Here is a 112,878-nt window from a genome sequence, read left to right on the forward strand (position 1 = left end):
ACGCGTGGTGTCGAGGTGGACCGTGGTCTCGCGCACCGAGTGCGGGTCGACGTTCGCCACGACGATGAGGGTGTCCGGCCTGCCGGTGCCGGTGAAGGCAGCGTCGAGGTGTTTGCTGAACACGAGGACGGCGTCGTCGTCGCTCCAGTGCAGTTCGAGGTTGCGGAGCTGCCGCAGCGCCGGATGCGCCGCACGGATCTCGTTCAGTCGCCGGAGCAGCGGAGCCAGGGACTCCCCGCGTTCCTCGGCCCCCGCCCAGTCCCGGAACTTGTACTCGTACTTCTCGTTGTCGATGTTCTCCTCGGAACCCGGACGGGCCACGTTCTCGATGAGCTCGTAACCGGCGTAGACGCCGTACACGGGCCCGGCCGTCGCGGCGATGCAGGCACGGATGCGATACGCCGCGCGACCACCGAACTGGAGGTACTCGGTGAGGATGTCGTGCGTGTTCACGAAGAGGTTCGGACGCATGTAGTCGGCCGTCTCGTGGGAGATCGAGGTGAGGAACTCCTCCAGCTCGGGCTTGGTGTTGCGCCAGGTGAAATAGCTGTAGCTCTGCTGGAAGCCCACCGCGGCCAACGCACGCATCACGGCGGGTCGGGTGAACGCCTCGGCGAGGAAGATGACGTCGGGATCCGTCTCGTTGACCGTCGCGATCAGCCACTCCCAGAACTGCAGCGGCTTGGTGTGCGGGTTGTCCACGCGGAAGATCCGGACGCCTTCGCCCACCCAGTGCCGGACGATCCGGAGCATCTCGGCGGCGATGCCTTCCGGATCGTTGTCGAAGTTCAGCGGGTAGATGTCCTGGTACTTCTTGGGCGGGTTCTCCGCGTAGGCGATGCTCCCGTCCGGCAGGGTCGTGAACCATTCCGGGTGGTCGCGTACCCATGGGTGGTCGGGGGAGGCCTGCAGGGCGAGGTCCAGGGCGACCTCCAGTCCTTCCTTCCGCGCGGCGCGCACGAATGCGCGGAAGTCCTGCGGGGTGCCGAGGTCGGGATGGATCGCGTCGTGTCCGCCCTCCGCCGCTCCGATCGCGTACGGCGAGCCCGGGTCACCCGCTTCGGCGACGAGGGTGTTGTTGCGACCCTTGCGGTTGGTCGTGCCGATGGGGTGCACCGGGACGAGGTAGATCACCTCGAATCCCATCCGGGCGACCTCGGGCAGCCGCTTCGCGGCGGTGCGGAACGTCCCGCTGCGGACCGTGCCGTCCTTGAGGCGACGGGCACCCTCGGAGCGTGGGAAGAACTCGTACCAGGAGCCGACACCCGCACGGGTGCGCTCGACGCGGAGGACCTGCTCCGCGGAGGCGGAGCGCAGGATCGTGACCGGACGGTCGCGGAAGATCGCCGCGAGTTCGGGGTCGACGGCCGAAGCAGCGGTCGTGGCGGCGTCACCTCTCCGGAGCTCCTCGGCACGGGCGCGCAGCCGCGTGCGCTGCGCCGCGGGGCGGTCCTTCTCTCCGGCGGCGCGCTGCAGGAGCTCGGCGCCCAGGGCGGCCATCACCTCGACATCGACTCCCGCGGCGATCTTGAGGTGCGCGGCATGAGCCCAGGTGGCGAAGTCGTCCGAGAATCCCTCGAAGCGGTACCGCCAGACGCCCTCCGCGTCGAGCGCGATCTCGGCTTCCCAGCGGTCGGTGCCGTCCGCGAGGGCGGTCAGCCGGTGCAGGCTCTCCTCGCCGGTCGGAGACGTCAGTCGTACATGCACGCCGATGAGATCGTGCCCTTCCCGGAATGCCACGACGCGGAAGGGGACGACCTCGCCAGCGAAGGCCTTGGCCGGGAACCCGCCGGGGACCGCAGGGGTACCGTCGAGCAAGGGGATACGGGTCGTCCGCAGAGCTCCGGGGAGATCCGCGTCGGCGGCGCGCTTCGGGATCTGAACGGGGCTCCGTAGAGCCGTGGGTCGGGTTCCAGCACGTGCAGTCACATGCCGAATCTACCGCTCGGGCCTGTCGGAACCTACCGCTCGACCCCGGCGGCGAACCGTGCTATCACTCCACCCGGAACAGGCGCATCGAGGTGCCGGGGATCGGCAGGACATCGCCAGGCGCGAACGTCTCCTCGGCCTCCGACGGGCACTCGTCGGCGCTCGACCAGAGGGAGACGAACCGCGTGGCGCCATCGATCTCCTCCGGCAGCCGGACATCGATCGGCGCCTCCGTCCCGTGCACGATCAGCAGGATGCGGTTGGCGGCTTCCTTGTCCGGCGTGGACGCGGCGACGTACTGCAGGGTGCGGTTGCCGGGATCCGTCCACTGGTTCGGCTCCATGGTCGCGCCGTCCTGGTCGTACCAGTCCATGACCGACGCGTTCGGGATGTGCTCGCCGAGGCGCGCGTACCGGCTCGGACGCAGTGCGGGGTTCTCCTGCCGCAGCCGCACCAGGCGCGCGACGTGAGCCCGGAGGTCTTCCTGCCACGGCTCGAACTCCCAGGACAGCCATGACAGCTGCGAGTCCTGCGCGTAGGCGTTGTTGTTGCCGCGCTGGCTACGCCCCACCTCGTCCCCGGCGGTGAGCATGGGGATGCCGGCCGAGAGGAGGAGGGTGCCGAGCAGGTTGCGCATGGCCTTGCGCCGCGCGGTGAGGATCGCGGGATCGTCGGTCGGTCCCTCGACGCCGTGGTTGAAGGACCGGTTGAGGTCGGCGCCGTCGCGGTTGTGCTCGCCGTTGGCCTCGTTGTGCTTGACGTCGTACGAGACGAGGTCGTGCAGCGTGAACCCGTCGTGCGCCGTGACGAAGTTGATGCTCGCGAGCGGCCCGCGCTCCTCGCTGAAGGTGTTCGACGATCCGGCGAGGCGGGTGGCGAAGCCGCCGATCCCCACCGGTGCCGAGGCCCGCCGCGCGTAGTCGATGTCGCTCAGCCAGAAGTTGCGCACCCGGTCGCGGTACCGGTCGTTCCACTCGTGCCACCCGGCGGGGAAGTTGCCCGTCTGCCAGCCGCCCAGTCCGACGTCCCAGGGTTCCGCGATGAGCTTGGTCTCCGCGAGGACGGGGTCGGCGGCGATCGCCTGCAGCAGCGGATGATCCGGAGTGTAGGCGTGAGCGCCGTCACGCGCGATCGCCGTCGCCAGGTCGAAGCGGAAGCCGTCGATCTGCATCTCCTCGGCCCAATACCGGAGCGAGTCCAGCACCAGTCGTGCGCCCGCGTCGGTGGCCGTGTTGAGCGTGTTGCCGCATCCCGTGGTGTCGATGTAGACGCCCGCGTCGTCCTGCCGGTAGTACCGCGCGTTGTCGATACCGCGGAGACTGGAGCGCGGTCCGCCGATACCTTCTTCCGACGTGTGGTTGTAGACCACGTCGAGGATCACCTCGAGGCCGGCCTCATGCAGCAGCCTGACCATGCCCTTGAACTCGGCGATGATCGCCTCGGGTCCCCGCTTCCGGGCGTCCTCCGTCGCGTAGGCGGCGTGCGGTGTGAAGAAGTTGAGCGTGTTGTAGCCCCAGTAGTTCGTCAGCCCCCGCTCCAGCAGCCTCGGTTCCGGGACGAAGGCGTGGACGGGGAGCAGCTCCACCGACGTCACCCCCAGCGTGCGGAGGTACGCGATCATGGCCGGATGCGCGAGGCCCGCGTAGGTGCCGTGCAGTGCAGGCGGGATGTCGGGGTGCCGCTTGGTCAGTCCCTTCAAGTGGCCCTCGTAGATGACGGTGCGGTCCGCCGGGACGCGCGGCTTGGTCGAATCGCCCCAGTCGAAGCCGTCCTCGATGACCACGGCTCGCCATTCCTGGTAGCCGTGTCCCTGGGCGAGGCCCCGCGCGTACGGATCGAGGAGCAGCGTCTCCGGGTTGAACGTGTTGCCGGGGCCGTGCGGACCCTCGACGCGGAGTGCGTAGCGGACTCCGGGCTGCAGCAACGGCGTCGTCACCTCCCAGACGCCTCCGGGCCGCCGTTCGAGCGGCGCCTGGTCGACGACCCAGTCGAGGTCCGTCGCGTCGAAGACGACGAGCTCGACCGCGGAGGCGTTCTGCGACCAGACCCGCAGCGTGCCGACGCGGTCGTGCAGCCGGACGCCGAGGTTGTCGAGGATCGCCCCACCGGGCACGACGGAGTCGGGGGACGAAGACATGGATACACCCTAAACGTGTTGCATTTCAGTCTCATGACAGGACGCACCCGGTCTCACGCGCAGAGGGACCGGCCGGGGCGTGGATCGGGGAGAATCGAAGCATGCGGCACTATCTCGACCACGCGGCGACGACGCCGCTGCGCCCGGAGGCCAGGGACGCGTGGCTGGAGGCGTCGGCCATCATCGGCAACGCGTCATCGACGCATGGAGCCGGGCAGGACGCGCGCCGGGTGCTGGAGGAGTCACGGGAGCGGATCGCCGCGGTCCTCGGGGCCGACCCGATCGAGGTCGTGCTCACCTCCGGTGGGACGGAGTCCATCAACCTCGCCCTCCAGGGACTGTGGCACTCGCGTGGTCCGGGGACGACGGCCGTCGTGGTGCCGGACGGCGAGCATCACGCGACGATGGACACGATCGCAGCCCTGGTGGCCGACGGGGCCGAGGTGCGCGCTGTTCCGCTGTCTCCGCAGGCGCGGATCGACGAGGGCCGCTTCGCAGCGGCCCTTCCCGGGGCAGCGTTCGCGACGGCGCTCGTGGCGAACAACGAGACCGGGACCATCAACGACGCGCCCGCCCTCGCCGCTGCGGCCGCGGATGCCGAAGTCCCGCTGCACCTCGACGCGGTCGCCGCGCTCGGACACCTGCCGCTGTCGTTCCGCGACTTGCGGGGCCGCGCCGACGACGCTGTGGGCCTCGTGGCGCTCAGCATCGCCGGCCACAAGGTCGGAGCGCCGGTCGGCGTCGGGGCGCTGGTGGTGGCGCGGTCGGCCCGGCTGACCCCGCTCTTGCGGGGCGGCGGCCAGCAGCGGGGTCTGCGCGCGGGCACCCAGGACGTGCCGGGAGCGGCGGCGCTGGCGACAGCGCTCGAACTCTCCGAGCGTGAGCGGGCCGCCGAGAGTGTCCGGGTGGGCGAGCTGCGCGACCGCCTGGTCGAGGGCATCCGTGCGCGGGTGCCGGCCGCCGAGCTCCTGGGCGACCCCGACCACCGCCTCCCCGGCACGGCTCATCTGCTCTTCCCCGGCGCAGTGGGGGAGAGCCTGCTGTTCCTGCTGGACATGGCCGGCGTCTCGGCCTCCACGGGCTCCGCGTGTCAGGCGGGGGTCGCCGAGCCCTCGCACGTCGTGATGGCGATGGGGCGAAGTGAGGCGGACGCCCGGAGCGTGCTGCGTTTCTCCCTCGGGCGCACATCGACCGATGCCGATGTGGACGCGGTGCTGGCGGTGATCGGCGAGGCCTACGCACGGGCATCCGGGGCCCGTGCAGCCGAGCGCTCGTAGACTGGACCCATGCGAATCCTTGCGGCCATGAGCGGTGGTGTGGACTCCGCTGTCGCGGCCGCCCGGGCCGTCGAGGCGGGGCACGATGTGGTCGGCGTGCACCTCGCGCTCTCCCGCGCCGGGGGGACCCTGCGCACCGGCAGCCGCGGCTGCTGCACGATCGAGGACGCCCTCGACGCGCGTCGCGCCGCCGACCTCCTCGGCATCCCCTTCTATGTGTGGGACTTCTCGGAGCGGTTCCGCGACGACGTGATCGACGACTTCGTCGCCGAGTACCGTGCGGGCCGGACGCCGAACCCGTGCATGCGGTGCAACGAGAAGATCAAGTTCGCCGCCCTGCTGGAGCGCGCCCTGGAACTCGGCTTCGACGCCGTGTGCACGGGACACTACGCGACCCTCGTCGACGGCGCGGAGGGTCTCGAACTGCACCGGGCATCGGACAACGCGAAGGACCAGTCCTACGTGCTCGGCGTCCTGACGGCCGACCAGCTCGCACACACCTACTTCCCGCTGGGCACCACGCCGTCGAAGGCGCTCGTGCGGGCGGAGGCCGAGGCGCGTGGTCTCAGCGTCGCGCAGAAGCCGGACAGCCACGACATCTGCTTCATCCCGGATGGGGACACCCGGGGCTGGCTGGCCGAGAAGGTCGGCACCGCCACCGGCGAGATCGTCGACCGCTCCGGTGCCGTCGTCGGCGCGCACGAGGGCGCTCATGCGTTCACGGTCGGTCAGCGGCGCGGACTCAAGCTCGGCGTCCCGGCGGCGGACGGCAAGCCGCGCTTCGTGCTCGAGGTGCGCCCCGTGTCGAACACGGTGGTCGTCGGCCCGAAGGAGGCCCTGGCGATCGCCGAGATCTCCGGGGAGCGTTTCAGCTGGGCCGGCGCTGCGCCGACCGCGTCGGTGTTCGCGTGCGACGTGCAGATCCGCGCGCATGCCGAGCCGGTACCCGCCACGGCCACCGTGACGACGAAGGGCGTCCGCGTCGTTCCCGATTCTCCGCTTGACGGTGTCGCCCCCGGGCAGACCGCCGTGCTCTACATCGGCACGCGCGTTCTCGGGCAGTTCACGATCGATTCCACCGTGTCCGCGGTACCCGTCGGCGTCTGATCCGGGCGGATGTCGGTCGCCGCTCCTAGACTGACGGAGTGCCGGAGAACATCTCACTGGAAGACGCCCGCAGCGAGGCGGAGGAGCTGACGACCCGCATCCTCGAGGCGAAGGACGCGTATTACGGGCGTGACACGTCGCTCGTCGACGATGCCACGTACGACGGCTGGATGCGGCGCCTGGAAGAGCTCGAGCGCCTGCACCCCGAACTCCAGGGACAGGACTCGCCGACGCAGATGGTCGGCGCGGCCGAGGCGACGGGGCTCGCGACCATCGAGCACGCCGAGCGCATGCTCAGCCTCGACAACGTCTTCTCGATCGAGGAGCTGCGCGAGTGGGCGCAGAAGACGCGCGCCGCCGCCGGGCGTGACGTCGACTGGTTGACCGAGCTCAAGATCGACGGCCTCGCGATCAACCTGCGGTACGAGGACGGCGTGCTGACGTCGGCCGCGACCCGTGGCGACGGGCGCGTCGGTGAGATCGTCACCGAGAACGCGCTCCGCCTCCCGGAGATCCCGGAACGGCTCGCCGGGGAGGGACACCCGCCGATCGTCGAGGTGCGCGGAGAGGTCTTCATCCCCGTCGCCGCGTTCGAGCGGCTGAACGCGGCGCAGGCGGCGTTCCGAGACCGGGCGTACGCGGACGCCCTTGCGCGCTGGGAGGCCAGGGGAGGCGCGAAGAAGCCGTTCGACGAGGAGAAGGCGCGCACCGCGGCGGCACGGCGTTTCCCGGCCTTCGCGAATCCCCGCAACGCGGCCAGCGGCGGCCTGCGTCAGCAGATCGACAAGAAGGACGGCCTGGAGCTGGAAGCGGGGCTGCTGCGCATCGAGTCGCTCGCGCTCTACGTGCACGGCATCGGTGCCTGGACGAACCCGCCGGTCGCGGCCCAGAGCCAGGTCTACGAGCTGCTGGCCGCCTGGGGGCTGCCGACGAGCCCGCACACGAAGGTGTGCCGCAGCATCGACGACGTGGTCGCCTTCGTCGAGTACTACGGCGAGCACCGGCACGACATCGAGCACGAGCTCGACGGCATCGTGGTCAAGGTCGACGAGCTCGACCTGCATGACGAGCTGGGAGCGACGAGCCGGGCGCCCCGGTGGGCGATCGCCTACAAGTACCCGCCGGAGGAGGTGCAGACGAAGCTGCTCGACATCGTCGTCTCCGTCGGTCGCACCGGTCGCGCGACGCCCTTCGCGGTGATGGCCCCGGCTCACGTCGCCGGATCCGTGGTCCGTCAGGCCACGCTCCACAACAAGGACGTGGTGAAGGCGAAGGGCGTTCTCATCGGCGACACCGTGGTGCTGCGCAAGGCTGGCGACGTGATCCCCGAAGTGCTCGGCCCGGTGGTCGAGAAGCGGGACGGGACCGAGCGGGAGTTCGTCATGCCCGTCGATTGCCCCGAGTGCGGCACGCCGCTGCGCGCCATGAAGGAAGGGGACATCGATCTCCGGTGCCCGAACGCCCGGTCGTGCCCCGCCCAGGTGCGCGGACGTGTCGAGCACATCGGCTCGCGGGGAGCCCTCGATGTCGAGGCCCTGGGCGAGGTGACGGCGGCGGCCCTGACCCAACCCACGAGTCCGGCGGAGCCTCCACTGGTCACGGAGGCGGGCCTGTTCGCCCTGACCTTGGAGCAGCTCGTGCCGATCGAGGTCGTCGTGCGCGATGCGGAGACGGGTCTGCCGCGCGAGGACGAGGACGGCCTCGTGAAGACCCGCGCGCCGTTCCGACGCAACCCGACCGCGGCCGAGAAGAAGTCGGGTCTGGAGGGCCCGCAGCCGTCTTCCCAGGCGCTGACCCTGCTGGCGGAGCTGGAGAAGGCGAAGACCAAAGACCTCTGGCGGCTCCTCGTCGCGCTGAACATCCGGCACGTCGGACCGGTCGCGGCGCGGGCGCTCGCGCAGTGGTTCGGGTCGCTGGATGCGATCCGTGCCGCGTCGCGCGAGGAGCTGGCGGCGGTCGAGGGCGTGGGCGGCATCATCGCCGACTCCCTGCGCGCCTGGTTCGAGGTCGACTGGCACCAGGAGATCGTCCGCCAGTGGGCGGACGCGGGGGTGCAGTGGGCGACGCCGGGGCACCCCGGTCCCGGAGCAGCGGTCGCGGCCGGGGGAGTGCTGGAGGGTCTCACCGTGGTGGCGACGGGATCTCTCGATGGGTACACCCGCGAGGGGGCGCAGGAGGCGATCATCAAGGCCGGCGGAAAGGCCGCCTCGAGTGTGTCCAAGAAGACGGACTTCGTGGCCGCGGGGCCGGGAGCGGGCTCCAAGCTCGCGAAGGCGGAGGAGCTCGGCGTCCGCGTCCTCGACGCCGCACAGTTCCATGTGCTGGTCACCGAGGGTCCCGCGGCGCTGGACTGAGGATCAGGCGCTCTCCGGCGCTGCCGTGGTGGGAGCGAGGAACTGCCGCAGCCGTGGGGAGTCCGCGAACCCCAGCTCCTGATAGAGCCCGACGGCCGCCTCGCTCGAGTGCACGGTGATCCGTTCGGCGCCGACGGAGACCGCGTGGGCGCAGGCCGCGGCGACGAGGCCGCGGCCCGCTCCTTGTCCCCGATGCCCGGGAAGGACGAAGACGCTCTGGATGTCCGCGGAGAGGCGGTGCGGAGCGCCCGGCCGCGGCACGCGCGGTACGAGGGCGACCCAGGCCGCGCCGACGATGTGGTCGTCGTCATCGCCCCGCGCGACGAAGGCCACGTGGGTGCGGTCGTGGGCCCGCCACCAGGCGCCCAGCTCGGCGGTGAAGGCGTCGAGCGATCGACCGGCCGTCAGGTCCGCAGGCACGTCCTCCCACTTGAGCTGGGCGAGCGCGGCGAGATCCTCCCTGCCGGCGCGGTCGATGCGCATCGTCGGTCCGCTCAGGCCTTGTGGCGGGGCTTCCGGAAGGGCTTCTCCTCGCGGTCGCGGTCGCGGTCGCGGGGCGCCGGGCGATCGTCGCGGTCGCGCCGATCGGTCCGGTCGTAGCGGGCCGGCCGGCCGCGGCCCTCGCCGTCGCGCGAGGACGAGCCGCGCCGTGCGCCGGGACCGCGGTCAGGGGCGATCTCGATCAGCCGTCCCGAGATGCGGGTGTCGCGCAGCTTGTCGAGGACGGCGGGGTCGAGGTTCGCCGGGAGCTCGACGATCGAGAAGTCGGGACGGATGTTGATCGCGCCGAAGTCGTCGCGGCCCAGACCGCCCTCGTTCGCGAGCGCGCCCACGATCTGCCGCGGCTCGACGCGGTGCCGCCGACCCACCTCGATGCGGTACGGGGTGTAGTCGCCGCGGCTGCGACGCTCCCGGGGTTCCCGGGGCTCCCGCGTCTGCCGCTCGCGCGGCGGGCGGTTGTCCGCGGCGACCGCCTGCGACAGGGCGTCGTCTGCGGGGTCGAGGAGCAGCGGGGTGGAGCCCTGGGCGACCACGGCGAGAGCGGCCGCGACGTCGCCCTCCGGCACGTCGTGATGCCGCACGTAGTGGGCGATGATGTCGCGGAACGCGTCGATGCGCGACGTCTCCGACAGTGCAGTCGTGATGGCGTCGTCGAAGCGCGCGAGCCTCGTCGTGTTCACGTCCTCGGTGCTCGGCAGCTGCATCTGCGTGGGCTGCTGCCGCGTCGCCTTCTCGATGTGCTTGAGCAGGTAGCGCTCCCGCGGGGTGATGAAGCTGATCGCGTCGCCCGTCCGCCCGGCCCGCCCGGTCCGTCCGATGCGGTGCACGTACGACTCGGTGTCGGTGGGGATGTCGAAGTTGACGACGTGACTGATGCGCTCGACGTCGAGTCCGCGGGCGGCGACGTCCGTCGCGACGAGGATGTCGAGCTTCCCGTCCTTGAGCTGGTTCACGCTGCGCTCGCGCTGCACCTGCGGCACGTCGCCGTTGATCGCGGCGGCGGAGTACCCGCGGGCGCGGAGCTTCTCGGCCAGGGTCTCGGTCTCGTTCTTCGTGCGGACGAAGACGATCATGCCGTCGAAGTTCTCCACCTCGAGGATGCGGGTCAGCGCGTCCACCTTCTGCGCATACGAGACGACGAGGTAGCGCTGGGTGATGTTCGTGTTGGTCGCGGTCTTGGACTTGACCGTGATCTCCTCCGGGTCGCGGAGGTACTGCTGCGCGAGACGGCGGATCTGCGCGGGCATCGTGGCGGAGAACAGGGCGACCTGCTTCTCCTCGGGGGTCTGAGCGAGGATCTGCTCGACGTCCTCCGCGAAGCCCATCTTCAGCATCTCGTCCGCCTCGTCGAGGACGAGGTACTGCAGCGCCGAGAGGTCGAGGGTGCCCTTGGCCAGGTGGTCCATGATGCGGCCGGGGGTGCCGACCACGACGTGCACGCCGCGGCGGAGTGCGGAGAGCTGGACGCCGTATCCCTGACCGCCGTAGACGGGCAGCACGTGCACGCCCTTCATGCGGGAGGCGTACGACTCGAACGCCTCGCAGACCTGCAGCGCGAGCTCACGGGTCGGGGCGAGGACGAGGGCCTGCGGCGTCTTCTGCGCGATGTCGAGCCGCTCCAGCACGGGCAGCGCGAAGGCGGCGGTCTTGCCGGTTCCGGTCTGCGCCATGCCGACCACGTCGCGGCCGGCAAGCAGCGTCGGGATGGTCGCGGCCTGGATGGGCGAGGGGGTCTCGTAGCCGAGATCCTTGATGGCCTTGAGGACCGGCCCGGTGATGCCGAGGTCCTCGAATCCGGGGGTGGCAGGGGACTCGTCGGGGGCGTCGGCGGGGGTCACTTCTTCAGGGGTCACTTCCCAAGGGTAGCGCGCCAGGCCCCCCGCTTCCTGTGGGGCCGGCTCAGACCCCCGACGTGAGGGCGAGCAGCTTCTCCTTCACCTGCCGGCGGAGCACCTTCCCGATCAGGGACTTCGGCAGCTCGTCGACGACGAAGACGCGGCGCGGCACCTTGTACGGGGTGAGGATGCTGCGGGCGTACTCGCGGATCGCCTCCACGTCGACATCGGCGCCGGGGTCGACGACGATCGCCGCGACGACCTCCTCGCCCGAGTGGTCGCTGGGCAGTCCGACGACCGCGGCGTCCGCGACCGACGGATGCTGGCGCAGCGCGTTCTCCACCTCGGTCGGGGCGACGTTGAAGCCGCCGGTGATGATGAGCTCCTTGATGCGGTCGACGATGCGCACGAATCCGGCGTCGTCGATCGTGACGATGTCGCCGGTCCGGTACCAGCCGTCGACGAACACGGCCTCGGTCTCCTCCGGCTTGCCGTAGTACCCGGAGAAGACCTGGGGGCCGCGCACGACGAGTTCGCCGGCGGAACCGGCCGGGACGTCCTCGGTGGGGTTCTCCGGATCGACGACGCGGCACTCCGTCCCGGGGAGCGGGAGCCCCACCGTGCCGGGGACGCGGTTGTCGGCCACCGGGTTCGCCATGAGCACGGGCGAGCACTCGCTCAGACCGTAGCCCTCGACAAGGTAGCCGTGCGTGGCGGCCTCGAACGGGACGACGAGCTCGTGCGGCAGTGCCATGGCTCCGGAGATCGCGACCTCGATGCCCTCGAGCGAGACGCCCTTGGCGTTGGCGGCCGCGAGCAGCCGGTCGGCGATGGGCGGCACGAGCGGCAGGAAGGTCGCGGGGTGCTTCTTGACCACGTCCAGCACGAGATCGGGATCGAACTTCGGGAACAGCACCAGACGTGCCCCCATCGACATGGCGAAGGTGAGGCAGAGCGTCAGGCCGTAGGCGTGGAACATGGGCAACACGGCGTACACGACGCAGCCCTTGCCGCGCTGGATGGACGGGACCCACGCCTGGGACTGGGCCGCGTTGGCGAGGAGGTTGCGGTGCGTGAGGGCGGCGCCCTTCGGCGTGCCGGTGGTCCCGGACGTGTACTGGATGATCGCCAGGTCGTCCGTGCCCGGCTGCGGATGCGAGGCGGGGATCGGGGCACCGGCGAGTACCGACTCCCAGAGGACGGTGCCGCGGACGCGCTCGGTCAGTGCGGCCCGCGACTCCCTCGCCTTCGCGACCGGCAGCCGGAGGGCGAAGCGGGTGAGGGCCGGCATGGCCCGCGTAACGTCGACCGAGATGAGTGTGGAGACGGCGAGGTCGCTCGGGAACTCCTGCACCGTCGCGACGACCTTGTTCCAGACGATCGCGTGCTTAGCGCCGTGGTCCTCGAACTGCTTGCGCAGCTCGCGAGGGGTGTAGAGCGGGTTGTGCTCGACCACGACCGCACCGAGACGCAGCACGGCGTAGAACGCGATGATGTGCTGCGGACAGTTCGGCAGGACGATCGCGACGGGATCGCCCGCACGGACGCCGAGATCCCGGAGCCCCGCGGCGGCGCGATCGATCGCCTCCTGCAGCTGTGCGTAGGTGGTCTCCCTGCCGAAGAACTGCAGAGCCGGGGCATCGGGGTAGTCGCGGGCCGAGGCGGCGACGATGTCCACGAGGGAGCCGCTGACGGGGGCGAGGTCCTCCGGAACGCCGTCGGCGTAGCTGGCGATCCACGGGCGAGGGGGCTGGAACGTGCTCACGCGCCCAGCTTAGGCGGGCCGCGCCGCGCCGAGCGGCGGGCGGCTCGCCAACTAGACTGGGGGCGTGTCTGAAATCACCCCTGATCTTGTGCGCCATCTCGGCGTGCTCGCGCGCATCCAGCTGAACGACGACGAGGTGACGCGGCTCACGGGCCAGCTCGACGCCATCGTCGACAACATCGCCAAGGTGTCCGAGGTCGCGACCGCTGATGTCGCCGCGACCAGCCACCCGATCCCGCTGAGCAACGTGTTCCGTCCCGACGTGGTCGGCGAGACGCTCACGCACGAGCAGGTGCTGCAGAACGCCCCGGACCAGGCCGACGGCCGGTTCCGCGTCACCGCGATCCTGGGAGAAGAGCAGTGAGCGACATCATCCGGCTGACCGCGGCGGAGCTCGCCGACAAGCTCGCGGCGCGGGAGCTCTCCAGCGTCGAGGCCACGCAGGCGCACCTCGACCGGATCGCACAGGTCGACGGCGACGTCCATGCGTTCCTGCACGTCAACGAGCACGCGCTCGACGCGGCAGCCGACATCGACGCCCGTCGCGCCGCGGGGGAGGACCTCGGGCCGATCGCCGGTGTCCCGCTCGCGATCAAGGACGTGCTCGTCACGACCGATCAGCCGACCACGAGCGGCTCGCGGATCCTCGAGGGGTACCGTTCGCCCTACGACGCGACGGTCGTGGCCCGCTCCCGCGCCGCCGGCCTCATCGCGCTCGGCAAGACGAACATGGACGAGTTCGCGATGGGCTCGTCGACGGAGCACTCCGCCTACGGCCCGACCCGCAACCCCTGGGACCTCGACCGGATCCCCGGCGGTTCCGGCGGGGGCTCCGCCGCCGCCGTCGCCGCCTTCGAGGCCCCGCTCGCCCTCGGCTCCGACACCGGCGGTTCGATCCGTCAGCCGGCGCACGTGACCGGAACGGTCGGCGTGAAGCCGACCTACGGGGGCGTCAGCCGCTACGGCGCGATCGCGCTGGCGTCGAGCCTCGACCAGGTCGGCCCGGTCACCCGCACGGTGCTCGATGCCGGTCTGCTGCACGACGCGATCGGCGGCCACGACCCGAAGGACTCCACGTCGCTCGACGAGCAGTGGCCGTCCTTCGCCGCGGCGGCACGCGAGGGTGCGCGCGGGCACGGCCTCAAGGGCCTCCGTGTCGGCGTCATCCGAGAGCTTCCCGACAGCGGCTTCCAGCCGGGGGTTGCGGCTTCGTTCCGCAGCGCCCTGGCCCTGCTGGAGGCGCAGGGTGCGGAGATCGTCGAGATCGGTGCACCGCACTTCGAGTACGGCGTCGCCGCCTACTACCTGATCCTCCCGGCCGAGGCTTCGAGCAACCTGGCCAAGTTCGACTCGGTCCGCTTCGGTCTCCGGGTCACCCCGGCGGGCAACCCGACGGTGGAGGACGTGATGTCCGCCACGCGCGACGCCGGTTTCGGCGATGAGGTCAAGCGCCGCATCATCCTCGGCACCTACGCGCTGTCGGCCGGATACTACGACGCGTACTACGGCAGCGCGCAGAAGGTCCGCACGCTGATCCAGCAGGACTTCGCCGCGGCCTTCGCCGATGTCGACGTCATCGCCACACCGTCGGCCCCGACCACTGCCTTCAAGCTCGGCGAGAAGATCGACGACCCGCTGCAGATGTACCTGAACGACATCACCACGATCCCGGCGAACCTCGCCGGTGTCCCCGGCATCTCGATCCCGAGCGGTCTCTCGGATGACGACGGGCTGCCCGTCGGCATCCAGTTCTTGGCGCCGGCGCGAGAGGACGCCCGCCTCTACCGGGTGGGCGCCGCCCTCGAGACGCTGCTCGTCGACTCCTGGGGCGCGCCGCTGCTGTCCCGTGCCCCCCAGCTGGAAGGAGGCGCGCGCTGATGGCCGCCGCCAAGCTCATGGACTTCGACAAGGCGCTCGAGCTGTTCGAGCCGGTCCTCGGATTCGAGGTGCACGTCGAGCTCAACACGAACACGAAGATGTTCTCCGACGCGCCCAACCCTGCGAACGAGGCGTACCACGCGGCGGAGCCGAACACCCTGATCGCGCCGGTGGACCTGGGCCTCCCCGGTGCGCTGCCGGTCGTCAACGAGACCGCCATCCGCTCGTCGATCAGCCTCGGCCTCGCGCTCGGCTGCTCGATCGCCGAGTCCAGCCGGTTCGCCCGGAAGAACTACTTCTACCCTGACCTGGGCAAGAACTATCAGATCTCCCAGTACGACGAGCCCATCGCCTTCGAGGGCTCGGTCGAGGTGGAGCTCGAGGACGGCACCATGGTGACGATCCCCATCGAGCGCGCGCACATGGAGGAGGACGCCGGCAAGCTCACGCACATGGGCGGCTCGACCGGTCGCATCCAGGGGGCGGAGTATTCGCTCGTCGACTACAACCGCGCCGGCGTCCCGCTCGTCGAGATCGTGACGAAGACGATCTTCGACACCGAGCACCGGGCCCCCGAGGTCGCCAAGGCCTACGTCGCCGCGATCCGCGACATCGTCCGCGGACTCGAGATCTCCGAGGCTCGCCTCGAGCGCGGCAACCTGCGCTGCGACGCGAACGTCTCGCTGCGCCCTCGCGGTGCCGAGAAGCTCGGCACGCGCACCGAGACGAAGAACGTCAACTCGATGCGGTCGGTCGAGCGTGCGGTGCGCTACGAGATCCAGCGGCAGGCGCAGATCCTCGCCGACGGCGGCACCATCATCCAGGAGACGCGGCACTGGCACGAGGACACCGGGACCACCTCTCCCGGCCGTCCGAAGTCGGACGCCGACGACTACCGGTACTTCCCCGAGCCCGACTTGCTTCCGGTCCAGCCTCCCCGCGAGCTGATCGAGGAGCTGCGTGCGGCCCTGCCCGAGCAGCCCGTCGCGCGTCGGCGCCGGCTCATGGACGAGTGGGGCTTCACCCCGCTGGAGTTCCAGGACGTGCGCAACGGCGGGCTGCTCGACGTCGTCGAAGCCACGATCGCCGCCGGGGCCACGCCGGCCGCGGCACGGAAGTGGTGGACGGGGGAGATCACCCGCCTCGCCAACGCGCAGGAGAAGGATGCGGTCGACCTCGTCAGTCCGGAGAACGTCGCGGCGCTGCAGCAGCTCGTCGACGCCGGGACGCTGACCGACAAGCTCGCACGCCAGGTGCTGGAGGGCGTGATCGCCGGTGAGGGCACGCCGAAGGAGGTCGTCGACGCCCGCGGTCTCGCCGTCGTCTCGGACGACGGTGCGCTCATCGCGGCGATCGACGAGGCCCTCGCCGCACAGCCCGATGTGATGGCCAAGATCCAGGACGGCAAGGTCCAGGCCGCAGGTGCCATCATCGGGGCGGTCATGAAGGCCATGAAGGGCCAGGCCGACGCCGCCCGCGTCCGCGAACTCATCCTCGAGCGCGCCGCGCAGTGATTCGTCCCCCTGGGCCTCGATGTCGGAGGCCCAGGGGACAATGGGTTCATGGGACACGGTGATGGCAGAGGCCGCATGGTGTCCTCGGCCGACGCCGACGACACGGGAACGCGCATCCTCCACGTCGACATGGACGCGTTCTATGCTGCCGTCGAAGTGCTGGACGACCCGAGTCTCCGCGGACTGCCGCTGATCATCGGGTCACCGGACGGGCGCTCCGTGGTCTCCAGCGCCTCCTACGAGGCACGGCGCTACGGCGTGCGTTCCGCGATGCCCGTGTCACAGGCCGTGCGGCTGTGCCCGACGGCACGTATCGTCCCGCCGCACTTCCCCCGGTACCAAGAGGTGTCGCGGCAGGTGATGGCGATCTTCGAGTCGTTCACGCCGCTCGTGGAGCCGCTGTCGGTGGACGAGGCGTTCCTCGACGTGCAGGGTGTGCGCCGGCTCTGGGGGAGCCCCGCCCGGATTGCGGCCCAGATCCGTGACCGCGTCCTCGCCGAGGTCGGCATCACGTGCAGCGTCGGCGTGGCCGCGACCAAGCACGTGGCGAAGATGGCGTCGACCATGGCCAAGCCGGACGGCATGCTCGTGGTCGCGGAACACGACACACTGTCCTTCCTCGCGCCGCGCCCCGTGCGAGCGCTGTGGGGCGTGGGGCCGAAGGCGGCGGAGGCCCTGGAGGCCCGGGGTCTGCGCTCGATCGGCGACCTCCGCACCGCATCGCCCGAGATGCTGGACCGCGCCGTGGGGCCGGCGCTGAGCGCGAGGCTCGCGCAGCTGGCGCGGGGGGAGGACGCGCGTGCGGTCGATACGGAGCGCGTGGAGAAGAGCATCGGACACGAGGAGACCTTCGACCACGACGTCGCGGATCGTGCCTTCCTCCGCGCCGAGCTGCTCCGGCTGGCCGATCGCGTGGGCGCCCGCCTGCGCCGGGCCGGGTGGGAGACCTCCACGGTCGCGATCAAGATCCGCTTCGACGACTTCCGCACCGTCACCCGCTCGCAGACGCTGGCGGAGCCGACCGCCGTCGGCCAGCGCATCGGCGAGGCCGCGCAGGGCCTGTTCGCGCTCATCGAGCGTCGTGATCCCATCCGCCTCGTGGGAGTCCGTGCCGAGAACCTCCGGCCCGCGGGAGGCAGCGCGCTGGCGCTGTGGGACGAGGACGAGGACTGGCGCAAGGTCGAAGGGGCCGTCGACGAGGCCATGGCGCGGTTCGGTTCGGCGACGATCAGCAGGGCGCGCCACATCGGACGGGGCGAGGGGCGGGGCTCCGCGCGGCATCCGAAGGACCACGGCGTCGATTGAGCGCCCGTGGAAGGCCACTGTCGGCTACCGTGGGAACATGCCGAACATTGCACTGGAACTCGGGAATCAGGTCGCGTCCTTCGGCGTGAAGAGCGCGTACGGGGAACCGCAGGAGATCGACGGCGTGACCGTCACTCCGGTGGCGTTCACCTACGCGGGCTTCGGCGGAGCCAGCGGTGACGGCGGAGAAGGCGGTGGAGGTGGTGGCGTCTCGGTGCCGGTCGGCGTCTACGTCCGGCGCGAGGAGGGGCTGCGCTTCGAGCCGAACATCGTGACGCTGCTCGTCGTGGCCGTGCCCTTCGTCTGGGTCGCCGGTCGGGCTCTCACGCGCATCATCCGTGCCCTCAAGAAGTGATGATGCGGTCGCAGCGGCGCTCTCGCACGCGGCGACGCTGATCGCGGAGGACGTCCGCGCCCTCGCGGCGTCCAATCCCGTCGTGCTGATCGACGGGGGGAGCGGTGCAGGCAAGACCTCTCTGGCCGCGCGCGTGGCGCGAGCCTGGCCGGTCACCGGACGCGTGCAGGTCATCGCCCTGGACTCCCTCTACCCGGGCTGGGACGGGCTCGATGACGGGGCGGAACGCGCGCTCGATGGCATCCTCCGCCCGCACGGGCGCGGACTCCTCGGGACCTGGCGTCGATGGGATTGGGACCGCGGCGAGGAGGCGGAGACCCACGCCGTCGATCCGGCCCTCGGCGTCATCGTCGAGGGCAGCGGGATCCTGCGGCCCTCGACCGCACGCCTGGCCGACATCCGGATCTGGGTGGAGTCCGGCGAGTCGTCGCGGAAGGCCCGTGCGCTGGCGCGGGATGGGGACACCTACCGCCCGCACTGGGACCGGTGGGCGGCGCAGGAGCGCCGTCACCTCGAGCGAGACCGTCCGAGGGAACTCGCCACTCGCGTGATCGAGGTCCCCTGATTCCGCTCAGCGGAGGGCATCGGCGTCGCTCTCGTCGACGGCCTCGATGAGCAGCTCGAGACGGTATCCCAGCCAGTCATACACCGCCTGACCGTCACCGCCGACGTCGGGTTCGTCGTCGGTGATCCCGAGCCGCGTGGCGATGACGAGCCGGATGGCGGTGAGGGTGCGGAGCCACGCGTCCACGTCCTCGCGGCGTACGACGACGTCGCGGGGAACACGGGCACCCTCATCGGTCACCTCGGCGTCGGGGTCGAACACCTGCAGCGCCGTGCGCATCACCCGCGCATCGTGGAGCCGGCGGTCGAGGAGATCCGCGCGGGTGGCCGACGCGAAGGCGGCCGAAGCCTCGTCATCGTCCGGGTAGGCGTTCGGGGTCAGCCGCGCCACCCCAGGGTCGCCGCCTTCGGAATCCCGGAGCAGGTCCATGAAGTCATCGACGAGCCGGGCCAGGTGCATGCCCTCGATCGTGGCGACCGAGACGGTGATCGGTGGGGTGTTCATGCGGCCTTCCTGACGGTGGCCCAGAGCCCGTAGTCGTGCATCGCCTGTGCGTGCACCTCCATGGTCTCGCGGGGTCCGGTGGCGACGATCGCGTGTCCGTCGTGGTGGACGGCGAGCATGAGACGGGTGGCATGCTCGCGGGTGTAGCCGAAGTACGTGCGGAAGACGCGGACGACGTAGCTCATCAGATTCACCGGATCGTTCCACACGACGACCTCCCAGGGCTCCAGGGGCGCAGCGGAGAGATCGGTGGCCTCATCTATCTCGGGAAGAGCAGTCGACATGATCACGCCCACCCGAGCTCGTGCAGCTGCGCGTCGTCGATGCCGTGGAAGTGCGCGATCTCGTGGACGAGGGTGGTGTGGATCTCGTCGCGGAGTTCGTCGATGTCCTCGCACTGGGCGAGGTGCGGTTCCCGGTAGACGATGATGCGGTCGGGCAGCTCCCCCATCCCATACTGCGTGCGCTCCGGCAACGCGAGGCCGTCGTACAGGCCGAGGAGATCCAGGCTCCCGTCCTCGGGACGATCCTCCACCACGAAGACGACGTTCTCGAGCTGCTCGACCATCTCATCGGGCAGCTGGTCGAGCTCGTCGATCACGAGGGCCTCAAAGGCCGCGGCGTCCATGTCCATCCCCTCCAGCCTACGGGGACGGCGCCGGGTTCCTCAGTGCAGGAGGACGAGCAGCGCCGCGACGCCGATGAAGAGGCTTCCGAACACGGTGTTGAGGATCCGCTGGCCGCGCGGAGAGCGGGTGAGGCGCCGGAAGGGGCGCGCCGCCGTGGCGAAGAACCCCCACATCACCAGGACGTCGACGACCACGACGGTGGCGACGAGAGCCAGATACTGGGGGAGCGGAGGCTGGTCCAGCCGGATGAACTGCGGGATGAACGCGAGGAAGAAGACGATCGCCTTGGGATTCAGCAGGTTGACCCAGAACCCGCGGCGCATCATCGACCAGTGGCTCTCCCGGGCATCCACGGGATCCGGCGCGTCATCGAGCGCGGGAGCGGGGCGGGTCAGGATCAACCGGATGCCGAGGTACACCAGATAGGCGGCGCCGGCGTATCGGATGAGGTTGAACAGGACGTCCGAGCGCGAGACGAGGAGCCCGACACCGGCAGCCACGATCACGACATGCACGATGAGCGCGATCTGCTGGCCGATGATTCCCCAGATCGAGCGCTTCCAGCCCTGCGTGAGGGAGTTGGACATCGTGTTGATCGCGCCGGCCCCCGGCGTGAAGCTGATCACCACGGATGCGGTGAGAAGAGAGAACCAGACCGCCAGTGACACCAGGACAGTCTAGGGCCGCAGGAGAGACGAAGAGGCTCGGACCGAACCGGTCCGAGCCTCTTCGAGCTGGGGTGAGTAACGGGGCTTGAACCCGCGACCTCCTGGACCACAACCAGGCGCTCTACCAACTGAGCTATACCCACCATGCGCCCGCCGAAACAGGCAACCCCACGAGTCTATTACATGTTCGGGGCGAACTCCGACACCGTGCGCGCGGCGATCTCCTTGGCGTCGTCGCTGGAAGGCCCGGGCTCGTCCACGAAGACGGCCTCCCGGTAGTAGCGGAGTTCGCGGATGGACTCCAGGATGTCGGCCAGCGCTCGGTGGCCGCCGTCCTTGGCCGGAGCCTGGAAGAACACCCGGGGGTACCAGCGACGGGACAGCTCCTTGATGCTGGAGACGTCGACGTTCCGGTAGTGCAGCCACTGGTCGACCTGCGGCATGTACTTCGCGAGGAACATGCGGTCGGTGCCGATCGTGTTGCCGGCGAGAGGCGCGCGGCGCTCGAGCGGGACGAAGCGGCGGATGTAGGCCAGCGTCTGCTCCTCCGCCTCCTGGAGGGTGACTCCGTGCGGGATCTCGTCGATGAGTCCCGAGGTCTCGTGCATGGCGGTGACGAAGTCGTTCATGTGCGCGAGCGCGTCCGCGCTCGGACGGATGACGACCTGGAAGCCGGGGTCGAGCGGACGGAGCGCGAAGTCGGTCACCACCACGGCGATCTCGACGAGTTCGTCGACCGCGAGATCGAGACCCGTCATCTCGCAGTCGATCCAGACGAGGCGGTCGTTCTCCGAAGCAGTCACCATGTCGCCATCCTATCGACGGCCCCGACATCCACCGGGGGAGCGCGGTACGGTAGAGAGGTCCGCCTCCGTAGCTCAGGGGATAGAGCAGGAGCCTTCTAATCTCTTGGTCGCAGGTTCGAATCCTGCCGGGGGCGCAGGGAAATCCGGTCGAGACGACCGCTGTCAGCAGTGCCGCAGCGCGTCGACCGCGTCATCCGCGCGCCAGAACTCGCCGATCAGCCGGAAGCCGCCCGTCGCCAGGTGCAGCCGTTCCGCGCGGTAACGGAGGCCCAGAGGGTCGGCCACCACCCGCAGATGGCCGAGGACGTGGTCGCGGTTGTCCTGGACGCGCCACAGGTGATCGGCGGCACGGACGAGGTGCTCTCGACGGGACGCGAGCGGCGGGGCTGCAAGCGGGACTCCGGGAGCGGGGATCGAAGCGGTGGCGGTGGTCATGGTCTCTCCTTCCATGGTTCGAACGTACGACCGACCACCGACATTCGCGCGTGCTCCGGTATCCGGGGATGACCTGGCTTCTTCTGCACAACGCACCGCCACCCGAACCCGTCCACGGATCACGGGATCGCGTCCCCGCCACCTGCTCGGCGGGGTGCACGCTGGAGCGCATCCGGCCGCCGAGCCGGCAGCGAGAGGACGAACAGATGATCGACACCGTGACCGTCGTCGGGAGAGTCGCGACGGAGCCCACACCCGGGCGGACGAGCGCAGGAGTGCCCGTCACGAACTTCCGGCTCGCGAGCACGCACCGGCGCTTCGACGCGGCGACCGGCTCGTGGATGGACGCAGGGACCAACTGGTTCTCGATCGCGGCCTTCCGTCAGCTCGCCGAACACGCGCGGGCCTCGCTGCGGGTGGGGGACAGCGTCATCGTCTCCGGACGGCTCCGGGTGCGACCGTGGGAGAGCAACGGGAAGCAAGGGACGAGCGTCGACATCGACGCGGACACGATCGGGCACGATCTCCGGTGGGGGACCACGGCATATCGGCCGAGCGCTCGGCCCTCGCCCGCGGAGGCGGGGGAAAGCGGCGATCACACGACGGCGGACGACGAGGCGCGCGACGCGTGGGATCAGCCTGTGGAGACCGAGGCGGCCTAGACTCTGCTCGTGCTCCGATCGGTCCTCCCGTCCCGCGCTGCGGCGCTCGTGCTCGTCGCCGGTGTCTCGGTAGCCGTCCTCGCCGGATGCGCGCCGGAGCCCACGGCGACGCCGACTCCCACGGCGACAGCCACCGCTGATCCGACGCCGTCCGCCGCTCCTGCCCTGGTGTCGGACGGGAGCGCCGAGGACAACCTCCCTGTGTTCACGGCAGTGGCGGAGCAGGTCTGGGGGACGGAGCAACGCGGGGAGGGGCGCGCGTACGTCGACGGTCTCGTCGCGGCGGGATTCGATCGGGAGGCTATGCAGCTCACGCCGGACCAGTCCACCGTCGGGAACCCGGCGGAGAGCATCCAGTTCTCGGTCCGCTGGGGCGAGGAGGAGTGCCTGATCGGACAGGTCGGTCCCTCCACCGGTGCCGTCGTGACCACGGTCATGCCCCAGCTCGCCGGCGGGCGGTGCCTGGTGGGCGCGACGCGGCCGATCGACTGGTGACTCGCGTACACAGATAAGCCCACTCGCGGCCGGTAGGCTGGAGTGTCGATCTTCGACGCCAACAGAAGGAGCGGTTTTCGGTGGCTGAGTACATCTACTCCATGGTTCGTGCCCGCAAGGCGGTGGGTGAGAAGCTCATCCTGGACGACGTCACGATGGCGTTCCTGCCGGGCGCGAAGATCGGCATGGTCGGCCCCAACGGCGCCGGAAAGTCGACGATCCTCAAGATCATGGCCGGGCTCGACACCCCGTCCAACGGTGAGGCCAAGCTCTCGCCGGGGTACTCCGTCGGCATCCTCATGCAGGAGCCGGAGCTCGACGAGTCGAAGACGGTCCTCGAGAACATCCAGGACGGCATCGCCATCAAGGCGAAGGTCGACCGGTTCAACGAGATCTCCGCGCTGATGGCCGACCCGGATGCCGACTTCGACGCGCTCCTCGCGGAGATGGGGACGCTGCAGGAGGAGATCGACGCGGCGGACGGCTGGGACCTCGACTCTCAGCTCGAGCAGGCGATGGACGCCCTCCGCACCCCGCCCGGCGACGCGGCCATCGCTCCGCTCTCCGGTGGCGAGAAGCGCCGTGTGGCGCTGGCCAAGCTGCTGCTGCAGAAGCCCGACCTGCTGCTCCTCGACGAGCCCACCAACCACCTCGACGCGGAGAGCGTGCTCTGGCTCGAGCAGCACCTCCAGTCGTACAAGGGCGCCGTGATCGCCATCACCCACGACCGGTACTTCCTCGACCACGTGGCCGAGTGGATCGCCGAGGTCGACCGCGGACGGCTCATCGGCTACGAGGGCAACTACTCCACGTACCTGGAGAAGAAGGCCGAGCGCCTCGACATCCAGGGCAAGAAGGACGCGAAGCTCGCCAAGCGCCTGAAGGACGAGCTGGACTGGGTCCGCTCCAGCGCGAAGGGGCGCCAGACGAAGTCGAAGGCGCGTCTGGCCCGGTACGAGGAGATGGCGGCCGAGGCGGAGCGCACGAGGAAGCTGGACTTCGAGGAGATCCAGATCCCCGCCGGTCCTCGACTCGGCAACGTGGTCATCGAGGCCAAGAACCTCCAGAAGGGCTTCGACGGCCGCTCGCTCATCGACGGCCTGAGCTTCAGCCTTCCGCCGAACGGCATCGTCGGCGTCATCGGCCCGAACGGCGTCGGAAAGACGACCCTGTTCAAGACCATCGTCGGGCTGGAGCCTCTGGACGGCGGCGATCTGAAGATCGGCGAGACCGTCAAGATCAGCTACGTCGACCAGTCGCGGTCGTCGATCGACCCGAACAAGACCCTGTGGGAGGTCGTCTCCGACGGTCTGGACTTCATCACGGTCGGCAAGACCGAGATCCCGTCCCGGGCCTACGTCTCGAAGTTCGGTTTCAAGGGCCCGGACCAGCAGAAGAAGGCCGGCGTGCTCTCCGGTGGTGAGCGCAACCGTCTGAACCTCGCGCTCACCCTCAAGGAGGGCGGCAACCTGCTCCTCCTCGACGAGCCGACCAACGACCTCGACGTCGAGACGCTGAGCTCCCTGGAGAACGCGCTGCTCGAATTCCCCGGCTGTGCGGTGGTCATCACTCACGACCGGTGGTTCCTGGACCGGATCGCGACGCACATCCTCGCCTACGAGGGCACGGACGAGAAGCCCGACCAGTGGTACTGGTTCGAGGGCAACTTCGAGGCCTACGAGCAGAACAAGATTGAGCGACTCGGCCCGGATGCGGCGAAGCCCCACCGGTCGACGCACCGCAAGCTCACCCGCGACTGAGTCGGCTATGAGCACTGACTCGCCGGGTTCCCGCCTGCACATCCCGATCCACCTCCGCTGGGGCGATCTGGATGCGTTCAACCACGTCAACAACACCTCGATGCTCAAGCTGCTCGAGGAGGCCCGCGTCCGCGCGTTCTGGCGGGCGGGACCCGGCGAGGATGCGCCGTCCACCGCCGTCCTCGACTCCGGGATCGAGGAGGGGATCCTGACGCTCATCGCGCGGCAGGAGATCGAGTACCTCGCTCCGGTTCCGTACCAGCGGCGCCCGCTCGAGGTGCAGATGTGGTTCGGGAAGCTCGGCGGGTCCAGCGTCGAGGTCTGCTACGAGGTGCACAACGACCCCGCCGCCGAGCCGCGTGAGCTCTACGCGCGATCCACCGCGATCATCGTGCTCGTCGACGCGGGTACCGGACGGCCGACACGCCTGACGGCGGAGATGCGCGAGGCGTGGGAGCCGTACGTCGGTCCCTCCATCGAGTACGCGCACCGCTGAGCGATGCGTCAGCGATCCTCGGGAACGCGGATCATGATCTCCTGCGCGACACTCGCCACCAGCGTGCCCTCCCGGGTGTAGACGCGCCCCGTCGCGAGTCCGCGACCGCCGCGGGCGTTCGGCGACTCCTGCACATAGAGGAGCCACTCGTCCACGCGCGCCGGGCGATGCCACCACATCGCGTGGTCAAGACTCGCGACCTTCAGGCCGGGAAGTGACCAGGAGACCCCGTGTGCGCGCAGGATCGACTCCTGGATCGTCATGTCGCTGAGGTAGGCCAGCGCGGCCCGATGCAGCCGCTGGTCGTCGGGGAGCGGGGCGCGCAGTCGCATCCACACCGCCTGCCGGGGGACCCGTTCGTCATCGTTCGGCAGGTAGAGGGGGGAGTCGACGTGGCGGATGTCCGCGGCACGCTCGCTCAGCATGCGTCGCGCGCCTCCGGCGAGCCCGGGTACACGGTCCTCATCGGGGGCGAGGTCTTCCGGGACGGGCACACCGGCGGGCATGGGCTCGGCGTGCTCCACCCCGGGATCGGCATCCTGGAACGAGGCGATCATCGAGAAGATCGGCACGCCGTTCTGGTACGCCTGGGTGCGGCGGGTGGAGAACGAACGCCCGTCGTGGATACGGTCGACGGCGATGGTGATCCCGTGGCTCGCATCGCCGGGACGGAGGAAGTAGCCGTGCATCGAGTGGACGGCGCGGTCCTCCGGAAGCGTGCGCTCCGCGGCCACGAGGGTCTGCGCGAGCACCTGACCGCCGTAGATGCGGCCGCTCGGCATCGGGTGCGACGAGCCGGTGAAGATGTCCTCGGTGGTCCGCGCCTGGGTGGCGTCGAGGTCGAGGACGTCGAGAAGACGCTCCACGGTCTGGATGGCGTGCTCGTCGGCGCTCATGTGTTCCCCTCCGCGGCCCGGGGTCGCCGCTCGTTGGTAGTTTAGAACGCGTGACCCCTCAGCTCCTGCTCGCCGATCCGGACACGGCGAAGGATGTCCTCACGTTCACGGGCCGCGCGGCCCGGGTGTCCGACGAGGGTGTGCGGCTCCAGGCTCATCAGGGCGTGCTGGCCCTCACCACGGCGGTCCTCGCGCCTCAGGGGCTCTTCGATCAGACGCCGACGATCCTTGCCATGCGCATCGTCCGAGCCGACCCGGAGCTCGAGTGCGACCTCGTGATCGACGCCCTGAGCTCGACGGACGACCCGCAGCGCCTCGCCCTGCCGGAGACCGCTCTCTCACCCGCGTGGGCCGGTGTCGCGCCCCCACGACAGGGGTGGGCACTGGAGTCGACCCTTACCGCCTCCGTCATCGCGCAGCGCGCGCAGTGGGGCATCTCCGCGGTCGCGCACGGCGCGGGACCGGGATCCGGCGAAGAGGCGGTGCGCGCGCTCCGCGCGGCGATCTGGGGCGAGCCGGACGACGACCTCGGCGGCCTGCCGCGCGGCGTCGCTTTCGCGGCAGACGCGCTCGGATTCATCTCCGGCGAAGAGGACGTGCCCGTCACGCGTTCCGGTCGTTGGACGCGGCTCGCGTTCCGCCGCGGCCACGTGCTCGCCCGCGGTCCCGTGGCCTCAGGGCTGACCGGCGTTCGAGCCACCGGCACCCGGGTCTGACGGGCCACGGGACCGGCGGGCAGCTCGGGGTCAGCCGAGGGCAGCCGCTGCGCGTCCGGCCTGACGGCCGGAGAACAGGCACCCGCCGAGGAACGTGCCCTCCAGGGCTCGGTAGCCGTGCGCGCCTCCGCCGCCGAAGCCGCTGGCCTCGCCCGCGGCGAAGAGACCGGGAATCGGCGCACCGCTTCCATCCAGGGCGCGACCGTCCAGATCCGTGTTGATCCCCCCGAGGGACTTCCTGGTGAGCACGTGCAGCTTGACCGCGATCAGCGGCCCGGCGGAGGGGTCCTGGAGCCGATGCGGGGCCGCGGTGCGGATGAGCTTGTCCCCGCGATAGGCCCGCATCGAGCGCAGCATGCCGATCTGCGGGTCCTTGCTGAAGTCGTTGACCATCTCCCGGTCGCGGGCGACCACCTCGCGGCGCACGGCCTCGATGTCCAGGAGTTCGCCCCCGGGGTGGGCCGCCATCTGCTCCAGCAGCGACTCCAGGTCGTTCTCGACGATGAAGTCCTCGCCCTCGTCGAGGAACGACTGCACGGGCCCCGTCGGCCCTTTCGCAAGGCGGGACTTGAGGAGCAGGGCCACGTCCTTGCCGGTGAGATCCGGGTTCTGCTCGCTGCCGGACAGTGCGAACTCCTTCTCCACGATCTGCCGCGAGGTCACGAACCAGGAGTGGTCGTGGCCCGTCCGCCGCAGGTGCTCGAGCGTGCCGAGGGTGTCGAAGCCGGGGAAGAGCGGAACGGGGAGCCGGTGTCCGGTCGCGTCGAGCCACAGCGACGACGGGCCGGGCAGGATACGGATGCCGTGCTGCGGCCACACCGGTTCCCAGTTCGTGATGCCCTCCACGTAGTGCCACATCCGGTCGCCGTTGATGAGGCGGGCTCCGGCGGCGGCGCTCACGGTCTGCATCGAGCCGTCGACATAGGCAGGCACGCCGGAGAGCATGTGCGCCGGGGGAGTGCCGAGGCGCGAGGGCCAGGCCGCTCGGACGAGGTCATGGTTTCCGCCGATGCCCCCAGAGGCCACGATCGTCGCCGCCGCGTCGATCTCGAACGCGGCGATCACGTCTCGGGATGAGGGGACGCCCCGGGCGGCACCGTCCGACGCCAGCACGCTCCCGCGCGCACCGGTCACGCGTCCGTCGGTGAGCACGAGTTCCTCGACGCGGTGTCGGGCGAGGACGGTGAGCCGTCCCTCGCGCTCTCCCTGCTCGACGGCGGCCGCGAACGGGGCGACGATCCCCGGCCCGGTGCCCCAGGTGATGTGGAAGCGGGGGACGGAGTTCCCCGGACCGAGGGCGCCGTAGCCGCCCCGCTCGGCCCAGCCCACCACCGGGAAGAAGCCGACACCGCGGGCGCGGAGCCAGGAGCGCTTCTCGCCGGCCGCGAACTGCAGATAGGCCTCTGCCCAGCGCCGGGGCCACTCGTCCTCGGGGCGGTCGAATCCGGCGGTGCCGAACCAGTCCTGGGTCGCGAGCTCGAGCGAGTCGGTGATGCCGAGGCGGCGCTGTTCCGGAGAGTCCACGAGGAAAAGCCCGCCGAAGGACCACCACGCCTGCCCGCCCAGGTTCGTCCGCGGCTCTTGATCGACGATGACGACGCGACGTCCGGCCTCGAGGGCTTCCGCGGCGGCCACGAGACCTGCCAACCCCCAACCGATCACCAGGACGTCTGCGGTCGGGGGTGTGGTCGTCATGGGGTCTCCGTTGAATCCTGACGGGTGCGGGTCTCCAGGGTCGTGCGCCCCTGGGGAGCCGTGCCGATGCCGGACGGCTCGAATGTGTTCACCATGGCATATGCGGCGCGCTCCAGGTAGTCCCAGAGAGTGGTTTCGTGCAACGGGGACAACTGCGCCTCGTCCAGAGCCGTGCGCATATGACGAAGCCAACGATCGCGGGCGTCGGGGTCGACGCGGAAGGGCATGTGACGCATCCGCAGGCGGGGGTGCCCACGGGTCTCGCCGTAGGTGCTCGGGCCGCCCCAGTACTGTTCGAGGAACAGCAGCAGCCGCTCCTCGGCCGGACCGAGGTCCTCCTCCGGGTACATCGGCTTGAGCACCGGGTCGAGGGCGACCTCGCGATAGAAGACCGAGACGATCTTCGCGAACGTCTCGCGCCCGCCGACCTCGTCGTAGAACGTCACTTGTCTGCACTCCCGTCGCCGCCGGTGTTCTTCTTGCGCCGCCAGATGCCGCGATCCGGGATCACGGGCACCCCGGTGACGGCGTTGGGGCGCGTCTTCGGCGGGTTGGCGCCCCGCACGCGGCGCGCACCCTCCAATCCGGTGGGCACGACGTCCGCGAGACGCGGCACGTCGATCTCCTTCTCCAGCAGAGCGGCTCGGAGCCGGCGTCGGAGCTCCTGCGCCACGTCGTCTCGCGCGTTCGCCCTGGTCTTGATGACGGCGCGCACCACGAGGGCGTCGCCGTCCACCGACTCCAGGCCCCACAGCTCCGGCTTCTCCACGATGCGGGTGCGCCACTTCGGGTCCTTCGCCAGGCCCTGTGCCGTCTCCAGCAGGATGTGCTCGACCTGTTCGAGGTCGGAATCGGGTGCCACACCGATGTCGACGATCGCGCGCGCCCAGCCCTGCGACATGTTCCCGATCCGGGTGACCTCTCCGTTGCGCACATACCAGAGGGTCCCGTTCACGTCCCGCACCTGGGTCACGCGCACGCTGACGTACTCGACGACGCCGCTCGCCAGCCCGAGGTCGACGACGTCGCCGATGCCGATCTGGTCTTCGGCGACGAGGAAGATACCGTTCAGCACGTCTTTGACGATGTTCTGGGCGCCGAAACCGAGACCGGCACCGACCGCCGCTGTGAGAAGGGTGAGCGAGCCGAGGAGAGCATTGTCGATCGCGTTGACGATGAGGATGATCGCGATGATCACGAGCATCACGTTGACGATGTTCTGCAGGATGGTGCCGAGCGTGCGCGTGCGCTGGACCAGTCGCATGTCGGCCAGCGGGGAGCGTTCGAGTGCCTGGGTGTCGTCGACGGCGGCCTTGTTCTTGGCGGTGTCGACGATGCGGTGCACGACCCGCCTGATCACCCGGCGCAGCACGAGCGCGATGAGGACGCAGGCGCCGATGATCAGGGCGATCTGCAGGAGCTTGCCGCCGACCTTGGTCAGCAGCGCGAGCATGTCCACCACCCACGCGGGGAGTTCGGCGGGCGTCGGCGTGGGGGTCGTCTCAGCGGAAATCAGCATCGTGTCGATGGTACCGAGAGGGCCTCTGCGCCGGCTGGAAGAGCGGCGGCAGAGGCCCGTGTCGGTGTCGGTGGTGGAGGGTCAGTCCTCGGCGTCGCGGGACTGCGCCGCGAGGGCACGCTCCACGTCCGCAAGGTTCTCCAGCACGAGCCGGCGCAGGGCGGGCGGCGCGTCCTGGTGCGCGGAGAGCCAGCCTCGCGTCGCATCGCGCAGCGCGACGTCGGCGAGAGCGGTGGGGAAGAGCCCGACGACCAGGTACTGCGCGATCTGGTAGGTCCGCGACTCCCACACCGGCAAGAGCATGTCGAAGTACTGCGGCACGAAGGCGCCCAGCACTTCCACACCCGCCGGGTGGACGAAGCCGAGGGCTGCCGAGCGGACGATCGTGTTCGGGGCGTCGTCGCGTGCGATCAGCGCGTCCCAGGCCTCCTGCTTCGCGGCGGCATCCGGAAGCGCGGCGCGCGCCTGCGCGGCGAACTCCGCACCCTTGGCGGTGTTGTCGGCGGCGAGCGCGGCGTCGATGGCCCCGGCGTCGGTCGCGCCGATGGTCGCGAGGCCGACGAGGAGCTGCCAGCTCAGGTCGGCGTCGACATCGAGTCCGGGGAGCGTCTCCTCACCCGAGCGCAGACGCCCGACGATGCCGGCGTGCTCCGGCGTCACCAGGTTGTTCGCGAAGGCGGTGACGAACTGGAGCTGGCTGTCGCTGCCGGCCTCCGCCGACTCGGCGAGCGCCCAGAGACCGTCGGCCACCTTCAGCCGTGCGGCTTCGCGCTCCGCCGGGGCGACGTAGAGCGTCGCGGCCGTCCGGAGCTGCGCGAGGGTGGTGCGGACCGTGGTGGACTCGGTCTCCCGGCCGATGTTGCCGAGAACGAGGTCGATGTAGTCGGACGCCGCCGTCTCCGCGTCGCGGGTCTGGTCCCAGGCGGCGCCCCAGACGAGCGAGCGGGCGAGGGGGTCGTGGATGTCGGCGAGGTGGGCGATCGCTGTCGCGAGCGACTTCTCGTCGAGACGGATCTTCGCGTACGCGAGGTCGTCGTCGTTGAGGAGGATGAGGTCGGGACGGTCGAGGCCCTGGAGCTCGGGGACCTCGGTGCGGTCGCCGTCCACGTCGACCTCGATGTGATGGGTGCGCGTGAGCGCGCCGTCCTGCAGCGAGTAGAAGCCGATGCCGAGACGGTGCGGACGGATGGTCGGGTAGTCGGCCGGAGCCGTCTGGGTGATGGCGAAGCGCGAGATCTTGCCGTTGTCGTCTTCGGCTACGACGGGCTCGAGGGTGTTGACCCCGGCCGTCTCCAGCCACTTCTTCGACCACGTACCGAGATCGCGGCCGCTCGTGGCCTCCAGCTCCGTCAGGAGGTCGCTGAGCTCGGTGTTGCCCCAGGAGTGCTTCTGGAAGTACTGCGAGACACCGGCGAAGAACGCCTCGATGCCGACCCACGCGGCGAGCTGCTTGAGGACCGAGCCTCCCTTGGCGTAGGTGATGCCGTCGAAGTTGACCTGCACGTCCTCGAGGTCGTTGATCTCGGCGACGATCGGGTGCGTGGAGGGGAGCTGGTCCTGGCGGTAGGCCCAGGTCTTCTCCATCGCGTTGAAGGTCGTCCAGGCCTCGGTCCACTCGGTCGCCTCGGCCGTCGCGATGGTGGACGCCCACTCGGCGAACGACTCGTTGAGCCAGAGGTCGTTCCACCACTTCATGGTGACGAGGTCGCCGAACCACATGTGGGCGAGCTCGTGGAGGATCGTCACGACGCGACGCTCCTTGACGGCGTCGGTGACCTTGCTGCGGAAGACGTACGTCTCGGTGAACGTCACCGCTCCCGCGTTCTCCATCGCGCCGGCGTTGAACTCGGGGACGAAGAGCTGGTCGTACTTGGCGAACGGGTACGGCACGCCGAACTTGGACTCGAAGTAGGCGAAGCCCTCACGGGTCTTGTCGAAGATGTAGTCGGCGTCCAGGTGCTGCCAGAGGCTCTTGCGTCCGTAGACCCCGAGCGGGATCACCCGTCCCGAGGCGCTGGTGAGCTCGGAGAAGGTCGCCTCGTACGGTCCGGCGACGAGAGCCGTGATGTAGGAGGAGATCCGGGGCGTGGGCTCGAAGCCCCAGGTGGCCGAGACGCCGTCGTCGTGGACGATGGGCTCGGGGGTGGGGGAGTTGGAGACGACCTTCCACTCCGCGGGGGCGGTCACCGTGAACTGGAAGGTGGCCTTGAGGTCGGGCTGCTCGAAGACGGCGAACACGCGACGGGAGTCGGGCACCTCGAACTGCGAGTAGAGGTACACCTCGCCGTCCACCGGGTCGACGAAGCGGTGCAGGCCCTCGCCGGTGTTGGTGTAGAGGCAGTCGGCGTCGACGACGAGGACGTTCTCCTCCTGCAGACCGGCGAGCGCGATTCGGGAGTCAGCGAAGACCTCGCGCGGGTCGAGCTGCTCTCCGTTGAGCGAGATCTCGCGCACGTCGCGGGCGATGAGGTCGATGAAGGTGAAGCTGTCGGGGGACGCGGAGAAGCGCACGACGCTCCGGGAGCCGAAGACCTCGGCGCCCTTGGTCAGATCGAGGGCGACCTCATAGGAGTGCGTGTCGACGAGGTCGCGGCGCTCCTGCGCTTCGATTCGGGTGAGGTTCTCTCCAGGCAAAGCTGTACTCCCAGGGGTGAGGGGATGTAACCGGGGGTCGGCGCAGTTGGCGCCGACGGCAACCATGACAGCCTACGCCAGAGCGACGCGCGCGCCGTCGATCCTCACGAACCGGGGATAGTCACGGTCGTGCGGACGCTCGTCGTCCACGGAGGTGGGAAGATGGAGGGGTGACCGCGATCGAGCCGAATGTCGTTCCCTTTGCCTCGCCCGCCGCTGCCGGCGGCGACCCCTATGTGACCACGCCCGTCGCCTATGACGCCATCCTCTTGGCGAGCTTCGGCGGCCCGGAGGGCCAGGAGGACGTGATCCCCTTCCTCCGGAACGTGACGCGCGGTCGGGGCATCCCGGATGAGCGGCTGGAGGAGGTCGCGCACCACTACCGTCACTTCGGCGGCGTGAGCCCGATCAACGGCCAGAACCGCGTGCTCAAGGAGGCGCTGGAGAAGGCGCTCGTGGCCCGGGGGATCGATCTCCCGGTGTACTGGGGCAACCGCAACTGGGGTCCGTACCTCGAGGACGTGCTGCCCGAGGCGTCCGCCAACGGCCACACCACCCTCCTCGCCTTCGCCACGAGCGCGTACAGCTCGTTCTCCAGCTGCCGCCAGTACCGCGAGGACTTCGCCCGCGTGCTGACCGACACCGGCCTCGGCGAGACGGTCACCATCGACAAGATCCGCCCCTTCTACGACCACCCCGGCTTCGTCGAGGCCTTCGAGGCGGGCGTGCGGGAGTCGGTGCAGACCTACCTCGACCAGGGCTTCGCGCCGACCGAGATCCAGGTCCTCTTCTCCACGCACAGCATCCCGACCGCCGACGCCGAGCGCTCCGGCGCCCGCGACATCGACTGGGGCGAGGGCGGGGCCTATGCCGCGCAGCACCTCGCCGTGTCGGAGTGGACGATGGAGCAGGTGCGGGCCGCCATCCCGGGAGCCGCCGACGTGCCCTGGGAGCTCGTCTACCAGTCCCGTTCGGGCCCCGCGTCGCAGCCCTGGCTGGAGCCCGACGTCTGCGACGTGATCGCGGAGCTCCCGGCGCGCGGTCGCAAGGCGGTCATCGTGGTCCCCGTCGGCTTCATGAGCGACCACATGGAGGTCCTCTGGGATCTCGACACCGAGGCCGCCGAGGCCGCGGAGGAGGCGGGCCTCGCCTTCGTCCGCACGCCGACGCCCGGTGTCCGCGAGGCTTTCGTGGAGGGCATCGTCGACCTCATCGAGGAGCGCCTGCAGGGGCGCCCGAACGCGGAGCGTCCGCACGTCACCGATCTGCCCGGCGCGTTCGACGTCTGCCGTCCCGGGTGCTGCGAGAACGTGCGCGCGGGGTTCAAGCCCGCGGCGGCCGGCATCGCCCCCTGAGTCGCGGACGGAGCGGATCCTAGGATGGAGACCATGCGCATCCACATCGCCACCGATCACGCCGGACTCGAGTTCTCGACGCGGCTGCAGGACCATCTCCGCGCCGCAGGGCACGAGGTGATCGACCACGGTCCGGTGGAGTACGACGCGCTTGACGACTACCCGGCCTTCTGCATCCGGGCGGCGCAGGCCGTCGTCGTCGATCAGGCGACCGGGGTGCCGGCGCTCGGTGTCGTCTTCGGCGGCTCGGGCAACGGCGAGCAGATCGCCGCGAACAAGGTCGCCGGGGTCCGCGCAGCGCTCGTCTGGAACCTCTCCACGGCCGAACTCGCGCGGGAGCACAATGACGCGAACGTCATCTCCATCGGAGCTCGTCAGCACACCTACGACGAGGTCACGGCGTTCATCGACCGGTTCATCGCCACGCCGTTCTCCGGCGACGAGCGGCACGTCCGGCGCATCGGACAGATCGCCGACTTCGAGCGCGACGGCTCGCTCCTCCCGGACCCCCGAGCCTGACATGCCCGAGGGACATTCCGTCCACCGCATCGCGCGGCAGTTCGATCGCAACTTCGTCGGCAAGACGATGAGCGCCTCCAGCCCGCAGGGACGCTTCGCCGAGGGCGCCGCGGTGCTCGACGGACGTCAGGCCGTGAGCGTGCAGGCCGTGGGCAAGCAGATGTTCCTCGAAGCGGAGGGTGACCTCTGGCTGCGCGTGCACCTCGGTCTCTACGGTGCCTGGGACTTCGCGGGGGAGATCCTCGTCGACCCCACCATCGCGTCGGCCAACGGCCGGATGGGCCAGACCAATCAGCGCGGCACCACTCTCGACGAGACGATCCTCGACGACGCGGGGGAGAACTCGCTCGCCTCGATCGGGGCACCGCGGCGCGCCAGGGTCCACGTGCGGATGTCCGAGCAGACCAAGGGGCTGACCGACGAGATCGACGAATGGCCGCCCCCTGTGGTGGGTCAGGTGCGCCTGCGACTGATGACCGACATCACGGTGGCCGACCTGCGCGGTCCCACGGCGTGCGTGTTGCAGACCCCCGAGGAGATGCTGGCGACAGTCGCCAAGCTCGGCCCCGATCCGCTCGTCGGCGATCCGGCGGAGAACGAGGAGCGGTTCGTCCGCGCCGTGCGGAAGAAGCCGACCCCGATCGCCCTGCTGCTGATGGACCAGGCGGTCGTCAGCGGCATCGGCAACGTGTACCGCGCCGAGATGCTCTATCGGCAGAGGCTGAACCCGCATACGCCCGGCCGCGACGTCCCGGAGGATGTCGTCAGGGCGCTCTGGCATGACTGGGTGCGGCTGCTGGCCATCGGCGTGGAGACCGGCCAGATGATGACCATGGACGGGCTGTCTCCCGAGCAGTACCGCGCCGCGATGGCGAGCCGCGACGACCGCCACTGGGTCTACCACCGGGCGGGCCTGCCGTGCCGGGTGTGCGGGACCGAGATCGCGCTGGAGGAGATCGGCGCCCGCAAGCTGTACTGGTGCCCGCGCTGTCAGGCCTGAGGGCGGGATCTTCGGGGCTCCCGCCGCTCTAGGCTGGGATCCATGCGACAGAATCCGAGCTTCACGCTCGCCGATGTGGCCGAGATCCGCCGCCTCATCGATGCCAACCCGTGGGCGACGGTGGTGAGTGCGCCTGAGGACGGTCTGGTCGCCTCGCACTATGCCGTCCTCCTCGACGACGACCGCGATGATCTGACGGTCGTGGGGCACGTGGGCCGCCCGGACGACGCCATCCACGGCCTGGGGGAGCGGGAGATCCTGCTCGCCTTCCAAGGGCCGCACGGGTACGTCTCCCCGGGCTGGTACGGCGACGTCCCCGCGGTGCCGACCTGGAACTACACTGCGGTGCACCTGTCGGGCGTTCCCGAGATCCTCAGCACCGCGGGGAACCTCCGTGTGCTCGATGCCCTGGTCGCGCGGTTCGAGTCGCGCCTGCCCGACCCGCGCCTGATGTGGGAGCGTCCGAACGACGCGGCCTTCATCGAGAGACTCGAATCCGGAACGGTCGGCTTCCGTCTCACCCCGACGAAGGTCGTCGCCAAGCGGAAGCTGAGCCAGAACAAGCCCGCGGAGACCATCGAGGCGGTGATCGCGGCGCTGCATGCCGAAGGGCCGTACGCGAACGCCGCCCTCGCCGCGGAGATGCGTCGTGCGCAGGACGCGCGGACGGGTGGCGGGGCGTGAGCGCCCTCGGCGTCGAGGTCGGTACGGTTCGTGCCGTCCGCCCCGTGGGTCCGGGGCGGGAGTTCCTGCTGGACGATGAGCCGGTCGACCTCCACCTCGCCGACGGACGCATCGTCGACATCGCGCCGACCGGGGCCCTGCCGGCGCGCGGCGAGGTCATCGAGGCAGACGGTGCCTGGGCGGTGCCCGGGCTCTGGGACAACCATGTGCACACCGTGCAGTGGGCTCTCGCGGCGGAGCGCGTCCCTCTGGGGGAAGCGGACTCAGCCGCCGGGGCCGCGAGGTTGATGCGCGATGCGCCCGTGCTGCCGGACGGACGACGGATCGGCACGGGGTTCCGGGACGCGCTGTGGCCGGATCGCCCATCCGTGGCCGCGCTCGATGCCGAGACCGGCGTCGTGCCCACCTACCTGATCAATGCGGACGTGCACAGCGTCTGGCTGAACTCGGCGGCCCTGGCGCGCGAGGGCTTCCGCGCGGACGACGGTCTGCTCCGCGAGGAGGACGCGTTCGAGATCTCCCGCCGGCTCAATGCCGTCGACCCTGCCCACAGCGATGAGGCGGTCATCCGTGCGGGGGCGGCGGCCGCAGCACGGGGTGTGACCGGTCTGATCGACTTCGACATGGCGTGGAACGCCGATGCCTGGCCGCGACGGATCCTCGCGGGCTTCGCCGCGCACCGTGTCGAGTTCGCGTTCTACCCGGCGGATCTCGATCGGGCCATCACCACGGGCCTCCGCACGGGGGAGCGCCTTGCGGTGCCGGATCCGACCGGGCTGGTCGGATCCCTCGTGCGGGTCGGGTCGTTGAAGGTCATCAGCGACGGCTCGCTCGGCACCCGTACCGCGGCGTGCTCACACTCCTACCCCGGCGACCCCGCGAACTACGGGGTGCTGACGGTGCCTCCGGAGGAGCTCACGGCGCTGCTGACCACTGCGGCGGGAGCGGGGATCGAGGCCGCCGTGCACGCGATCGGCGATCGCGCTGTGACGGCGGCCCTCGACGCCTTCGGCGCTTCCGGTGCCACAGGGTCGATGGAACATGCGCAACTGGTGCGGCACGCCGACCTCGCCCGATTCGGTCGGCTCGGGGTGCGCGCGAGCGTCCAACCCCAGCATGCGGTGGACGACCGCGACCTGGTCGAGCACCACTGGGCGGAGCAGACCGCGATCGGCTACCCGCTCGCCTCGCTGCTGTCGGCGGGTGCGGAGGTGCGCTTCGGCTCCGATGCGCCGGTCGCGCCGCTCGACCCCTGGCACGCGATCTCCGCGGCGGTGTGGCGGACCGACGACGATCGGGCCGCCTGGCATTCGGAGGAGCGGGTGACGCTGGATCAGGCCCTCGAAGCGAGTGTCCGCACGTCGCTCCGCCCCGGTCAGGGCGCAGACATCGTGATCCTCGGAAGTGATCCTCGCACTGCGGACGCGGCGGGGCTCCGGACGATGCCCGTCACCACGACGCTGCTCGGCGGTCGCCTCACGCACGTCGCCTGAGGCGGCGCGCACACGACGAAGGGCGGCCCCGGATCGGAGCCGCCCTTCGTCGTGTGCGTGGTGTCAGGCCGCGATGTGCGACACGAGGAACCAGCGGTCCTTCTCCAGCCCGCGCTGGATCTCGATCGCCACGTCCTGGCTCGTGAGGTCGACCTCGTCCAGGCCCTCGACGGCTGCCTTGACGTCGACGAGGATCGCGTCGATGTCGGCGATCACGGCTCGGATCAGTTCGTCCGACTGTGCGAAGCCGGCGGGAACGCCGGTGGCGCCTGCCTTCTCGGCGACGGCGTTCACGCGCGCGTCGATCGGCAGGCCCAGAGCGACGATGCGCTCGGCCGCGGTGTCGGCGAAGTCACCCGCGTGGGCGACGATCGTGTCGAGCAGCTCGTGCACGCCGACGAAGTTGGCGCCGCGGACGTGCCAGTGCGCCTGCTTGCCGTTGACGGTCAGCGCCTGGAGGCCGAGGACGACGGGGGAGAGGAACTGCGCCGCACCGGCGGCCACAGTCGGGTCGATGGCGGTGGTGGAAACGGTCTGGGCCTTGCTCATCTTCTTGCTCCTCCGAATGAAGTTCTCTGTCTGACGAGTACAACGTTACTCAGGCTCAGGCATTCCGCAAGGAAGCTGAGGCTCCACTCACTTCCGCGTGATTCCGGGGGAGTGAGGGTAGTCTCGCCTCATGAGCATCGCTGCCGGAGCCTCCGTCCTCGCCCTCCCGGATCGCACCCCCGAGCTCGACGACACCGCCTTCGTCGCGGACGGCGCCCGCATCGTCGGCGCGGTGTCCCTCGGAGCCGGTGCCAGCGTCTGGTACAACGCGGTGCTTCGCGGTGACTCCTCGCCGATCGTCATCGGCGCTGGCAGCAACGTGCAGGACAACGTGTCGGTCCACGTCGACGCCGGGCATCCCGTCCTCGTCGGGTCACGGGTGTCGATCGGGCACAACGCTGTCGTGCACGGCTGCACGATCGGTGACGGCTCTCTCATCGGGATGGGGGCCGTCGTCCTCAGCGGCGCCGTGATCGGAGAGGGCTGCCTGATCGCCGGCGGTGCCGTCGTGCTCGGTGGGACCGAGGTGCCGCCGGGGTCCCTGGTGGCAGGCGTGCCGGCGAAGGTGCGCAGATCGCTCTCAGACGACGAACGCGCCTCGCTGCTGGCGAATGCCGCGATCTACCTGGAGCATGCGGCCACGCACACGCAGGCGAGCGAGGCGTGAGACCTCGCCCCGCTAGGCTGGGGCGGTACGGGGCGGTGGCCAAGCTGGTTAAGGCAGTGGGCTCATAACCCAACGATCGTCGGTTCAAGTCCGACCCGCCCTACCGCTCAAACCTCTCGATCAGCGTAATTCCGCGGATCTAGGAGGCGAATCACGTGCTCATTCCCACGATCCACGTCGCCGCGATCCGCCTCATCGTCGTGTCGGCAGTTCCCGAAAGCACCCGCGGTCGCGCCCTGGCAGCGATGGGCAGAGTCACGCAGACCGCCGGTTACGCCGGCACGGCCCTCGCCGCGCCCCTCGTCGTCGCCGTCGGACCTGCCGGCGCCCTGGCCGTCGCCGGAATCGGCACGCTCCTGGCCGCGGTGCTGACCCTGCTCATGTACAGCACCCGCCGGGCGCAGGGGAATCATCGACGTGTCGATGTGCGTCGCCGGTGAAGGAGCAGGACCAGGCCGAGGGCGACCGTGGCAGCTCCGAGGGCGACGATGATGGCGAGGAACCCACGGTCGACCCCGGTGCGGGCGAGATCCTCTGCCCCGGAACCGCCGGTGGGGCTGATCGACGGTGACGGCGACGGGGTGGGGGGCGGCGCGGGATCAGCCGTGTACCGGTTGTCGATCGTCACCACCGTGTCGACCCCTGGGCGGACGGGGAATGGGGCGTCGAAAGGCTCGAGCGCGACGGGGGCGCCCCCGTCGATGGTGATCGAGGCGGTGGTGGCGACGGTCGTATCGGGTGCGGCGCCGGTCTCGGTTTCGATGACCCTGCACTCGTGGGCTTCCAACACGGTCGCGTTTCCCGCATCCGCGGTTCCGGCTCCGACGGGGAGAGCGAAGGAGTAGGACGTGTCGGGGGTGCATTGCACCTCCAATCTCGCGTCTCCGGCACGCAACGCGACGTCGTCGCTGCCGTTCTTCACAACCAAGAGGTGCCCCGCGGGTTGGAACTTGTTGGTGAAGTCGCAGATCGCATCCGGGTTCTCCGGAGTCAGGATGACGTCGACGCTGGCACTCTCCGTGTCCACGGTGGCCGCAATCGCGCCGCAGTCGGCGGAGGCGAGACTCCAGGATCCTTCGGCGCTCGGCGCAGGGAGGAGCTCGACGATGCCGTAATGCGCCGAGGGCTCGACGGTCAACGCGTCAGCGGCCGGACCCTCCCACTCCGCTTCCACGAACTCACCGACCGTCGTCGTCGTGGCCACCGCCTGGTAGGCAGCCGACGTTCCGGGGGTGATCCGTGCGCCCTCCCTCGGCGTGACCACGAATCCTGCGCTGCCCGCCACGGGGGTGGTCGCCTTACGGATCGTGATCGACCCGCCCGGGGTGTACCGGTTGGTGACGACACAGTCGAAGGTCTCGCCTTCGCCGATCTCGACGGTCCCCGTCCGCTGCTGCCCGTCGGCGGTGAGGGGAACCTCCGTACCGTTGCACTGCGCGCCCTGCGCTTCCCACGACCCTGCTCCGGTCGGCGCGGGGAGCGTCTCCGTGACGGTGTATGTGCCGGGCGTCGAACCGAGCGATTCGGCAACGAGAGCCTGGTCGCCGTCACCGGCGGTGGTGACGGTCGTCTGTCGGTCGGCTCCTGGGGCGGGAACGTCGATCGCGAACGGGAAGGTGCCCCCGGCGCCCACGGTGAGCTTGGACAGGGTTCCCGGACCGGTGCGGACCCGCTCGTTCGTGAATGTACACGTGACCGTGTCGCCGGCGAGAAGGCGGATCTGCGCGGTCATCTCCGTGATCGTCACCGGTGTCCCTCCCGCGCTGGAGCACACGGGAGGGCCCGTAGGCTGCCATCCATCCGTGGGCGCCTCGGTGACTTCCCATGCCGGTTCGCCCGTTCCGACCGCGCCCCGGATGAACGTCTGCGACGCGGGTGAGGAGGCGGACGGGGAAAGGGTGAAGTCGTTGACGCCGTCCCGGTTCGTGTCCGCATACGACAGGTTGCCGTCGAACCGGAACGTGCCCTGCCCGAGCGAGCTGGGAGCGAGTTGCTTCCGGACGACGATCGTCCCGGACTCCGGTGGGGGAGAGACCGCGTAGTAGTAGCAGAAGACGTGGGTCTGGTTCTTCGGGAAGGACAGGAACTCGACGTTGTCTCCGTTGACGGCGTCCTGTGCACACCGCAGCGCCGCATATCCGTGCGTTTCCTGTCGACCGTTCAGAGGCTCCGAGGGCGTGCCGCCCTGTACCCAAAGCGTCTGCCCGGATCGAACGATCTGCGCCTGTGTGGAGTCGAGCTCGACGGTCACGGCCCCCTCGATGATGCGGCCGGTGTCCGCTCCCTGCGCGTCGAGTTCCGGCACGCTCGGTTTCGTGACGATAGTGGAGGCGAACGGTTGCGTCACCGTCGAGAGGTTCAGAGTCGCAGCGGACTTCCCCTGGTGGGAGCGGCCCATGGTGAGACGCCAGTCCGTCAGGGGGGAACAGTTCGGGGATCCTGCCTCCTCATCGGCGACCGTGATGATGCCGTTCGCCGGGTAGGTCGTGTCCGCGCCGAGATCACGCAGCGACTCCATGAGGTTGTTCCGGGCCTTGTTCGCCATGACGTCGGTGTACTGATCGCAGACCCGGGCGACGTATGTGACGAGCAGCGGGAGGTCCTTCGCCGGTGGCAGCACGACGGCGGTCGCGCCGATCGGGGCGAGGAGTGTGCCTGTCGCGAGAACCAGGCCGAGACCTGCGGCGAGGAGTCGTTCGCGCGCGTCGAACCCCATGGTGTTTCCCCCTTACGTCGCTCACCACCCGGCGGGCAGGTGAAACTCGCATGAGCGTAGACCGTGGGTGGACTCAGCGACGATGCTCCCGGTCGTGGTATTCCAGCCTTCCGGGATTGAGGGGCAGGTGCGACCAGCCGCCGCGTGATGCGCGCCCTGCCGTAATCGTCGCCACATTCTCCCGTCTCTCCTCTGGAGGTCTCGACGCCCGTCAGCCTCCGGACCGGAGCAGGAGCCATGTCGACCATGAGTGTGCCGAACGCGGAGACGCGACGTCGGATCGAGGACGGGGGGGCAGCTCGCGTTGCGTCTCGCGATCGCGGCGAGTTTCGCCCTCGCGGTCGCCGATCGCTTCGGGGTCCTCGGTGGCCCGGGGGAAGACGGCGTGTCGTGGGGATCGTGGACGATCTTCCGTGCGTACACGGCCCAGCTCGTCCCTGTCCCCGTCGACCTGGTGGTGGACACGGCGGCCGTGCTGGCGACGGCTCTGGAGACCGTCCTCGCTCTGCTGCTGGCAGTCGGGCTGTGGACCCGGCTCGCGGCGGGAGTCGCCGCGCTGCTCACGGTGACGTTCGGCGTGACGATGCTCGTCTTCCTCGGGCCGCTTGCGCCGTTCCGATACCCGGTATTCGTCTTCACGGCCGCCGCGATCCTGCTCGCGGGGCTGAAGCGCTACCGGTGGAGCATCGATGCGCTGCGAAAGGAGGTGCCGGGAGCGGGGAGAGACAACGATGCCCCCGGCACCAGGTAGACGGCGAATGCCTCTACAGACGGACGGACGCGTCGGAAGGGGAAGCGATCCGTCACAGGAGAGATGACGAGGTGACCGTTTCATGACGCCGTTTTCCGCAGGATCACGGCATATTGCACGTGCCGCGAGAAACCCGTTCGGCCGAACCGCGTAACAGAACGCGCCGTTCTGCATCCCTTCCTGGGGACATCACTCGCGCGGAAGAAGCCATCCGCGCGAGTTCATCGATCATCTGGGGAGTCGAAAGTGCCAGTCATTCAGCATGCAATCAGATCGGGCGCGCGGGGAACGCGCCTGACGACGTTCGTGGGTGGTCTGCTCGCGATCTGTCTGGCGGCCCTGGCGGCCGTCATCGCGACGCCGGCTACGGCCCGCGCTGCGGAGGTCGCGGGGATCACCTCGCTGACCATCACCGAACCCACCGACCAGATCAAGGTCTGGGACCGGATCGCGTTCGAAGCGACCTGGGCAGTGCCGGACACGGCGACGGCGGGGGACACGTTCCGCCTCGCCTTTCCGACGAGCCCGAGCCTGACCGGGGTGCGCGATTCCTTCGCCCTGACGGCGCCGGACGGCCAGACCGTCGGAAACTGCGAGGTGTCGACCGGTGAGCTCGTGTGCACGCTCACGGACTACGTGGACAGCCACACCGACGTCAGCGGCACCCTGCACTTCCGTGCCAGGGCAGACGAGGAGACCGCGCTGACCGAGATCCCGTTCACGACGGGCGGCGGAACCGTCGTCCCGGTCGACGTTCCCGGCGGGATCGGGCCGGTCCCGGAGTTCCCGGCGCCGACGACCCCGACCAAGTGGGGCGACGTGACGCTCGACGGTCGGAACATCGCCTGGGGTGTGAACATCCCGTCCTCCGCGCTGGCCGGGGAGGCCCCGACGCTCACCGACACGTTCACGGCCGGTCTCGTGCTCGATCCCGCGTCCGTCACCGTGGCGTACGTGCTCGCGAAGGACTGGTCGGGTGGCAAGTACACCGTGTCGACGGGGCTGCAGTCGGGCAGCGATTTCACCGTCACGGAGGTCAGCTCCGAGTCGTTCATGGTGACGGTGAACGCGCCGATCGTCGCCGACGCGATCTACGTGCTCCGCTACAGGACGGCTCTGCCCGCCGACGTCCGTCCCGGTGATGCGTTCCACAACACCGTGACCGGCTCCCGCTGGGTCACCGAGAGCACACCGGTCATCTACTCCCAGGGCGGGGGCGATGGCGAAGGGGTGCTCCCGGTCGGCGGGTTCACCGTGACCAAGGAGGTCAGTGGTTCCGGCGCGGCTCTGGTGCCCGACGACCGCGAGTTCCGGGTGGCCTACTCGTATCAGCGCGCAGGACAGGCGGTGGAGGGCGAGCTCGCCTTGCGGTCCGGGCAGACCGATGGCCTGGACGATCTGCCGGCGGGAACGGTCGTCACCCTGTCGGAGATCACGCCCGCGGACGTCGACGGCATGACCTGGCAGGCGCCGGTCTTCTCCGGCGCCGATGTGGCGATCATCGATGGCGGCGCTACCGTCACCATCGCACGGGGCACGACGGTCGCGGTGACGCTCACCAACCCGACGACGGTCACGCCGCCGCCGGTCGGGGGCTTCACGGTGACCAAGAAGGTCACGGGTGCCGGAGCCTCCCTCGTTCCCGAACACCAGACCTTCACCGTGGAGTACTCGTACGAGCTCGCGGGGCAGCGCGTCGCCGGTGAACTCGCGATCCGTGCCGGCGAGAGCGAGGGACTCGCGGATCTGCCGGTGGGTACGGTCGTCACGCTTCACGAGAAGGCGCCGAACGCCGTGGAGGGCGTCACGTGGAAGAGCCCGCGCTTCACCGGCGCAGGAGTCGACGTCGGCGACGGCGGCGCGACGCTCACGATCTCCGAAGACGCGACGGTCGGGGTGGTCCTTACCAATGGAACCGCCGTCACTCCTCCGCCCCCTCCGGGTGGTGAGCTCGCCCTGACCGGATCCGAGGGGCCCGCCGGCCCGCTCGCCCTGGGAGCGCTGCTGCTGCTTGCGGGACTGACTGCGCTCGGCGTCCGCCATCGGATGGCGGGTTCGCGCACCGGTGACTGAGGACTAGGAGAGGCCAGGCAGATCGATCACGCGACGACTTCTTCGTCGTCGCGTGATCGATCGTGCCGTTCGGCGTCTAGTGGTCGTCGAGGACTCTCCCTCGACGACCACGCCGACGCCGCAGCGCGTCGGAGAAAGGCATCTCTCATGAACAAGACGCTCATTGCCCGTGCCTCTGCCGCCCTCGGCGTCGCAGCCGCTCTTTCGCTCGGTGGAGCGGCGCTCGCTCCCGCCGCTCACGCGGAGGCGACACCTGCGGACCCGGCCGCGTCGAAGCCGTTGAGCACGGGTGTGCTCGCGCAGCGCGTCGGATCCGCCTGTCTCTTCTTCCAGTACACCTTCAACATGAGTCCGACCGACCCCCGGGTGGGGGACACCGTGACGTACACCATGCAGTTCCTCAACAACGGCGAGGTGGACTCCACGAAGAGCGCGCTCACGTTCCGCCTGGACGGCCTCCTCGACGACTCGACCTGGGCGGCGTCGACGCTGGAAGCGACCTCCGGCCGCCCTTCCGTGGCGGAGAACACCGTCACGTGGGACGGGCCGCTCGACGCCGGAGACGATGTCGTGCTGCGCTTCACCGGCGTGTGGACGGGCGCCGGCGATGGGCTCGCGTTCCCGCGGGTCGAGTCCTACGGCTACGCGAGGTGAAGCGGGTCGGAGTCCTGTTTTCCACGGTATCCGCGGCGACGTGGTGCGCCCGTCGTCGAGAGGCTGAACGGACACCGACCGAAAGGCAGCCATGCAGCTCTCCACGGACTCCGAAGTCATCGTCCGCGCCACCGCCGGCGTCGTCGCCGACCACGCCGACGAGATCACCACCCTGTTCTACCGGCGGATGTTCGAGGCGCATCCTGAGCTGTTGAACGTCTTCAACCGCGCGCATCAGGTCCAGGGCGATCAACCCAAGGCGCTGGCGGCGTCCGTCGTGGCGTTCGCCGTTCACCTCATCGATCCCGACGCGCCGGACTTCTCCCCGGTGATGCGGCGTATCGCCCACCGCCACGTCTCGCTGGGGGTGTCGGCCCGGCAGTACACGATCGTCGGCCGCTACCTCCTGGCTGCTGTCGACGATGTCCTCGGCGAGGCGGTCACGCCGGATGTGCGCGCAGCCTGGGATGAGGTGTACTGGCTCTTCGGCTGCTCTCTCATCGCGGAGGAGGCCCGCCTCTATGCGGAGGCGGGCACGGATCCGGACCACCCGTGGCGGCCGCACCGCGTCGTGGAACGGGTGGAGGAGGCACGCGACGTGATCTCCCTCGTGCTGGAGCCGGTCGATGGTCACCGATTGCCCCATCGCACCGGGCAGTACGTTGCCGTGGCGGTCGACCTCCCGGACGGCACCCGTCAGCCCCGCCAATACACGATCTCTTCCGCGACCGGCAGTGCGGCGCTGCGCGTCACAGTGAAGCGCGTGCGTGGCTCGGAGGGCGTACCGGACGGTCAGGTCTCCAGCTGGCTGCACGAGAACGCCCACGTGGGGACGGTGCTCGACGTCTCCCAGCCCTCCGGGGATCTGCTCCTCGACGATTCTGACGACGCGCTGGTCCTGATCTCGGCCGGAATCGGCATCACGCCGGTGGCGGCGATCGTGGACGATCTCGCGCAGCGGCGTCCCGAGCGGCCGGTGCACCTGTTCCACGTGGACCGGGAGCCGGAGACCCATGCTCTCGTCGCCGACGTGCGCGACCGTTCGCAGCGATTGAGCGACGTCCGCACCCTGACCTGGTACTCGGCGAGTGAAGCGGAGGGCCCGGCGGTGCGCTCCGGCCGGATGGACCTGGCCGACATCGAACTCCCGCAGACGGCGCGGGTGTTCCTGTGCGGGCCGCTGCCGTTCATGCAGGCGATTCGAGGCACCCTGATGGCACGCGGCATCGCGCCGGAGCGCATCGAGTACGAGGTCTTCGGCCCGGATCGCTGGGCTCGTCAGCCGAAGTCCGGTGCCGCGTAAGCATGTGCCGAAAGCTCTGAGGGCGGCCGTGTCAAGCCCCTCCTCGGGGCCGCGGAGAGCTGACAGGCTCCCCGAGAGCGGCAACGCGCCGCGGAAACGGGAGAGACTATGAGCATCGGCAGCGGAATCGCGCTCTTCGTCATCGGAGCGATCCTCGTGTTCGCGATCAACGTCGACGTGCCGTGGGTCGACCTGGACATCGTCGGCTACATCCTCATGGGTGCCGGCGTGATCATCTTCCTGATCGGCATCGTGCTGCTCGCCCGCCGGCGCCGAACGGAGACGGTGTCGCGGACGTACGTCGACCCGGCGACCGGGGAGCCCACGACCCGACGGTCCGTCAGCTCGAGTTCCGACGACGGGCTCTGAACGGACGCAGACGGAATGGAGAAGGGCCGCGGGAGAACCCGCGGCCCTTCTCGTCAGACGACGTCAGCGCCTTCGAGATGTTCCTCGACGAGGGTGATGCCCCCGCTCGAGTTCGCCGAGTGCGCGAGTTCCTCGATCCAGCGACGGCTCAGCTCGGGCGTCTCGGCCTCGTCGAAGACGAACCGGAGCGGGATCGACGGGTGCAGCCACAGCGTGGACCGGCCGGGAGCGTCGCCCTCCGGGTGACGCCAGGAGAGCGTGAAGCTCTCGTTCCGCCGCAGCTTCGTGGCGATGACGACCTTGAGGTGCGCGAGCGCCCGGTCTTCGATCTGGATCGGCGTCTGGGTGTCGCCGTAGTACAGGCTGCCCATCGTCAGCCGACCTTCGCGGCGGGGGCTGCGGGAATGTTCATGGCGCTCCTTGGGAACGTTGGGGGAAGACGGCAGACCGCTCCCGGGGATACTTGGACTCTAGCCAATTTGCGCACGACATCGTGCGCATCAGGGCGACGCGCCGTGTGGTGCGAACAGAGTATGCGCGCGGTGTCAGTCGGCCGTCACAGTGCGGTCAGGACGGGAGGATTCCCGTACGCCTCGCGGTACGCTACGGCGAACCGGGAGACGTTGCTGAAGCCCCACCGGCGCGCGATCGCGGACACCGACGTGCCCTTGCCGTGTCGCAGATCCCGATGCGCGCCGTCGAGCCGGGCGCGCCGCAGGGCCTCGTTCGGGGTCATGTCGAGCGCGCGGCGGAAGGCATATTGCAGACCCCGGGTGGACATGTAGGCCGCCGCCGCGACGTCGTCCACCGTGATGGGCAGGTGTGCGTTGTCCTCGATGAAGGCGAGGGCGCGGCGCACCGAGGCGGGTGCCGCGGAGCGTTGGGCCGGACGGTGCAGCGACTCGCTGAAGGTGGTGGGGAACGCCGACATCGTCAGCAGGAGGGCGTGGCGCTCGAGTTCGGCGGCGATGAGCGGGTCGGTCCCGTCCGCTCCGAACGAACCGTCGATGTAGGAGAACATCCGCTCCCACCGCGCTCCGTCCTCGCGTGTGTGCGGAGCGAGCCCGGTGGCGCGGAGCTCGAGGCGGTCGTCGCCGGTGATCTGCCTGATCGAGTCGCGGGCCGCCGCGCGATCGAACACGAGAGCACGGACGCGGGCGACCTGGTTCCACTTCGCCTCGACCCGGACGCCGTCCGTGAGCCATGGCTGACCCGCGTCGAGCCCTTGCCGGCCCGACCAGATCCGGGCATCGGCGGCATCGACCCGACACACCAGCAGCTGATCCTCCGGCTCGGCGCGGGAGTGCACCTGGGCCGCGAGCTGATAGCGGACGAGCGACATGGACGCCGCCTCCACCGAGCGCCAGTCGAAGCGGAACCGGCGGGGGTCCACGTCCTGGAGGGTCGCCGAGGGCACGAACTGCTGCCAGGTGGACTCCACCTGCTCGATGTCCGTGGACGTGAACTGCACCGACACTCCTTGCTGGGCCTCGTCCGGGCGGCCGGGGCTTCTTGGACACTAACGCACGCCACTGACAAGACGGTGGGGACGCCCCGGGGGTATCCGCTGGGAAGGCGGGAGTGCCGAGTCCTCGTAGACTCGGACCATGAGTGTGCCTTCTCCGTATGCGGAGCGATTGAGCCGGATTCCGGTGCAGCGCCAAGAGGTGGAGGTGCGCGGCGGAACGACGGCGTACTGGATCTACGGTCCGGAGGACGCCGAGACGACCGTCATCGCGGTTCACGGCTTCCGAGGCGAGCACCACGGCCTCGAGTCGGTCCTCGCCTTCCTTCCGGAGCTCCGCGTGCTCGCGCCCGATCTGCCCGGGTTCGGGGAGTCCGCGCCGCTGCCCGGTCGGCGCCACGACCTGCAGGAGTACGCGGGGTGGTTGACCGACTTCGCCGCGGCCACGGCGCCGGGTGCCGTCATCCTCGGCCATTCCTTCGGCTCCATCGTGAGCGCGGCCGCCGTGGCCGGAGGACTGGAGACGCCGCGGCTGATCCTCGTGAACCCCATCGGCGCACCGGCGCTCAAGGGGCCGAAGGGGATCATGACCCGGCTGGCGGTGCTCTACTACGCGCTCGGCGCCAAGCTCCCGTCGCGTATCGGGACCGCGCTCCTGCGGAACCGGGTGATCGTCCGCGTGATGAGCATGACCATGGCGAAGACGCGGGATCCGGAGCTGCGCCGCTTCATCCACGACCAGCACGACACCTACTTCTCGCGATTCTCCGATCGCGACGTGCTGCACGACGCCTTCGTCGCGAGCGTCTCGCACGACGTCAGGGAGTTCGCCCCCGCGATCGACGTCCCCACACTCTTGATCGCCGCACAGCGCGACGACATCACCCCGATCGAGGCGGAACGGAAGCTGGTGACGCTCTTCCCCGACGCGTCTCTCGTCGAGATCGCCCAGGTGGGTCACCTGATCCACTACGAGACCCCGGCGGAAGCAGCCGGGGCGATCCGTCGGTTCCTCAGGATTCCCGTCGCGCGAGGCCGATGAGCCCGGCCACCCGGAACGGGATCACCTCACCCATGGCGAGCGAGGTCTCGGTCCGCTCCACACCCTCGATGGAGAGGATCCGGGCGTCCGTGTCGAACAGATGACGGGCGTCGCGGCACGCCACGCGCGCCAGCAGGTCGATGGAGCCGCTCAGACCGTGCGCCTGGACGACCTCCGGGATGCGCGCCAGCTCGTTGATGATGCGGGGGAGCTCGGTCTGGCGGACGCCGATGCTGACGAACGCCTGCAGCGGGAACCCGAGGACGTCGGGGGAGAAGGCGCGCTCGTAGGAGAGGAAGACGCCACTCTGCTCCAGCCGGGCCATCCGCGCCTGGATGGTGTTGCGCGACAGGCTCATGCGTTCGGCGAGAGCGACGATCGTCACGCGCGGGTCGTCGGCGAGCGCGGCGAGAAGCTCCAGGTCGATCCGGTCCAGTCCAGGCATAGTGCCAAACCCTAGCAGCACGTCATTGGAGAAAAATGAGCAACATGCTCAATCGGCATTCAGTTGCTTGAGCGAGGTGTTGACCGGACGTACCCTCAGACCATGCCGGTGATGACGCCGGCTCCATTGTGCGTCGCCCCACGAGGGCCGCCAGGGACGAGGAGGACGATGATGTCGCCGCAGACCACCCCCATCGCGGACACCGCCCAGGATCTGGAGCTCTCGGAGCGGATCCTCGCTCCGGACGGGACGCGCGTCGCGAACGCCCGCCTCGACCCGTTCGTCGCCGATGTCGACGCCGCGCAGCTGCGCGCCCTCCATCGTGACATGGTCATCCTCCGCCGCATCGACGCCGAGGGCGTCGCACTGCAGCGCCAGGGTCAGCTCGGGCTCTGGGCACCCTGCCAGGGACAGGAGGCCACGCAGATCGGCACCGCCCGGGCCCTCGATCCGCAGGACTACGTCTTCCCGAGCTACCGCGAGACCGGCGTGATCTACGCCCGGGGCGCCGAGCCCGGCGACTACGTGCGCATGTGGCGCGGCGAGGAGGGGGCGGCCTACGATCCCGCGGCCCTGCGGGTCGCTCCGCTGCAGATCATCATCGGCGCCCAGACCCTGCACGCGGTCGGCTACGCCCTCGGCATCCGGCACGAGAACGCGCCGGAGGTCGCCGTGACCTACTTCGGGGACGGGGCGACCAGTCAGGGCGACGTCAACGAGGCGATGATCTTCGCCGCGTCGTACCAGGCGCCGGTCGTGTTCGTCTGTCAGAACAACCACTGGGCCATCTCCGAGCCGGTCACGGTGCAGTCGCAGTATCCGATCGCGGGGCGTGCCCCCGGGTTCGGGATCCCGAGCCTGCGCGTGGACGGCAACGACGTCCTCGCCTGCCTGGCCGCGATGCGCTGGGCGCTGGAGCACGCGCGTTCCGGAAAGGGGCCGGCGTACATCGAAGCGGTGACGTACCGGATGGGTCCGCACACCACTGCGGACGACCCCACCCGGTACCGGGACGAGGCCGAGCTGGAGTCGTGGCGGCGCCGCGACCCCATCGCGCGCCTCGAGGCGTACCTCCGCGCCACCGGCGACCTCACCGCGGAGCACGTCGCCGAGACGCAGGCGGCTGCGGACGCCGTCGCCAAGGAGATGCGGGCGACCTGCCTCGGCATGGTCACCCGTCCGCCCCTGGCGGTCTTCGACGGCGTCTACGCCGAGCCGCACACGGGGCTGGAGCGGCAGCGCGACGAGTACGCCGCCTATCTCGCGTCGTTCGAGGGCGAGGCGTGACCATGACGGAGCTCACTCTCGGCAAGGCGCTCGGCGCCGGTCTCCGCCAGGCGATGCGCGACGACGAGAAGGTCGTGCTCCTGGGGGAGGACATCGGCAAGCTCGGCGGCGTCTTCCGGATCACGGACGGCCTCCTCGACGAGTTCGGGGCAGCCAGGGTCATCGACACGCCTCTCGCGGAGTCCGGGATCGTCGGCACGGCCGTCGGCCTCGCGTTCCGCGGCTACCGCCCGGTCGTCGAGATCCAGTTCGACGGGTTCGTCTACCCGGCCTTCGACCAGATCGTCTCCCAGGTCGCGAAGCTGCACTACCGCACCCAGGGGCGTGTGAAGATGCCGATCACCATTCGGATCCCCTGGGCCGGTGGCATCGGTGCCGCGGAGCATCACTCCGAGTCTCCGGAGGCGTACTTCGCGCACACCGCCGGCCTGCGGGTCGTCGCCGTCTCGAATCCGGAGGATGCCTATCGGAGCCTCCGGCAGGCGATCGCGTCGGACGACCCCGTCGTGTTCTTCGAGCCCAAGCGGCTCTATCACCACAAGGGCGAGGTCGACCTCGAAGCCCCGCTCGCGGACGCGCCGCCGATGGGACTCGCGCGGGTGGTACGCCCGGGCACCGACGTCACCGTCCTCACGTACGGGGCCATGGTGAGCACCGCCCTGCAGGCGGCGGAGGCCGCGGAAGACGAGGGCATCGCCCTGGAAGTGATCGATCTGCGGTCGCTCTCGCCGGTGGACTACGACTCCGTCGCCGCCTCGGTGCGGAAGACCGGGCGTGTGGTCGTGGCGCATGAGGCCTCCCGGGAAGCCGGACTCGCCGCGGAAGTCATCGCGAGCGTGACCGAACGCTGCTTCGAGTACCTGGAGTCCGCCCCGCTGCGGGTCACCGGCCACGACGTGCCGTACCCGCCGGCCAAGCTCGAGAAGTACCACCTTCCGGACCTCGACCGGATCCTCGATGCGGTCGACCGCGTGATGGATCGCCCGCACAGCCTGACGGGAGCTGACGCATGATCGCCGAATTCCGTCTTCCGGACCTCGGCGAAGGTCTCACCGAGGCCGAGGTCGTGCAATGGCTCGTCGCGCCCGGCGACAGCGTCGCGCTGAACCAGACCCTCGCGGAGGTCGAGACCGCCAAAGCGGTCGTCGAGTTGCCGTCGCCCTATGAAGGCACGGTCTCGACCCTGCACGCGGACGCCGGGCAGACCGTCGCCGTGGGCGCTCCGCTGATCGCCTTCGACATCGAGGGGGAGGATCCGCCCCTGCCGCCGTCCGGTGCTGGGCAGGAGGCCGCCGCGGAGAAGGCGCAGCCCAATCTCGTGGGCTACGGCGCCGCCCCGACCTCGAGCGGGCGCCCCGCGCGCCGGGCGCGACGCCGAGGCGCTGCTGCCGACGGGGCCTCGGTGGCCGACACGGCCGTTCTCGAGGCGGCACCGCACGATGCGACGCCATCGGTCGCGGTCGAGCCCGTTCTGGAGCGACCACGGTCCACCCCTCCGGTGCGCGCCTACGCCAAACGACAGGGCGTCGACCTCGTCCTCGTCGCCGCCGCCGTCGGGGACCGTGTGATCACGAGAGCGGATGTGGATGCCTACGCCGAGCGCGTCGGAGCGGAGCCGTCACGGCCCGCGGGGACGTCTGAGCGCGAGACCACCGCGTCATCCGGAATCCTCCCGCGCGCGGAGGGGAGGCCGCGGGAGACGCGCATCCCGATCCGCGGGGTCCGCAAGCACACGGCGGCGGCGATGGTGCAGAGCGCCTTCACCGCCCCGCACGTCACGGTGTTCCACACGGTCGATGTGACCGCGACCATGGAGATGCTGGCACGCCTCCGCGAGGACCGAGTGCTCGCGGAGCACCGGATCGGCCCGCTCGCCGTCGTCGCGAAGGCGGTCTGCCTCGCCCTGCGCCGTGCTCCGGGCCTGAACGCGCGGTGGGATGAGGAGTCCGGGGAGATCATCGAGTACGGCTTCGTCGACCTGGGCATCGCCGCCGCGACCGACCGTGGTCTCATCGTGCCGATGATCCGGGACGCGGAGCGGATGAATCTGGTGGAGCTGTCCGCAGCGATCCGTGCGCTCGCGGAGACCGCGCGTGCGGGGAAGACCTCGCCGGCCGAACTCGCCGGAGGTACGTTCTCGCTGTCGAACATCGGGGTGTTCGGGGTCGACGCCGGAACGCCGATCCTCCCGCCGGGGCAGTCCGGCATCCTCGCGGTCGGCGCCGTGCGTCGGCAGCCGTGGGAGTACCGCGGGGAGATCGCGCTGCGTCAGCTCATGACCCTGAGCCTGTCCTTCGACCACCGCCTCGTGGACGGGGCCGAGGGCGCGACGTTCCTCAAGGACGTGGCGGACATCCTCGAGGATCCGGGGCGGGCGATGCTGCTCAGCTAGCGGCGCGCAGCGCGGCCTCGGCCATCGCGACCAGCACGGTCGCGGTGGCCGTGTGTCTTCTCGTCGCGGCGCGGGTGCTGTGCGGGGTCGAGTTGATGAGACCGAAGCACGCCTGCACGCGCAGCCGCAGTTCGTCGCGGTCGAGGGGCTCCGGACGATCGAGGGCGGCGAGCGCATCCATCCAGAGCTCGATGTAGGCGCGCTGCAGGCGACGGACCTCGGCGCGGTCGTCGTCGTCGAGGAAGGCGAGGTCGCGGTCCTGCACCTGGATCACCTCGGCGTTGCCCAGCGCGAACTCGACATGGAAGCGGATGAGTCCGCGCATCCGCTCGTCGGCTGCCGTCGTCTCCGCGGACACGCGTCGTCCGCCCGCGACGAGATCCTGACTGACCTTGACCAGGACCGCGCCGAGAAGGGCCTGCTTCCCGGCGAAGTGGCGGTACACCGCGGGGCCGGACACGCCGACGGCGGCGCCGATGTCCTCCAGGCTCACGCCGCTGTACCCGCGCGCGGCGAAGAGCCGTGCCGCGGCGTGCAGAAGCGCGTCGGAGCGTTCCGCCTTGGCGCGGTCGCGGGCGGTGGCGGGGCTTGTCATCTCAGTTAATCCTCGCTAACCTGAATCAACGGGTTAGTGAACACTAACCGAGAATGCATGCAGCGCGCCAGGTTCCCGCCCGGCGCGACGTGGGTCGAGGAGGACGTCACGATGCCGGCAACCCAGGAAGCGCTCGCCCAGCAGCTCCGCGACCGTCTCGCCGCGGCAGCGCAGGGCGGGCCGTCCGCCTCCCGTGAGCGCCACGTCGCCCGCGGCAAGCTGCTGCCGCGCGACAGGGTGGCGCGCCTCCTCGATGAGGACAGTCCGTTCCTCGAGGTCGCGCCGCTCGCGGCCGACGGCCTGTACGGCGGCGAGGCACCCGGGGCCGGTGTCATCGCGGGTATCGGCCTGGTCCACGGCCGGCACGTGATGGTGGTCTGCAACGACGCCACCGTGAAGGGCGGGACCTACTATCCGCTCACCGTGAAGAAGCATCTGCGGGCGCAGGAGATCGCCCTCGAGAACCGCTTGCCCTGCCTCTACCTGGTCGACTCGGGCGGCGCCTTCCTTCCTCGCCAGGATGAGGTGTTCCCGGATCGGGAGCACTTCGGACGGATCTTCTTCAACCAGGCGCGGCTGTCCGCGCAGGGCATCCCGCAGCTCGCGGCGGTCCTCGGCTCGTGCACGGCCGGAGGCGCCTACGTTCCGGCGATGAGCGACGAGACCGTCATCGTCCGTGGACAGGGCACGATCTTCCTGGGCGGGCCGCCGCTGGTGAAGGCGGCGATCGGCGAGGTGGTCACGGCGGAGGAGCTCGGGGGAGGGGAGCTGCACGCCCGTCGCAGCGGCGTCGTGGATCACCTGGCCGACGACGACGAGCACGCCCTGGAGATCCTCCGCGACATCGTCGCCACGCTGCCGCCGCCGCTCGCCCCGGCCTGGGACGTCGGGGAGAGTCGTGCCCCGGCGGAGGCCGGCTCCCTGTATGACGTCGTTCCGGTGGACGTCAACGCCTCCTACGACGTGCGCGAGGTCATCGCGCGCCTCGTCGACGGCGACACCTTCCACGAGTTCAAGGCCGAGTACGGCACCACCCTGGTGACGGGCTTCGCGCGGCTGCACGGCCACCCCGTCGGCATCGTCGCGAACAACGGCGTCCTGTTCAGCGAGTCGGCGCTCAAGGGTGCGCATTTCATCGAGCTCTGCGATCAGCGCGGCATCCCGCTGCTCTTCCTGCAGAACATCACCGGCTTCATGGTCGGGTCTGACGCGGAAGCCGGTGGCATCGCGAAGGACGGGGCGAAGATGGTCACGGCCGTCGCGACCACCCGCGTCCCGAAGCTGACCGTCATCATCGGCGGCTCCTTCGGAGCGGGCAACTACTCGATGTGCGGACGTGCGTACTCTCCGCGGTTCCTGTGGACCTGGCCGGCGAGTCGGATCTCGGTCATGGGCGGAGCACAGGCCGCCTCGGTGCTCGCCACCGTGAAGGACGACCAGCTGTCGGCGCGCGGCGAGTCGTGGACCGCGGAGGAGCGGGCGGCGTTCGAGGAGCCGATCCGGGCGCAGTACGAGGAACAGGGCGAGCCGTACTACGCGACCGCGCGGCTGTGGGACGACGGCATCGTCGACCCGGAGCAGACCCGCGACCTCCTGGGCCTCGCTCTGGACGTCGTCGCCCGCAGCCCCCTGCCCGAGCCGCGCTTCGGCGTCTTCCGGATGTGAGCCCCATGTCGCACTCGCCTTCCCTCTCGTTCTCCTCGGTCCTCGTCGCGAACCGCGGGGAGATCGCGCGCCGGATCATCCGGACCCTCCGCGACCTCGGCATCCGCAGCATCGCGGTCTACAGCGACGCGGACGCGGACGCGCCGCACGTCCGCGAGGCGGATGCCGCCGTGCGGATCGGTCCGGCACCGGCCGCGGAGTCGTACCTCGACATCGATGCCGTCATCGCGGCGGCTCGCGCCTCCGGAGCGGAGGCCGTCCATCCCGGCTACGGATTCCTCTCCGAGAGCGTCGGGCTCGCACAGGCGTGTGCGGAGAGCGGCATCGTCTTCATCGGCCCCACCGTCGAGGCTCTGCAGATCATGGGCGACAAGGCGCGAGCCCGTGAGCACGTGAGCCGCAGCGGCGTGCCCGTGGTGCCGGGCTTCGACGCGCGCGGGCTGTCCGACGCGGAGATCCGTGAGGAGGCGGAGGCGGTCGGATTCCCCCTCCTCGTGAAGCCGAGCGCCGGCGGGGGCGGGAAGGGCATGGAGGTCGTCGCCGACAGCACGGGTCTGGCGAGCGCGCTCAGCTCCGCCCGACGGGTCGCGGCATCCGCCTTCGGCGACGACGCGCTCATCCTGGAGCGTCTCATCCGCCGACCGCGACACATCGAGGTGCAGGTGTTCGGCGACGTCCACGGCACCGTCGTGGCGCTCGGCGAGCGCGAGTGCACGCTCCAGCGGCGTCATCAGAAGGTGATCGAGGAGGCGCCGTCCGCCGGGATCCCGTCCGCGACCCGCGACCGGCTGCTCGCAGCGGCGGTGCGGGCAGCGGAGAGCGTCGCCTACGTCGGGGCCGGCACCGTGGAGTTCCTCGTCGACGCGGACGCCCCGGAAGACGTCTTCTTCATCGAGATGAACACCCGGCTGCAGGTGGAGCATCCGGTGACCGAGGAGGTCACCGGACTCGACCTCGTCGAGCTGCAGCTGCGCATGGCCGATGGACAGCCGCTCGACGTCGAGCCCCGCACGACCGGCCATGCCGTGGAGGCGCGGGTGTACGCCGAGTCGCCGGAACGCGGGTTCCTCCCCTCGACGGGGACCGTGGTGCTCTTCGAGGCGCCTCCGGGCGTCCGGGTGGATGCGGCCGTCGAGTCCGGGAGCGTGGTGAGCGGGTTCTACGACCCGATGATCGCGAAGGTCATCGCGTGGGCGGAAGACAGGGAGACGGCGCTGCAGCGCCTGGACGACGCTCTCGCGCGCACCGTGGTGCTCGGCGTGGAGACCAACATCGCGTTCCTGCGCCGGCTCCTCCAGGATCGCCGTGTGCGCGAGGGAGACCTCGACACCGGCCTCATCGAGACCCTGCTCCCGCTCGCACCGACGCCCCCGTCCGCGGCGCAGCTCGCGGCGGCCGCCGGCGTGGTGCAGAACCGCCCCGAGGCGGTCACCGCGCGGGAGGGAGCCGGCCCGCTGTGGCAGAGCCTCCCGGGATGGCGTCTCGGGGCCGCGCCGCACGCCCCCGAACCCGTCACCCTGCTCACCGACGATGACGAGATCGTGCGCGCGACGCCGCCCCTGATGCGCTTCGACCGGGTGCACGCGGCCCGCGACGGCGAGGGCGCGATATGGGTCAGCGAGGAAGGACTGACGCTCCGGCTGCGTCCCCTGGACCGCCGCGGCCGGATGCGCAGGCGCCTCGCCGCCGCGGAACGCGAGGCCAGGGCCACGGAACCAGAGGCGCGCGCGCCCATGCCCGGCGGCGTCGTGGCCGTTCACGTCGAGGACGGGGCGGCGGTCCGGGCGGGAGCGCCTCTCGTCGCGATCGAGGCGATGAAGATGGAGCACCCCGTGCTCGCGCCGCACGACGGCGTGGTGCGGCTGCTGGTCGCGGTCGGCGACCAGGTGCGGCGCGACCAACCGGTCGCCCGCGTGACGATGACGGAGGAGGACCGATGATGCACGATCTCACCGAGGAGGAGCGCGAGCTCGCCGCGATGGTACGCGAGTTCGCGGACACGGTCGTCGCGCCGCAGTCGTACGAGGCGGATCGCACGCACACGCTCTCCATGGAGGTCGTGCGGCAGATGGGAGAGCTCGGCCTCTTCGGACTGCCTTTCCCCGAGGAGTACGGCGGGCAGGGCGGCGACTACATGGCGCTGGGCCTCGCGATCGAAGCCCTGGGGCGCGTCGATCAGTCGATCGCGATCACCCTGGAGGCGGGGGTGAGCCTCGGAGCCATGCCCGTCTTCCGCTTCGGCACCGAGGAGCAGAAGCGGGAGCTGCTGCCGGATCTCCTCGCCGGACGCGCCCTGGCCGGGTTCGGGCTCACCGAGCCCGAGGCGGGAAGCGATGCGGGGGCGACGCGGACGACGGCGCGGCTCGACGGCGACGAGTGGGTGATCGACGGCTCCAAGCAGTTCATCACCAACTCGGGCACTCCGATCACCCGGTTCGTGACGGTCACCGCGGTCACCGGCCAGAGCGAGGGGCGCAAGGAGATCTCGACGATCATCGTCCCGAACGGAACTCCGGGATTCACCGTCGAACCGCCCTACGACAAGGTGGGGTGGAACGCGTCGGACACCCATCCGCTGACGTTCGACGGAGCGCGGGTGCCGGCGGACAATCTCCTCGGCGAGCGGGGGAGCGGGTTCCGCAACTTCCTCAGCATCCTGGACGAGGGCCGCATCGCGATCGCCGCTCTGTCGACCGGCGCCGCGGAGGGGTGCCTGGAGGCGGCGGTCGAGTACGCCAAGAGCCGCACCATCTTCGGCAGCGCCCTCAGCACGCGGCAGAACGCCCAGTTCACGCTGGCACGGATGCGGGCGCGCGTGCACACCGCGCGGCTCGCCTGGCACCACGCCGCGCGCCTCCGTGACGCCGGGGAGGCGTTCGCCGAGCAGGCGGCGATCGCGAAGCTCGTCGCGGGCGAGGCCGCGATGGACAACGCCCGTGACGCGACGCAGATCTTCGGCGGCAACGGGTTCATGAACGAGTTCCCGGTGGCGCGCCACTACCGTGACTCCAAGATCCTCGAGATCGGCGAGGGGACCACGGAGGTCCAGCTCCTCGTGATCGCCAGGGCGCTCGGGCTCGCCCGGTAGCGTGGAGGCATGACCATGCGCGAGATCGTGCAGCGCGGCCTGTACTACGAGGAGTTCGAGACCGACGTCCGGTACGTGCACCGCCCCGGTCGCACGGCCACGGAAGCGGACAACGTCCTCTTCACGACGCTGACGATGAACACCCAGGCGCTGCATCTGGACGCCGCGTTCGCCGATGCCCAGGAGCCCTTCCACGCGCGCCTCATGAACTCCATGTGGACGCTGTCGACGATGGTGGGCTCCTCCGTCGCCCAGCTGACACAGGGGACGCTGGTGGCGCAGCTCGGCCTCGGCGACATCGCCTTCCCGCATCCGCTGTTCGCCGGGGACACGCTCACGACCGAGAGCGTCGTCGTCGACAAGCGGCTCTCGTCGTCCCGCCCCGGTCAGGGCATCGTGCAGATCGCGCACACCGGACGCAATCAGGACGGCACCGTGGTCGCGACCGCCGTCCGCACGGTGCTGGTGCGCTGCCGGCCGGAGGAGGACGCCGCATGACCTTCGACCTCGGCCCTGCCCTGCTGTTCTGCCCGGCGGACCGCCCGGAGCGCTTCGCGAAGGCCCAGGAACGGGCGGATGCCGTGATCCTCGACCTGGAGGACGCCGTGCTGCCGGAGGCGAAGAGCGAGGCCCGCGAGAACATCGTCGCCGCGGACCTCGACCCCGCGCGCGTCATCGTGCGGGTGAACGCCCCGGACTCCGCGGCCTTCGCTGACGACCTCGAGGCGTTGGCTCGCTCGCCGTTCCGGACCGTGATGGTGGCGAAGACGGAGAGCGCGGAGAGCCTGGACGCCTTCGACGCGGACTACTCGCTCCTCGCGCTGTGCGAGACGGCGCGCGGGATCCATGCGGCGCCCGAGATCGCCGCGCACCCGGCGGTCGCCGGACTGATGTGGGGCGCGGAGGATCTGGTGGCCTCCCTCGGCGGCACCTCGTCCCGCAACGCGGAGGGTCGCTACCGTGACATCGCGCGCTACGCCCGTTCCCGGGTGCTCCTGGAGGCCGGTGCGCACGGCAAGGCGGCGATCGACGCGGTGCACGTCGACATCGGCGACACCGCGGGGCTCGAGCGGGAGGCGGAGGATGCGGCGGCGTCCGGGTTCCGGGCGACGGCATGCATCCATCCGAGTCAGGTCGCGGTGATCCGGGCGGCGTATGCCCCGGACGCCGAGACCGTGGCATGGGCGCGCGAGGTCCTCGCCGCTGCGGCGCAGGAACGCGGTGTGTTCCGCTTCCAGGGGCGCATGGTGGACGAGCCCGTCCTGCGCCACGCGCGCGCCGTGGTCTCCCGCGCCGGCTGACCGTCCCGTCAGAGGACGGGCGTCTCCTCGAGCAGCCGGAGGTAGCCGGGTGCCGCGACGAACCGGTGCGCGGAGCCGTTGCGCAGCACCTCGCCGTCGCGGGGGAGCGTGCCGCCGGAGACGTGGTCGATGACGGCGCGGATGACGCCGCCGTGGGTCACCACGAGCACCGACTCCGCCTGCGGCGCCGACCTCCGCCGGGCGTCGCGCGCAATGCGGTGCAGCGCGGCGATGGCGCGGACGCCGACCTCGTGCAGCGACTCCGCCCCCGGGACCTCGGCGTGCCAGTCGCCGTAGGTCGAGATGTAGTCGGGGACGAGCATGCCCTCCCCGTCGCCGAACTCCCGCTCCCGGATGTCGGGGACCACGCCCGCGATCTCCAGCCCCAGGCGCTCCGCGATGATGCCGGCGGTCTCGCTCGCCCGCACGAGCGGGCTCGTGTAGACGGCATGGTGCGTCGTGCCGGCGAGCTTCTCCGCCGCCCACCGTGCGTCCTCGCGCCCCGTCTCGTTCAGAGGGATGTCGGTCGACCCCTGGATGCGGCGGGCGAGGTTCCAGTCGGTCTGACCGTGGCGGATGAGGGTGAGATAGGTCACGAGAGCATCTCCTGCAGGGCGGGGAGCACGTCGCTGGTGCCGGCGGCGATGGTGACATCCGCCCAGGCGTCCGCGCGGGTCGGCTCGCGATTGACGATGATCAGAGGGATGCCACGCCGACGCGCACGGTTCACGAGCCGCACGCCGGAGTTCACGACGAGAGAGGAGCCGGCCACGATGAGCGCATCGCTGGAGCGCAGCAACGACTCCGCGGCACGGAAGCGGTCCTGTGGCACGTACTCTCCGAAGAACACCACGACGGGCTTGAGCATGCCCTCGCACACGGTGCAGGTCGGGATCACGAAGCCATCGGTGCTCTCCGGGAGCACGTCGCCGTCCGGGGCCAGCGCCACGTTCTCCGGAACCGTGATCCAGGGATTGCGCTCCTCGATCTGCACGGCGATGTCGCGACGGTCGAACACCTGGCCGCAGTGCAGGCAGAGCACGCGGCGCATGGTCCCGTGCACCTCGATGACATGCGAGCTGCCCGCGCGGAGGTGCAGGCCGTCGACGTTCTGGGTGATGACGCCCGAGACGACACCTCTGGACTCCATCTCCGCGAGGGCTCGGTGGCCGGGATTCGGGGCGGCATGGGCGAAGGCGCGCCACCCGAGGTGCCCGCCGACCCAGTAGCGACGTCTCGCGGCCTCATCGCCGAGGTAGGTCTGGATCGTCATGGGATCGCTGCGGGTGCGCGCCCCCTCGCCGCGGTAGGCGGGGATGCCCGAGTCGGTGGAGATGCCGGCGCCGGTGAGGAGGGCGATCCGCTTGCCGCGCAGCAGGTCGGCGGCGTGGGAGAGCTCGGCCGACGGCTCGGCGGTGTTCGTCACGCTCACAGGACCTCCTCGCTCGAGTCTACGGGGCGTGGGGTGGGCGAGAACCGGGATGGCAGAGTGGAACGGTGGACCTCGAGCATGTGACCGACATCGACGACCCGCGGCTGGACGACTACCGCGGCCTCACCGACACCGCCCTCCGCGCCGTCCGCGAGCCCGCGGAGGGACTCTACATCGCCGAGACCGCCAAGGTGATCGAGCGTGCGCTGGCCGCCGGGCACGAACCCCGATCGGTGCTGGTCTCGGCCCGGCGCGTCGACGAGGTACGGCGCATCCTGGGGGAGCGCGCCGTTCCGGTGCTCGTGGTCCCGGACGAGGTCGCGGAACAGGTCACCGGCTATCAGGTGCACCGAGGGGCCCTCGCCGCGATGCACCGCCCGGCTCTGGCGCCGGTCGCGGACGTGGTGCGCGACGCACGGCTGGTGCTGGTCCTGGAGGACCTCGGCGATCACACCAACGTCGGTGCGGCCTTCCGTGCCGCCGCCGGGTTGGGGGCGGATGCGGTGCTGGTGTCGGCGCGCTGCGCCGACCCGCTCTACCGTCGCAGCGTCCGGGTGAGCATGGGCACGGTGTTCCAGGTGCCCTGGACGCGGATCGACGAGTGGTCCTCGGCGGTCTCGGATCTTCGTGAGCAGGGCTTCGACATCGCCGCCCTCGCACTCAGCGACACAGCCGTGGATCTCCGGCTGTATGCGGCACAGCGGCCCGCGAAGGTGGCGCTGCTCTTCGGCGCGGAGGGAGACGGTCTCACGCGGACCGCCCTCGACAGTGCGGACACGGTGGTGACGATCCCGATGGCCGGCGGCGTGGATTCGCTCAATGTCGCCTCGGCCGCCGCCGTCGCGCTGTGGGCACTCGCTCCCGTGGAGTGAGAGGCGCGTCACTCCTTGCCGGGGAGGATGACGGGGGAGGGCTCGGGACGCTTCGCCGCGATGTGGTCGCCGGAGGACTGGTGACGGAGACGACGGAGCACCCAGGGCACGAGGTGCTCCCTCGCCCAGCCGAGGTCCTCGCCGCGGGCGGCGCGCCACGTGCGCAGGGGCAGGGGCTCGGGCTGCATGGCCTCGAGGTCGTTCGGCACGTTGAGGGCGCGGAGCACCATCCGCGCGACCTCGTGGTGGCCGAGCGCGTTGTAGTGGAGGCGGTCGTCGTCGAAGAAGCGGGCGTCCTGCACGACCTTCAGCGCCCACTGGTCCGCGACGATGCAGTCGTGCCGCTCCGCGATCGCGCGGACGTTCTCGTTGTAGATCGCGACCTTGCCGCGGAAGGGACGGAAGACCGGCGTGAACCCCGTGTCGATGCCGGTGAAGAGGATCACCGCGGCACCGGTGGACGACAGGCGCGCCACCGCGTCCTCGAGCTGTGCGGCGATGGCGTCCGGGTCGGTGCCGGGGCGGATGACGTCGTTGCCGCCGGCGCAGATCGAGATGAGGTCGGGGTGCAGCGCGACGGCGGGCTCCACCTGATCGGCGACGATCTGCGCGATGAGCTTCCCTCGGACGGCGAGGTTGGCATAGGCGAAATCGTCGACCTGCTGGGCGAGCACCTCGGCGACGCGATCGGCCCAGCCGCGGTGACCCCCGGGGGCCGCCGGGTCCGGGTCTCCGATGCCCTCGGTGAACGAGTCGCCGATCGCGACGAACCGGCGCCAGGGGTGCGGGGTCTCGTTCGCGACGTACGGGGTCCTGGTCGATTCCTGATCGCTCATCCGGCTCTCCTTCGCGAAGGCGTGCGCGCACGATGGTGACCGCCGCGCAGTGACCGAGCCTACCCGTACCGGCGCTCAGGAGGGGGGACGCGCGCGGCGTCGCGGCGGATGCCCCGGTGTCGGTGGGAGCGATTATCGTGGAGTCGATGCTCTCTCCGTCCTTCCCCCAGCGCGCCCCGTGGGGAACGGCGAACAAGCTGCGGGCATGGCAGCAGGAGGCTCTGGACGCGTACTTCCAGGCCGACCAGCGTGACTTCCTCGTGGCCGCCACACCGGGCGCCGGCAAGACCACGTTCGCGCTCACCCTCGCGGTCGAGCTCATGCGCATGGGGGAGGTGAACCGCGTCATCGTCGTGGCCCCCACGGAGCACCTGAAGACGCAGTGGGCCGATGCCGCCGCGCGCGTGCACATCCGTCTCGACCCGCGCTTCCGCAACAGCGACTGGGCTCCGGCACGGCACTATCACGGGGTCGTGGTGACGTATGCCCAGGTCGCCGCGAAGTCGTCGGTGCATCGCCACCTCACCGAGGACGCGAAGACCCTGGTCATCCTCGATGAGGTGCACCACGGCGGCGACGCCCTGAGCTGGGGCGACGCGATCCGGGATGCCTACGGGCCGGCGAAGCGCCGACTGCTGCTCTCCGGGACCCCGTTCCGGAGCGATACGGCGCCGATCCCGTTCGTGGAGTACCTCCCGGACGAGACGGGGGCGCGGGTCTCCAGCACCGATTACGCCTACGGCTACGGCCGCGCTCTCGCGGACGGCGTCGTCCGTCCCGTGCTCTTCCACATGTACGCGGGGAAGATGCGCTGGCGTACGAGCGCCGGCGACGAGCTCGAGACCCACCTCGGGCAGGACAACACGAAGGACGTCACGTCGCAGGCGTGGCGCACGGCCCTCGACCCCGAGGGCGACTGGATGCCGGCCGTGCTCTCCGCCGCCGACCGCCGCCTCACCGAGATCCGGCACCACATCCCCGACGCCGGCGGACTCGTGCTGGCCACGGATCAGACCGTCGCCCGGGCCTACGCCAAGATCCTGCACAGCATCACGCGCGAGCAGCCGACGATCGTGCTCTCCGATGACGCCACCGCGTCCGAGCGGATCGAGAAGTTCTCCGAGGGCACCGCCCGGTGGATGGTCGCGGTGCGCATGGTGTCGGAGGGCGTCGACGTGCCGCGGCTCGCCGTCGGCGTCTACGCGACGTCGTCGTCCACCCCGCTGTTCTTCGCCCAGGCGATCGGCCGCTTCGTGCGCGCCCGCCGTCGCGGAGAGGCGGCGAGCGTCTTCCTCCCGCACGTCCCCGTGCTGATGAAGCTCGCGAACGAGATGGAGAAGCAGCGCGACCACGCGCTCGACCGGCAGTCCAAGGACGACGATGGCCTCGACGACTCGCTGCTGGAGAGCGCGAACCGCGAGGACGAGGCCTCCGACGCCCTGACCCAGGAGTTCAGCTACCAGGCGATCTCCTCCGTCGCGCACTTCGACCGCATGGTGTTCGACGGCAAGGAGTTCGGTCAGCTCGCCGAGCCGAACACGCCCGAGGAGGAGGAGTTCATCGGCTTCCCCGGCCTGCTCGAACCCGAGCACGTGCACGAGCTCCTCATGCAGCGGCAGGCCCGCCAGTCCCGGCATCGCGAGGTCCGGGAGGCCCAGGCCGAGCCGACGCAGACCACGACGCTGCCCGCACCGCTGCACCGCACCCTGCGCGAGCAGCGCCAGCTCCTGAACAGCCTGGTGGGCCTCTACGCGCGGCAGTCGGGCCAGCCGCACGGTGCCGTCCACGCCGAACTCCGTCGTATCTGCGGCGGCCCGGCGGTGGCGCAGGCGACCGTGACGCAGCTGCAGTCCCGCGTCGAGGTACTGCGCAAACGCGTCCGCTCCTGAGGGCGGTTTCGGCGCCGCTTCGGATCCCCGAAATGCTGGCAATCCGGGCCAGGACGCGGCCTTCGCGACACCCCGCGGATAGCGTGGAACGGTTGCCCGGACGCCGGGCACCGTGACACCTGGAGGTTCCATGACAGCCCCTGCCGCAGCCGATTCCACGGCCGCCGATCGACGGCGCTGGGCTCGCTATCTCGTCGAGGAGCGCGCCGAGGGCGCCGTCTATCAGCGCCTCGCGGCCCGCCGGTCGGGGGAGGAGCGGGCGATCCTGCTCGGGCTCGCCGAGGCCGAGCGCCGGCACGAGAAGCACTGGCTCGACCTTCTGGGCGGCGAACCGACGCGCCTGCCGCGGGCGGGAATCCGTTCCCGCTTCCTGGGGTGGATGGCCGGGCGCTTCGGCTCGATCTTCGTCCTCGCCCTCGCCCAGAGTGCCGAGGCCCGCTCCCCGTACGACGCCGAGCGCTGGGCCACCCCGGCCATGCGCGCCGACGAGAAGGTCCACCACGAGGTCGTCCGCGGCCTCGCCGCGCGGGGCCGTCGGCGCCTCTCGGGCTCCTTCCGCGCGGCCGTCTTCGGGGCGAACGACGGCCTCGTCAGCAACCTCGCCCTGGTACTCGGGATCGGCGCCACCGGCGTGAGCTCCGGCTTCGTGCTGTTCAGCGGTATCGCGGGTCTCCTCGCCGGCGCGCTGTCCATGGGAGCCGGGGAGTTCGTGTCGGTGCGATCACAGCGGGAACTCCTCACCGCCACCGAGGCGAACGAGGACGCCGCGGCGGCAGCGGCCGACCTCGACATCGACGAGAACGAGCTCGCGCTCGTGTACCGCGCCCGAGGCATGGATCACGGTGAATCCCTCGCCAGGGCCCGCCGCATCGTGGAGGCCGCCCAGGAGGGCGTCCGCCGGGCAGCTACGGGGCCGGTGGCGGTCCAGGGCGGGGACGCGCACGAGGTCGTCGGCAGCGACTGGACGGCGGCCATCTCCAGCTTCCTCCTCTTCGCCTCCGGCGCGATCATCCCCGTCCTGCCCTGGATCTTCGGCATGGAGGGCACCGCGGCGATCGTGCTCGCGCTCGTGCTCGTCGGCATCGCGCTGCTCAGCACCGGTGCGATGGTCGGCGTGCTCTCCGGAGGACCGCCGCTCCGGCGGGCCCTTCGGCAGCTCGCGATCGGCTTCGGCGCGGCGGCGGTGACCTACGCGCTGGGTCTGCTCTTCGGCGTCGGCGCGGTGTGACGGCGGTGCGGTCCCGCCTCGCGCGGGACCGCACCGGATCACCGTGGCCGCAGCGGGAACGACGAAGGCCCCGGATCCGTGGATCCGGGGCCTTCGCTCTCTGTGCGCGGAGGGGGACTTGAACCCCCACGCCCTATCGGGCACTAGCACCTCAAGCTAGCGCGTCTACCATTCCGCCACCCGCGCAGGTGTTGGATTTGATCGTTGCCGACCGAAGAATGAGATTAGCACGTTATCGGAGGCGTCTCGAACCGAGCGTGACGCCCGGGCGTGGCACGCGGTTTCGATAGCCTGAGTCCATGACCGAATCCTCCCTGCCGGAGGTCGCCCGCGTCGCGAGCGACCTCATCCGCTTCGACACCTCCAACTACGGCGGCGGCAACGCGAAAGGGGAGCGGGAGGCGGCCGAGTACGTCGGCGCGTATCTGGAGGAGCTGGGGCTCGAGGTCGAGTACTACGAGCCCATCCCGCGACGGACGAACGTCATGGCGCGGGTCCCCGGCCGTGATCGCACCAAGCCGGCCCTCGTCGTGCACGGCCATCTGGATGTCGTGCCCGCGGTCGCCGAGGACTGGACGGTGGACCCGTTCGCCGGCACCGTGCAGGACGACATGCTGTGGGGCCGGGGCGCCGTGGACATGAAGAACATGGACGCGATGATCCTCACCGCCGTGGCCGACATCCTGCGCGCGGGGGAGCAGCCGGAGCGCGACCTCGTCCTGGCGTTCTTCGCCGACGAGGAGAACGGCGGGGTCGAGGGCTCCGCGCTCGTCGTGAAGGACCGGCCGGAGTGGTTCGCCGGGGCGACGGCGGCGATCAGCGAGGTCGGCGGCTACTCGATCTCGGTCGACGATCGTCGGGCGTACCTGCTGCAGGTGGGGGAGAAGGCCCTGATCTGGATCCGCCTCGTCGCCACCGGCCGGGCAGGACACGGCAGCCGCCTGCACGAGGACAACGCCGTCACGAAGCTCGCCGAGGCCGTCGCCGCCATCGGCCGCACGCGCTGGCCGGTCCGGCTCACGCCGACGACGGAGGCGCTGCTCGAGGGTCTGAGCGCGTTGACCGGCCGGAGCGCCGACGACCCCGACGCCCTCGCCGCCGCGGCCGGCCCCGCTGAGGCCTTCCTGCGGTCGACGTTCCGCACGACGACCAACCCGACGGCCCTCACCGCCGGCTACAAGCACAACGTCATCCCGGAGCGCGCCGAGGCGCTGATCGACGTCCGGGTGATCCCCGGCACCGAGGACGACGTACTCGCCGAGCTCCAGCGCATCGTGGGCGACGACATACGGATCGAGACCGTGGTGCGCGACATCGGCATGGAGACGCCGTTCGAGGGAGAGCTCGTCGACGCGATGGTGGCAGCCCTGGGTCGGCACGACCCCGGGGTACCGGTCATCCCGTACCTTCTGGGAGCCGGAACGGACAACAAGGCGCTGGCCACTCTCGGCATCACCGGCTACGGCTTCGCCCCGCTGCGTCTCCCCGCCGATCTCGACTTCACCGGGATGTTCCACGGAGTCGACGAGCGCGTGCCCGTAGACTCACTTGTCTTCGGTCAGCGGGTGCTGGCCGATCTGCTGCGCACGTACTGAGCGGTCTCCACGCGCTCCGTGCCGTCCCGAAAGACGAAGGCCTCTCCATGCACCTGCTCGAAGCACTGATCCTGGGAATCGTCCAGGGCCTCACCGAGTTCCTGCCGATCTCCTCCAGCGCCCATCTGCGTGTCGTCGGGACGTTCCTGCCGTCCGGAGAGGATCCGGGCGCGGCGTTCACCGCCATCACACAGATCGGCACCGAGGCCGCGGTCGTCGTGTTCTTCTGGCGGGACATCGTCCGCATCATCTCCCAGTGGTTCCGATCCCTCGCCGGCAAGGTGCCACGGAACGATCCGGACGCGCGCATGGGCTGGCTCATCATCATCGGCAGCATCCCGATCGTGCTGCTCGGGCTCCTGTTCCAGGACCAGATCGAGACCGTCTTCCGGTCGCTCTGGATCGTGGCGATCATGCTCATCGTGTTCGGCATCCTCCTGGGCATCGCCGACCACGTCGGTGCCAAGCGCCGCACGCTCGACGACCTGACCTACCCGCACGGCATCGCCTTCGGTCTCGCGCAGGCGCTCGCCCTCATCCCCGGTGTCTCGCGATCCGGTGGCACGATCACCATGGGTCTCTTCCTCGGCTATGAGCGCGCCGCCGCCGCCCGCTACGCCTTCCTGCTGGCAATCCCGGCGGTGTTCGGCAGCGGCTTCTACCAGCTGTTCAAGAGCTGGGGCGAGCCGTCCTTCTTCTCGCTCGGCGACACGGTGGCCGCGACGGGCGTCGCCTTCGTCGTCGCACTCGGCGTGATCGCGTTCTTCATGAACTGGATCTCGAAGCGCAGCTTCCTGCCGTTCGTGATCTACCGGATCCTGCTCGGTGGCGTGCTGCTCGTGCTGCTCGCGATGGGTGTCATCCCTGCGTCCGCTTGATCAGCGCTTGCGGTCACCGCGGCCGTCGTCGCGGCGACGCAGATAGCGCTCGAAGGCCTGGGCGATCGCGTCCCCGGACGCGTCGGGGGAGTCCCACGTGTCCCGGGTGCGCTCCAGCTGCCGGATGTACTCCGCCATGTCCTCGTCCTCGGACGCGGCGGCATCGATCGACGCCTCCCATGCCGCGGCCTCGGTGCGCAGGTGCCGGCGGTCCACGTCCACCCCGGTCAGCTCCTCGAGACGGTCGAGGAGGGCCAGGGTGACCTTCGGCGACGGCGCTGCCGAGGCCACGTAGTGCGGGACGCTGGCCCAGAGGCTCACGGAGGGGATACCCGCGTTCTCAGCGAAGTGCTCCAGCACGGTGAGGATGCCGACGGGGCCCTCGTACACCGAACGCTCCAGGGCGTGGGCCTCCCGGACCTGTTCGTTCTGGCTCGACGCGAAGATCGAGATCGGGCGGGTGTGCGGGACGTCGGAGAGCATCGCGCCGAGGGTCACGAACCCGGTGATGTCGTCGCGCAGCGCGACATCGATGAACTCGGACGCGAACGCCTGCCAGGTGCGCGCGGGCTCGGCGCCGGTGAGGAGCCAGAACTCCGGGCCGGGGCCCGGGTCTCGCGGGCGCCACAGTCCGGCCTCCGGCCAGGTCATCTGACGACGTCCCTCTGCGTCGAGCCGCGTCGCCGGTCTCGTGTACTGGTAGTCGAAGTAGAGCTCCGGATCGACCGAATGCACGAGGTCGTAGCCGCCGGCCGCCTGCAGGGCGCCGACGGCTCCCGTCGCGGCCTCGCCGGCGTCATTCCAGCCGTCGAAGGCGGCGATGATGATACGTGAACCGAGAACGTCCATGCCGTGCTCCCTTCGCGGTCGAGGATTCGATCCCCCCAGGCTAGCCCGCGACGAGGGGATGTGGGCGGGCCCGGCTAGCATGGGTTCAGTGAGCAACAAGCCCCGCGCAGTCCTCTGGGACATGGATGGAACACTCGTCGACACCGAGCCGTACTGGATGGCGGCCGAGACTGCTCTGGTGGAGTCGTTCGGTGGCACCTGGTCCCATGAGGACGCCTTGCAGCTCGTGGGCAGCGGCCTCATCGACAGCGCGATCATCCTCCAGGGCGCGGGGGTCGACATGGCTCCCGAGGCGATCGTCTCGCACCTCACGAGTGCGGTGCAGGAGTCGCTGCGGACCCGGGGTGTGCCCTTCCGACCGGGCGCTCAGGAGCTTCTCCGCGACCTCCGCGCCGCCGGGATCCCGACCGGACTGGTGACGATGTCGCTGCGCCGGATGGCTCTCGACGTGGTCGGGCTGATCGAGTTCGAGGCGTTCGACATCGTCGTCGCCGGAGACGACGTCGACAACCCCAAGCCGCACCCGGAGCCCTACCTCCAGGCCGCGGCGCTCCTCGATGTGGACATCGCCGAGGTCGTGGTCATCGAGGATTCCCCGACCGGTCTCCGCGCGGGCCTCGCCTCCGGAGCGCTGACGCTCGGCGTGCCCCACATCGTCCCGCTCGACGGCCTCGGCGCCCACGAGCTGTGGCCGACCCTCGACGGCCGCGGTGCCGCCGACCTCGTGGAGCTCTTCGGCTCCCGCGCCGCGATCACGGAGGCCACCCGATGACGACCACGTCCGCCCCGCGCCCCAGCGGCCCCTTCCGTGAGGGCGACCGCGTGCAGCTCACCGGCCCGAAGGGTCGCCTGCACACTGTGACGCTCCGCGAAGACGGCGAGCTGCACACCCACCACGGCGTCCTCCGGCACCGAGACCTCATCGGGCTCCCCGATGGCTCGGTCGTGGCGAACAGCTCCGGGCACGAGTACCTGGCGCTGCGGCCGCTGCTGCGGGACTTCGCGATGTCGATGCCGCGCGGTGCCGCGATCGTCTACCCGAAGGACGCGGCGCAGATCGTCATGCAGGCCGACATCTTCCCCGGCGCCACCGTCGTCGAGGCCGGCGTCGGGTCCGGTGCTCTGTCGCTCTCGCTCCTCAGGGCCGTGGGCTCCACGGGGCGCCTGCTCTCCTTCGAGCGCCGCGAGGACTTCGCGGAGGTGGCGCAGGCGAACGTCGAGACGTTCTTCGGGGAGCGCCCCGAATCCTGGCGCGTCGTCGTCGGTGACCTCGTCGCCGCGCTGCCCGTGGAAGTCGAGCCCGGCACCGTCGACCGGGTGGTGCTCGACATGCTCGCGCCCTGGGAGTGCATCGAGGCGGTGGCGGAGGCGCTGACCCCCGGCGGTGTCGTGCTCTGCTACATCGCCACCGCCACGCAGCTCTCCCGCGTCGCCGAGTTCATCCGCGGCACCGGGCTCTTCACCGACCCCGAGGCGTCGGAAACCATGGTCCGCGGGTGGCACGTGGAGGGGCTGGCTGTCCGGCCGGACCACCGCATGGTCGCCCACACCGGGTTCCTCCTCACGGCCCGCAGGCTCGCCCCGGGCGCCGTGGCCCCGTCTGTGAAGCGTCGGGCCTCGAAGAGCAGTTACAGCGACGAGGATGTGGAGCTGTGGACCCCGGGCGCGGTGGGCGATCGCGAGATCACGGACAAGAACCTCCGCAAACGCGCCCGCGAAGCAGGGAAAGCCGCCGAGGGCGCGCGGTTGGCGGCTGCATCGCGCGAATCCGAGCACCCGACGGAATAGACTGGAGCGCGTGCGTAAAACGTCCGCCGTTCTGGCCTCCCTTAGCCTCGCCGCCCTCGCCCTGACGGGGTGCAGCGTGATCTCTTCGTCCGCCGATGCCACATGCGATCGCGACGGACACGCCAACGGCATCGACAGCGCCGTCACGGTCAGCGGCGAGGTCGGCTCCGAGCCCGAGGTGGAGATCTTCGCACCGGTGCGTCTCACGGAGACGTCCTACGCCGACGCGGTCACGGGGGACGGGCGTGCCCTCGTGGATGACGCCCAGCCGCTCATCGCGCAGATCTCGATCTACAACGGCGCGACGGGCGAGCAGATCTTCCAGACGACGTACGACGAGGGGAACACCCGCCCGTCGACGATCGGCTCCTGGGCAACGCAGTCTCCTGGGCTCGCCGATGTGCTGGAGTGTGCGACGGGTGGCACGCGCATCGTCGCGGGTCTGACTCCGGAGGACTTCGGCGAGGCGAACCTCGGTGGCTTCGGCATGGGGGAGGACGACATCGCGGTGTTCGTGATCGATGTCGTCGACGCCTTCCTCCCGAAGGCCGAGGGCACGCTGCAGTTCAATGACGCGCAGGGCATGCCGACCGTGGTGCGTGCCGACGACGGCACCCCGGGCATCATCATCCCCGACAGCGCTGCCCCGGAGGAGCAGGTCGTCCAGACACTGATCCGCGGAGACGGCGAGAAGCTGACCGACGAGCAGACGCCACTCGTCCACTTCACCGCGGTGAGCTGGGACGACAAGTCCGTCCTGCAGAGCACGTGGGGACAGTCCGCCACCGACAGCATCCGACAGATCGCCGCCCCGGTGGCCGACGCGTTGGTCGGGAAGCCGGTCGGCTCCCAGGTCCTCGTCGTCCTGCCGAAGACCGAGAGTTCCGCCGCGATGGCCGTCGTGGTCGACATCCTCGGCGTGTCCCCGGTCTCCGCGCCCTGATGGCTGCCCGGATCCCTGCCGAAGAGCGCCTGACGAACCTCGTCGTGGCGCTGATGGCGACGGAGATCGGGCTCACCAAGCAGCAGATCCTCGACAACGTCTCCGGCTATCGCCAACGCGCCGATGCAGGGACGCGTTCGGATGCTCTGGAGAAGATGTTCGAGCGGGACAAGGACGAGCTGCGCGCGCTCGGCGTTCCGATCGAGACGATCGGCGACGCCGCCGACCCGAACGACCTGCGGGAGGCCCGATACCGCATTCCGCAAGCGGAATACGACCTGCCAGGAGACATCGAGTTCTCTCCGGCGGAGCTTGCCGTGCTCCGCCTCGCCGGTAGCGTCTGGAGCGCGGAATCCGTCTCGGGAGACGCGCAGTCCGGCGTCCGGAAGATCCGCGCCCTGGGCATCGACGGCGATGAGCCGATCATCGGCTTCGCGCCGCGGATCACCGCACGCGACGCTGCTTTCGCGCCTTTGCAGGACGCGATCGAACGCCGCAGGGTGGTCTCCTTCGACTATCTGAAGCCGGGGGAGGACGCTCCCCGGCGCCGACGCATTCGTCCGCTCGCGTTGGTGGACTATGAAGCGCGCTGGCATGTCTACGGCGTAGACGTCGACATCGAAGAGGACCGGACGTTCCTGCTCAGCCGCATCGTCGGTGACGTCGTCGTGAGTGCGACCACGTTCGACGCGGCGTTGCGGGAGGGCGCGGGGGATCGGGCGCTGAGCGGCCTCGAACGTGTCGCCGCCGAGAACTCAGCGCTGCTGGAGGTGACCCCCGGTACCGAGGCTGCACTGCGCCTGGGCCGGCGTGCGACACCCGCCGCCCAAGGCATCCGTGTGCCCTTCGTCGATCTGCACATCCTGGCGGACGAGCTGGCGTCCTATGGACCCGAGGTCCGCGTCGTGGAGCCCGCACCGCTCAGGGACGCAGTGATCAGCCGTCTGCGCGCGGTGGTCCAGGCCCACATCGATACGGAGGTGTCGGCATGAGTGCCGCGCCCAAGCCTCTCCTCGCCGCGGAGCGCGTGCGTCTCTACCTGACGCTCGTCCCGTATCTGCTCGAGCACGGGCAGGTCTCGCTCACCGAGGCCGCCGAGGAGTTCGGGGTGACCCCGCGGGAGATGCGGGCGATGGTCGAGAAGCTGACCGTCATCGGCCTTCCCGGCGAGGCGGGCTACTGGCAGCAGCCGCAGGAGATGTTCGACATCAACTGGGATCTCCTCGACCTCGAGGACGTCATCGAGATCACGAACGACGTGGCCCTGCGTCGAGTGCCGCGTTTCACGGCGCGTGAGGCTGCGGCCCTGCTCGCGGGCCTGCAGATGGTCGCCGCCGTGCCTGCCGTGTCCGACTCCGGCCTCGTGGCCGGGCTCATCTCCAAGCTCTCGCGGGGAGCCGCTGACGCCCCGGCCGACGTCGTCGTCGCCCCGACCGCGGTGGACGAGGTGCGCGAGGTCGTCTCCCGCGGCCTGCAGAAGGGCGTGGCGGTCTCGTTCACCTACCAGGCTCCCGACGCCGCCCCGACGACCCGGACCGTGGATCCCGTGCAGATCCTCATCACCAACGGACAGTGGTACCTGCAGGGCTGGTGCCACATGCGCGAGGCGATGCGCACGTTCCATCTCGATCGTGTCAGCGCACCGACCCTGACCGACATCCCCAGCACGCACGGCGGCGACCGGGTGCCGGAGGCGTTCGCCGGGCTGGAGGAGGAGCGCGAGGTCACCGTCCGCGTCCCGGAGCGCCTCGCTCCGCTGCTCAGCGGTTTCGTGCCCACGGAGACGCTCCGCGCGGGCGACGGGATGGTGACCACGCAGCTGCACCTCGCGGACCCCCGCGGCATCAAACGGCTCGCGGCCCGTTTCGGCGGTGCGATGGAGGTCACGGATCCGGGGATCGCGCGGACCGCCACCCGGGAGTGGGCTGCCGCCGGACTCGCGCTCTACCACCGGCCTGCGGCCGAGGATTGATCTGTAGACTGGGGCGGAAAGCCCCCCTACGACGGGATTGTCGATATGTTCGCTGGAATGCAAGGCTGGCACCTGCTCATCGTGCTGGCCGTTATCCTCCTCCTCTTCGGCGCTGCCAAGCTGCCGGCCCTCGCGAAGAGCATGGGCCAGTCGGCCCGCGTCTTCAAGGGCGAGATGAAGGCCATGAAGGAAGAAGACGCGGTTCGTGCCGAGTCGGCTCCCGCGGAGCCGACGACGGTGAAGGACTCGGGCACCGACCCTGAGACTCCGCCTCGCGCCTGACCGGCCGTGGCAGCCATCGAACCGACCGTGATGCCGACGGCGGATCGGGATCGGCGGATGTCGCTTGGCGCACATCTCGTCGAACTGCGCAAGCGCCTCATGTACGCGGCGATCGCTCTGGTCGTCGGCATGGTCGTGGCGTTCATCATCGCGGACCCGGTCATCCATTTCATCACCGGTCCGATCCGCATCATTTCGGAACAGCGAGGTGATGACTTCAGCGCGTTGAACTTCGCAACAGTGACGTCCGCGTTCGACATGCGTATGCGCATCGCCTTCACGATCGGCCTGTTCCTCTCCGCACCCGTCTGGCTGTGGCAGATCTGGGCCTTCATCATGCCCGGCCTCACCCGCAAGGAGATCCGTTACACCGTCGGCTTCGTCGTCGCCGCGGTGCCGCTGTTCTTCGCGGGGTGCTATCTCGGGGTGCAGATCATGCCGCACGTCATCGAGCTCATGTGGAGCTTCACCCCGGAGGGCGGCACCAACTTCTACTCCGCGCAGGAGTACTACGACTTCGTGTTCAAGCTGATGATCGTCATCGGCATCTCGTTCGTCCTTCCCGTCTTCCTCGTGGCTCTCAACCTCGCCGGCGTCATGTCGGGACGGGCGATCCTCAAAGGGTGGCGCGTGGCGATCCTCATCGCGACGATCTTCGCTGCGCTGGCGACCCCGGCCGCAGACGTGGTCAGCATGCTCATGCTGGCCGGCATCCTCATCGTCCTCTTCTTCGCAGCGGCAGGACTCTCCCTCCTCTTCGACCGACGCAAGCGCAAGCGGGACACCGCCGCCGGACTCGTCCCGGACGCCACATGAGTTCGCCGTCCGAGCGGTACGCGCAGGCGCAGGAGAGTGCGGCGCACCCGGAGACGGCGGCGTTCGCCGCGCGCCAGCGCTTCCAGCTCGACCCGTTCCAGCTCGCCGGCTGCCACGCCCTGGAGAACGGACGCAGCGTTCTCGTAGCGGCGCCCACGGGCGCCGGGAAGACCATCGTGGGGGAATTCGCCATCCACCTGGCGATGCAGACTGCGACGGACAAAGCCTTCTACACCACGCCGATGAAGGCGCTCTCCAACCAGAAGTTCCGCGAACTCGTCGATGTCTACGGTGCGGACGAGGTCGGTCTGCTGACGGGCGACACCAACATCAACGGCAACGCCCGCATCGTGGTCATGACCACCGAGGTCCTGCGGAACATGATCTACGCCGACTCCGCGGCGCTGCGCGACCTGCGCTACGTCGTGATGGACGAGGTGCACTATCTGGCCGACCGCTTCCGGGGTGCCGTGTGGGAAGAGGTCATCATCCACCTCCCGCCCCGCGTGCGCCTGGTCTCGCTGAGCGCGACGGTGTCGAACGCCGAGGAGTTCGGTGACTGGCTGGACACGGTTCGCGGTGACACCGAGGTCATCGTCTCCGAGATCCGTCCGGTGCCGTTGGAGCAGCACGTGCTCGTGCGAGACGACCTGCTGCCGCTCTTCGACGACCGTGCCGGCATCGCCACGGCCCAGGTGAACCAGGAGCTCATGCGCATCCGGTCGTTCACCGGCTCCACCTACGAGAGCAACCGCCAGGCGCAGTCCTACCGCAGCAACCGGCACGCCGGGCGGCAGGCCCCCCGACCGCCGCGGGGCGGGCGCCGCCCCGTGCGCGCCGCGAACGCGCGTCGGATCGAGCGCATGGACCGCCCGGACGTGGTCGAGCTGCTGGAACGCTCGAACCTGCTCCCCGCCATCTTCTTCATCTTCAGCCGCGTGGGCTGCGACGCCGCGGTGCAGCAGGTACGGCGCTCAGGTCTCCGCCTGACCTCGGCGGAGGAGCGGGCCGAGATCCGCGCCATCGTCGAGGAGCGCACCCGCACTCTGCAGGACGAGGACCTCGGGGTGCTGGGCTACTGGGAGTGGCTGGATAACCTCGAACGGGGCGTGGCCGCCCATCATGCCGGCCTCCTTCCCGCCTTCAAAGAGGTCGTCGAGGACCTCTTCCAGCGCAAGCTGCTCAAGGTCGTCTTCGCGACCGAGACGCTGGCCCTCGGCATCAACATGCCGGCGCGGACCGTGGTGCTCGAGAAGATGGAGAAGTTCAACGGAGAGGCGCGCGTCGCGATCACTTCCGGTGAGTACACGCAGCTCACCGGTCGCGCCGGACGCCGCGGCATCGACGTCGAGGGGCACGCGGTCGTGCAGTGGAGCGAGGGCATGGACCCGCAAGCCGTCGCCGCCCTCGCGTCGCGGCGGACCTATCCGCTCAACTCCAGCTTCCGGCCGACGTACAACATGGCCGTCAACCTGATCGACCTGTTCGGCCAGGCGAGAGCCCGAGAGATCCTGGAGTCGTCGTTCGCCCAGTTCCAGGCGGACCGCGCCGTGGTCGGGCTGGCCAGACAGGTGCGGGAGGCCGAGGAGTCGCTGGCCGGCTATCAGTCGGCGATGGCGTGCGAGCACGGCGACTTCCCGGAGTACGCCGCCATCCGCCGCGAGCTGAGCGACCTCGAGAAGAAGAACCGGCAGGACACCCAGGCCCCGCGCGCTGCTCGGGACAAGCGGATGAAGCGGATCCAGACGCTCCGCACGCGGATGCAGCGCCACCCCTGCCACCGCTGTCCTGACCGCGAGAAGCACGCCCGGTGGGCCGAGCGCTACTGGAAGCTCAAGCGCCAGACCGATCGCACGCGCCGTCAGATCGAGACCAGGACGGGCACGGTGGCCCGCGTCTTCGACCGTGTCGTCGAGGTGCTGGAGACACTGGACTACGTCCGTCGTGACGAGGACGGGATGCACCTGACCGATGCCGGGCGCACGATGCGGCGGATCTACGGTGAGCGTGATCTGCTCGTGGCAGAGTCGCTGCGTCAGGGCCTCTGGAAGGGGCTGGATGCGCCGTCGCTGGCCGCGATGGCGTGCTGCCTGGTGTACGAGCCGCGCCGCGACGAAGCGAACGCGGGGGAGCGGGGCCTCCCGAGGGGCGCCTTCCGAGCGGCATACGAGAAGACGACCGCGCTCTGGGCGGAGCTCGACGACCTGGAGCAGGACCATCAGCTCCCGGGAAGCGAGCCGCTGGCCGCCGGGCTCGCGGGTGCGATGCACGCCTGGGCGCGCGGCGGGATGCTCGACCGCGTCCTCATCGACGCCGACATGGCGGCCGGCGATTTCGTGCGGTGGGCGAAGCAGACCATCGACCTCCTGGATCAGCTGTCCATCGTCGCGGAAGACGCCGTGCTCGCACGCACCGCCCGGGCTGCCCTCGACGGTGTGCGCCGTGGCATCGTCGCCTACTCCTCGATGTGAGATCCGCCCGCATGACCGAAGCCTCCGTCCGTCGACGCGCCCTCCTGCCCCTGTGGGCCGCCGTTCCCCTGGCCACCCTGGCAGCGCTGCTCATGGACCTCGCGTTCCCCGAGGCGGCGATCTGGATCCTGGCCTTCCCTGCCACGGCCCTGCTGCTGCTCGCGCTGATCGGGCGGCGGGCCGGAGGAGCACTGCTCGTGGGGCTCGTCTACGGCATCGTGTTCTTCGCTCTGCTCGTGTCCTGGACCTCTCGATACCTCGGGCCGCTGCCGTGGGCCGCCCTGAGCGTTGTCGAGGGCGTCCTCACGGCCGTCGGACTCATCCCCGTGACCCTCGCGTACCGGTGGCTGCCCCGGGCCTGGCCGGGCACGGCGGGACGCCTGCTGACCCTCCCGGCCGTCGTCGCGGCGCTCTGGGTGGGGCGGGAGCTGTTCCTCGGCTGGTGGCCGTACGGCGGCTTCCCCTGGGCTCGTCTCGGGATGAGTCAGGCCGAGAGTCCGCTCGCCGCGCTCTCCTCCTGGATCGGCGTGAGCGGGCTGAGCTTCCTCATGGTGTTCCTCGTCGCGATGGTGATCGAGATCATCCGGATGGGGTTCTGGCGACGACCGATCACCCTGCTCGCGCCGGCCGCTCTCGTCCTGATCCTCTTCTTCATGCCGCTCTTCCCGACCACGCCGTCGGGGTCGATGCGCATCGCCGCGGTGCAGGGGAACGGGCCGACCGGCTACTTCGACGAGCGCGAGCCCTTCGCCGTGATCCAGGCGCAGACCGAGGCGACCGAGCCGCTGTACGGCGAGGACGTCGACCTACTCGTGTGGCCGGAGGGCGGGCTCGACACGGATCCCTTCGCGAACTCCGCCATCGCGCGACGGATGACCCTGGTGTCGAACCGCATCGATGCGCCACTGCTCGCCAACGCCGCCACCGGCCGCGGGAACCTCTACTACAACACCTCGATGCTCTGGTTGCCGGACGGCACAGCGCCGCAGAAGCACGACAAGCGTCATCCCGTGCCCTTCGGCGAGTACGTGCCGGATCGCGCGTTCTTCAACGCTCTCGCGCCGGATCTCATCGGACTGATCCAGCGCGAGTACACCCCGGGGACGAACCCGCCGATCGTCGAGGTGGATGATGTCCGTGTCGGCCTGGCCATCTGCTTCGACGTCATCTACGACGACGTCATCACCGAGGGCCTCTACGGCGGCGCCGAGGTGCTGGTCTTCCAGACGAACAACGCCGACTTCCGCGGCACGGATGAGAACCTCCAGCAACTGGCGTTCGCACGGATGCGCGCGATCGAGACGGGCCGCAGCGTCGTGAACATCTCCACGGTCGGCACGAGCCAGGTCATCCTCCCGAATGGGCGGACGGTCACGAGCCTGGACGCGGATGAGGCCGGAGCGATGCTCGAGGATGTCGAACTCCGCTCCGGCCTCACGGCGGGAATCGTCCTGGGCCCCTGGCTGCAGCAGGTGCTGCTCTGGGGCGGTCTGGGCGCGCTCGGTCTCGGGTGGTGGCGCGCCCGTCGGCGTTAGGCGCCGATCTTCTCGCGGGTGGGGTCCTCACCGGCACCGCGCCGGGCTCGGATGTAGGCGAGACGCTCCTCGAGAAGCTCCTCCAGCTCCGCACGGGTGCGACGCTCCATGAGCATGTCCCAGTGGGTGCGGGCGGCCTTCTCGTCGGTGGCCTCGAGGGTGACGGCCTCGCCGTCGACCTTCAGGCGGGCTTCCGCGCCGCAGGAACGGCACTCCCAGGTCTGAGGTGGTTCGGCATCGGCCGCGAACATGAGCGTGGTGTCGTGTCCGCAGGTGTCACAGGTATAGGTGGTCTCACGGCGCTCCATGAAAACGACGCCCTCTTCGCTCTGTAGGCTCTGGGCGCCGAGTCGGATGCCGCGCAGGCTGCGATCTGCCATTGTGTGGTCCTCTCGTCGCTGTCAGGTATAACGTTCGAGCCTGTGCGCTTCATCCACGTCGGGACGTTCTGCGCGGTATTCACAGGGGAATCCCAGCGCCGGAGGATATGGGGCGCTCAGGGCTTCCGGAACGTGGCGACGGCGAGGTCGGCACGGTCGGTCACGACGCCGTCCACGCCCGCGTCGATGAGGCGCCGCATGTCGTCCGCGTCGTTCACGGTCCAGACATGGACCTCGGTGCCGGCCCGGTGGGCGGCGCGGAGGAGCGCAGGCGTCAGCACTCGGATCGCCCCGTGGCGCTCGGGGATCTGCAGGGCGTCGATCTCCCGGAGCACTCTGCCGGGGGAGAGACGCACGGCGGAGAGCGAACGCAGGGCCGCGATCGTCCGAGTCCCGCCGGAGGTGGCGGGCCGGAGCGCGGTGCCGGTCTGCCGTACGGCCGCCAGCGTCGCCCGCCGGTTGGCATCCGAGAAGCTGGTGACGAGGACACGATGCGTGTGCGCGGCGAGGATGGGGCCCAGCGGCGCTGCGGCGGCCGGTGTCTTCACATCGATGTTGAACCGGGTCTCCGGGAATGCGGAGAGCGCCTCGGCCACCGTGAGCAGACCGCCGTGGTCAGCGAACAGCGCGCTCAGCTCCCGCGTCCTGACCTCGTGCACGGCGCGCGGATCGTCCACGAGGCGGCGCAGGTCGTGATCGTGGAAGAGCACGACGTCACCGTCAGCGGTGACCTGGCAGTCCGTCTCGATGTACTCCGCCCCAGCGGCATGCGCCGCGGCGAAGGCGGCCGCGGTGTTCTCCCAGACGCCGGATTCCCGCCCCTCGGCGGTCACCAGACCCCGATGGGCCAGGATGCGGGGCTGCTCGGCCTTGACGAAGTACGGGTGCGTCACGCGCCGGAAGGGGGAGTGGTCGACCCGGGTCCGACCTTCGGGGTGAAGGCGGTGCCGATGCCCTTGAGTGCCTCGGTCAGCTCGCTCGGGATGATCCAGAGCTTGCTGGACGGGCTCTCACTGATCTTCGGGAGCATCTGCAGGTACTGGTACGCGAGGAGCTTGTCGTCCGGCGCTCCCTGGTGGATCGCGGAGAACACGCTCTGGATCGCCTCCGCCTCGCCCTGGGCGCGGAGGACGGCGGCCTGCTTGTCGCCCTCGGCGCGGAGGATCTCCGCCTGACGGAGGCCTTCCGCCTCGAGGATCGCAGACTGCTTCGTGCCCTCGGCGGTCAGGATCGCGGCACGGCGATCCCGCTCGGCGCGCATCTGCTTCTCCATCGAGTCCTGGATGGAGACGGGCGGGTCGATCGCCTTGAGCTCGACGCGGCCCACGCGGATGCCCCACTTGCCGGTCGCCTCGTCGAGGACCACGCGGAGCTGCCCGTTGATGTTGTCGCGGCTCGTCAGTGCCTCTTCGAGGTTCAGACCACCGACGACGTTTCGGAGAGTCGTGGTGGTGAGCTGTTCCACGGCGCCGAGGTAGTTCGCGATCTCGTAGGTGGCCGCGCGCGCATCGGTGACCTGGAAGTAGACGACCGTGTCGATGGAGACGACGAGGTTGTCCTCGGTGATCACGGGCTGCGGCGGGAACGACACCACCTGCTCGCGCATGTCGATCAGCGGCCGCAGGCGGTCGATGAACGGCACGAGGATGTTGAGGCCGGGAGAGAGGGTCTTGTGATAGCGGCCGAGCCTTTCCACCACGCCGGCGGTCGCCTGCGGGATGATGCGGATCGCCCGCGCGATCGTGACGATCACGAAGATGATGACCGCGATCACCAGGATCCAGATGATCACGGTCGGGATGATCGATGCGTCGTCCACGCGTACTCCTAGTCGTTGAGGGGTCGGACGATGGCGGTCGCGCCGTTGATCGCACTGACGGCGACAGGCGCCCCCGCGGGGATGGCCATCGGGGTGGTCGTCCTGGCGGTCCAGGTATCGCCGTTCGCGAGCTTCGCCTGACCGGAGATCTGCGTGATCTCGCTGAGCGCGATGCCCCGGAGGTCGACGAGCGCCTCCACGTTCGAGCGCGTGGGGTCGGCACCGCGGTGCAGGCGCCGCAGGAGCGGCGGCCGCAGGAAGAGGATGAAGAGGGCGGATGCCAAGGCGGCGATGAGGATCTGGATCCAGACCGGGAGGCCGACGAAGTCGGTGACGAGACCGATCACGCTCCCGAAGCTCAGCATGAGGAAGGTGAAGTCGAGGGAGAGCATCTCGATGACGAGGAAGACGGCGATGAGGACCAGCCATCCGATCCATGCCCAGTGGTCGATGAACGTGACGAACGTCGAGAAGTTGTCCATGCGGCCTCCTTTGCCGTCAACGTACCACGCGCGAGGACGCTCGACGGGCCGCCACCGCGCCCCTTGGTAATCTGTGAGAGCCGTGCGCCCACGGCGTTCCACGCACCATGAGGAGTCACCCGTGACCGACGTTCTTCCCGCAGGATCCCTCGACGGCAAGGTGGCCCTCGTCACCGGCTCATCGCGGGGGATCGGCGCCGACACCGTGCGATACCTCGCCGAGGCCGGCGCCGACGTCGTCATCAACTACCGGAACAAGGCCCCGCGCGCGGAGAAGCTCGCGGCGCAGCTGCGGGAGCTCGGTCGCCGGGCGCTCGTCGTCGGCGCGGACCTCACCGACCCTGCGTCTGTAGCCGAGATGTTCGACGCCGTCCGCGCCGAGTACGGACGCCTCGACGTCCTCGTCCTGAACGCCTCGGGCGGCATGGAGTCGGGGATGGCCGAGGACTACGCCCTGAAGCTAAATCGCGACGCGCAGCTCAACGTCCTCAACGCCGCGACGCCGCTGCTGTCCGACGGCGCACGCGTCGTGTTCGTCACCAGCCACCAGGCGCACTTCATCCGCACGACGCCGACGATGCCGGAATATGAGCCCGTCGCGCTGTCGAAGCGGGCCGGTGAGGACGCGCTGCGCGAGCTCATCCCCGGTCTCGCGGAGAAGGGGATCGGCTTCACGGTCGTCTCCGGCGACATGATCGAGGGGACGATCACGGCGACGCTGCTCGAGCGCGCGAACCCGGGTGCCATCGCCGAGCGCCGCGAGTCTGCCGGCCGCCTCTACAACGTGTCCGAGTTCGCCGCCGAGGTCGCCAAGGCCGTGATCGACCCCGTCCCCGCGGACAACACCCGCCTCGTCGGCGACGTGAGCGCCTTCGCCGCGGAATAGTCGTCAGACGCGAGACGCCCCGGACCCGCTGCTGCAGGTCCGGGGCGTCACGCGTCCGTGGTCAGATGCCGGCAGCGCCCGAGGTGAACGCCTTCTCATCCTTGCCGAGGGTGATCGCGCGGATGATCTGCACGATGCCGAGCACGACGAGCGCGATGCCCAGGAGCAGCCACAGCGCGAATCCGGCGATGGCCGGCGAGAAGAGCACGATGATTCCGGCGATGATGCTGAGGATCGCGTAGATCACCGTCCACACCCGCGAGCCGTCGCTGCCGAGCAACGAGAGCGCGACGACGCCGTCGACGATCCAGCTCACGCCGATGAAGATCACGACGACCAGGGCGAGGGTGGCGGCGGCGACGTTCAGGTTGAAGAACGCGATGACGCCCGCGACGATGTAAAGCAGGCCGAGGACGATGTGCCCGACGCGGGACCAGCCGCCCTTGGCGCGGGAGAAGATCCCGAGGCCGATGTACACGACTCCCGCGACGACCAGGTAGGACGCGAAGATCGCCGTCACGATGACGGCCGACTTCACCGGCCAGACCAGCAGTGCGATGCCCGCGAGCAGCGCGAGAACGCCGGAGACCGCGAGAGCGACCCGGATGGATTTGAAGAACGACTTCGTTTCAGCGAGTGCTTCAGACATGGCGGGGAACCCCTTCTGAGAGAATCCTGTGAGGATGCCCCCAGGGTAGCGCCGGATCTCCGACAGTGGGGGAGGAGGGCCTCCGCGCGTCGCGGATGGTCATTCCCCGTCTTCCGGCGTCATGGCAGGATCATGACGTGACACCGGTGGATGAGGTTCGCCTGCGGGAGCTGGTCGTGATGCGGAAGGTCCGCGACCGGATCGATCGCGAGTACGCGAAGCCCTTGGACGTCGAGGCTCTGGCGCGGGGCGTGCACCTGTCGGCCGGCCATCTCAGCCGGCGGTTTCGCGAGACGTACGGCGAATCCCCGTACTCCTATCTGATGACCCGCCGCATCGAGCGTGCCATGGCGCTGCTGCGTCGCGGCGACCTCAGCGTCACCGAGGTGTGCTTCGCGGTGGGCTGCTCCTCGCTGGGAACGTTCAGCACCCGGTTCTCGGAGCTGGTCGGTGTCCCACCCAGCGTGTACCGTGAACGCGCCGCGAACGTCGAGGGCATCCCGTCGTTCCACGCCAAGCAGGTCACCCGACCGATCAGGAATCGAGAAGCGCCGCGCCCCGAGGCGCACCTAACGTGAGCATCATGAAGATCAGCATCCACTACGCCTTCCTCCCGCACACCGACGCCGACGCAGCCCTCGGCTTCTATCGCGACGCCCTCGGCTTCGAGGTGCGCAACGATGTCGGATACGACGGCCTGCGCTGGCTCACGGTCGGCCCGGTCGGCCAGCCCGAGACCTCGATCGTCCTCCACCCGCCGGCCACCGATCCCGGCATCACCGACGCGGAGCGGCAGACCATCCTGGAGCTCATCGCGAAGGGCAGCTACGGCGCTCTCACCCTCGCGAGCGACGACCTGGACGCCCTGTTCGAGCGGCTGGTCGCCGTCGGCGCCGATGTCGTCCAGGAGCCGATGGACCAGCCCTACGGCGTCCGCGACTGCGCCTTCCGCGATCCCGCCGGCAACCTGCTCCGTATCAACCAGGCCGCTTGACGGCCCCACCACCACGAAGGACGCCGCATGACCGCTGCTGAGCACCCCGCGGACACCCACGACCTCATCCGTGTGCAGGGCGCGCGCGAGAACAACCTCAAGGACGTGAGCGTCGACATCCCGAAGCGACGCCTCACGGTGTTCACCGGTGTCTCGGGGTCGGGGAAGAGCTCCCTCGTCTTCGACACGATCGCTGCCGAATCGCGCCGGATGATCGACGAGACGTACAGCGCGTTCGTGCAGGGCTTCATGCCGTCGGTGCCGCGTCCCGACGTCGACGTGCTGGAAGGGCTCACCACGGCGATCATCGTGGACCAGGAGCGTCTCGGCGCGAACCCGCGGTCGACCGTCGGCACCGTGACGGATGCCAATGCCATGCTCCGCATCCTGTTCAGCAAGCTGGGCCAGCCCTACATCGGCGGCCCGACGGCGTTCTCGTTCAACATCCCGACGCAGAAGGCCAGCGGTGTCATGACCGGGCCGGGTGGCGAGAAGAAGATCGTGAAGGACGCGATCTACCTCGGCGGCATGTGCCCGCGATGTGAGGGCAGGGGAGTGGTGTCGGACCTCGACCTGTCCCAGATCGTCGATGAGTCGAAGTCCCTCGACGAGGGCGCGATCATGGTGCCCGGGTACACCGCCGACGGCTGGATGGTGAAGGGCTTCTCGCAGTCCGGGTTCTATCCGGGGGACAAGCCCATCTCGTCGTTCACCGACAAGCAGCGTCACCTCTTCCTCTACGGAGAGGTCACGAAGGTCAAGATCTCCGGCATCAACATGACCTACGAGGGCCTGATCCCGAAGATCACGAAGTCCATGCTCTCGAAGGATCTCGAAGCGCTCCAGCCGCACATCCGTGCCTTCGTCGAGCGCGTGGCCACCTTCGCGGTATGCCCGGAGTGCGACGGTACGCGTCTCACCGAGGGCGCGCGATCCTCGAAGATCGACGGCGTGAGCATCGCCGACGCCTGCCGCATGCAGGTCACGGATCTCGCCACGTGGGTCCGCGGCCTGGATCTCCCCGGAGCCGGGCCGCTGCTCCAGGCGCTGAGTGCCAACCTCGACGCCTTCGTGACCCTCGGCCTGGGGTACCTGAGCCTGGACCGGCCCTCGGGCACGCTGTCCGGGGGAGAGGCGCAGCGGATCAAGATGCTGCGGCACCTGGGGTCCTCGCTGACCGACGTTACGTATGTCTTCGACGAGCCGACGATCGGGCTGCACCCGCACGACATCCAGCGGATGAACGGCCTGCTGCTCCGCCTTCGCGACAAGGGGAACACGGTGCTCGTCGTCGAGCACAAGCCGGAGACCATCGCGATCGGCGATCACGTCGTGGACCTGGGGCCGGGTGCGGGAAGCGCCGGGGGAGAGATCTGCTATCAGGGGAGCGTCGAGGGCCTCACAGCCAGTGGAACACTGACGGGGCAGCACCTCGACGACCGTGCACAGCTCAAGGACGCCGTGCGTGACCGCACCGGCGCGATCGAGGTGCGCGGCGCATCCACCAACAACCTCCAGAACGTGGACGTCGACATCCCGACCGGCGTCCTGACCGTCGTCACCGGCGTCGCCGGCTCCGGTAAGAGCTCGCTCATCCACGGTTCGGTGACCGGACGCGAGGGCGTGGTGGCGATCGACCAGTCCGCCATCAAGGGCTCGCGTCGCAGCAACCCAGCGACGTACACGGGGCTGCTCGAACCCATCCGCAAAGCCTTCGCGAAGGCGAACGGCGTGAAGCCCGCGCTGTTCAGCGCGAACTCCGAGGGCGCATGTCCTACGTGCAAGGGCGCCGGTGTCATCATCACCGAGCTCGGGTTCATGGACACCATCGAGACCCCCTGTGAGGACTGCGGCGGTAAGCGCTTCCAGGCGGCGGTACTGGAGTATAAGCTCGGCGGGAAGGACATCACCGAGGTGCTCGACCTTCCGGTGTCTGAAGCCCGTGTGTTCTTCAGTGAGGGTGAGGCGAAGCTCCCGGCTGCGGCCGCCATCCTCGGACGCCTGGAAGACGTGGGGCTCGGGTACCTGTCGCTCGGACAGCCGTTGTCGACACTGTCGGGCGGTGAGCGCCAGCGCATCAAGCTCGCGATTCAGATGGGTGAGAAGGGCGACGTCTACGTGCTGGACGAGCCGACGACAGGCCTGCATCTCGCCGACGTCGACACGATCCTCGGTCTGTTGGATCGACTTGTCGACGCGGGCAAGACGGTGGTCGTGATCGAGCATCATCAGGCCGTCATGGCACACGCTGACTGGATCATCGACGTCGGACCGGGAGCCGGCCACGACGGCGGTCGCATCGTGTTCGAGGGAACGCCTGCCGAGCTCGTCGCAGACGGGTCGACGTTGACGGGCGAACATCTCGCGGCGTACGTCAACGCATGATCGAGGGCCGCGGTGACGGCTTTCCCACCTTTTCTCGTCCCGCCAGATCCCGCATACGGATTATCCGATAATGCACATTATGTCAGGTTGAAGAAAGAACGCCACCCCGACCACCACCCCGTCATCCCTCGATCGCCCACCCCATGATCGCCTGCTGCACGCTCTTCAGGTGACGTTTGAACTCGTAGCCCACGAACGCGGGATGGTTGGCGGCAGCGACCGAAACCTCACGCCCGCGGACGAACGGCGGACACGGCGCGAAACGGACACCGTCAGGGGCGCTGTCGAGGAGATCCGCCGTGATCCGATAGGGCGCCATGGCCGCGGTGTGCTCCCCCGGCCCATCCGTGATGATCACGTCGGCCTCCTGCACGGCATCGCTGAGATCCTCCTTCCACGGCAGCGCGGGTGTGCGGACCTCCTCCGGGCAGGCCTGCACGACATCGATTCCGAAAGCCCGATGGGCTTCCTCCCAGGCTCGAGCGATGTTGCCGTCTGGTCCCACCACGAGGACTCGGAGTGAGCGGACATCCGTCTCGCGCGAGAGCGCGAAGAGATCGGATAGCACCTCGCACGGGTGGTTCGCGTTGGTCATCGCGTTGACCACCGGGAGAATCCCAGGGGCAGCGAGCTCACGAAGCACGTGGAAATCGGCATGCCGGACGACGAGGAGTTCGACCCACGCCGACAGGTATCCGACGATGTCGACCGCGTCCTCGACGGTGTCGAGCGCCTCCGGAGGGAAGACGATCGGCTGCAAACCCATCTCCGCAGCGCCGCGTTCGAACGAGACACGCGTCCGCAGGCTCGAGGAAGGGAAGAACAGCGCGGCCGCGCCGTCCCTCCTCGCCAGGGTTCCCGCTTCGATCCGCGCGGCGCGCGCGAAGATCTCCCTCATATCGTCCCCGGTGAGTTCGGTCAATGAGAGAAGGTGGCGCACTCCCCTATTGTCGCGGACGGCTCCAGCCTCATGACGTCGTGAAGATAACCTGTGCTCGCGCCACGATGTCATCCACTCGCGATTGGAGGAACGGGCCGGGACACTTCGTTCCCGACCACGTCTCCTGGTGGGTGATGACGTGCTCTCGGTCGATCCGGAAGCGCACCGGAACGCCGTCCAGGGTCCGGCCGTCGAAGCCTGCGAGCCACGCGATCATCTGCGCGATCTCCTCCACCTGCGCGGTGGTCACCGTGTACTCCGGGGCTCCGGTGAAATCCAGCGTCTCCACCGCCACGGACCGCCAGTTCCAGTCCGCGCCGGTGGACGACGGCTTCGCTCCCGGGCGGATGGTCTCGATGACCGAGCCGTCGTGCCGGAGGTAGAAGGTGGGAGCCGATGATCGCCTGTTGCAGCGGGAGAAGAAGTCCAACTGGTCCGTCGTCGTGCCGGTGTGGTGGATGATGAAGCGGTCGATGACCGGGCTCACGGTTCGACGATCGCTTCCCGCGATGCTCCGGTCAGCGCGCACCGTCGGATGGGCGCAGTCCTCGAAACCGAGCGGTACCTCGAGACCCGTGACCGCGCGGTCGTAGACCGGCTCGTACTCTGGCAGCCCTCGGGGGTTGTCAGGGCGGCGTCCGGTGTCGTCTGCCTCTCCCCCGGAGCTCGTGGAGAGCCAGATGCCGATGCCGGTCACCGCGACGCCGGTTCCGGCAGCGATGAGGAATCCCCGCCGCGTGTGCGTCGGGACGTGCTCATCGGCGTCCCGTGCTCCCGGGTCCTCCGGATGCTGACCCTCCCTGCGCGTGCTCACGCGGCCTGGTCGTCGTCGCGTGGCGCTGGGAACTCACGCGGCCGGCCCCGTCCTGGCCAGACGAAATGCGCGACCGAGAAGGCGAGGACCGTCCACGAGACGACGAACGCCCACCACGGGAGCGCCGCTCCCCCGCTTCCGCCCGCCAGCATGACCGACACGATGCAGGCGCCGAGTCCGACGACGACCCCGAGGACGGTGACCTCGCCGTGCGCGAGCCACCGCGCGCGCAGCGCCGAGACGAGGCGAAGGGGCAGGCCGATCACCAGGGCGGTGATCATCGACACGACGGACAGGACGACGGCGATGATGCTCGCCCCGATGAAGGACGTCACCCCGTCGTACTCTTCCGCAACTCCGAGCGCGAGGAAGAAAGCCACGATGAACAGGAAAAAGCCACCGATGAAGAACTGGCCGAGGATGAGCGAGGCGGTCGATTCATCCGCTCCTCGAAAGCCCCCGCGTTTCCGCAGGTCTGCAGGGACACGGCGAGGGGAGGTCATATCGTGATCCTACGAGGTGCACGCCTTCGCTGGGAGCGCACTCGCGCTACTCTCATCCTCAGGGACAGGCACATTTGGGCCGCGGCTCGATCGATGAGGCCTGATCCTCCGCCTGCAGTCTGGGGAGAGGTGGGGCGAGCGGATGGGCGCTAGCGATGAGAAGGGCGAAGGGCTGCTGACGCCCATCGTGGTGGGCGTGGCGCTGGCGATGTTCAGCGCAGCGGTGGCGGTGGCCTCGACATTCCTGATCGCCGATCCTCGAATCGGCGTTCTGGCCGCAGTGACGCTGTCTTTCGGGTGCGTCGGAGTGGCGGCCGGCCTCCTGCTCACGAGGCGAAGGACCTGGGGCGACCCCTCGTGGCCTCCAGGCACGGAGCCGAAGCCCTGGACGGCCCGACGCACCCGTCGGGTCTTCTTGCTCTACGGGGTCTTCCTTCTCCTCATCTCCGTGGGCGGGGTCGTCACACTGGCAGGGACGGATCAGAACGAGGCCGACGACCCGCTGCGCGGATGGGTGCTGTCCGCCGTGCTCGGTGTGGTGGGCCTGACGTCGATCATCAAAGGAGTGCGTCGGCAGCCTCAACCGGTGCACTCGTCCGATCGCCCGGAGAGCGAGCCGAACGTCGACGTGCAGGAGTGGATGCCGTTGGGGCCCTCTCGTTCGTGGACTCTCTTTCCCTGGTGGGCTCTTCACGTCTTCTCCGTACAGCCGCTTCTCCTTGCGATGATGATCGGCGCGTTCCTCATCCCGGTGGCTGCGGGACCGCTCGGCGCATGGACGTGGCCGCTCGCGGCTGCGCTGCTGGCGGCCGTGGCGATCACCATCAGCGCCGTCGTGCAGCGACGTTCGCGACCGCCGCGTATCTCACGCGACGCAACCCGTCTGCTCGTCGGCACGAAGGAGATCCCGACCGCGACCCTCACGACGGCCATGGTCATCGCGCACCCCTGGGAGCCGGACGCCACAGCCCGGAGTATCGCGGTCGTCTTCACGGCATCGGATCGCTCGCGAGCAGTGGTGGGCTTGCGAGAACGAGGGCTCCTCGTGTTGACCGATGAACAGACGGAACTCCTCGTCGCGGCGATCGAGCGAGCCCACATCGATCTCCCCCGCGACAAAGACGATCCGCGCGGAAGGTTCTCACGGATGCTGTACCCCAACCATCTGACGAAATCGGATGCCCTTCACCTCGTGCAGGAGCCCCCGGGTGACGGCGAGCCGCTGCCGGTGGGGTCCTCAGTCACGTGATCCAGAGCGCCGGCTCGGAGCCCGCTCTCACTTCTCGAAGAGAGACCTGACGGTCAGGATGTTCCGACCGTGGACGGAGGACGGGCGTTCCCGTCCGGATTCGACGAAACCGAGCTTCTCGAGCACCCGCCGGGACGGGAGGTTCCATTCCCAGACGCCGGCCCAGACGCGGTCGATTCCCACCCCGGCTGCCCATGCCAGGACGCTCTGAGCAGCTTCGGTGGCGTATCCCCGATTGTGCTCGGCACGGAGCAGCTCGAACGCGAGCTCCGGCTCCTCGCCCACCCCCTCGCCGCCGTAGACGAGACCGCAGTACCCGACCGGATCCCCGGTGTCGATGCGTTCTACGGTGAGCAGCGACGACTCCTCGGCATCGAGGATATGCGCTCGGATGTCGTCCACGTCAGGGTGACCGTCCGAATCGAGCCGCCGGTGCGCGGGGACTCGTTCGTCGCGTTCGGTCCACAGGTGCCGGAACACGGGCGCGTCCTCGATCGCCTGCCTGCGCAGGCGGAGGCGCGAGGTGTCCATCTCCGGGATGCGAGGCAAGTGACTCATCCTCGCAGTCTGGCACTCATCCGCCCCGCGCTGTGATCTGCAGCGCCTAATGGGAGGACCAGACGCCGAGCTCGTTGCCGCTCGGGTCGGCGAAGTGAAGGCGCCGGCCACCGGGGAACGCATACGGCTCCTGCAGGATCCGGCCGCCTGCGTCCTGGATCGCCGCCTTCGTCGCATCGAGGTCATCGGAGTAGAGCAGCACGAGCGGACCGCCGACGGGTCGCGGTGCGTCCGCGAGCAGGAGCCCGCCGACCTCGCTCCCGTCTCCGCGGGGCGAGAGGATGCCTGCATAGCCAGGGCCGTAGTCCTGAAAGCTCCACCCGAAGGCGGTGGTGAAGAAGCGTCTCGCCACGTCGAGATCCGTGACGACGAGCTCGACATAGTCGAGGGCGTGGTGCTGCGAGGAGGCTGTCATGCGGGCACTCTAGCCACGGCGTCGGACATCGCCGGTCAGGAGTAGCGTGGAAGGGTGCCTCAGGTCTCCCACTCCCCCGTCTCCACGCCGGGGTGGCGGGCCTGGGCGATCTGGTCCGTCGGCGTCGCGGCCTACGTGCTCGCCATCACCAACCGCACGTCTCTGGGCGCGGTGGGCGTCGAGGCCGCCGACCGCTTCCAGGCGGACGCTTCCACGCTCGCGCTGTTCGCGGTCGTGCAGCTCGCCGTCTACGGGGGGATGCAGATCCCGGTGGGCGTCCTCCTCGATCGCTACGGATCCCGTCCGATCATCACGGCGGGGATGTTGCTCATGGCGGCCGGACAGCTCACCATGGCCCTCTCCCCCAGCATCGGCATCGCGATCGTCGCGCGTATCCTCCTCGGAGCCGGCGACGCCGCCGTCTTCCCTGCCGTGCTGCGACTGGTGGCCACGTGGTTCCCCGCGCAACGCGGGCCCGTCATGGTCCAGTTCACCGGAATCATCGGGCAGGCCGGGCAGCTGATCGCGCTGGTGCCGGTCGCCGCCCTGCTGCACGCCACCACCTGGTCGATCACGTTCGGCAGCATCGCCGGTCTCGGCCTGCTCTTCACGATCCTCGTGTGGCTCATCGTGCGCAACAACCCCGCGGAGAGCGGCCCCGACGTGTCGGTGAACACGGACACCGGCGTCGTGCGTGTCGTGACGTCGGCGATCGACACGGGCGTCGGCATCCGGGCGGCGTGGGCACATCCCGGCACGCGGCTCGCGTTCTGGTCGCACTTCACCACTCCGTTCGCCGGCACGGTGTTCGTGCTGCTGTGGGGCATGCCGTTCCTCACGGCCGGCGAGGGCCTGACCACCGCCCACGCGGCGGGGATCATCTCGATCTACGTGGTCGCGGGCATGATCCTCGGTCCGATCATCGGCGATCTCTCCCGCCGCCTGCCGAACCATCGCTCGCTCGCCCTCGTCCTTCCCGCCGTCGGCGTGCAGATGGCCGCGTGGATCGCGGTCATCGCCCTCCCCGGCCCCGCCCCGGACTGGCTGCTCTGGGTCCTGGCGATCGCTCTCGCGACCGGGGGGCCCGCGTCGATGATCGCCTTCGACCACGCCCGCACGCACAACCCCGCGCACCGCCTCAGCACGGCGACCGGAGTCACGAACGCGGGGGGCTTCATCGCAGCCCTGATCGCCGTGTTCGTGATCGGTCTCCTCCTCGACGCCCAGGGCGCCGGCACCCCGGATACCTACACGCTCGACGCGTTCCGTGTCGCGTTCCTCACCCTGATCCCCCTCTGGGTCCTCGGAGTCGTGTTCATCCTCGTCGAACGCAAGCGGACGCGGATCCGCATGGGGCTGGATCCCGAGCGGCGTCGCTGAGCGCCCATAGGATGAGGCATGGCCTCCGCTCCCCCGTCGACCGCCGCCCTCCCGAGCGCCCGAGACAGTCGTAGGAGGCCCCCGTTGACGGCCGGACTGCTCGCCGGCCTGCTCCTCGGCACGCTCTGGATCGTCTCCGGTGCCATCGCTCGACTGACCGGTTCCGACATCGTGCTGACACGGTTGCTGAGCTTCGCCGGTATCGGCCCGCTGCAGAGTCATGCCTGGATGCTCCCCGGCGCGTGGGGCGTCCTCGTGCTGGCGGTGACGGCCGCCGTGCTGTGCAGCGTCGTCTGGGTCGTGGCACGCGGTGCGCAGGGCGTCGGCCGGGCTCCCGCGTTCCTCGTGCTCTGGTTCGGTGCCGTCCTCGCCGGAACGACCGTCGGGCTGTGCGACGACGTCACCCGGGTGCTGTCCTTCCTCCCTCTCTCGGGCCTGCCCGGTGTCACCGCGGCGGTCGTCGAGTCCGCGCCGGACACCGCCTACTGGGGACTCGCCTGGGGCTGGATCCCCGCCTGGGCGTTCTCGCGCAGAGCCGGTGAGATCCCTGCGCGGCGATGGTCCCCGCGCCTCCTCGGTGTCGCCCTCGCGAGCGTGGTCGCTCTCGTCGTCATCGGGAGCCTGGCCGATGCCGCGTGGCAGCGCCAGATCGTAGAGGAGAACGCCGCGCTGCAGGGCGCCACCGACGAGACGGGAGCCTTCGTCGATCCGGCGGCAGTGGGCGACCCTGTGCCGGAGCGCGCCCCGGGGGCCTCGACACCCCAGCTTCCCGCGGGCGCCTGCACCCTCGACCGAGCCACACTGCTGCTCGGAACCGCCGACGGGGCCACGGGGCACCGCGCCCAGAGCATCCGGCTGATGAACGTCGGTGAGGAGCCCTGCGTGGTCGAGGGGTATCCCGACATCGCGTTCGCGGACCAGAACGGTCATGCGCTCGACGTCGAGGTGCGCCCCGGTTCCTCATTCCTGGCGACCGACCCCGGTATCGCGCCCGTCACGGTGCCGCCCGGCGGCGAGGCGACTGCGGTAATCGGCTGGGATGCCAACGCGACGGACGGCGCTCTCGTCGCCCGCGCCCTGCATGCCGCCGTGCTCCCCGGACTCGACCGCGGCTCGTGGCCGGTCGAGCTCGACATCGTCTCGGGCTCCGAGGTCGAGATCACCGCCTGGCACCTCGGCGCCGCACCGGCCGCGCCGTGAGGGTACGCAGCGTCGTCAGCGCAGCAGGTGCTGGAACGTCTCCACGATCAATTCGACGCTGACGCGCTCCGGCACCTCCGCGTCGCCCGCCTCGAATTCCGCGAGCTCCACGCCGCGGACGTCGGCGGCCGGGATAGCGGCGAACAGCGCGGCCACCTGGTGCGGCAGCAGACCGTCGCCGACCCGATAGGCCGCGGGGATGTAGCCGGGCTCCAGGACGTCCCAGTCGACATGGATCCACACCGGCCGCCCGGCGATGAGGGCGCTCAGCCGTTCGGGCGTGCTCTCCGCGGGGCTGAGGACGGTCACTCCCGCGCCGGCGAGGAGCTCCCCCTCGGCGGGGTCGATGTCGCGGCCGCCGACGACGATGACCTGCCGCGGATCGATGCCCGCCCCGTGGCCGCTGTCCCACAGGCCGCAGGCGGCGGCGAGGACCATGCCGCCGAGGTAGCCGGAGTCGGTGGTGTCCGGCGTGTTGAAGTCCCCGTGCGCATCGATCCACAGCACCACCGCGTCGGGGTGGTGCTCGGCAGCGCTCGGCAGCGTTCCGAGGCTCGCCGCACACGTGTTCGTCACGAGGAGCGGCGTCGCCTGCCCCGCGATCGCCTCCTGCACCGCGGCCCGGAGGCCCGCGAGCGTATCTGCCGCCTCGGGCAGCGCGACCGACCAATCATCGAGCCGAGCGGGCTCCGGAGTGCCGACCACGACGGGCTCCTGCCGGAGAAGCGAGGACAGGGCGTCGGCGACGCGGCGCGCCCCGACGAGGGCTCCGTCCGTGCGGTCGGCGACGCGACCCTGGTTGAGGATGAGCGCGAAGGGCCTGGTCATCCGCTCAGTCTCCCACCCGGCGCAGACCGCGGCCAAACCGCCGGACGCGGCCTGCACTAACGCCGGCGCGGAGTCCATCCCGACGGCAGCCCTCCGTCGACGAAGGCGCGGTCCCGGTCCGCCGCCGCCGACCAGCCCTGCGCCTCCTCCTCGGTGTCGAAGGCGCCCCGGGCCACGCGGAAGCCGACGTCCTCGTGGTGCATGCGCGGCGCTCCCCCACGGCGGACCGAGGCGCGCACGCTCCAGGCGTCGTCGGCGAACCCGCCGCCGCGGAAGACCCGGTAGTCGTCGTACCGCGCGGGGTCGAGGAGGTCCCAGCACCATTCCCACACGTTCCCGAGCGTGTCGAACAGCCCGTGCAGGTTCGGGAGCTTCCCACCCACGTCCTGCGGCGTACCGACTCCGTCGGCAGCAGTCCACGCGGCCTCGGTCAGCGGGGCGTAGTGCGGCCCGGTGGAACCGGCGCGGCAGGCGTACTCCCACTCGGCCTCGGTCGGCAGGCGGTAGCCGTCCGCCGTGGTGTCCCAGGCCACATCCTCACCCTCGAAGTGGTAGACGGGATCGAGCCCCTCCCACTCCGACGCGGCGTTGCAGAAGTGGACGGCCCGCAGCCAGCTCACGTCGGCGACCGGACGACGCGGATGCCGTGCTGGGGTGCCCAGGACCTCGGTGACCTGTTCTTCGGTCACCGGGAAGACACCGAGGGCGAAGGGCTCGAGTTCCACGGTGCGACGCGTGCGGCGCCGGGCGTCGTGCAGCGTCACCGTGCCGGCGGGAAGACGGACGAGTTCGATATCACTCATGCGCGGGGCACGACGACGCTCACGCCGGAGTCCGCTCGACCCAGGTGGGGTACTTCGCTGCGCGGCCGTCTCCGGACGAGGTCCGCGTCACGCGTCGACGCACCCAGGGTCCGACGAACTGCCGGTAGTAGGCCAGACCCGCGGGGCCGGCGGTCCAGCGATCGAGCGGTGCCCACCAGGCTGCCGGCGGCTCGAAGCCGAGTCCATGCAGCACGCGGGCCGCGACACGATGGTGTCCGGCCGCGTTCATATGAAGCCGGTCCTCCGACCAGTACGCGGGCTTCGAGAGCTCCGTGTCCGGCCAGTTGAGGGCGCGGATCACGTCGGGGCGGTCCTCGATCCGCCGCAGGACCGCCTCGGAGAGCAGGTCGCCCCGGCGCTGCACGAGGGAGCCCATCGGAAGCTGCCCGCTCGGGTTGGCGCCGGAGAGCAGGATCATCGTCACGCCCTCCTCGTCGCACCGTCGCAGCACCCGGCTGAACGCATCGGCGATGTGCTCCACATCGGTCCGCGGCCGCAGCATGTCGTTGCCGCCACCGTTGAACGACAGGTGCGTGGGACGCAGGGCCAGCGCGGGTTCGAGCTGCTCCTCGACGATCGGCCAGGCCAGCTTCCCTCGGATCGCCAGGTTCGCGTACTGGATGGGGTGCCCCGCGGCATCCGCCCATCCCTGCGCGGCGATGTCGGCCCAGCCGCGCTCACGCCCATCGGGGAGCACATCGCCCACGCCTTCGGTGAAGGAGTCGCCTATCGCGACGAAACGTACATCAGCCACGCGCCCAGCCTATTCCCGGTCCCGGATGTCACCGGTCGTCCAGCGCCGCTCCGCTCCGGTCGACGAGTCCCCAGGCCGCCCCCGCAGCCACGAGGAAGCAGGCCGCGAACACGACGAACAGCAGAGGAGCGCCGCCGGCGACGAGGAGGACGGGAACGGCGAGGGGCGCCACGATGGAGGCGACGCGTCCGACCCCGGCGGCCCAGCCCGCCCCGGTGCCGCGCAGCGAGGTCGGGTAGATCTCGGGCGTCACCGCGTACAGCGCGCCCCACGCGCCGAGGGTGAAGAACGACAGGGCCATGCCGGCGCCGATGATCATCGGCACGGTCGTGGCGGTGCCGAAGATGACGGCCGACGCGGTCGCCCCGAGCAGGAAGACCGACAGCGTGATGCGGCGTCCCCACACCTCGATGAGCCAGGCCGCCACGGCGTAGCCAGGGAGCTGTGCGAGCGTGATGATGAGGGTGAAGCCGAACGAACGCACGAGGTCGAATCCGGCGTCCACGAGAATGCTGGGGATCCAGATGAAGGCCCCGTAGTAGGCGAAGTTGACGGCCAGCCACACGAGCCAGAGGCACGCCGTCCGCACGCGGAACTCCGCGTTCCAGAGGGTCGCGAGCCGTGCCCGTGCCGTCTTCGCGATGGCCCGCGACGCCGGTTCCTTCCGGAGGGGCGGCGTGTACTCGATGCCCGCATCGGCCTCGAAGGCCGCCACGATGCGATCCGCTTCCGCGATGCGTCCGCGCGACGCCAGCCAGCGAGGGGACTCGGGCAGGCCCCAGCGCACGACGAGCGCGTAGACCGCGGGGATGGCGCCGAGCGCGAAGGCCCATCGCCAGCCTGCCTCGGAGGCGGGGATCACGAAGTACCCGATCAGGGCCGATGCCGTCCAGCCGACGGCCCAGAATGCTTCCAGGATGACGATCAGCCGCCCGCGGATGCGCGCGGGGGCGAACTCGCTCACGTAGGTCGAGGCGACCGGAAGCTCCGCGCCGAGCCCGAGGCCGACGAAGAACCGCAGCACGAGCAGGGCCGCCACTGATCCGACCAGCGCACTCGCTCCGGTGGCCACGCCGTAGATGAGCAAGGTGAGGGCGAACACCTGCCGGCGGCCGAAGCGGTCGGCGAGAAGACCGCCCAGCGTCGCACCGACCGCCATGCCGACGAAGCCGAGCGAGGCGATCCAGCCGGCCTCCCCCTTCGTGAGATCCCACTGCTGTGAGAGCGCCGCGATGATGAAGGAGATGAGTCCGACGTCCATCGCGTCGAGCGCCCACCCGACGCCGGAGCCCGTGAGCAGCCGCAGGTGCCTGCGGGTGAACGGGAGGACATCGAGGCGCTCGGCGAGCGAGGTGCGGCTCGGCAGGGCGGTATCGGCCATGATTCTCATCGTAGGGGCGCCCGTCCCACCGAGCCGCGAGATGACGCCCGCTCAGTCGCGGTCGGCGAGGAGCTTCCGCACCCGAGGGATCACCTCGGTGCCATACAGCTCGATGCTCCGCATCATCGACTCGTGAGACAGGGTGCCTGTCGCATACTTCAGATCGAAGCGCCCGAGCCCGAGGGTGGTGATCGTGTCGGCGATCTTCGCCGCCACACGCTCGGGCGAGCCGGCGTAGAGGGAACCCTCGGGACCGATGTCGTTCTGGAACCGCGCGCGACTGTAGGGCGGCCAGCCGCGCTCGCGACCGATGGTGTTGTGCATCGCCTCGAAGCCCGGGTAGGCCTCGTCCCATGCCTCCGCGTCGGTGGGAGCGATGTGTCCCGGCGAGTGCACGGCCACCGGGTAAGCGGTCGTCCCGAAGGACGCGACCGAGCGGTGGTACAGGTCGACGAACGGCTTGAATCGCCCGGCCGGGCCGCCGATGATGGCCAGCATGAGGCCGAGGCCGTGACGCGCGACACGCACGACGGACTCGGGGCTGCCGCCCACGCCGACCCACGTGCGCAGTCCCTTCTCGGTCTTCGGGAAGACGTCCGCGTTGTCGAGAGACGGCCGCAGCGAGCCGGACCAGGTCACGGGCTCCTCCTTGAGGAGCTCGACGAACAGCTCGAGCTTCTCCTCGAAGAGCCGGTCGTAGTCGCGCAAGTCGTAGCCGAACAGCGGGAAGGACTCGATGAACGAACCGCGCCCGAGGACGACCTCGGCGCGACCTCCGGACAGGGCGTCGAGGGTCGAGAAGCGCTCGAACACGCGCACCGGGTCGTCCGAGGACAGCACGGTCACGGCGGTGCCCAGCCGGATCCGTTCGGTGCGGGCGGCGATCGCCGCGAGCACCATCTCCGGAGACGAGACCGCGAACTCGCGCCGATGGTGCTCCCCCACGCCGAAGAAGTCCACGCCGACCGTATCGGCCAGCTCCGCCTGGGCGACGACGTTCCGGATGGTCTGCGCGCCGCTGAGCAGCTCGCCGTCCTGGTCCCGGGTGATGTCGCCGAACGTGTCCAGCCCGAATTCGATGTCCATGTCACACCTTCCTATTCAGGTGAATGGAACACGCGGCAGGAGGCGGGCATTCCCGTCACCGAGGCAGCAGCGCGCTCCGCAGCGTGTCCAGCCCGACCCCGCCCAGATCGAGGGCGCGCTTGTGGAAGCCCTTGAAGCTGAACGCGTCGCCCTCTGCCCGCTGGACGGCGTCGCGGACCTGCTCCCAGATGCGCTGACCGACCTTGTACGACGGCGCCTGACCCGGCCAGCCGAGGTACCGGTTGACCTCGAACTGCACGAACTGGTCCGACATGTTGACGTTGCGGCGGAGGAAGTCGAGCGCGTACTCGGCATCCCAGATGCCCTCGCCCTCGAGGCGCGGCTTGCCGAGGTGCACGCCGATGTCGAGGACCACACGCGCCGCCCGCATCCGCTGCCCGTCCAGCATCCCGAGGCGATCCGCCGGGTCGTCCAGGTAGCCGAGCTGCTCCATCAGTCGCTCGGCATACAGCGCCCAGCCCTCCGCGTGACCGGAGGTGCCGGCGAGCAGTCGCCGCCAGGAGTTGAGCTCGGCGCGGTTGTAGACGGCCTGCGCGATCTGCAGGTGATGCCCCGGGACACCCTCGTGATAGACCGTGGTGAGCTCGCGCCACGTGTCGAACTCGGTGACACCCTCGGGGACCGACCACCACATGCGACCGGGACGGGAGAAGTCGTCGGTGGGACCGGTGTAGTAGATCCCGCCCTCCTGCGTGGGCGCGATCATGCACTCCAGGGTGCGGATGGCCTCCGGGATGTCGAAGTGCGAGGCGCCGAGCTCGGCGACCGCGCGATCGCTGGTCTCCTGCATCCACCGCTGGAGCGCCTCGGTGCCGACGAGCTTGCGAGCGGGGTCGGATTCCAGATGCGCGACGGCCTCCTCCACGGAGGCGCCGGGGAGGATCTCGTTCGCGATCGCCGTCTGCTCGGCCACCATGCGGGCGAGTTCTTCGCGACCCCACTCGTAGGTCTCGTCGAGGTCGATGGTGGCGCCGAGGAATCGGCGGGAGTTGAGGGCGTACAGTTCGCGCCCCACGGCGTCCGTCTCACCGGCCTCGGGCGCGAGCTCCTCGGCCAGGAAACGCCGCAGCTCGCCGTAGGCGACCCGGGCAGCCGCGGAGTTGTCCGCCAGCGTGCGGGCGAGCGAGGCGGGAAGCTGGCCCTCCTGCGGGTCGGCGTGCGCGACGAAGGCAGCGAAGAACCCGTCGTCGGCGATGTAGCGGTCGATCTGGGTCGCGACCTCCGCGACCTGGCGGCGGGCGGGAGTGACCCCCTCGGCGATGCCCAGACGGAGCGTCTCGATGTACCCGCGCAGCGCCGCGGGCACGGCGGAGAGCCGGGTGGAGACGACCTCCCAGTCCTCGACCGTCGCGGTGGGCATCAGGTCGAAGGCGGAGCGGACGTCCTGCGCGGCGGACGCGATGACGTTCAGGTCGCGCAGGTGCCACTTCGCCTCGTGCAGCTCGAGGTCGAGGCGCAGCTCCGCAGTGAGGTCGGTCTTGGTCACCTCGTCGATCGCATCGACGGGCTCCAGCGCGGAGAGCGTGTCGAGCGTGGCCCGCGTCGCCGCGGCGATCTCCTCATGACCTTCCGGGCTCAGGTCGCCGAACCGGTCGTTGACCTCGGAGCGGCCGATGTAGGTGCCGAGAGTCGGCGCCAGGACGGCGATCGTGTCGACCCATTCATCGGCGACCCTGTCGATGGCGGAGGGGGTGCGGGGTGCTGAAGTCATACCTTCCAGCCTAATCCCCGCCCCCTCCGGCCACCGGGGTCAATGCGCGGCTTCGTTCCAGTCCCGACCGCGGCCCACCTGCACGTCGAGCGGCACGGAGAGCTGCGCGGCGTCACCCATCCGCGTGCGGACGATCTGCTCCACCGCATCCCACTCCCCGGCCGCGACCTCGACGACGAGTTCGTCGTGGATCTGCAGCAGCACGCGCGACTCCAGCTTCGCGGTGTGGAGGTCGTCGTGGATGTGGAACAGCGCGATCTTCATGATGTCGGCCGCGCTCCCCTGGATCGGGGCGTTGAGCGCCGCCCGCTCGGCGTTCTCGCGCAGCACACGGTTGGGGCTCGCGAGATCGGGGAACGGTCGCCGACGGCCGAAGATCGTCTCGGTGTAGCCGACCTCCTTGGCCTTCATCACCGAGGCCCGCAGGTAGTCGCGGACCGCGCCGAACCGTGCGAAGTACTCGACCATGAGCTGCTTGGCCTCGGACTGCTCGATGCGCAGCTGCTTGGACAGCCCGAACGCGGAGAGGCCGTAGACGAGGCCGTACGACATCGCCTTGACCTTGGTGCGCATCGCCGGGGTGACCTCGGACGGATCGACGCCGAACACGCGGGCGCCGACGAAGCGGTGCAGGTCTTCACCGCTGTTGAACGCCTCGATCAGCCCCTCGTCGCCCGAGAGGTGCGCCATGATCCGCATCTCGATCTGCGAGTAGTCGGCGGTGAGCAGGGTCTCGTACCCCTCGCCGACCTCGAAGGCGCTGCGGATGCGCCGCGACTCCTCGGTGCGCACCGGGATGTTCTGCAGGTTCGGGTCGGTGCTGGACAGGCGCCCGGTCTGACTGCCGGTCTGCACGTACGTCGTGTGGACCCGGTGGTCCTCCCGGATCGCGGTGTCGAGGGACTCGATGATCTGCCGCAGCTTCGTCGCCTCGCGGTGCTGCAGCAGCAGGCTCAGGAACGGGTGCGGGTGGGATTCCTGCAGGTCGGCGAGCACCGCGGCATCGGTCGAGTACCCGGTCTTCGTCTTGCGCGTCTTCGGGAGCTGCAGGTCTTCGAACAGCACCTCCTGCAGCTGCTTCGGCGACCCGAGGTTGAACTCGCGACCGACGACCGAGAACGCCTCCTGGGCCAGGGCGTCCGCCCGCGTCGCGAGCTCCGCCGAGAACGTCGACAGCACCTCGTGCGACACGGCGACGCCCGCGAGCTCCATGTCGGCGAGCGTGCGGAGCGTCGGCAGCTCGATGTCGCGGAGCACCGCGTCCACCGGCTCCGGCAGATCATTCCGCAGCGCCTCGGCCACGCGGAGGATGAACCACGCCTCCTGCGACGGCGTAGCTCCCTCGGTCTCCGGCACGAGCTGCGACGGATCGGCCTCGGGGAGCTTCTCCCCCAAGTAGCGCTGGACGAGGTCGGACAGCGTCTTGTCCGGGAAGCTGGGGCGCAGCAGCCAGCCCGCGAGGCTCGTGTCGTACGCGAGCCCGCCCAGACGGATGCCCTGACGGAGCAGCGCCTTCACCTGCGGCTTGGCGTCGTGCAGCACCTTGGGCGCGTCGGACTCCAGCCACGCACGCAGCGCCTGGGCCCCCTCCTCCGACCAGTCGAGCTCGCGCAGCTCGCTCCCGGTGGCGACGCCGACGCGCACAGGTGCGCCCGACTGCACCACGACCCGGAGAGCGATGTCCCCGTCCTGAGCCGCGGCCCAGGTGGCCAGATCAGCGGCGGACACCTGTGCCGGCGCGGGCATCTCGACGACGGAGGCCGGATCGTCGGCGACCTCGCCCGCACCGACGGCCTCGAAGACCCGCGGCAGCAGCGTGCGGAACTCCAGCCGGGCGAAGATGTCGCGGACGGCCTCGGCATCGATCGGGGCGACGGCGAGGTCGGCCGGTGCGACCGGCAGCTCCACGTCGGTCAGCAGGCGGTTGAGCTTGCGGTTGCGTCGGACGTCCTCGATGTGGTCGCGGAGGTTGCCGCCGACCACGCCCTTGATCTCACCGGCACGCTCGAGCAGCTCGTCGAGGGAGCCGAACTGCGTGAGCCACTTGACGGCCGTCTTCTCCCCCACCTTCGGCACGCCGGGGAGGTTGTCGCTGGTCTCACCCACAAGGGCGGCGATGTCGGGGTACTGCTCGGGACGGACGCCGTAGCGCTCCTGCACGGTCGCCGGGTCGTAGCGCTTGAGCTGTGAGACACCCTGGACGGACGGGTACAGCAGCGTGACGTCGTCGGTGACGAGCTGGATGGTGTCGCGGTCTCCCGAGACCACGAGCACGTCGTAGCCCTGGGCCGCCCCCTGCGTGGAGAGGGTGGCCAGGATGTCGTCGGCCTCGATGCCCTCCTGCGTCAGCACCGGGATCGACATCGCCGCGAGGCAGTCCTGCAGCAGCGGGATCTGGCCCTTGAACTCCTGCGGCGTCTCGGACCGGGTGGCCTTGTACTCCGGGTACTCATCGGTGCGGAACGAGTGGCGGGAGGTGTCGAACGCGATCGCGAGATGCGTGGGCTGCTCGGCCTTGATGAGGTTGACCAGCATGGACAGGAAGCCGTAGATGGCGTTCGTGTGCTGATTGTCCTTGGTGGTGAAGTTGTCGACCGGGAGGGCGAAGAAGGCCCGGTAGGCGAGCGAGTGGCCGTCGACGACCATGAGGGTAGGCTTTGCGGAGTCCGTCACCCTGTCAGCCTAACGAGGAGCACGGACACCCGCAGAGGAGGATGCATGAGCGAGGTCGCCACCAGCGAAGGACTCGAGTGGGCGGCCGCCCGCGGCATGGGGGCGCTGGCCGAGAAGATGGGCATGGAGTTCGTCGAGTTCGGCGTCGATCGGTGCGTGGCGACGATGCCGGTGGAGGGCAACACCCAGCCCGTCGGTCTCATGCACGGCGGCGCCTACGTGGTCCTCGGCGAATCGCTCGGCTCGATGGCGGCGAATCTGCACGCAGGAGCGGGCCGCCTCGCCGTCGGCGTCGACATCAACGCCACGCACACCCGGTCGGCCACCTCGGGCGTCGTCACCGGGGTCTGCACACCCGTGCACCTGGGGCGCAGCATCACGGTGCACGAGATCGTCGTCACCGACGATCAGGGTCGGCGCTGCTCGACGATCCGCATCACCAACATGATCAAGGACGCTCCCGCCGCGGACTGAGCGGTTCCTCCAGCAGCAGCTGGAACAGGATGTGGTCCTGCCACTCCCCCGCGATCCGCAGGTACTTCGGCGCGATGCCGATGCGCTCGAAGCCGGTGGCGGCGAGGACCCGCTGCGAGGCGACGTTGTGCAGCAGCGTCGACGCCTGGAGGCGATGCAGCCGCAGCTCGTCCCGCGCGTGCTCCGCCACGAGGGCGACCGCGCGCCCCGCGAGCCCTCGGCGCAGTCGGGTGGAATCGATCCAGTACCCGAGATCGGCGCTCCAGAACGCACCGCGCACGATGGTGTTCAGGTTGACCCGGCCGCGGATCTCGCCGTCGTCCGAGAGGATAACGAACCGGGAACTCCGGCCGAGGGCGGCCTCGGCGACGCACTGCTGCGCGTTCTGCTCCTGCCATTCCTCGGTGAAGAACGCCTCGGAACGCGCCGGCTCCCACGGGGCGAGGTGCTCTCTGTTCGCGAGATACGCGCGCGCGAGCGCCGCACCGTCGCCGGCGCGGACCGGCCGCAGAACGTGCTCTGCGTCCAGCCGGAGCACCGGAGTGCCTTACTTCTTGGGAGCGAGCTGCTCGATGATCGCCTTGGCGACGTCCTGCATCGTCAGGCGGCGATCCATCGACGCCTTCTGGATCCAGCGGAACGCCTCGGGCTCGCTCAGGCCCATCTTCTCGTTGAGGAGGCCCTTCGCGCGGTCGACGAGCTTGCGGGTCTCGAAGCGCTCGACCATGTCCGCGACCTCGGCCTCGAGGGTGATGATCTGCTCGTGGCGGGCCAGGGCGATCTCGATCGCGGGGAGGAGATCGTTCGGGGTGAAGGGCTTCACGACGTAGGCCAGGGCTCCGGCCTCGCTCGCGCGCTCCACGAGCTCCTTCTGACTGAACGCGGTCAGCAGCACGACCGGGGCGATGTTGCCCTTGTGAAGCTTCTCGGCGGCGCTGATGCCGTCGAGCTGGGGCATCTTCACGTCCATGATGACGAGGTCGGGACGCAGCTCGGTGGCGAGGGCCACCGCCGTCTCGCCGTCGCCGGCCTCGCCGACGACATCGAAGCCGTTGTCGCGGAGGATCTCGACGATGTCGAGACGGATCAGCGATTCGTCTTCGGCGACGACGACGCGTCGGGGTGCGGATGCCGTGGGCTGCTCAGCCTGTTCTTGCTCGGTCACCCCTCCATCCTAACGGAGAGGTCCCCACCACCGGCTGAAGACAGAGGACGCGCGGGGAACCGTCCGTCGTCTGCGCTACAGTCGAAGTCGCGAGACACGGGCCGGCGTGGCGGAATGGCAGACGCGGAGCACTCAAAATGCTTTGTCCGAAAGGGCGTGTGGGTTCGAGTCCCACCGCCGGCACCAGCATCGCGGACCGCTCGCCCCGTCACTCGGCGAGGGCGGCGAGTTCGGCCATCACACGGGGGTGGGCGAGGATGCGGAAGTGCCCGCCCGTCTCCAGGACGACGTTCTTGGCCCCGGCGAGCTCACTCCCCTCGGGGATGTGCGGATCGAACGCGGCGTAGATCGAGACGATGCGCGCGTTCACATCGAGCTCCCGCCCCAGCGCGACGATCGAGGGGTCGTCGGGTGAGAACGCCCGCAGCACCCGACCGGGCAGCAGCCGCGCATATCGGGAGCCCCCGAACGGCGTCGCGATGGCGAGCATGCCGCGGATCCGGGCACCCTCCGGGCCGGTCATCACCAGCTTCCCGGCGAGGCCGCCTTTGCTGTGGGCGACGAGGAACACGCCCGAGAGGTCGTGCGCGCGCAGGTAGTCGGCCACCTGATCGGCCTCATCCTGCACGGGGAACTGGTTGCGGTGCAGCGCATCCACGACATGGACCGGGTGCCCCCGCTCGTGCAGCGCGACGATGAGTGGCTCCAGGAAGCGCCAGGTCTCGTAGACACCGGCGAGCACCACGATCGGGGCGCGGTCTCCGGTGGTGAAGTCATCCGCCTGGTCACGGCCGAAGAACGATCGGACCTGCCAGAACCCCGCGTAGGCGTAGTCCGCGGCCCACCAGCCCAGAATCCTCAGGACGCTGATCGTGCCCTCCCCCGCCGGATGGGTGCGGCCGGCACCGCCGTCGGCCATGCTCCCGTCGTGTGGGCCAGGATCGCGGAAGCCACCGCCCGGGGCGCGGACTGCTGCGCGACATGATGATGACCGGGGATCTCCACCAATCGCGAGACGGCCGCCGCGTCGCGCAGGCGCCGGCACCACGCGCGTCCTGCGATCGGATCGTCACTCCCCCGGACGACGAGCACCGGCATGGTGAGAGCCGCGACCCTCTCCTCCAGGGGATACGCGAGCATGTGCCGGACCTGGCGGAGATACCACCGCACGCCGCAGCGCAGGTAGTCGGTGAAGACGACCGTGTTGATCGCGGGGGTCTCGCCGACGGTGTCGACGGCCAGGGCCCGGGCCTGCGCGCCGAGAGTCCGGTGGGCGTCGTCGGTGACGGGACCGATCGTCACGACGGTCCGGACGTACTCGGGATGCCGCAGCGCCGTCTCCACGGCCCACTGCACGCCCATCGAGTGTCCGACGAGCACGACCCGGTCGTCGTCGAGGCTCGCCACCACCTGGGCCAGGCCCGCCGCCATTTGCGGGATCGAGACGTCGAACCGGGGCTTGGGCAGGCCGCCGAAGCCCGGGAGGTCGACGGACACCACTCTGGTCGTGTCCGCGAGCACGGCGTGCAGCCGCGACAGATACCGATGCGACATCCCGATCCCGTGCACGAGGACCACGGTCGGGGCGGTGTTGCCGGCGGGCCGGGGACTCTCCAGGATGCGGAACGTCAGCCCGGAGGTGACGAGGAGACGACGGAGGACCATGGCAGCACGCTAACCGAGGCCGCCGTCACGGCCGAGAGGCTTGACGCACCGGCCCGGAGATGACAGGGAGGGGCGAGGCCGAAGCCCCGCCCCTCCCGGAACGCCCTGCGTCAGACGCCGGCCTTGTAGATCGGCGCGGCGCCACGGAGCGCATCGCCGACCTTGTGCACGCGCAGGTCGTTCGTGGAGCCGATGATCCCGGGAGGGGACCCGGAGATGACGACGACCTTGTCCCCCTCGACGGCGAGGCCGTTCCCGAGGAGGTACTCGTCGACCTGGTGGTACATGAGGTCGGTGTGCTGCACCATGTCGACGAGGGTGGAGCGGAGACCCCAGGTCAGCGCCATACGACGACGGATGCCGGGCTCCGGCGTGAAGGCCAGCATCGGGATGCGGGAGCGCAGACGGGACAGGCGGCGCGCCGAGTCGCCCGACTGCGTGAACACGCACAGGAACTTGGCGTCCACGAACTCCGCGACCTCGAGGGCCGCGAGCGTGATGGCACCACCCTGCGTGCGGGGCTTCGTCGTGAGCGGCAGGATGCGCTCCAGGCCGTGCTCCTCCGTCGACTCGATGATGCGGGCCATCGTCTCGACGACGACGACCGGGTAGTCGCCCACGCTGGTCTCGCCGGAGAGCATGACCGCGTCGGCGCCGTCGAGGACGGCGTTGGCGACATCGGAGGTCTCGGCGCGGGTCGGCACCGGGCTGTTGATCATCGACTCGAGCATCTGCGTCGCCACGATGACAGGCTTCGCGTTGCGACGGGCCAGCTCGACCGCGCGCTTCTGCACGATCGGGACGGCCTCGAGGGGCAGCTCCACGCCGAGGTCCCCTCGGGCGACCATGATGCCGTCGAACGCGTCGACGATCTCTTCGAGGGCGTCGACGGCCTGCGGCTTCTCGATCTTGGCGATCACCGGGACGCGGACGCCCTCCTCCGCCATGATCTCGTGCACGCGGGTCACGTCCGAGGCGTTGCGCACGAACGACAGCGCGATGAGGTCGGCACCGGTCCGGAGGCCCCAGCGGAGGTCCTCCTCGTCCTTCTCGCTGAGCGCGGGGACGTTGACGGCGACGCCGGGCAGGTTGATGCCCTTGTTGTTCGAGACGGCGCCGGCGACGACGACACGCGTGGTGACGGTCACACCGTCGGTCTCGACGACCTCGACACGCACCTTGCCGTCGTCGATCAGCAGGAAGTCCCCGGGCTTGACGTCCTGGGGAAGGCCCTTGAACGTGGTGCCGCAGATCTCCTTGTTGCCGATGATGTCCTCGGTGGTGATCTTGAAGATGTCGCCCTTGGCGAGCTCGTACGGTCCGTCCTCGAACCGGCCGAGACGGATCTTCGGCCCCTGGAGGTCGACGAGGATGGCGACGGCACGACCGGAGTCCTCCGCCGCGCGGCGCACGTTCGCGTAGTTGTTCTCGTGCACGGAGTAATCACCGTGGCTGAGGTTCAGTCGGGCGACGTCCACACCCGCATCGATCAGTGCGCGCACCGTCTCATACGTGGAAGTGGCGGGGCCCAGGGTGGCGACGATTTTCGCGCGTCTCAACATGTCTCCAGGGTAGAAGTGGGGGATTGCAAACAGGCGACACTGCCGGCCTCAGCCTACGCGGGCTGGAGGCCGATCGCGACATCGCTCGGGCGCACGGGCTCCGGCAGCACGGTGGTGCCCATGAGGAAGCGGTCGACGTTCGCCGCCGCCGCCCGGCCCTCCGCGATCGCCCAGACGATGAGCGACTGCCCGCGTCCCGCGTCGCCGGCGACGAACACGCCGGGGATCGACGACTCGTAGCTCGCGGCACGACGGAAGGCGCCGCGCTCGGTCACCTCCGGCCGGGTGTCCTCGGTGTAGCCGTCCTGCTCCGGTCCGGTGAAGCCCATCGCGATGAGCACCAGGTCGGCCGGGATCTCCCGCTCCGTGCCGCTCTTGGGCACGCGGCGACCGTCGATGTACTCGGTCTCGGCCACGCGCAGTGCGCGCACCTCGCCGACCTCGTTCGACAGGAACTCCACGGTCGAGGCGAGGAAGACCCGCTCCCCGCCCTCCTCGTGCGCCGAGGCCACCTCGAAGATCGTCGGCATCATCGGCCACGGCTGGTGATCCGGGCGCGTCTCGCTCGGCTGCTTGCCGATGGCGAGGTTGGTGACGCTGAGCGCGCCCTGGCGGTGCGCGGTGCCGATGCAGTCGGCGCCCGTGTCGCCGCCGCCGATGACGATGACGTGCTTGCCCTCGGCGGTGATCTGGTCCGGGACGGTGTCGCCGGCGACCGCGTGGTTCGACTCGACGAGGTACTCCATCGCGAAGTGCACGCCGTCGAGGTCGCGACCAGGGATCGGCAGGTCGCGCGGGACCGTGGCGCCGGTGGCGATCACGACCGCGTCGTACCGGGCGCGCAGGTCGGCCCAGGAGATGTCCTTGCCGATCTCGACGCCGGCGCGGAACCGCGTGCCCTCCTCCTGCATCTGGCGCAGGCGGGCCTCGAGCTGGCTCTTCTCCATCTTGAAGTCCGGGATGCCGTAGCGGAGCAGGCCGCCGATGCGGTCGTCGCGCTCGAAGACGGCGACGGTGTGCCCCGCGCGGGTGAGCTGCTGGGCGGCCGCGAGACCGGCGGGGCCCGAGCCCACGACGGCCACGGTCTTGCCCGTGAGGCGCTCCGGCGGCTCCGGCTCGACCCAGCCCTTGGCGAAGGCCTCGTCGATGATCGAGACCTCGATCTGCTTGATCGTCACGGCCGGCTGGTTGATGCCGAGGACGCACGAGCTCTCGCACGGCGCCGGGCAGAGGCGCCCCGTGAACTCCGGGAAGTTGTTGGTCGCGTGCAGACGCTCGATCGCCGCGCGCCCCTCGCCGCGCCAGGTGAGATCGTTCCACTCGGGGATGAGGTTGGCCAGCGGGCACCCGGAGTGGCAGAACGGCACACCGCAGTCCATGCACCGGCCGGCCTGGCGGCGGAGCACGGCCTTGTCGCCGGGCTCGTACACCTCTTTCCAGTCCATGATGCGCACGGGCACCGGACGGCGAGCGGGAAGTTCCCGCTCGGTCACCTTCAGAAAGCCTTTGGGGTCAGCCACCGGTCACCTCCAGGATGCGGTTCCAGACGATGTCGCCGTCGGGGTCGATCCCCTCGGCCAGTGCCTCCTCGCGCATGCTGCGCACGGCGGCGAAGTCACGCGGGAGCACCTTCACGAACTCCGCCGCGCTGGCGTCGAAGTCCTCCAGCAGGGCGGCGGCGCGCGGCGATGCCGTGCGCTCCACGTGCTCCACGAGCAGCCCGCGCAGCACTTCGAGATCGGCGCGGTCCAGCGGCTCCAGCCGGAGCTCGCCGCTGCCGAGCGACTGCGCGTTCACCTTGCCGGTGTCCAGGGCGTGCACGTACGCCACTCCCCCGGACATTCCGGCACCGAAGTTGCGCCCGGTCGAACCCAGGATCACCGCGAGGCCGCCGGTCATGTACTCGAGCGCGTGGTCGCCCACGCCCTCGACCACCGCGGTCGCACCGGAGTTCCGGACGAGGAAGCGCTCGCCCACCACACCGGAGATGAACATGGTGCCGGATGTGGCGCCGTATCCGATCACGTTGCCCGCGATGACGTTCTCGTGCGGGGCGATCGCGGAGCCGCGCGGCGGCCGGATCGTGATGTCGCCGCCGGAGAGGCCCTTGCCGACGTAGTCGTTCGCGTCGCCCTCCAGCCGGAGGATGATGCCCGGCGGCAGGAACGCGCCGAGCGATTGGCCCGCGGTGCCGGTGAGGGTGACGTCGATCGTCTCCTTCGGCAGTCCGGTGGCGCCGTGGCGCGAGGTCACCTGATGGCCGAGCATCGTACCGACCGCGCGCTCGGTGTTGGCGATCGGGAGCTCCGCCATGACGGGTTCTCCGTTCAGCAGCGCCGCCTTCGCGATGTCGATGAGCTGCACGTCGAAGTGCTTGTCGAGCTCGTGGTCCTGGGCGCGGCCGCTGCGACGCGGCTCGCCAGCCGGGAACGCCGGTCCCTCCAGCACCGGGCTGAGGTCGAGCCCCTCGGCCTTCCAGTGCGCGATCGCCGCGTTGGTCTCCAGCAGCTCGGTGCGGCCGACGATCTCGTCGATCGAGCGGTAGCCGAGCTCGGCGAGCAGCTCGCGCACCTCCTCGGCGATGAACTCCATGAAGTTCACGACGAACTCGGGCTTGCCGGTGAACCGGTCGCGCAGGACGGGGTTCTGCGTGGCGACGCCTACCGGGCAGGTGTCGAGGTGGCAGACGCGCATCATGATGCAGCCGCTGACCACGAGGGGCGCGGTGGCGAAGCCGAACTCCTCGGCACCGAGCAGGGCGCCGATGATGACGTCCCGTCCGGTCTTGAGCTGCCCGTCGACCTGCACGACGACGCGGTCGCGCATGCCGTTGAGCATGAGCGTCTGCTGCGTCTCCGCGAGGCCGAGCTCCCACGGCGTTCCCGCGTGCTTCAGCGAGTTCAGCGGGCTCGCGCCCGTACCGCCGTCGTGACCGGACACGAGGATGACGTCGCTGAGTGCCTTGGCGACGCCGGCCGAGACCGCGCCGATGCCGGACTGGCTGACGAGCTTCGTGTGGATGCGCGCCTCGGGGTTCGCCCGCTTCAGGTCGAAGATGAGCTGCTTGAGGTCTTCGATCGAGTAGATGTCGTGATGCGGCGGCGGCGAGATGAGGCCGACCCCCGCGGTGGCGTGGCGGGTGCGCGCGACCCAGGGGTACACCTTGGTCGGCGGGAGCTGGCCGCCCTCACCGGGCTTGGCGCCCTGGGCGAGCTTGATCTGGATGTCGTCGGCCTCGGTGAGGTAGAGGCTCGTGACGCCGAACCGGCCGGAGGCGACCTGCTTGATCGCGCTGCGCCGCTCGGGGTCGACAAGACGGTCGGGGTCTTCCCCGCCTTCCCCCGTGTTCGACTTGCCGCCGATCCGGTTCATCGCGATCGCGAGCGTCTCGTGCGCCTCCTTGGAGATGGAGCCGTAGCTCATCGCCCCCGTGGAGAAGCGCTTGACGATCGCCGAGACGGGCTCGACCTCGTCCAGCGGCACGGGCTTGCGCGTGCCGGTCCGCAGCGAGAACAGGCCGCGCAGCGTCTTCAGCTCCGCCGCCTGGTCGTCGACGAGCTTCGTGTACTCGCGGAAGATGTCGTAACGGCGGGTCCGCGTGGAGTGCTGGAGCTTGAACACCGTCTCCGGGTTGAAGAGGTGCGGAGAGCCTTCGCGACGCCACTGGTACTCGCCTCCGGTCCACAGGCGCTCGTGAGCACGGGCTGCGGCGTCCTCCGGGTACGCGTAGTCGTGGCGGGCCTGGTTCTCGGCGAAGATCTCCTCGATCCCGATGCCGCCCAGCTTCGACTCGGTACGCGTGAAATAGGCGTCGATGAACTCCTGGCTCAGGCCGACCGCCTCGAACACCTGCGCGCCCGCATAGGACGACACCGTGGAGATGCCCATCTTCGACATGATCTTCAGCACGCCCTTGCCGAGCGCGTAGATGAGGTTCTTCACGGCCTTCTCCGGGGAGATGCCCGTGATGTAGCCGGTGCGCACGAGGTGCTCGACCGTCTCCATGGCCAGGTAGGGGTTGATCGCGGAGGCACCGTAGCCGATGAGCGTCGCGACATGGTGCACCTCGCGCACGTCGCCGGCCTCGACGATCAGACCGACCTTCATCCGGTTCTCGCGCCGGATGAGGTGGTGGTGGATGGCCGACACCATGAGCAGCGACGGGATCGGGACGAGGTCCTTGTTCGAGTCGCGGTCGGACAGGATGATGAACTCCGCACCGTCCTCGATGGCCTGATCGACCTCGGCGCACATCTCGGTGAGGCGCTCGGCGAGGGTGTGGGGTCCTGCGTCGAAGTGGTAGAGGCCGCGGATCGTGGCGCTCGACCGCCCGGGCAGGGCCTTGTCGATGTGCCGGATCTTCGCCAGCTCGTCGTTGTCGATGACCGGGAAGTCGAGCGACACCGTGCGCGTGTGCTCCGGACCCCAGGTGAGGAGGTTGACCTCAGGGCCCAGACCGAGCTTGAGGCTCGTGACGACCTCTTCGCGGATCGAGTCGAGCGGCGGGTTGGTCACCTGCGCGAACTGCTGCGTGAAGTAGTCGAAGAGCAGCCGCGGGCGCTTGCTGAGCACGGCGATCGGGGTGTCCGATCCCATGGCGCCCAGAGGCTCCACGCCCGTCTGGCCCATCGGGGTGAGGAGGATGCGGACCTCCTCCTCGGTGTAGCCGAAGGTGCGCTGTCGCCGGGTGATGGAGGCCGGCGGGTGCACGATGTGCTCCCGCTCGGGGAGGTCGGCCAGGCGGACGGAACCGGCGTCGAGCCACTCCTGCCACGGGTGCATCGTCGCGAGGTCGTGCTTGATCTCCTCATCCTCGACGATGCGGCGCTGGGCCGTGTCGACGA

At 69.8% G+C, this 112,878-nt stretch carries 107 protein-coding genes, 5 tRNA genes and 1 pseudogene (2 of these 113 cut by a window edge); 61 read left to right on the plus strand and 52 right to left on the minus strand.

Going from position 1 to position 112,878, the window contains the following annotated elements; translation table 11 throughout:
- Both C6C15_RS08085 and glgX read right to left on the minus strand, forming a co-directional pair.
- Positions 1-1,929, minus strand: partial view of an alpha-1,4-glucan--maltose-1-phosphate maltosyltransferase gene (locus C6C15_RS08085; RefSeq protein ID WP_105949783.1) — the 5' portion only. Its footprint begins 141 nt before the window's first position; only the first 1,929 of its 2,070 coding nucleotides appear in the window; it begins with the start codon at positions 1,927-1,929; its stop codon lies beyond the left edge, outside the window.
- Positions 1,930-1,993: 64 nt separating this feature from the next.
- The gene (gene glgX / locus C6C15_RS08090; protein WP_105949784.1) at positions 1,994-4,066 is read right to left on the minus strand and encodes a glycogen debranching protein GlgX; all 2,073 of its coding nucleotides are present in this window, start codon (positions 4,064-4,066) and stop codon (positions 1,994-1,996) included.
- Between the two features lie 101 nt (positions 4,067-4,167).
- On the opposite strand from glgX, the gene C6C15_RS08095 reads away from it, so the two are divergent.
- From C6C15_RS08095 to ligA, 3 genes are read left to right on the plus strand one after another with little or no spacing between them, the layout of a single operon-like run.
- Complete coding sequence (locus tag C6C15_RS08095; protein ID WP_105949785.1) at positions 4,168-5,343, plus strand: cysteine desulfurase family protein; 1,176 nt, start codon at positions 4,168-4,170, stop codon at positions 5,341-5,343.
- A gap of 9 nt (positions 5,344-5,352) precedes the next feature.
- Positions 5,353-6,450 carry a tRNA 2-thiouridine(34) synthase MnmA gene (gene mnmA / locus C6C15_RS08100; protein WP_105949786.1) on the plus strand — a complete coding sequence of 366 codons (1,098 nt, stop codon included), beginning with the start codon at positions 5,353-5,355 and terminating at the stop codon, positions 6,448-6,450.
- Between the two features lie 38 nt (positions 6,451-6,488).
- The gene (gene ligA / locus C6C15_RS08105; protein WP_105949787.1) at positions 6,489-8,804 is read left to right on the plus strand and encodes an NAD-dependent DNA ligase LigA; all 2,316 of its coding nucleotides are present in this window, start codon (positions 6,489-6,491) and stop codon (positions 8,802-8,804) included.
- Between the two features lie 3 nt (positions 8,805-8,807).
- On the opposite strand, the gene C6C15_RS08110 is transcribed toward ligA, so the two are convergent.
- Genes C6C15_RS08110 through C6C15_RS08120 form a run of 3 tightly spaced genes read right to left on the minus strand, consistent with a single transcriptional unit; the run spans position 8,808 to position 12,905 of the window.
- Positions 8,808-9,287 (minus strand): GNAT family N-acetyltransferase, encoded by a 480-nt coding sequence (locus C6C15_RS08110; protein ID WP_060923553.1) that lies wholly within the window; start codon positions 9,285-9,287, stop codon positions 8,808-8,810.
- 11 nt (positions 9,288-9,298) lie between these two features.
- Positions 9,299-11,158 carry a DEAD/DEAH box helicase gene (locus tag C6C15_RS08115; protein ID WP_435873129.1) on the minus strand — a complete coding sequence of 620 codons (1,860 nt, stop codon included), beginning with the start codon at positions 11,156-11,158 and terminating at the stop codon, positions 9,299-9,301.
- A 46-nt stretch (positions 11,159-11,204) separates the two neighbouring features.
- The gene (locus tag C6C15_RS08120) at positions 11,205-12,905 is read right to left on the minus strand and encodes a long-chain-fatty-acid--CoA ligase (RefSeq protein ID WP_060922764.1); all 1,701 of its coding nucleotides are present in this window, start codon (positions 12,903-12,905) and stop codon (positions 11,205-11,207) included.
- A 64-nt stretch (positions 12,906-12,969) separates the two neighbouring features.
- Here C6C15_RS08120 and gatC point away from each other — a divergent pair, with 64 nt between their 5' ends.
- From gatC to C6C15_RS08150, 6 genes are read left to right on the plus strand one after another with little or no spacing between them, the layout of a single operon-like run.
- Entirely contained in the window at positions 12,970-13,269 is a 300-nt protein-coding gene (gatC, locus tag C6C15_RS08125; RefSeq protein ID WP_025103377.1) for an Asp-tRNA(Asn)/Glu-tRNA(Gln) amidotransferase subunit GatC, read from the plus strand.
- A complete protein-coding gene (gene gatA, locus C6C15_RS08130; RefSeq protein WP_105949789.1) occupies positions 13,266-14,783 on the plus strand; it encodes an Asp-tRNA(Asn)/Glu-tRNA(Gln) amidotransferase subunit GatA in 1,518 nt (505 codons plus the stop codon). The genes gatC and gatA overlap by 4 nt, the downstream gene beginning before the upstream one ends.
- The gene (gatB, locus tag C6C15_RS08135) at positions 14,783-16,297 is read left to right on the plus strand and encodes an Asp-tRNA(Asn)/Glu-tRNA(Gln) amidotransferase subunit GatB (RefSeq protein ID WP_105949790.1); all 1,515 of its coding nucleotides are present in this window, start codon (positions 14,783-14,785) and stop codon (positions 16,295-16,297) included. Before gatA ends, gatB begins: the two co-directional genes overlap by 1 nt.
- 48 nt (positions 16,298-16,345) lie before the next feature.
- Complete coding sequence (locus tag C6C15_RS08140) at positions 16,346-17,602, plus strand: DNA polymerase IV (protein WP_105949791.1); 1,257 nt, start codon at positions 16,346-16,348, stop codon at positions 17,600-17,602.
- A gap of 37 nt (positions 17,603-17,639) precedes the next feature.
- The gene (locus C6C15_RS08145; protein ID WP_060922768.1) at positions 17,640-17,957 is read left to right on the plus strand and encodes a hypothetical protein; all 318 of its coding nucleotides are present in this window, start codon (positions 17,640-17,642) and stop codon (positions 17,955-17,957) included.
- Positions 17,941-18,522 (plus strand): hypothetical protein, encoded by a 582-nt coding sequence (locus C6C15_RS08150; protein ID WP_105949792.1) that lies wholly within the window; start codon positions 17,941-17,943, stop codon positions 18,520-18,522. Before C6C15_RS08145 ends, C6C15_RS08150 begins: the two co-directional genes overlap by 17 nt.
- A gap of 6 nt (positions 18,523-18,528) precedes the next feature.
- On the opposite strand, the gene C6C15_RS08155 is transcribed toward C6C15_RS08150, so the two are convergent.
- The 6 genes from C6C15_RS08155 to orn all read right to left on the minus strand — a co-directional run bounded on the left by C6C15_RS08155 (position 18,529) and on the right by orn (position 21,129).
- On the minus strand, positions 18,529-19,026 hold the full coding sequence (locus C6C15_RS08155) for a DUF2017 family protein (protein ID WP_060922770.1): 498 nt from the start codon (positions 19,024-19,026) through the stop codon (positions 18,529-18,531).
- Positions 19,023-19,310, minus strand: coding sequence for an ATP-dependent Clp protease adapter ClpS (gene clpS, locus C6C15_RS08160; protein ID WP_062635203.1), 288 nt, complete (start codon positions 19,308-19,310; stop codon positions 19,023-19,025). The genes C6C15_RS08155 and clpS overlap by 4 nt, the downstream gene beginning before the upstream one ends.
- Positions 19,311-19,312: 2 nt before the next feature.
- Positions 19,313-19,660, minus strand: a complete 348-nt coding sequence (locus C6C15_RS08165; protein ID WP_105949793.1) for a metallopeptidase family protein — start codon at positions 19,658-19,660, stop codon at positions 19,313-19,315.
- A gap of 33 nt (positions 19,661-19,693) precedes the next feature.
- Positions 19,694-20,323 carry a LysE family transporter gene (locus C6C15_RS08170; RefSeq protein WP_060922772.1) on the minus strand — a complete coding sequence of 210 codons (630 nt, stop codon included), beginning with the start codon at positions 20,321-20,323 and terminating at the stop codon, positions 19,694-19,696.
- Between the two features lie 67 nt (positions 20,324-20,390).
- A tRNA-His gene (locus tag C6C15_RS08175) sits at positions 20,391-20,466 on the minus strand.
- A 36-nt stretch (positions 20,467-20,502) separates the two neighbouring features.
- Entirely contained in the window at positions 20,503-21,129 is a 627-nt protein-coding gene (orn, locus tag C6C15_RS08180) for an oligoribonuclease (protein ID WP_105949794.1), read from the minus strand.
- Between the two features lie 61 nt (positions 21,130-21,190).
- Here orn and C6C15_RS08185 point away from each other — a divergent pair.
- Positions 21,191-21,263: transfer RNA gene (locus C6C15_RS08185), tRNA-Arg, on the plus strand.
- Between the two features lie 28 nt (positions 21,264-21,291).
- Here the strand turns inward: C6C15_RS08185 and C6C15_RS08190 are convergent.
- Positions 21,292-21,564: a hypothetical protein gene (locus C6C15_RS08190; RefSeq protein ID WP_060922774.1), complete on the minus strand. Its 273-nt coding sequence runs from the start codon at positions 21,562-21,564 to the stop codon at positions 21,292-21,294.
- A 206-nt stretch (positions 21,565-21,770) separates the two neighbouring features.
- Here C6C15_RS08190 and C6C15_RS08195 point away from each other — a divergent pair, with 206 nt between their 5' ends.
- From C6C15_RS08195 to C6C15_RS08210, 4 genes are all read left to right on the plus strand, one after another.
- On the plus strand, positions 21,771-22,226 hold the full coding sequence (locus tag C6C15_RS08195; RefSeq protein WP_105949795.1) for a single-stranded DNA-binding protein: 456 nt from the start codon (positions 21,771-21,773) through the stop codon (positions 22,224-22,226).
- 9 nt (positions 22,227-22,235) lie between these two features.
- Entirely contained in the window at positions 22,236-22,721 is a 486-nt protein-coding gene (locus C6C15_RS17220; protein ID WP_234024234.1) for a DUF6993 domain-containing protein, read from the plus strand.
- A gap of 80 nt (positions 22,722-22,801) precedes the next feature.
- Positions 22,802-24,481, plus strand: coding sequence for an energy-dependent translational throttle protein EttA (gene ettA / locus C6C15_RS08205; protein WP_060922775.1), 1,680 nt, complete (start codon positions 22,802-22,804; stop codon positions 24,479-24,481).
- A gap of 7 nt (positions 24,482-24,488) precedes the next feature.
- Complete coding sequence (locus tag C6C15_RS08210; RefSeq protein ID WP_105949796.1) at positions 24,489-24,977, plus strand: acyl-CoA thioesterase; 489 nt, start codon at positions 24,489-24,491, stop codon at positions 24,975-24,977.
- An 8-nt stretch (positions 24,978-24,985) separates the two neighbouring features.
- Here C6C15_RS08210 and C6C15_RS08215 read toward each other — a convergent pair whose 3' ends face one another.
- The gene (locus C6C15_RS08215) at positions 24,986-25,873 is read right to left on the minus strand and encodes an acyl-CoA thioesterase (RefSeq protein WP_105949797.1); all 888 of its coding nucleotides are present in this window, start codon (positions 25,871-25,873) and stop codon (positions 24,986-24,988) included.
- Between the two features lie 50 nt (positions 25,874-25,923).
- Here C6C15_RS08215 and C6C15_RS08220 point away from each other — a divergent pair, with 50 nt between their 5' ends.
- Entirely contained in the window at positions 25,924-26,589 is a 666-nt protein-coding gene (locus C6C15_RS08220; RefSeq protein ID WP_105949798.1) for a hypothetical protein, read from the plus strand.
- A 30-nt stretch (positions 26,590-26,619) separates the two neighbouring features.
- Here C6C15_RS08220 and C6C15_RS08225 read toward each other — a convergent pair whose 3' ends face one another.
- The 4 genes from C6C15_RS08225 to pepN form a co-directional block, all read right to left on the minus strand.
- Positions 26,620-28,284, minus strand: a complete 1,665-nt coding sequence (locus C6C15_RS08225; protein WP_105949799.1) for an FAD-binding dehydrogenase — start codon at positions 28,282-28,284, stop codon at positions 26,620-26,622.
- Positions 28,281-28,730: a globin gene (locus C6C15_RS08230; protein WP_105949800.1), complete on the minus strand. Its 450-nt coding sequence runs from the start codon at positions 28,728-28,730 to the stop codon at positions 28,281-28,283. Before C6C15_RS08230 ends, C6C15_RS08225 begins: the two co-directional genes overlap by 4 nt.
- Complete coding sequence (locus C6C15_RS08235) at positions 28,727-29,803, minus strand: mechanosensitive ion channel family protein (protein ID WP_062634639.1); 1,077 nt, start codon at positions 29,801-29,803, stop codon at positions 28,727-28,729. Before C6C15_RS08235 ends, C6C15_RS08230 begins: the two co-directional genes overlap by 4 nt.
- 81 nt (positions 29,804-29,884) lie before the next feature.
- Positions 29,885-32,437, minus strand: a complete 2,553-nt coding sequence (gene pepN / locus C6C15_RS08240) for an aminopeptidase N (protein WP_105949801.1) — start codon at positions 32,435-32,437, stop codon at positions 29,885-29,887.
- Positions 32,438-32,607: 170 nt separating this feature from the next.
- On the opposite strand from pepN, the gene C6C15_RS08245 reads away from it, so the two are divergent.
- The 5 genes from C6C15_RS08245 to C6C15_RS08265 are packed head-to-tail and all read left to right on the plus strand — an operon-like array spanning position 32,608 to position 37,488.
- Positions 32,608-33,792, plus strand: coding sequence for a ferrochelatase (locus tag C6C15_RS08245; protein WP_060922003.1), 1,185 nt, complete (start codon positions 32,608-32,610; stop codon positions 33,790-33,792).
- Positions 33,793-33,825: 33 nt separating this feature from the next.
- Positions 33,826-34,311, plus strand: coding sequence for a ribose-5-phosphate isomerase (locus tag C6C15_RS08250; RefSeq protein WP_105950790.1), 486 nt, complete (start codon positions 33,826-33,828; stop codon positions 34,309-34,311).
- Between the two features lies 1 nt (position 34,312).
- Positions 34,313-35,311 (plus strand): Fpg/Nei family DNA glycosylase, encoded by a 999-nt coding sequence (locus C6C15_RS08255; protein WP_060922002.1) that lies wholly within the window; start codon positions 34,313-34,315, stop codon positions 35,309-35,311.
- 42 nt (positions 35,312-35,353) lie between these two features.
- On the plus strand, positions 35,354-35,995 hold the full coding sequence (locus C6C15_RS08260; protein WP_105949802.1) for an FMN-binding negative transcriptional regulator: 642 nt from the start codon (positions 35,354-35,356) through the stop codon (positions 35,993-35,995).
- Entirely contained in the window at positions 35,992-37,488 is a 1,497-nt protein-coding gene (locus C6C15_RS08265) for an amidohydrolase (RefSeq protein ID WP_105949803.1), read from the plus strand. The genes C6C15_RS08260 and C6C15_RS08265 overlap by 4 nt, the downstream gene beginning before the upstream one ends.
- 63 nt (positions 37,489-37,551) lie before the next feature.
- On the opposite strand, the gene C6C15_RS08270 is transcribed toward C6C15_RS08265, so the two are convergent.
- Positions 37,552-38,037, minus strand: coding sequence for a Dps family protein (locus C6C15_RS08270; RefSeq protein WP_025103404.1), 486 nt, complete (start codon positions 38,035-38,037; stop codon positions 37,552-37,554).
- 130 nt (positions 38,038-38,167) lie between these two features.
- On the opposite strand from C6C15_RS08270, the gene C6C15_RS08275 reads away from it, so the two are divergent.
- From C6C15_RS08275 to C6C15_RS08285, 3 genes are all read left to right on the plus strand, one after another.
- Positions 38,168-38,704 carry a gamma carbonic anhydrase family protein gene (locus C6C15_RS08275; RefSeq protein ID WP_105949804.1) on the plus strand — a complete coding sequence of 179 codons (537 nt, stop codon included), beginning with the start codon at positions 38,168-38,170 and terminating at the stop codon, positions 38,702-38,704.
- Positions 38,705-38,733: 29 nt separating this feature from the next.
- Positions 38,734-38,807 (plus strand) — tRNA-Ile (locus tag C6C15_RS08280).
- Between the two features lie 52 nt (positions 38,808-38,859).
- The gene (locus tag C6C15_RS08285; protein WP_105949805.1) at positions 38,860-39,144 is read left to right on the plus strand and encodes a hypothetical protein; all 285 of its coding nucleotides are present in this window, start codon (positions 38,860-38,862) and stop codon (positions 39,142-39,144) included.
- Here C6C15_RS08285 and C6C15_RS08290 read toward each other — a convergent pair.
- Complete coding sequence (locus C6C15_RS08290) at positions 39,114-41,420, minus strand: prealbumin-like fold domain-containing protein (RefSeq protein ID WP_105949806.1); 2,307 nt, start codon at positions 41,418-41,420, stop codon at positions 39,114-39,116. The genes C6C15_RS08285 and C6C15_RS08290 overlap by 31 nt on opposite strands.
- A gap of 304 nt (positions 41,421-41,724) precedes the next feature.
- Between C6C15_RS08290 and C6C15_RS08295 the strand changes: the two genes are divergently transcribed.
- From C6C15_RS08295 to C6C15_RS08315, 6 genes and pseudogenes are all read left to right on the plus strand, one after another.
- Positions 41,725-42,171: a DoxX family membrane protein gene (locus C6C15_RS08295; RefSeq protein WP_158698533.1), complete on the plus strand. Its 447-nt coding sequence runs from the start codon at positions 41,725-41,727 to the stop codon at positions 42,169-42,171.
- A gap of 306 nt (positions 42,172-42,477) precedes the next feature.
- Positions 42,478-44,244 carry a DUF5979 domain-containing protein gene (locus C6C15_RS08300; protein ID WP_105949808.1) on the plus strand — a complete coding sequence of 589 codons (1,767 nt, stop codon included), beginning with the start codon at positions 42,478-42,480 and terminating at the stop codon, positions 44,242-44,244.
- A gap of 147 nt (positions 44,245-44,391) precedes the next feature.
- Complete coding sequence (locus tag C6C15_RS08305; RefSeq protein WP_105949809.1) at positions 44,392-44,898, plus strand: hypothetical protein; 507 nt, start codon at positions 44,392-44,394, stop codon at positions 44,896-44,898.
- 88 nt (positions 44,899-44,986) lie between these two features.
- A pseudogene (locus C6C15_RS17470) lies at positions 44,987-45,364 on the plus strand (globin domain-containing protein); the annotation flags it as partial.
- 114 nt (positions 45,365-45,478) lie between these two features.
- Positions 45,479-46,201, plus strand: coding sequence for an FAD-binding oxidoreductase (locus tag C6C15_RS17475; RefSeq protein WP_391510075.1), 723 nt, complete (start codon positions 45,479-45,481; stop codon positions 46,199-46,201).
- 108 nt (positions 46,202-46,309) lie between these two features.
- Positions 46,310-46,570, plus strand: a complete 261-nt coding sequence (locus C6C15_RS08315) for a DUF6458 family protein (protein WP_060921992.1) — start codon at positions 46,310-46,312, stop codon at positions 46,568-46,570.
- A gap of 53 nt (positions 46,571-46,623) precedes the next feature.
- On the opposite strand, the gene C6C15_RS08320 is transcribed toward C6C15_RS08315, so the two are convergent.
- Together C6C15_RS08320 and C6C15_RS08325 are read right to left on the minus strand one after the other, a co-directional pair.
- The gene (locus C6C15_RS08320) at positions 46,624-46,941 is read right to left on the minus strand and encodes a DUF7882 family protein (protein WP_060921991.1); all 318 of its coding nucleotides are present in this window, start codon (positions 46,939-46,941) and stop codon (positions 46,624-46,626) included.
- Between the two features lie 185 nt (positions 46,942-47,126).
- Entirely contained in the window at positions 47,127-48,041 is a 915-nt protein-coding gene (locus C6C15_RS08325) for an AraC family transcriptional regulator (RefSeq protein WP_060922010.1), read from the minus strand.
- Positions 48,042-48,177: 136 nt separating this feature from the next.
- Here C6C15_RS08325 and C6C15_RS08330 point away from each other — a divergent pair, with 136 nt between their 5' ends.
- Positions 48,178-49,077 (plus strand): alpha/beta fold hydrolase, encoded by a 900-nt coding sequence (locus C6C15_RS08330; protein WP_105949811.1) that lies wholly within the window; start codon positions 48,178-48,180, stop codon positions 49,075-49,077.
- Here the strand turns inward: C6C15_RS08330 and C6C15_RS08335 are convergent.
- Positions 49,049-49,522, minus strand: a complete 474-nt coding sequence (locus tag C6C15_RS08335; RefSeq protein WP_025103414.1) for an Lrp/AsnC family transcriptional regulator — start codon at positions 49,520-49,522, stop codon at positions 49,049-49,051. The two genes, C6C15_RS08330 and C6C15_RS08335, sit on opposite strands and share 29 nt — an antisense overlap.
- A gap of 171 nt (positions 49,523-49,693) precedes the next feature.
- Here C6C15_RS08335 and pdhA point away from each other — a divergent pair, with 171 nt between their 5' ends.
- Genes pdhA through C6C15_RS08350 form a run of 3 tightly spaced genes read left to right on the plus strand, consistent with a single transcriptional unit; the run spans position 49,694 to position 53,201 of the window.
- Positions 49,694-50,809, plus strand: coding sequence for a pyruvate dehydrogenase (acetyl-transferring) E1 component subunit alpha (pdhA, locus tag C6C15_RS08340; RefSeq protein WP_060922009.1), 1,116 nt, complete (start codon positions 49,694-49,696; stop codon positions 50,807-50,809).
- A 2-nt stretch (positions 50,810-50,811) separates the two neighbouring features.
- A complete protein-coding gene (locus C6C15_RS08345; protein ID WP_105949812.1) occupies positions 50,812-51,822 on the plus strand; it encodes an alpha-ketoacid dehydrogenase subunit beta in 1,011 nt (336 codons plus the stop codon).
- On the plus strand, positions 51,819-53,201 hold the full coding sequence (locus C6C15_RS08350) for a dihydrolipoamide acetyltransferase family protein (protein ID WP_105949813.1): 1,383 nt from the start codon (positions 51,819-51,821) through the stop codon (positions 53,199-53,201). The genes C6C15_RS08345 and C6C15_RS08350 overlap by 4 nt, the downstream gene beginning before the upstream one ends.
- On the opposite strand, the gene C6C15_RS08355 is transcribed toward C6C15_RS08350, so the two are convergent.
- The gene (locus C6C15_RS08355; RefSeq protein WP_060921987.1) at positions 53,194-53,796 is read right to left on the minus strand and encodes a TetR/AcrR family transcriptional regulator; all 603 of its coding nucleotides are present in this window, start codon (positions 53,794-53,796) and stop codon (positions 53,194-53,196) included. The genes C6C15_RS08350 and C6C15_RS08355 overlap by 8 nt on opposite strands.
- A 111-nt stretch (positions 53,797-53,907) precedes the next feature.
- Here C6C15_RS08355 and C6C15_RS08360 point away from each other — a divergent pair, with 111 nt between their 5' ends.
- The 5 genes from C6C15_RS08360 to C6C15_RS08380 are packed head-to-tail and all read left to right on the plus strand — an operon-like array spanning position 53,908 to position 59,850.
- A complete protein-coding gene (locus tag C6C15_RS08360) occupies positions 53,908-55,461 on the plus strand; it encodes a carboxyl transferase domain-containing protein (protein ID WP_105950791.1) in 1,554 nt (517 codons plus the stop codon).
- Between the two features lie 5 nt (positions 55,462-55,466).
- Complete coding sequence (locus C6C15_RS08365; protein WP_105949814.1) at positions 55,467-57,401, plus strand: acetyl/propionyl/methylcrotonyl-CoA carboxylase subunit alpha; 1,935 nt, start codon at positions 55,467-55,469, stop codon at positions 57,399-57,401.
- On the plus strand, positions 57,401-58,549 hold the full coding sequence (locus C6C15_RS08370; RefSeq protein ID WP_060922614.1) for an acyl-CoA dehydrogenase family protein: 1,149 nt from the start codon (positions 57,401-57,403) through the stop codon (positions 58,547-58,549). Before C6C15_RS08365 ends, C6C15_RS08370 begins: the two co-directional genes overlap by 1 nt.
- A 9-nt stretch (positions 58,550-58,558) precedes the next feature.
- Complete coding sequence (locus C6C15_RS08375) at positions 58,559-59,047, plus strand: MaoC family dehydratase (RefSeq protein ID WP_105949815.1); 489 nt, start codon at positions 58,559-58,561, stop codon at positions 59,045-59,047.
- Positions 59,044-59,850, plus strand: coding sequence for an HpcH/HpaI aldolase/citrate lyase family protein (locus C6C15_RS08380; RefSeq protein WP_105949816.1), 807 nt, complete (start codon positions 59,044-59,046; stop codon positions 59,848-59,850). The genes C6C15_RS08375 and C6C15_RS08380 overlap by 4 nt, the downstream gene beginning before the upstream one ends.
- Positions 59,851-59,858: 8 nt before the next feature.
- Here C6C15_RS08380 and C6C15_RS08385 read toward each other — a convergent pair whose 3' ends face one another.
- On the minus strand, positions 59,859-60,446 hold the full coding sequence (locus tag C6C15_RS08385; protein ID WP_060922608.1) for a histidine phosphatase family protein: 588 nt from the start codon (positions 60,444-60,446) through the stop codon (positions 59,859-59,861).
- Positions 60,443-61,282, minus strand: coding sequence for a Sir2 family NAD-dependent protein deacetylase (locus tag C6C15_RS08390; protein WP_105949817.1), 840 nt, complete (start codon positions 61,280-61,282; stop codon positions 60,443-60,445). The genes C6C15_RS08385 and C6C15_RS08390 overlap by 4 nt, the downstream gene beginning before the upstream one ends.
- Before the next feature lie 65 nt (positions 61,283-61,347).
- Between C6C15_RS08390 and C6C15_RS08395 the strand changes: the two genes are divergently transcribed.
- Positions 61,348-62,154, plus strand: coding sequence for a TrmH family RNA methyltransferase (locus C6C15_RS08395; protein ID WP_060922606.1), 807 nt, complete (start codon positions 61,348-61,350; stop codon positions 62,152-62,154).
- A gap of 8 nt (positions 62,155-62,162) precedes the next feature.
- On the opposite strand, the gene C6C15_RS08400 is transcribed toward C6C15_RS08395, so the two are convergent.
- Complete coding sequence (locus tag C6C15_RS08400) at positions 62,163-62,990, minus strand: SGNH/GDSL hydrolase family protein (RefSeq protein ID WP_060922605.1); 828 nt, start codon at positions 62,988-62,990, stop codon at positions 62,163-62,165.
- A 146-nt stretch (positions 62,991-63,136) separates the two neighbouring features.
- On the opposite strand from C6C15_RS08400, the gene C6C15_RS08405 reads away from it, so the two are divergent.
- Entirely contained in the window at positions 63,137-64,879 is a 1,743-nt protein-coding gene (locus tag C6C15_RS08405) for a DEAD/DEAH box helicase (protein WP_105950792.1), read from the plus strand.
- Positions 64,880-65,009: 130 nt separating this feature from the next.
- On the plus strand, positions 65,010-66,107 hold the full coding sequence (locus C6C15_RS08410; RefSeq protein ID WP_105949818.1) for a VIT1/CCC1 transporter family protein: 1,098 nt from the start codon (positions 65,010-65,012) through the stop codon (positions 66,105-66,107).
- Positions 66,108-66,210: 103 nt separating this feature from the next.
- Here C6C15_RS08410 and C6C15_RS08420 read toward each other — a convergent pair.
- Positions 66,211-66,293: transfer RNA gene (locus C6C15_RS08420), tRNA-Leu, on the minus strand.
- 113 nt (positions 66,294-66,406) lie between these two features.
- Here C6C15_RS08420 and C6C15_RS08425 point away from each other — a divergent pair.
- Positions 66,407-67,702: a M20/M25/M40 family metallo-hydrolase gene (locus tag C6C15_RS08425; RefSeq protein ID WP_105949819.1), complete on the plus strand. Its 1,296-nt coding sequence runs from the start codon at positions 66,407-66,409 to the stop codon at positions 67,700-67,702.
- Between the two features lie 47 nt (positions 67,703-67,749).
- Complete coding sequence (locus C6C15_RS08430; RefSeq protein ID WP_060922602.1) at positions 67,750-68,580, plus strand: undecaprenyl-diphosphate phosphatase; 831 nt, start codon at positions 67,750-67,752, stop codon at positions 68,578-68,580.
- On the opposite strand, the gene C6C15_RS08435 is transcribed toward C6C15_RS08430, so the two are convergent.
- Positions 68,581-69,429 carry a PAC2 family protein gene (locus C6C15_RS08435; protein ID WP_060922601.1) on the minus strand — a complete coding sequence of 283 codons (849 nt, stop codon included), beginning with the start codon at positions 69,427-69,429 and terminating at the stop codon, positions 68,581-68,583.
- An 88-nt stretch (positions 69,430-69,517) separates the two neighbouring features.
- Between C6C15_RS08435 and C6C15_RS08440 the strand changes: the two genes are divergently transcribed.
- Genes C6C15_RS08440 through lnt form a run of 9 tightly spaced genes read left to right on the plus strand, consistent with a single transcriptional unit; the run spans position 69,518 to position 79,236 of the window.
- Complete coding sequence (locus tag C6C15_RS08440; RefSeq protein WP_324970194.1) at positions 69,518-70,201, plus strand: HAD family hydrolase; 684 nt, start codon at positions 69,518-69,520, stop codon at positions 70,199-70,201.
- A complete protein-coding gene (locus tag C6C15_RS08445; protein ID WP_105949820.1) occupies positions 70,198-71,217 on the plus strand; it encodes a tRNA (adenine-N1)-methyltransferase in 1,020 nt (339 codons plus the stop codon). Before C6C15_RS08440 ends, C6C15_RS08445 begins: the two co-directional genes overlap by 4 nt.
- 10 nt (positions 71,218-71,227) lie before the next feature.
- Complete coding sequence (locus C6C15_RS08450; protein WP_105949821.1) at positions 71,228-72,160, plus strand: hypothetical protein; 933 nt, start codon at positions 71,228-71,230, stop codon at positions 72,158-72,160.
- The gene (locus C6C15_RS08455) at positions 72,160-73,152 is read left to right on the plus strand and encodes a helix-turn-helix transcriptional regulator (RefSeq protein ID WP_105949822.1); all 993 of its coding nucleotides are present in this window, start codon (positions 72,160-72,162) and stop codon (positions 73,150-73,152) included. The genes C6C15_RS08450 and C6C15_RS08455 overlap by 1 nt, the downstream gene beginning before the upstream one ends.
- Positions 73,149-74,132 carry a helix-turn-helix transcriptional regulator gene (locus C6C15_RS08460; protein WP_105949823.1) on the plus strand — a complete coding sequence of 328 codons (984 nt, stop codon included), beginning with the start codon at positions 73,149-73,151 and terminating at the stop codon, positions 74,130-74,132. Before C6C15_RS08455 ends, C6C15_RS08460 begins: the two co-directional genes overlap by 4 nt.
- 45 nt (positions 74,133-74,177) lie before the next feature.
- The gene (tatA, locus tag C6C15_RS08465) at positions 74,178-74,414 is read left to right on the plus strand and encodes a twin-arginine translocase TatA/TatE family subunit (protein ID WP_025103438.1); all 237 of its coding nucleotides are present in this window, start codon (positions 74,178-74,180) and stop codon (positions 74,412-74,414) included.
- Positions 74,415-74,471: 57 nt separating this feature from the next.
- Positions 74,472-75,230: a twin-arginine translocase subunit TatC gene (gene tatC / locus C6C15_RS08470; protein WP_025103439.1), complete on the plus strand. Its 759-nt coding sequence runs from the start codon at positions 74,472-74,474 to the stop codon at positions 75,228-75,230.
- Positions 75,227-77,701, plus strand: coding sequence for a DEAD/DEAH box helicase (locus C6C15_RS08475; RefSeq protein WP_083370859.1), 2,475 nt, complete (start codon positions 75,227-75,229; stop codon positions 77,699-77,701). The genes tatC and C6C15_RS08475 overlap by 4 nt, the downstream gene beginning before the upstream one ends.
- An 11-nt stretch (positions 77,702-77,712) precedes the next feature.
- A complete protein-coding gene (gene lnt / locus C6C15_RS08480) occupies positions 77,713-79,236 on the plus strand; it encodes an apolipoprotein N-acyltransferase (RefSeq protein ID WP_105949824.1) in 1,524 nt (507 codons plus the stop codon).
- Here the strand turns inward: lnt and C6C15_RS08485 are convergent.
- From C6C15_RS08485 to C6C15_RS08500, 4 genes are all read right to left on the minus strand, one after another.
- Complete coding sequence (locus C6C15_RS08485) at positions 79,233-79,616, minus strand: RNA polymerase-binding protein RbpA (protein ID WP_060921636.1); 384 nt, start codon at positions 79,614-79,616, stop codon at positions 79,233-79,235. The two genes, lnt and C6C15_RS08485, sit on opposite strands and share 4 nt — an antisense overlap.
- A 116-nt stretch (positions 79,617-79,732) precedes the next feature.
- On the minus strand, positions 79,733-80,509 hold the full coding sequence (locus C6C15_RS08490; RefSeq protein ID WP_105949825.1) for a glycerophosphodiester phosphodiesterase family protein: 777 nt from the start codon (positions 80,507-80,509) through the stop codon (positions 79,733-79,735).
- Positions 80,506-81,435 (minus strand): SPFH domain-containing protein, encoded by a 930-nt coding sequence (locus tag C6C15_RS08495; protein WP_060921638.1) that lies wholly within the window; start codon positions 81,433-81,435, stop codon positions 80,506-80,508. The genes C6C15_RS08490 and C6C15_RS08495 overlap by 4 nt, the downstream gene beginning before the upstream one ends.
- An 8-nt stretch (positions 81,436-81,443) precedes the next feature.
- Entirely contained in the window at positions 81,444-81,917 is a 474-nt protein-coding gene (locus C6C15_RS08500; RefSeq protein WP_025103445.1) for an NfeD family protein, read from the minus strand.
- Positions 81,918-82,038: 121 nt separating this feature from the next.
- Here C6C15_RS08500 and C6C15_RS08505 point away from each other — a divergent pair, with 121 nt between their 5' ends.
- Positions 82,039-82,803, plus strand: coding sequence for an SDR family oxidoreductase (locus C6C15_RS08505; protein ID WP_105949826.1), 765 nt, complete (start codon positions 82,039-82,041; stop codon positions 82,801-82,803).
- A gap of 61 nt (positions 82,804-82,864) precedes the next feature.
- Here C6C15_RS08505 and C6C15_RS08510 read toward each other — a convergent pair whose 3' ends face one another.
- The gene (locus tag C6C15_RS08510; RefSeq protein ID WP_105949827.1) at positions 82,865-83,452 is read right to left on the minus strand and encodes an HdeD family acid-resistance protein; all 588 of its coding nucleotides are present in this window, start codon (positions 83,450-83,452) and stop codon (positions 82,865-82,867) included.
- A 179-nt stretch (positions 83,453-83,631) separates the two neighbouring features.
- Between C6C15_RS08510 and C6C15_RS08515 the strand changes: the two genes are divergently transcribed.
- The 3 genes from C6C15_RS08515 to C6C15_RS08525 are packed head-to-tail and all read left to right on the plus strand — an operon-like array spanning position 83,632 to position 86,831.
- Complete coding sequence (locus C6C15_RS08515) at positions 83,632-84,030, plus strand: helix-turn-helix transcriptional regulator (RefSeq protein ID WP_051582213.1); 399 nt, start codon at positions 83,632-83,634, stop codon at positions 84,028-84,030.
- Between the two features lie 5 nt (positions 84,031-84,035).
- Positions 84,036-84,446, plus strand: a complete 411-nt coding sequence (locus tag C6C15_RS08520) for a VOC family protein (RefSeq protein ID WP_060921665.1) — start codon at positions 84,036-84,038, stop codon at positions 84,444-84,446.
- Positions 84,447-84,473: 27 nt separating this feature from the next.
- On the plus strand, positions 84,474-86,831 hold the full coding sequence (locus C6C15_RS08525) for an ATP-binding cassette domain-containing protein (RefSeq protein WP_060921642.1): 2,358 nt from the start codon (positions 84,474-84,476) through the stop codon (positions 86,829-86,831).
- 121 nt (positions 86,832-86,952) lie between these two features.
- Here C6C15_RS08525 and C6C15_RS08530 read toward each other — a convergent pair whose 3' ends face one another.
- The 3 genes from C6C15_RS08530 to C6C15_RS08540 are packed head-to-tail and all read right to left on the minus strand — an operon-like array spanning position 86,953 to position 89,088.
- Entirely contained in the window at positions 86,953-87,843 is an 891-nt protein-coding gene (locus tag C6C15_RS08530) for an ornithine carbamoyltransferase (RefSeq protein ID WP_105949828.1), read from the minus strand.
- Positions 87,800-88,585, minus strand: a complete 786-nt coding sequence (locus tag C6C15_RS08535) for a peptidoglycan recognition protein family protein (protein ID WP_105949829.1) — start codon at positions 88,583-88,585, stop codon at positions 87,800-87,802. Before C6C15_RS08535 ends, C6C15_RS08530 begins: the two co-directional genes overlap by 44 nt.
- Positions 88,582-89,088, minus strand: a complete 507-nt coding sequence (locus C6C15_RS08540) for a hypothetical protein (protein WP_105949830.1) — start codon at positions 89,086-89,088, stop codon at positions 88,582-88,584. The genes C6C15_RS08535 and C6C15_RS08540 overlap by 4 nt, the downstream gene beginning before the upstream one ends.
- A 142-nt stretch (positions 89,089-89,230) precedes the next feature.
- Here C6C15_RS08540 and C6C15_RS08545 point away from each other — a divergent pair, with 142 nt between their 5' ends.
- Positions 89,231-90,337: a hypothetical protein gene (locus C6C15_RS08545; RefSeq protein ID WP_105949831.1), complete on the plus strand. Its 1,107-nt coding sequence runs from the start codon at positions 89,231-89,233 to the stop codon at positions 90,335-90,337.
- A gap of 27 nt (positions 90,338-90,364) precedes the next feature.
- On the opposite strand, the gene C6C15_RS08550 is transcribed toward C6C15_RS08545, so the two are convergent.
- A complete protein-coding gene (locus C6C15_RS08550) occupies positions 90,365-90,895 on the minus strand; it encodes a GNAT family N-acetyltransferase (RefSeq protein ID WP_234024105.1) in 531 nt (176 codons plus the stop codon).
- A 46-nt stretch (positions 90,896-90,941) separates the two neighbouring features.
- Entirely contained in the window at positions 90,942-91,310 is a 369-nt protein-coding gene (locus C6C15_RS08555; RefSeq protein ID WP_105949833.1) for a VOC family protein, read from the minus strand.
- A gap of 54 nt (positions 91,311-91,364) precedes the next feature.
- Between C6C15_RS08555 and C6C15_RS08560 the strand changes: the two genes are divergently transcribed.
- Positions 91,365-92,690: an MFS transporter gene (locus C6C15_RS08560; RefSeq protein WP_105949834.1), complete on the plus strand. Its 1,326-nt coding sequence runs from the start codon at positions 91,365-91,367 to the stop codon at positions 92,688-92,690.
- An 84-nt stretch (positions 92,691-92,774) separates the two neighbouring features.
- Positions 92,775-93,890 carry a DUF4232 domain-containing protein gene (locus tag C6C15_RS08565; protein ID WP_158698534.1) on the plus strand — a complete coding sequence of 372 codons (1,116 nt, stop codon included), beginning with the start codon at positions 92,775-92,777 and terminating at the stop codon, positions 93,888-93,890.
- 15 nt (positions 93,891-93,905) lie between these two features.
- Here C6C15_RS08565 and C6C15_RS08570 read toward each other — a convergent pair whose 3' ends face one another.
- From C6C15_RS08570 to polA, 7 genes are read right to left on the minus strand one after another with little or no spacing between them, the layout of a single operon-like run.
- Entirely contained in the window at positions 93,906-94,718 is an 813-nt protein-coding gene (locus tag C6C15_RS08570) for an arginase family protein (protein ID WP_234024106.1), read from the minus strand.
- 56 nt (positions 94,719-94,774) lie between these two features.
- Positions 94,775-95,521 carry a formylglycine-generating enzyme family protein gene (locus tag C6C15_RS08575; RefSeq protein WP_105949837.1) on the minus strand — a complete coding sequence of 249 codons (747 nt, stop codon included), beginning with the start codon at positions 95,519-95,521 and terminating at the stop codon, positions 94,775-94,777.
- A 19-nt stretch (positions 95,522-95,540) separates the two neighbouring features.
- A complete protein-coding gene (locus C6C15_RS08580; protein ID WP_060921652.1) occupies positions 95,541-96,296 on the minus strand; it encodes an SGNH/GDSL hydrolase family protein in 756 nt (251 codons plus the stop codon).
- 28 nt (positions 96,297-96,324) lie between these two features.
- Positions 96,325-97,677 carry an MFS transporter gene (locus C6C15_RS08585; protein ID WP_105949838.1) on the minus strand — a complete coding sequence of 451 codons (1,353 nt, stop codon included), beginning with the start codon at positions 97,675-97,677 and terminating at the stop codon, positions 96,325-96,327.
- 51 nt (positions 97,678-97,728) lie between these two features.
- Positions 97,729-98,763: an LLM class flavin-dependent oxidoreductase gene (locus C6C15_RS08590; protein WP_105949839.1), complete on the minus strand. Its 1,035-nt coding sequence runs from the start codon at positions 98,761-98,763 to the stop codon at positions 97,729-97,731.
- Between the two features lie 55 nt (positions 98,764-98,818).
- The gene (locus C6C15_RS08595) at positions 98,819-100,495 is read right to left on the minus strand and encodes a DUF885 domain-containing protein (RefSeq protein ID WP_105949840.1); all 1,677 of its coding nucleotides are present in this window, start codon (positions 100,493-100,495) and stop codon (positions 98,819-98,821) included.
- A 39-nt stretch (positions 100,496-100,534) separates the two neighbouring features.
- Positions 100,535-103,168 carry a DNA polymerase I gene (gene polA, locus C6C15_RS08600; protein ID WP_199787640.1) on the minus strand — a complete coding sequence of 878 codons (2,634 nt, stop codon included), beginning with the start codon at positions 103,166-103,168 and terminating at the stop codon, positions 100,535-100,537.
- A 45-nt stretch (positions 103,169-103,213) separates the two neighbouring features.
- Between polA and C6C15_RS08605 the strand changes: the two genes are divergently transcribed.
- Positions 103,214-103,642, plus strand: a complete 429-nt coding sequence (locus C6C15_RS08605; protein WP_071328611.1) for a hotdog fold thioesterase — start codon at positions 103,214-103,216, stop codon at positions 103,640-103,642.
- Here the strand turns inward: C6C15_RS08605 and C6C15_RS08610 are convergent.
- Both C6C15_RS08610 and C6C15_RS08615 read right to left on the minus strand, forming a co-directional pair.
- Positions 103,617-104,180 carry a GNAT family N-acetyltransferase gene (locus C6C15_RS08610; protein WP_105949842.1) on the minus strand — a complete coding sequence of 188 codons (564 nt, stop codon included), beginning with the start codon at positions 104,178-104,180 and terminating at the stop codon, positions 103,617-103,619. The two genes, C6C15_RS08605 and C6C15_RS08610, sit on opposite strands and share 26 nt — an antisense overlap.
- A 9-nt stretch (positions 104,181-104,189) precedes the next feature.
- On the minus strand, positions 104,190-104,807 hold the full coding sequence (locus C6C15_RS08615; protein WP_025103469.1) for an ANTAR domain-containing response regulator: 618 nt from the start codon (positions 104,805-104,807) through the stop codon (positions 104,190-104,192).
- A 100-nt stretch (positions 104,808-104,907) separates the two neighbouring features.
- Between C6C15_RS08615 and C6C15_RS08620 the strand changes: the two genes are divergently transcribed.
- Positions 104,908-104,993, plus strand: a tRNA-Leu gene (locus C6C15_RS08620).
- Between the two features lie 22 nt (positions 104,994-105,015).
- Here the strand turns inward: C6C15_RS08620 and C6C15_RS08625 are convergent.
- The 5 genes from C6C15_RS08625 to gltB all read right to left on the minus strand — a co-directional run.
- Positions 105,016-105,726, minus strand: coding sequence for an esterase/lipase family protein (locus tag C6C15_RS08625; protein WP_105949843.1), 711 nt, complete (start codon positions 105,724-105,726; stop codon positions 105,016-105,018).
- Positions 105,666-106,472 carry an alpha/beta fold hydrolase gene (locus tag C6C15_RS08630; RefSeq protein ID WP_105949844.1) on the minus strand — a complete coding sequence of 269 codons (807 nt, stop codon included), beginning with the start codon at positions 106,470-106,472 and terminating at the stop codon, positions 105,666-105,668. Before C6C15_RS08630 ends, C6C15_RS08625 begins: the two co-directional genes overlap by 61 nt.
- Positions 106,473-106,582: 110 nt before the next feature.
- On the minus strand, positions 106,583-108,031 hold the full coding sequence (gene pyk / locus C6C15_RS08635; RefSeq protein WP_025103472.1) for a pyruvate kinase: 1,449 nt from the start codon (positions 108,029-108,031) through the stop codon (positions 106,583-106,585).
- Positions 108,032-108,087: 56 nt separating this feature from the next.
- Positions 108,088-109,554, minus strand: coding sequence for a glutamate synthase subunit beta (locus tag C6C15_RS08640; protein WP_105949845.1), 1,467 nt, complete (start codon positions 109,552-109,554; stop codon positions 108,088-108,090).
- A protein-coding gene (gene gltB, locus C6C15_RS08645) for a glutamate synthase large subunit (protein ID WP_105949846.1) crosses the window boundary here: on the minus strand, positions 109,547-112,878 show its 3' portion. Its footprint extends 1,192 nt past the window's final position; 3,332 of the gene's 4,524 nt are visible here — the last part of the coding sequence; its start codon lies off the right edge, out of view — the gene reads right to left on this strand; the stop codon is at positions 109,547-109,549. Before gltB ends, C6C15_RS08640 begins: the two co-directional genes overlap by 8 nt.

The sequence above is a fragment of the Microbacterium sp. str. 'China' genome (assembly GCF_002993305.1).
GTDB classification, from domain to species: Bacteria; Actinomycetota; Actinomycetes; order Actinomycetales; family Microbacteriaceae; genus Microbacterium; species Microbacterium paraoxydans.

What these genes read in the sequence shown, in the direction of transcription:
- glgX (WP_105949784.1), bottom strand. Translation starts at nt 4,066, where the DNA reads ATGTCTTCGTCCCCCGACTCCGTCGTGCCCGGTGGGGCGATCCTCGAC.
- C6C15_RS08095 (WP_105949785.1), top strand. Translation starts at nt 4,168, where the DNA reads ATGCGGCACTATCTCGACCACGCGGCGACGACGCCGCTGCGCCCGGAG.
- mnmA (WP_105949786.1), top strand. Translation starts at nt 5,353, where the DNA reads ATGCGAATCCTTGCGGCCATGAGCGGTGGTGTGGACTCCGCTGTCGCG.
- C6C15_RS08110 (WP_060923553.1), bottom strand. Translation starts at nt 9,287, where the DNA reads ATGCGCATCGACCGCGCCGGCAGGGAGGATCTCGCCGCGCTCGCCCAG.
- gatB (WP_105949790.1), top strand. Translation starts at nt 14,783, where the DNA reads ATGGCCGCCGCCAAGCTCATGGACTTCGACAAGGCGCTCGAGCTGTTC.
- C6C15_RS08140 (WP_105949791.1), top strand. Translation starts at nt 16,346, where the DNA reads ATGGGACACGGTGATGGCAGAGGCCGCATGGTGTCCTCGGCCGACGCC.
- C6C15_RS08145 (WP_060922768.1), top strand. Translation starts at nt 17,640, where the DNA reads ATGCCGAACATTGCACTGGAACTCGGGAATCAGGTCGCGTCCTTCGGC.
- C6C15_RS08155 (WP_060922770.1), bottom strand. Translation starts at nt 19,026, where the DNA reads ATGAACACCCCACCGATCACCGTCTCGGTCGCCACGATCGAGGGCATG.
- clpS (WP_062635203.1), bottom strand. Translation starts at nt 19,310, where the DNA reads ATGTCGACTGCTCTTCCCGAGATAGATGAGGCCACCGATCTCTCCGCT.
- C6C15_RS08165 (WP_105949793.1), bottom strand. Translation starts at nt 19,660, where the DNA reads ATGGACATGGACGCCGCGGCCTTTGAGGCCCTCGTGATCGACGAGCTC.
- orn (WP_105949794.1), bottom strand. Translation starts at nt 21,129, where the DNA reads ATGGTGACTGCTTCGGAGAACGACCGCCTCGTCTGGATCGACTGCGAG.
- C6C15_RS08190 (WP_060922774.1), bottom strand. Translation starts at nt 21,564, where the DNA reads ATGACCACCGCCACCGCTTCGATCCCCGCTCCCGGAGTCCCGCTTGCA.
- C6C15_RS08195 (WP_105949795.1), top strand. Translation starts at nt 21,771, where the DNA reads ATGATCGACACCGTGACCGTCGTCGGGAGAGTCGCGACGGAGCCCACA.
- C6C15_RS08210 (WP_105949796.1), top strand. Translation starts at nt 24,489, where the DNA reads ATGAGCACTGACTCGCCGGGTTCCCGCCTGCACATCCCGATCCACCTC.
- C6C15_RS08215 (WP_105949797.1), bottom strand. Translation starts at nt 25,873, where the DNA reads ATGAGCGCCGACGAGCACGCCATCCAGACCGTGGAGCGTCTTCTCGAC.
- C6C15_RS08225 (WP_105949799.1), bottom strand. Translation starts at nt 28,284, where the DNA reads ATGACGACCACACCCCCGACCGCAGACGTCCTGGTGATCGGTTGGGGG.
- C6C15_RS08235 (WP_062634639.1), bottom strand. Translation starts at nt 29,803, where the DNA reads ATGCTGATTTCCGCTGAGACGACCCCCACGCCGACGCCCGCCGAACTC.
- C6C15_RS08250 (WP_105950790.1), top strand. Translation starts at nt 33,826, where the DNA reads ATGCGCATCCACATCGCCACCGATCACGCCGGACTCGAGTTCTCGACG.
- C6C15_RS08255 (WP_060922002.1), top strand. Translation starts at nt 34,313, where the DNA reads ATGCCCGAGGGACATTCCGTCCACCGCATCGCGCGGCAGTTCGATCGC.
- C6C15_RS08260 (WP_105949802.1), top strand. Translation starts at nt 35,354, where the DNA reads ATGCGACAGAATCCGAGCTTCACGCTCGCCGATGTGGCCGAGATCCGC.
- C6C15_RS08270 (WP_025103404.1), bottom strand. Translation starts at nt 38,037, where the DNA reads ATGAGCAAGGCCCAGACCGTTTCCACCACCGCCATCGACCCGACTGTG.
- C6C15_RS08275 (WP_105949804.1), top strand. Translation starts at nt 38,168, where the DNA reads ATGAGCATCGCTGCCGGAGCCTCCGTCCTCGCCCTCCCGGATCGCACC.
- C6C15_RS08290 (WP_105949806.1), bottom strand. Translation starts at nt 41,420, where the DNA reads ATGGGGTTCGACGCGCGCGAACGACTCCTCGCCGCAGGTCTCGGCCTG.
- C6C15_RS08305 (WP_105949809.1), top strand. Translation starts at nt 44,392, where the DNA reads ATGAACAAGACGCTCATTGCCCGTGCCTCTGCCGCCCTCGGCGTCGCA.
- C6C15_RS08315 (WP_060921992.1), top strand. Translation starts at nt 46,310, where the DNA reads ATGAGCATCGGCAGCGGAATCGCGCTCTTCGTCATCGGAGCGATCCTC.
- C6C15_RS08320 (WP_060921991.1), bottom strand. Translation starts at nt 46,941, where the DNA reads ATGGGCAGCCTGTACTACGGCGACACCCAGACGCCGATCCAGATCGAA.
- C6C15_RS08330 (WP_105949811.1), top strand. Translation starts at nt 48,178, where the DNA reads ATGAGTGTGCCTTCTCCGTATGCGGAGCGATTGAGCCGGATTCCGGTG.
- C6C15_RS08335 (WP_025103414.1), bottom strand. Translation starts at nt 49,522, where the DNA reads ATGCCTGGACTGGACCGGATCGACCTGGAGCTTCTCGCCGCGCTCGCC.
- pdhA (WP_060922009.1), top strand. Translation starts at nt 49,694, where the DNA reads ATGTCGCCGCAGACCACCCCCATCGCGGACACCGCCCAGGATCTGGAG.
- C6C15_RS08345 (WP_105949812.1), top strand. Translation starts at nt 50,812, where the DNA reads ATGACGGAGCTCACTCTCGGCAAGGCGCTCGGCGCCGGTCTCCGCCAG.
- C6C15_RS08350 (WP_105949813.1), top strand. Translation starts at nt 51,819, where the DNA reads ATGATCGCCGAATTCCGTCTTCCGGACCTCGGCGAAGGTCTCACCGAG.
- C6C15_RS08355 (WP_060921987.1), bottom strand. Translation starts at nt 53,796, where the DNA reads ATGACAAGCCCCGCCACCGCCCGCGACCGCGCCAAGGCGGAACGCTCC.
- C6C15_RS08360 (WP_105950791.1), top strand. Translation starts at nt 53,908, where the DNA reads ATGCCGGCAACCCAGGAAGCGCTCGCCCAGCAGCTCCGCGACCGTCTC.
- C6C15_RS08365 (WP_105949814.1), top strand. Translation starts at nt 55,467, where the DNA reads ATGTCGCACTCGCCTTCCCTCTCGTTCTCCTCGGTCCTCGTCGCGAAC.
- C6C15_RS08370 (WP_060922614.1), top strand. Translation starts at nt 57,401, where the DNA reads ATGCACGATCTCACCGAGGAGGAGCGCGAGCTCGCCGCGATGGTACGC.
- C6C15_RS08375 (WP_105949815.1), top strand. Translation starts at nt 58,559, where the DNA reads ATGACCATGCGCGAGATCGTGCAGCGCGGCCTGTACTACGAGGAGTTC.
- C6C15_RS08380 (WP_105949816.1), top strand. Translation starts at nt 59,044, where the DNA reads ATGACCTTCGACCTCGGCCCTGCCCTGCTGTTCTGCCCGGCGGACCGC.
- C6C15_RS08400 (WP_060922605.1), bottom strand. Translation starts at nt 62,990, where the DNA reads ATGAGCGATCAGGAATCGACCAGGACCCCGTACGTCGCGAACGAGACC.
- C6C15_RS08405 (WP_105950792.1), top strand. Translation starts at nt 63,137, where the DNA reads ATGCTCTCTCCGTCCTTCCCCCAGCGCGCCCCGTGGGGAACGGCGAAC.
- C6C15_RS08410 (WP_105949818.1), top strand. Translation starts at nt 65,010, where the DNA reads ATGACAGCCCCTGCCGCAGCCGATTCCACGGCCGCCGATCGACGGCGC.
- C6C15_RS08425 (WP_105949819.1), top strand. Translation starts at nt 66,407, where the DNA reads ATGACCGAATCCTCCCTGCCGGAGGTCGCCCGCGTCGCGAGCGACCTC.
- C6C15_RS08430 (WP_060922602.1), top strand. Translation starts at nt 67,750, where the DNA reads ATGCACCTGCTCGAAGCACTGATCCTGGGAATCGTCCAGGGCCTCACC.
- C6C15_RS08435 (WP_060922601.1), bottom strand. Translation starts at nt 69,429, where the DNA reads ATGGACGTTCTCGGTTCACGTATCATCATCGCCGCCTTCGACGGCTGG.
- C6C15_RS08445 (WP_105949820.1), top strand. Translation starts at nt 70,198, where the DNA reads ATGACGACCACGTCCGCCCCGCGCCCCAGCGGCCCCTTCCGTGAGGGC.
- C6C15_RS08455 (WP_105949822.1), top strand. Translation starts at nt 72,160, where the DNA reads ATGGCTGCCCGGATCCCTGCCGAAGAGCGCCTGACGAACCTCGTCGTG.
- C6C15_RS08460 (WP_105949823.1), top strand. Translation starts at nt 73,149, where the DNA reads ATGAGTGCCGCGCCCAAGCCTCTCCTCGCCGCGGAGCGCGTGCGTCTC.
- tatA (WP_025103438.1), top strand. Translation starts at nt 74,178, where the DNA reads ATGTTCGCTGGAATGCAAGGCTGGCACCTGCTCATCGTGCTGGCCGTT.
- tatC (WP_025103439.1), top strand. Translation starts at nt 74,472, where the DNA reads ATGTCGCTTGGCGCACATCTCGTCGAACTGCGCAAGCGCCTCATGTAC.
- C6C15_RS08475 (WP_083370859.1), top strand. Translation starts at nt 75,227, where the DNA reads ATGAGTTCGCCGTCCGAGCGGTACGCGCAGGCGCAGGAGAGTGCGGCG.
- lnt (WP_105949824.1), top strand. Translation starts at nt 77,713, where the DNA reads ATGACCGAAGCCTCCGTCCGTCGACGCGCCCTCCTGCCCCTGTGGGCC.
- C6C15_RS08485 (WP_060921636.1), bottom strand. Translation starts at nt 79,616, where the DNA reads ATGGCAGATCGCAGCCTGCGCGGCATCCGACTCGGCGCCCAGAGCCTA.
- C6C15_RS08500 (WP_025103445.1), bottom strand. Translation starts at nt 81,917, where the DNA reads ATGGACAACTTCTCGACGTTCGTCACGTTCATCGACCACTGGGCATGG.
- C6C15_RS08510 (WP_105949827.1), bottom strand. Translation starts at nt 83,452, where the DNA reads ATGTCTGAAGCACTCGCTGAAACGAAGTCGTTCTTCAAATCCATCCGG.
- C6C15_RS08515 (WP_051582213.1), top strand. Translation starts at nt 83,632, where the DNA reads ATGCGGAAGGTCCGCGACCGGATCGATCGCGAGTACGCGAAGCCCTTG.
- C6C15_RS08520 (WP_060921665.1), top strand. Translation starts at nt 84,036, where the DNA reads ATGAAGATCAGCATCCACTACGCCTTCCTCCCGCACACCGACGCCGAC.
- C6C15_RS08525 (WP_060921642.1), top strand. Translation starts at nt 84,474, where the DNA reads ATGACCGCTGCTGAGCACCCCGCGGACACCCACGACCTCATCCGTGTG.
- C6C15_RS08530 (WP_105949828.1), bottom strand. Translation starts at nt 87,843, where the DNA reads ATGACATCGTGGCGCGAGCACAGGTTATCTTCACGACGTCATGAGGCT.
- C6C15_RS08540 (WP_105949830.1), bottom strand. Translation starts at nt 89,088, where the DNA reads ATGACCTCCCCTCGCCGTGTCCCTGCAGACCTGCGGAAACGCGGGGGC.
- C6C15_RS08545 (WP_105949831.1), top strand. Translation starts at nt 89,231, where the DNA reads ATGGGCGCTAGCGATGAGAAGGGCGAAGGGCTGCTGACGCCCATCGTG.
- C6C15_RS08550 (WP_234024105.1), bottom strand. Translation starts at nt 90,895, where the DNA reads ATGAGTCACTTGCCTCGCATCCCGGAGATGGACACCTCGCGCCTCCGC.
- C6C15_RS08555 (WP_105949833.1), bottom strand. Translation starts at nt 91,310, where the DNA reads ATGACAGCCTCCTCGCAGCACCACGCCCTCGACTATGTCGAGCTCGTC.
- C6C15_RS08570 (WP_234024106.1), bottom strand. Translation starts at nt 94,718, where the DNA reads ATGACCAGGCCCTTCGCGCTCATCCTCAACCAGGGTCGCGTCGCCGAC.
- C6C15_RS08575 (WP_105949837.1), bottom strand. Translation starts at nt 95,521, where the DNA reads ATGAGTGATATCGAACTCGTCCGTCTTCCCGCCGGCACGGTGACGCTG.
- C6C15_RS08585 (WP_105949838.1), bottom strand. Translation starts at nt 97,677, where the DNA reads ATGGCCGATACCGCCCTGCCGAGCCGCACCTCGCTCGCCGAGCGCCTC.
- C6C15_RS08590 (WP_105949839.1), bottom strand. Translation starts at nt 98,763, where the DNA reads ATGGACATCGAATTCGGGCTGGACACGTTCGGCGACATCACCCGGGAC.
- C6C15_RS08595 (WP_105949840.1), bottom strand. Translation starts at nt 100,495, where the DNA reads ATGACTTCAGCACCCCGCACCCCCTCCGCCATCGACAGGGTCGCCGAT.
- C6C15_RS08605 (WP_071328611.1), top strand. Translation starts at nt 103,214, where the DNA reads ATGAGCGAGGTCGCCACCAGCGAAGGACTCGAGTGGGCGGCCGCCCGC.
- C6C15_RS08625 (WP_105949843.1), bottom strand. Translation starts at nt 105,726, where the DNA reads ATGGCCGACGGCGGTGCCGGCCGCACCCATCCGGCGGGGGAGGGCACG.
- C6C15_RS08630 (WP_105949844.1), bottom strand. Translation starts at nt 106,472, where the DNA reads ATGGTCCTCCGTCGTCTCCTCGTCACCTCCGGGCTGACGTTCCGCATC.